The organism is Pseudaminobacter soli (ex Li et al. 2025) (genome assembly GCF_003012705.1).
GTDB classification, from domain to species: Bacteria; Pseudomonadota; Alphaproteobacteria; order Rhizobiales; family Rhizobiaceae; genus Pseudaminobacter; species Pseudaminobacter soli.
This window is the reverse complement of the sequence record NZ_PXYL01000011.1, coordinates 1-110729: the sequence shown is the minus strand read 5'-3', so window position 1 is coordinate 110729 and position 110729 is coordinate 1. Positions and strand designations below refer to the sequence as shown.

General features: G+C 63.8%; 116 protein-coding genes (1 of these 116 running past the window's edge). 72 read left to right on the top strand and 44 right to left on the bottom strand.

Features of this window, described 5'->3' with window-relative positions; translation table 11 throughout:
* Positions 1–27 carry the 3' portion of a BA14K family protein gene (locus C7I85_RS20350; protein ID WP_181257235.1) on the top strand. The gene continues 318 nt to the left of window position 1, outside the view, so 27 of the gene's 345 nt are visible here — the last part of the coding sequence; its start codon lies off the left edge, out of view; its stop codon occupies positions 25–27.
* Between the two features lie 145 nt (positions 28–172).
* Here the strand turns inward: C7I85_RS20350 and C7I85_RS20345 are convergent, their stop codons facing one another.
* From C7I85_RS20345 to C7I85_RS20335, 3 genes are all read right to left on the bottom strand, one after another.
* Positions 173–742 (bottom strand): L,D-transpeptidase, encoded by a 570-nt coding sequence (locus C7I85_RS20345; RefSeq protein ID WP_210203063.1) that lies wholly within the window; start codon positions 740–742, stop codon positions 173–175.
* 162 nt (positions 743–904) lie between these two features.
* Positions 905–1888 carry a L,D-transpeptidase family protein gene (locus C7I85_RS20340; RefSeq protein WP_106725852.1) on the bottom strand — a complete coding sequence of 328 codons (984 nt, stop codon included), beginning with the start codon at positions 1886–1888 and terminating at the stop codon, positions 905–907.
* A gap of 153 nt (positions 1889–2041) precedes the next feature.
* Complete coding sequence (locus C7I85_RS20335) at positions 2042–4429, bottom strand: heavy metal translocating P-type ATPase (RefSeq protein WP_106725851.1); 2388 nt, start codon at positions 4427–4429, stop codon at positions 2042–2044.
* A 177-nt stretch (positions 4430–4606) separates the two neighbouring features.
* Between C7I85_RS20335 and C7I85_RS20330 the strand changes: the two genes are divergently transcribed.
* On the top strand, positions 4607–5020 hold the full coding sequence (locus C7I85_RS20330; protein WP_106725850.1) for a MerR family transcriptional regulator: 414 nt from the start codon (positions 4607–4609) through the stop codon (positions 5018–5020).
* Positions 5021–5042: 22 nt separating this feature from the next.
* Here the strand turns inward: C7I85_RS20330 and C7I85_RS20325 are convergent, their stop codons facing one another.
* The 5 genes from C7I85_RS20325 to C7I85_RS20305 form a co-directional block, all read right to left on the bottom strand.
* On the bottom strand, positions 5043–5852 hold the full coding sequence (locus C7I85_RS20325) for a formylmethanofuran dehydrogenase subunit C (RefSeq protein ID WP_106725849.1): 810 nt from the start codon (positions 5850–5852) through the stop codon (positions 5043–5045).
* On the bottom strand, positions 5849–6757 hold the full coding sequence (gene fhcD, locus C7I85_RS20320; RefSeq protein ID WP_106725848.1) for a formylmethanofuran--tetrahydromethanopterin N-formyltransferase: 909 nt from the start codon (positions 6755–6757) through the stop codon (positions 5849–5851). The genes C7I85_RS20325 and fhcD overlap by 4 nt, the downstream gene beginning before the upstream one ends.
* Positions 6745–8376, bottom strand: coding sequence for a formylmethanofuran dehydrogenase subunit A (locus C7I85_RS20315; protein ID WP_106725847.1), 1632 nt, complete (start codon positions 8374–8376; stop codon positions 6745–6747). The genes fhcD and C7I85_RS20315 overlap by 13 nt, the downstream gene beginning before the upstream one ends.
* The gene (locus tag C7I85_RS20310; protein ID WP_106725846.1) at positions 8370–9446 is read right to left on the bottom strand and encodes a tungsten formylmethanofuran dehydrogenase; all 1077 of its coding nucleotides are present in this window, start codon (positions 9444–9446) and stop codon (positions 8370–8372) included. Before C7I85_RS20310 ends, C7I85_RS20315 begins: the two co-directional genes overlap by 7 nt.
* A 99-nt stretch (positions 9447–9545) precedes the next feature.
* Positions 9546–9938: a 4a-hydroxytetrahydrobiopterin dehydratase gene (locus C7I85_RS20305; RefSeq protein WP_106725845.1), complete on the bottom strand. Its 393-nt coding sequence runs from the start codon at positions 9936–9938 to the stop codon at positions 9546–9548.
* A 157-nt stretch (positions 9939–10095) separates the two neighbouring features.
* On the opposite strand from C7I85_RS20305, the gene C7I85_RS20300 reads away from it, so the two are divergent.
* The 7 genes from C7I85_RS20300 (at position 10096) to fae (ending at position 16523) form a co-directional block, all read left to right on the top strand.
* Entirely contained in the window at positions 10096–11058 is a 963-nt protein-coding gene (locus C7I85_RS20300; protein WP_106725844.1) for a beta-ribofuranosylaminobenzene 5'-phosphate synthase family protein, read from the top strand.
* A 42-nt stretch (positions 11059–11100) separates the two neighbouring features.
* Positions 11101–11997, top strand: a complete 897-nt coding sequence (locus tag C7I85_RS20295; RefSeq protein WP_106725843.1) for an NAD(P)-dependent methylenetetrahydromethanopterin dehydrogenase — start codon at positions 11101–11103, stop codon at positions 11995–11997.
* Positions 11975–13108 carry an ATP-grasp domain-containing protein gene (locus C7I85_RS20290; RefSeq protein ID WP_181257234.1) on the top strand — a complete coding sequence of 378 codons (1134 nt, stop codon included), beginning with the start codon at positions 11975–11977 and terminating at the stop codon, positions 13106–13108. The genes C7I85_RS20295 and C7I85_RS20290 overlap by 23 nt, the downstream gene beginning before the upstream one ends.
* Positions 13105–14061: a methenyltetrahydromethanopterin cyclohydrolase gene (gene mch, locus C7I85_RS20285; protein WP_106725842.1), complete on the top strand. Its 957-nt coding sequence runs from the start codon at positions 13105–13107 to the stop codon at positions 14059–14061. The genes C7I85_RS20290 and mch overlap by 4 nt, the downstream gene beginning before the upstream one ends.
* Positions 14062–14076: 15 nt before the next feature.
* On the top strand, positions 14077–15000 hold the full coding sequence (locus C7I85_RS20280; RefSeq protein ID WP_106725841.1) for an ATP-grasp domain-containing protein: 924 nt from the start codon (positions 14077–14079) through the stop codon (positions 14998–15000).
* A gap of 2 nt (positions 15001–15002) precedes the next feature.
* Entirely contained in the window at positions 15003–15857 is an 855-nt protein-coding gene (locus C7I85_RS20275) for a triphosphoribosyl-dephospho-CoA synthase (protein ID WP_106725840.1), read from the top strand.
* Positions 15858–16013: 156 nt separating this feature from the next.
* The gene (fae, locus tag C7I85_RS20270; protein ID WP_106725839.1) at positions 16014–16523 is read left to right on the top strand and encodes a formaldehyde-activating enzyme; all 510 of its coding nucleotides are present in this window, start codon (positions 16014–16016) and stop codon (positions 16521–16523) included.
* Positions 16524–16741: 218 nt separating this feature from the next.
* Here fae and C7I85_RS20265 read toward each other — a convergent pair whose 3' ends face one another.
* Positions 16742–17446 (bottom strand): HisA/HisF-related TIM barrel protein, encoded by a 705-nt coding sequence (locus tag C7I85_RS20265; protein WP_106725838.1) that lies wholly within the window; start codon positions 17444–17446, stop codon positions 16742–16744.
* A gap of 37 nt (positions 17447–17483) precedes the next feature.
* Here C7I85_RS20265 and C7I85_RS20260 point away from each other — a divergent pair, with 37 nt between their 5' ends.
* Positions 17484–18524, top strand: coding sequence for a hydantoinase/oxoprolinase family protein (locus C7I85_RS20260; protein WP_106725837.1), 1041 nt, complete (start codon positions 17484–17486; stop codon positions 18522–18524).
* Positions 18525–18586: 62 nt separating this feature from the next.
* Here C7I85_RS20260 and C7I85_RS20255 read toward each other — a convergent pair whose 3' ends face one another.
* The 5 genes from C7I85_RS20255 to C7I85_RS20235 are packed head-to-tail and all read right to left on the bottom strand — an operon-like array spanning position 18587 to position 22981.
* On the bottom strand, positions 18587–19207 hold the full coding sequence (locus tag C7I85_RS20255; RefSeq protein WP_106725836.1) for a DUF447 domain-containing protein: 621 nt from the start codon (positions 19205–19207) through the stop codon (positions 18587–18589).
* A complete protein-coding gene (locus C7I85_RS20250) occupies positions 19207–20610 on the bottom strand; it encodes a DUF6513 domain-containing protein (protein WP_106725835.1) in 1404 nt (467 codons plus the stop codon). The genes C7I85_RS20255 and C7I85_RS20250 overlap by 1 nt, the downstream gene beginning before the upstream one ends.
* Positions 20603–21154, bottom strand: a complete 552-nt coding sequence (locus C7I85_RS20245; protein ID WP_106725834.1) for a flavoprotein — start codon at positions 21152–21154, stop codon at positions 20603–20605. The genes C7I85_RS20250 and C7I85_RS20245 overlap by 8 nt, the downstream gene beginning before the upstream one ends.
* A 1-nt stretch (position 21155) precedes the next feature.
* On the bottom strand, positions 21156–21791 hold the full coding sequence (locus C7I85_RS20240) for a dihydroneopterin aldolase (RefSeq protein WP_106725833.1): 636 nt from the start codon (positions 21789–21791) through the stop codon (positions 21156–21158).
* Positions 21788–22981, bottom strand: coding sequence for a (5-formylfuran-3-yl)methyl phosphate synthase (locus C7I85_RS20235; protein WP_106725832.1), 1194 nt, complete (start codon positions 22979–22981; stop codon positions 21788–21790). Before C7I85_RS20235 ends, C7I85_RS20240 begins: the two co-directional genes overlap by 4 nt.
* A gap of 397 nt (positions 22982–23378) precedes the next feature.
* Here C7I85_RS20235 and C7I85_RS20230 point away from each other — a divergent pair, with 397 nt between their 5' ends.
* From C7I85_RS20230 to C7I85_RS20205, 6 genes are read left to right on the top strand one after another with little or no spacing between them, the layout of a single operon-like run.
* Positions 23379–24626, top strand: a complete 1248-nt coding sequence (locus C7I85_RS20230) for an ABC transporter substrate-binding protein (RefSeq protein WP_106725831.1) — start codon at positions 23379–23381, stop codon at positions 24624–24626.
* A 34-nt stretch (positions 24627–24660) separates the two neighbouring features.
* Positions 24661–25635, top strand: a complete 975-nt coding sequence (locus tag C7I85_RS20225; protein WP_106725830.1) for a YVTN family beta-propeller repeat protein — start codon at positions 24661–24663, stop codon at positions 25633–25635.
* Between the two features lie 31 nt (positions 25636–25666).
* On the top strand, positions 25667–26125 hold the full coding sequence (locus C7I85_RS20220; RefSeq protein ID WP_106725829.1) for a hypothetical protein: 459 nt from the start codon (positions 25667–25669) through the stop codon (positions 26123–26125).
* A gap of 57 nt (positions 26126–26182) precedes the next feature.
* Positions 26183–26968: an ABC transporter ATP-binding protein gene (locus C7I85_RS20215; RefSeq protein WP_106725828.1), complete on the top strand. Its 786-nt coding sequence runs from the start codon at positions 26183–26185 to the stop codon at positions 26966–26968.
* The gene (locus C7I85_RS20210; RefSeq protein WP_106725827.1) at positions 26965–27840 is read left to right on the top strand and encodes an ABC transporter permease; all 876 of its coding nucleotides are present in this window, start codon (positions 26965–26967) and stop codon (positions 27838–27840) included. Before C7I85_RS20215 ends, C7I85_RS20210 begins: the two co-directional genes overlap by 4 nt.
* Positions 27840–28475 (top strand): hypothetical protein, encoded by a 636-nt coding sequence (locus C7I85_RS20205; RefSeq protein WP_106725826.1) that lies wholly within the window; start codon positions 27840–27842, stop codon positions 28473–28475. The genes C7I85_RS20210 and C7I85_RS20205 overlap by 1 nt, the downstream gene beginning before the upstream one ends.
* A gap of 4 nt (positions 28476–28479) precedes the next feature.
* Here C7I85_RS20205 and C7I85_RS20200 read toward each other — a convergent pair whose 3' ends face one another.
* A complete protein-coding gene (locus C7I85_RS20200; protein ID WP_106725825.1) occupies positions 28480–29433 on the bottom strand; it encodes a LysR family transcriptional regulator in 954 nt (317 codons plus the stop codon).
* Between the two features lie 119 nt (positions 29434–29552).
* Between C7I85_RS20200 and C7I85_RS20195 the strand changes: the two genes are divergently transcribed.
* The 10 genes from C7I85_RS20195 to gph all read left to right on the top strand — a co-directional run bounded on the left by C7I85_RS20195 (position 29553) and on the right by gph (position 39513).
* Complete coding sequence (locus tag C7I85_RS20195; protein ID WP_106725824.1) at positions 29553–30599, top strand: class 1 fructose-bisphosphatase; 1047 nt, start codon at positions 29553–29555, stop codon at positions 30597–30599.
* 17 nt (positions 30600–30616) lie between these two features.
* On the top strand, positions 30617–31489 hold the full coding sequence (locus C7I85_RS20190) for a phosphoribulokinase (RefSeq protein WP_106725823.1): 873 nt from the start codon (positions 30617–30619) through the stop codon (positions 31487–31489).
* 10 nt (positions 31490–31499) lie between these two features.
* Positions 31500–33506: a transketolase gene (gene tkt, locus C7I85_RS20185; protein WP_106725822.1), complete on the top strand. Its 2007-nt coding sequence runs from the start codon at positions 31500–31502 to the stop codon at positions 33504–33506.
* A 12-nt stretch (positions 33507–33518) separates the two neighbouring features.
* The gene (gene fba / locus C7I85_RS20180) at positions 33519–34598 is read left to right on the top strand and encodes a class II fructose-bisphosphate aldolase (RefSeq protein ID WP_106725821.1); all 1080 of its coding nucleotides are present in this window, start codon (positions 33519–33521) and stop codon (positions 34596–34598) included.
* A 37-nt stretch (positions 34599–34635) separates the two neighbouring features.
* Positions 34636–36096 carry a form I ribulose bisphosphate carboxylase large subunit gene (locus C7I85_RS20175; protein WP_106725820.1) on the top strand — a complete coding sequence of 487 codons (1461 nt, stop codon included), beginning with the start codon at positions 34636–34638 and terminating at the stop codon, positions 36094–36096.
* A 12-nt stretch (positions 36097–36108) separates the two neighbouring features.
* Positions 36109–36528, top strand: a complete 420-nt coding sequence (locus C7I85_RS20170; protein ID WP_106725819.1) for a ribulose bisphosphate carboxylase small subunit — start codon at positions 36109–36111, stop codon at positions 36526–36528.
* A gap of 87 nt (positions 36529–36615) precedes the next feature.
* Positions 36616–37551: a CbbX protein gene (cbbX, locus tag C7I85_RS20165; RefSeq protein ID WP_106725818.1), complete on the top strand. Its 936-nt coding sequence runs from the start codon at positions 36616–36618 to the stop codon at positions 37549–37551.
* Complete coding sequence (gene rpe, locus C7I85_RS20160; protein ID WP_106725817.1) at positions 37548–38234, top strand: ribulose-phosphate 3-epimerase; 687 nt, start codon at positions 37548–37550, stop codon at positions 38232–38234. Before cbbX ends, rpe begins: the two co-directional genes overlap by 4 nt.
* Before the next feature lie 23 nt (positions 38235–38257).
* Positions 38258–38815 carry a thioredoxin family protein gene (locus C7I85_RS20155; RefSeq protein ID WP_106725816.1) on the top strand — a complete coding sequence of 186 codons (558 nt, stop codon included), beginning with the start codon at positions 38258–38260 and terminating at the stop codon, positions 38813–38815.
* A complete protein-coding gene (gene gph, locus C7I85_RS20150) occupies positions 38812–39513 on the top strand; it encodes a phosphoglycolate phosphatase (protein WP_106725815.1) in 702 nt (233 codons plus the stop codon). Before C7I85_RS20155 ends, gph begins: the two co-directional genes overlap by 4 nt.
* A 69-nt stretch (positions 39514–39582) precedes the next feature.
* Here the strand turns inward: gph and C7I85_RS20145 are convergent, their stop codons facing one another.
* On the bottom strand, positions 39583–39966 hold the full coding sequence (locus tag C7I85_RS20145; protein WP_106725814.1) for a c-type cytochrome: 384 nt from the start codon (positions 39964–39966) through the stop codon (positions 39583–39585).
* Positions 39967–40351: 385 nt separating this feature from the next.
* Here C7I85_RS20145 and C7I85_RS20140 point away from each other — a divergent pair, with 385 nt between their 5' ends.
* The 6 genes from C7I85_RS20140 (at position 40352) to C7I85_RS20115 (ending at position 45075) form a co-directional block, all read left to right on the top strand.
* On the top strand, positions 40352–40561 hold the full coding sequence (locus C7I85_RS20140) for a hypothetical protein (protein WP_106725813.1): 210 nt from the start codon (positions 40352–40354) through the stop codon (positions 40559–40561).
* A gap of 40 nt (positions 40562–40601) precedes the next feature.
* Positions 40602–41591, top strand: coding sequence for an ABC transporter substrate-binding protein (locus tag C7I85_RS20135; protein ID WP_106725812.1), 990 nt, complete (start codon positions 40602–40604; stop codon positions 41589–41591).
* On the top strand, positions 41588–42418 hold the full coding sequence (locus tag C7I85_RS20130; protein ID WP_106725811.1) for an ABC transporter permease: 831 nt from the start codon (positions 41588–41590) through the stop codon (positions 42416–42418). Before C7I85_RS20135 ends, C7I85_RS20130 begins: the two co-directional genes overlap by 4 nt.
* A complete protein-coding gene (locus tag C7I85_RS20125; protein ID WP_106725810.1) occupies positions 42387–43148 on the top strand; it encodes an ABC transporter ATP-binding protein in 762 nt (253 codons plus the stop codon). The genes C7I85_RS20130 and C7I85_RS20125 overlap by 32 nt, the downstream gene beginning before the upstream one ends.
* Positions 43145–44116, top strand: coding sequence for a quinoprotein relay system zinc metallohydrolase 2 (locus C7I85_RS20120; RefSeq protein ID WP_106725809.1), 972 nt, complete (start codon positions 43145–43147; stop codon positions 44114–44116). Before C7I85_RS20125 ends, C7I85_RS20120 begins: the two co-directional genes overlap by 4 nt.
* A 98-nt stretch (positions 44117–44214) precedes the next feature.
* Positions 44215–45075, top strand: coding sequence for a quinoprotein dehydrogenase-associated SoxYZ-like carrier (locus tag C7I85_RS20115; RefSeq protein WP_106725808.1), 861 nt, complete (start codon positions 44215–44217; stop codon positions 45073–45075).
* 19 nt (positions 45076–45094) lie between these two features.
* Here the strand turns inward: C7I85_RS20115 and C7I85_RS20110 are convergent, their stop codons facing one another.
* Positions 45095–45439, bottom strand: a complete 345-nt coding sequence (locus tag C7I85_RS20110; protein ID WP_106725807.1) for a hypothetical protein — start codon at positions 45437–45439, stop codon at positions 45095–45097.
* Positions 45440–46165: 726 nt separating this feature from the next.
* Between C7I85_RS20110 and C7I85_RS20105 the strand changes: the two genes are divergently transcribed.
* The 9 genes from C7I85_RS20105 to pqqE all read left to right on the top strand — a co-directional run bounded on the left by C7I85_RS20105 (position 46166) and on the right by pqqE (position 53764).
* Positions 46166–48061, top strand: coding sequence for a methanol/ethanol family PQQ-dependent dehydrogenase (locus C7I85_RS20105; protein WP_106725806.1), 1896 nt, complete (start codon positions 46166–46168; stop codon positions 48059–48061).
* Between the two features lie 180 nt (positions 48062–48241).
* On the top strand, positions 48242–48763 hold the full coding sequence (locus C7I85_RS20100; protein WP_106725805.1) for a c-type cytochrome, methanol metabolism-related: 522 nt from the start codon (positions 48242–48244) through the stop codon (positions 48761–48763).
* Positions 48763–49626: a substrate-binding domain-containing protein gene (locus C7I85_RS20095; protein WP_106725804.1), complete on the top strand. Its 864-nt coding sequence runs from the start codon at positions 48763–48765 to the stop codon at positions 49624–49626. Before C7I85_RS20100 ends, C7I85_RS20095 begins: the two co-directional genes overlap by 1 nt.
* Before the next feature lie 65 nt (positions 49627–49691).
* Positions 49692–50249 carry a PQQ-dependent catabolism-associated CXXCW motif protein gene (locus C7I85_RS20090; RefSeq protein WP_106725803.1) on the top strand — a complete coding sequence of 186 codons (558 nt, stop codon included), beginning with the start codon at positions 49692–49694 and terminating at the stop codon, positions 50247–50249.
* Positions 50250–50429: 180 nt separating this feature from the next.
* The gene (locus C7I85_RS20085) at positions 50430–50525 is read left to right on the top strand and encodes a pyrroloquinoline quinone precursor peptide PqqA (RefSeq protein WP_106725802.1); all 96 of its coding nucleotides are present in this window, start codon (positions 50430–50432) and stop codon (positions 50523–50525) included.
* A gap of 134 nt (positions 50526–50659) precedes the next feature.
* A complete protein-coding gene (gene pqqB, locus C7I85_RS20080) occupies positions 50660–51598 on the top strand; it encodes a pyrroloquinoline quinone biosynthesis protein PqqB (protein WP_106725801.1) in 939 nt (312 codons plus the stop codon).
* Positions 51595–52350, top strand: coding sequence for a pyrroloquinoline-quinone synthase PqqC (pqqC, locus tag C7I85_RS20075; RefSeq protein WP_106725800.1), 756 nt, complete (start codon positions 51595–51597; stop codon positions 52348–52350). The genes pqqB and pqqC overlap by 4 nt, the downstream gene beginning before the upstream one ends.
* Positions 52350–52646, top strand: a complete 297-nt coding sequence (pqqD, locus tag C7I85_RS20070; RefSeq protein ID WP_106725799.1) for a pyrroloquinoline quinone biosynthesis peptide chaperone PqqD — start codon at positions 52350–52352, stop codon at positions 52644–52646. Before pqqC ends, pqqD begins: the two co-directional genes overlap by 1 nt.
* The gene (gene pqqE, locus C7I85_RS20065) at positions 52643–53764 is read left to right on the top strand and encodes a pyrroloquinoline quinone biosynthesis protein PqqE (protein ID WP_106725798.1); all 1122 of its coding nucleotides are present in this window, start codon (positions 52643–52645) and stop codon (positions 53762–53764) included. The genes pqqD and pqqE overlap by 4 nt, the downstream gene beginning before the upstream one ends.
* A gap of 7 nt (positions 53765–53771) precedes the next feature.
* On the opposite strand, the gene C7I85_RS20060 is transcribed toward pqqE, so the two are convergent.
* From C7I85_RS20060 to C7I85_RS20050, 3 genes are all read right to left on the bottom strand, one after another.
* Positions 53772–54416 carry an MBL fold metallo-hydrolase gene (locus C7I85_RS20060; RefSeq protein ID WP_106725797.1) on the bottom strand — a complete coding sequence of 215 codons (645 nt, stop codon included), beginning with the start codon at positions 54414–54416 and terminating at the stop codon, positions 53772–53774.
* Between the two features lie 142 nt (positions 54417–54558).
* Positions 54559–54846: a hypothetical protein gene (locus C7I85_RS20055; protein ID WP_106725796.1), complete on the bottom strand. Its 288-nt coding sequence runs from the start codon at positions 54844–54846 to the stop codon at positions 54559–54561.
* Positions 54847–54999: 153 nt separating this feature from the next.
* Positions 55000–55893, bottom strand: coding sequence for a branched-chain amino acid aminotransferase (locus C7I85_RS20050; protein ID WP_106725795.1), 894 nt, complete (start codon positions 55891–55893; stop codon positions 55000–55002).
* 268 nt (positions 55894–56161) lie between these two features.
* Between C7I85_RS20050 and C7I85_RS20045 the strand changes: the two genes are divergently transcribed.
* The 3 genes from C7I85_RS20045 (at position 56162) to C7I85_RS20035 (ending at position 59096) form a co-directional block, all read left to right on the top strand.
* On the top strand, positions 56162–56695 hold the full coding sequence (locus tag C7I85_RS20045) for a MarR family winged helix-turn-helix transcriptional regulator (protein ID WP_106725794.1): 534 nt from the start codon (positions 56162–56164) through the stop codon (positions 56693–56695).
* Positions 56682–57401, top strand: a complete 720-nt coding sequence (locus C7I85_RS20040) for a response regulator (RefSeq protein ID WP_106725793.1) — start codon at positions 56682–56684, stop codon at positions 57399–57401. Before C7I85_RS20045 ends, C7I85_RS20040 begins: the two co-directional genes overlap by 14 nt.
* 399 nt (positions 57402–57800) lie before the next feature.
* A complete protein-coding gene (locus tag C7I85_RS20035; RefSeq protein ID WP_245445026.1) occupies positions 57801–59096 on the top strand; it encodes an ATP-binding protein in 1296 nt (431 codons plus the stop codon).
* Positions 59097–59122: 26 nt separating this feature from the next.
* Here the strand turns inward: C7I85_RS20035 and C7I85_RS20030 are convergent, their stop codons facing one another.
* The 4 genes from C7I85_RS20030 to C7I85_RS20015 form a co-directional block, all read right to left on the bottom strand.
* On the bottom strand, positions 59123–60295 hold the full coding sequence (locus C7I85_RS20030) for a TMEM43 family protein (RefSeq protein ID WP_245445019.1): 1173 nt from the start codon (positions 60293–60295) through the stop codon (positions 59123–59125).
* A gap of 206 nt (positions 60296–60501) precedes the next feature.
* Positions 60502–60861, bottom strand: a complete 360-nt coding sequence (locus tag C7I85_RS20025; RefSeq protein WP_106725792.1) for a tRNA-binding protein — start codon at positions 60859–60861, stop codon at positions 60502–60504.
* 12 nt (positions 60862–60873) lie between these two features.
* Complete coding sequence (locus tag C7I85_RS20020; protein ID WP_106725791.1) at positions 60874–61374, bottom strand: YbjN domain-containing protein; 501 nt, start codon at positions 61372–61374, stop codon at positions 60874–60876.
* Positions 61375–61700: 326 nt separating this feature from the next.
* Positions 61701–62012 (bottom strand): accessory factor UbiK family protein, encoded by a 312-nt coding sequence (locus C7I85_RS20015; protein ID WP_106725790.1) that lies wholly within the window; start codon positions 62010–62012, stop codon positions 61701–61703.
* 152 nt (positions 62013–62164) lie between these two features.
* Between C7I85_RS20015 and C7I85_RS20010 the strand changes: the two genes are divergently transcribed.
* From C7I85_RS20010 to C7I85_RS19975, 8 genes are all read left to right on the top strand, one after another.
* Positions 62165–62419, top strand: a complete 255-nt coding sequence (locus C7I85_RS20010) for a type II toxin-antitoxin system ParD family antitoxin (RefSeq protein ID WP_106725789.1) — start codon at positions 62165–62167, stop codon at positions 62417–62419.
* Positions 62419–62718: a type II toxin-antitoxin system RelE/ParE family toxin gene (locus C7I85_RS20005; protein WP_106725788.1), complete on the top strand. Its 300-nt coding sequence runs from the start codon at positions 62419–62421 to the stop codon at positions 62716–62718. Before C7I85_RS20010 ends, C7I85_RS20005 begins: the two co-directional genes overlap by 1 nt.
* A 99-nt stretch (positions 62719–62817) precedes the next feature.
* The gene (gene lgt, locus C7I85_RS20000) at positions 62818–63672 is read left to right on the top strand and encodes a prolipoprotein diacylglyceryl transferase (protein WP_106725787.1); all 855 of its coding nucleotides are present in this window, start codon (positions 62818–62820) and stop codon (positions 63670–63672) included.
* Positions 63669–64757: a class I SAM-dependent methyltransferase gene (locus C7I85_RS19995; protein WP_106725786.1), complete on the top strand. Its 1089-nt coding sequence runs from the start codon at positions 63669–63671 to the stop codon at positions 64755–64757. The genes lgt and C7I85_RS19995 overlap by 4 nt, the downstream gene beginning before the upstream one ends.
* A 107-nt stretch (positions 64758–64864) precedes the next feature.
* Positions 64865–65659 carry a peptidoglycan editing factor PgeF gene (pgeF, locus tag C7I85_RS19990; RefSeq protein ID WP_106725785.1) on the top strand — a complete coding sequence of 265 codons (795 nt, stop codon included), beginning with the start codon at positions 64865–64867 and terminating at the stop codon, positions 65657–65659.
* On the top strand, positions 65659–66816 hold the full coding sequence (locus C7I85_RS19985) for a M24 family metallopeptidase (RefSeq protein ID WP_106725784.1): 1158 nt from the start codon (positions 65659–65661) through the stop codon (positions 66814–66816). The genes pgeF and C7I85_RS19985 overlap by 1 nt, the downstream gene beginning before the upstream one ends.
* A gap of 61 nt (positions 66817–66877) precedes the next feature.
* Positions 66878–67444, top strand: a complete 567-nt coding sequence (locus tag C7I85_RS19980) for a hypothetical protein (RefSeq protein ID WP_106725928.1) — start codon at positions 66878–66880, stop codon at positions 67442–67444.
* Positions 67445–67570: 126 nt separating this feature from the next.
* Positions 67571–68506 carry a ribose-phosphate pyrophosphokinase gene (locus C7I85_RS19975; protein ID WP_106725783.1) on the top strand — a complete coding sequence of 312 codons (936 nt, stop codon included), beginning with the start codon at positions 67571–67573 and terminating at the stop codon, positions 68504–68506.
* On the opposite strand, the gene chrA is transcribed toward C7I85_RS19975, so the two are convergent.
* Positions 68503–69822, bottom strand: a complete 1320-nt coding sequence (gene chrA / locus C7I85_RS19970; protein ID WP_106725782.1) for a chromate efflux transporter — start codon at positions 69820–69822, stop codon at positions 68503–68505. The two genes, C7I85_RS19975 and chrA, sit on opposite strands and share 4 nt — an antisense overlap.
* Positions 69823–70061: 239 nt before the next feature.
* Here chrA and C7I85_RS19960 point away from each other — a divergent pair, with 239 nt between their 5' ends.
* From C7I85_RS19960 to C7I85_RS19925, 8 genes are all read left to right on the top strand, one after another.
* On the top strand, positions 70062–71843 hold the full coding sequence (locus C7I85_RS19960; RefSeq protein ID WP_106725780.1) for a DEAD/DEAH box helicase: 1782 nt from the start codon (positions 70062–70064) through the stop codon (positions 71841–71843).
* Positions 71844–72016: 173 nt separating this feature from the next.
* Entirely contained in the window at positions 72017–72649 is a 633-nt protein-coding gene (locus C7I85_RS19955; protein WP_106725779.1) for a 50S ribosomal protein L25/general stress protein Ctc, read from the top strand.
* Positions 72650–72675: 26 nt separating this feature from the next.
* The gene (pth, locus tag C7I85_RS19950) at positions 72676–73404 is read left to right on the top strand and encodes an aminoacyl-tRNA hydrolase (RefSeq protein ID WP_106725778.1); all 729 of its coding nucleotides are present in this window, start codon (positions 72676–72678) and stop codon (positions 73402–73404) included.
* A 115-nt stretch (positions 73405–73519) separates the two neighbouring features.
* The gene (locus tag C7I85_RS19945; protein WP_106725777.1) at positions 73520–74062 is read left to right on the top strand and encodes a dihydrofolate reductase family protein; all 543 of its coding nucleotides are present in this window, start codon (positions 73520–73522) and stop codon (positions 74060–74062) included.
* Between the two features lie 74 nt (positions 74063–74136).
* Positions 74137–75240 carry a redox-regulated ATPase YchF gene (gene ychF, locus C7I85_RS19940; RefSeq protein WP_106725776.1) on the top strand — a complete coding sequence of 368 codons (1104 nt, stop codon included), beginning with the start codon at positions 74137–74139 and terminating at the stop codon, positions 75238–75240.
* A 138-nt stretch (positions 75241–75378) separates the two neighbouring features.
* Positions 75379–76350 (top strand): magnesium transporter CorA family protein, encoded by a 972-nt coding sequence (locus C7I85_RS19935; RefSeq protein WP_106725927.1) that lies wholly within the window; start codon positions 75379–75381, stop codon positions 76348–76350.
* Between the two features lie 93 nt (positions 76351–76443).
* Positions 76444–76905, top strand: coding sequence for a MaoC family dehydratase (locus C7I85_RS19930; protein ID WP_106725775.1), 462 nt, complete (start codon positions 76444–76446; stop codon positions 76903–76905).
* Positions 76902–77372, top strand: a complete 471-nt coding sequence (locus C7I85_RS19925) for a MaoC family dehydratase (RefSeq protein ID WP_106725774.1) — start codon at positions 76902–76904, stop codon at positions 77370–77372. The genes C7I85_RS19930 and C7I85_RS19925 overlap by 4 nt, the downstream gene beginning before the upstream one ends.
* Positions 77373–77471: 99 nt before the next feature.
* Here C7I85_RS19925 and C7I85_RS19920 read toward each other — a convergent pair whose 3' ends face one another.
* The 9 genes from C7I85_RS19920 to C7I85_RS19880 all read right to left on the bottom strand — a co-directional run bounded on the left by C7I85_RS19920 (position 77472) and on the right by C7I85_RS19880 (position 87517).
* Positions 77472–78017 carry an adenine phosphoribosyltransferase gene (locus C7I85_RS19920; protein ID WP_106725773.1) on the bottom strand — a complete coding sequence of 182 codons (546 nt, stop codon included), beginning with the start codon at positions 78015–78017 and terminating at the stop codon, positions 77472–77474.
* Between the two features lie 102 nt (positions 78018–78119).
* A complete protein-coding gene (locus C7I85_RS19915) occupies positions 78120–78983 on the bottom strand; it encodes a cytochrome c1 (protein ID WP_106725772.1) in 864 nt (287 codons plus the stop codon).
* A gap of 26 nt (positions 78984–79009) precedes the next feature.
* Positions 79010–80314 carry a cytochrome b gene (locus C7I85_RS19910; protein ID WP_106725771.1) on the bottom strand — a complete coding sequence of 435 codons (1305 nt, stop codon included), beginning with the start codon at positions 80312–80314 and terminating at the stop codon, positions 79010–79012.
* 14 nt (positions 80315–80328) lie between these two features.
* Positions 80329–80892: a ubiquinol-cytochrome c reductase iron-sulfur subunit gene (gene petA, locus C7I85_RS19905; protein ID WP_106725770.1), complete on the bottom strand. Its 564-nt coding sequence runs from the start codon at positions 80890–80892 to the stop codon at positions 80329–80331.
* A gap of 220 nt (positions 80893–81112) precedes the next feature.
* Entirely contained in the window at positions 81113–81421 is a 309-nt protein-coding gene (locus tag C7I85_RS19900) for a DUF6665 family protein (RefSeq protein WP_106725769.1), read from the bottom strand.
* 9 nt (positions 81422–81430) lie between these two features.
* Positions 81431–83299: an ABC transporter ATP-binding protein gene (locus C7I85_RS19895; RefSeq protein ID WP_106725768.1), complete on the bottom strand. Its 1869-nt coding sequence runs from the start codon at positions 83297–83299 to the stop codon at positions 81431–81433.
* The gene (locus tag C7I85_RS19890; RefSeq protein WP_106725767.1) at positions 83299–85164 is read right to left on the bottom strand and encodes an ABC transporter ATP-binding protein; all 1866 of its coding nucleotides are present in this window, start codon (positions 85162–85164) and stop codon (positions 83299–83301) included. Before C7I85_RS19890 ends, C7I85_RS19895 begins: the two co-directional genes overlap by 1 nt.
* A 2-nt stretch (positions 85165–85166) precedes the next feature.
* Positions 85167–87041: an ABC transporter ATP-binding protein gene (locus tag C7I85_RS19885; protein WP_106725766.1), complete on the bottom strand. Its 1875-nt coding sequence runs from the start codon at positions 87039–87041 to the stop codon at positions 85167–85169.
* Positions 87042–87064: 23 nt separating this feature from the next.
* A complete protein-coding gene (locus tag C7I85_RS19880) occupies positions 87065–87517 on the bottom strand; it encodes a hypothetical protein (RefSeq protein WP_106725765.1) in 453 nt (150 codons plus the stop codon).
* 279 nt (positions 87518–87796) lie between these two features.
* On the opposite strand from C7I85_RS19880, the gene C7I85_RS19875 reads away from it, so the two are divergent.
* Positions 87797–88255 carry a tRNA (cytidine(34)-2'-O)-methyltransferase gene (locus C7I85_RS19875; protein WP_106725764.1) on the top strand — a complete coding sequence of 153 codons (459 nt, stop codon included), beginning with the start codon at positions 87797–87799 and terminating at the stop codon, positions 88253–88255.
* A 169-nt stretch (positions 88256–88424) separates the two neighbouring features.
* Positions 88425–88895 (top strand): redox-sensitive transcriptional activator SoxR, encoded by a 471-nt coding sequence (soxR, locus tag C7I85_RS19870; protein ID WP_106725763.1) that lies wholly within the window; start codon positions 88425–88427, stop codon positions 88893–88895.
* On the opposite strand, the gene C7I85_RS19865 is transcribed toward soxR, so the two are convergent.
* Entirely contained in the window at positions 88882–89139 is a 258-nt protein-coding gene (locus C7I85_RS19865; RefSeq protein WP_106725926.1) for a hypothetical protein, read from the bottom strand. The two genes, soxR and C7I85_RS19865, sit on opposite strands and share 14 nt — an antisense overlap.
* A 119-nt stretch (positions 89140–89258) precedes the next feature.
* On the opposite strand from C7I85_RS19865, the gene hemF reads away from it, so the two are divergent.
* From hemF to C7I85_RS19850, 3 genes are all read left to right on the top strand, one after another.
* On the top strand, positions 89259–90173 hold the full coding sequence (gene hemF / locus C7I85_RS19860; RefSeq protein ID WP_106725762.1) for an oxygen-dependent coproporphyrinogen oxidase: 915 nt from the start codon (positions 89259–89261) through the stop codon (positions 90171–90173).
* A gap of 199 nt (positions 90174–90372) precedes the next feature.
* On the top strand, positions 90373–90645 hold the full coding sequence (locus C7I85_RS19855) for a helix-turn-helix domain-containing protein (protein ID WP_106725761.1): 273 nt from the start codon (positions 90373–90375) through the stop codon (positions 90643–90645).
* Positions 90646–90860: 215 nt separating this feature from the next.
* Positions 90861–91790, top strand: coding sequence for an alpha/beta hydrolase (locus tag C7I85_RS19850; protein ID WP_245445018.1), 930 nt, complete (start codon positions 90861–90863; stop codon positions 91788–91790).
* Between the two features lie 170 nt (positions 91791–91960).
* Here C7I85_RS19850 and C7I85_RS19845 read toward each other — a convergent pair whose 3' ends face one another.
* On the bottom strand, positions 91961–92302 hold the full coding sequence (locus tag C7I85_RS19845; protein WP_106725760.1) for a hypothetical protein: 342 nt from the start codon (positions 92300–92302) through the stop codon (positions 91961–91963).
* Between the two features lie 232 nt (positions 92303–92534).
* Here C7I85_RS19845 and C7I85_RS19840 point away from each other — a divergent pair, with 232 nt between their 5' ends.
* The gene (locus C7I85_RS19840) at positions 92535–92720 is read left to right on the top strand and encodes a DUF1059 domain-containing protein (protein WP_106725759.1); all 186 of its coding nucleotides are present in this window, start codon (positions 92535–92537) and stop codon (positions 92718–92720) included.
* 20 nt (positions 92721–92740) lie between these two features.
* Here the strand turns inward: C7I85_RS19840 and C7I85_RS19835 are convergent, their stop codons facing one another.
* Genes C7I85_RS19835 through C7I85_RS19825 form a run of 3 tightly spaced genes read right to left on the bottom strand, consistent with a single transcriptional unit; the run spans position 92741 to position 95277 of the window.
* Positions 92741–94015 (bottom strand): CCA tRNA nucleotidyltransferase, encoded by a 1275-nt coding sequence (locus tag C7I85_RS19835; RefSeq protein ID WP_106725758.1) that lies wholly within the window; start codon positions 94013–94015, stop codon positions 92741–92743.
* A complete protein-coding gene (locus tag C7I85_RS19830; RefSeq protein ID WP_106725757.1) occupies positions 94012–94644 on the bottom strand; it encodes a CoA pyrophosphatase in 633 nt (210 codons plus the stop codon). Before C7I85_RS19830 ends, C7I85_RS19835 begins: the two co-directional genes overlap by 4 nt.
* A 3-nt stretch (positions 94645–94647) precedes the next feature.
* On the bottom strand, positions 94648–95277 hold the full coding sequence (locus tag C7I85_RS19825) for a DUF1285 domain-containing protein (RefSeq protein ID WP_106725756.1): 630 nt from the start codon (positions 95275–95277) through the stop codon (positions 94648–94650).
* 137 nt (positions 95278–95414) lie between these two features.
* Here C7I85_RS19825 and C7I85_RS19820 point away from each other — a divergent pair, with 137 nt between their 5' ends.
* Genes C7I85_RS19820 through C7I85_RS19805 form a run of 4 tightly spaced genes read left to right on the top strand, consistent with a single transcriptional unit; the run spans position 95415 to position 102235 of the window.
* Positions 95415–96419, top strand: coding sequence for an AAA family ATPase (locus tag C7I85_RS19820; RefSeq protein WP_106725755.1), 1005 nt, complete (start codon positions 95415–95417; stop codon positions 96417–96419).
* Entirely contained in the window at positions 96419–97336 is a 918-nt protein-coding gene (locus tag C7I85_RS19815) for a DUF58 domain-containing protein (protein WP_106725754.1), read from the top strand. Before C7I85_RS19820 ends, C7I85_RS19815 begins: the two co-directional genes overlap by 1 nt.
* Positions 97333–100164 carry a DUF4159 domain-containing protein gene (locus C7I85_RS19810; protein WP_106725753.1) on the top strand — a complete coding sequence of 944 codons (2832 nt, stop codon included), beginning with the start codon at positions 97333–97335 and terminating at the stop codon, positions 100162–100164. The genes C7I85_RS19815 and C7I85_RS19810 overlap by 4 nt, the downstream gene beginning before the upstream one ends.
* A gap of 1 nt (position 100165) precedes the next feature.
* Positions 100166–102235 carry a hypothetical protein gene (locus C7I85_RS19805; RefSeq protein ID WP_106725752.1) on the top strand — a complete coding sequence of 690 codons (2070 nt, stop codon included), beginning with the start codon at positions 100166–100168 and terminating at the stop codon, positions 102233–102235.
* A 256-nt stretch (positions 102236–102491) separates the two neighbouring features.
* On the opposite strand, the gene C7I85_RS19800 is transcribed toward C7I85_RS19805, so the two are convergent.
* The 5 genes from C7I85_RS19800 to C7I85_RS19780 form a co-directional block, all read right to left on the bottom strand.
* Positions 102492–104678: an autotransporter outer membrane beta-barrel domain-containing protein gene (locus tag C7I85_RS19800; RefSeq protein ID WP_106725751.1), complete on the bottom strand. Its 2187-nt coding sequence runs from the start codon at positions 104676–104678 to the stop codon at positions 102492–102494.
* A gap of 154 nt (positions 104679–104832) precedes the next feature.
* Complete coding sequence (locus C7I85_RS19795) at positions 104833–105462, bottom strand: alpha/beta hydrolase family protein (RefSeq protein WP_106725750.1); 630 nt, start codon at positions 105460–105462, stop codon at positions 104833–104835.
* Positions 105463–105510: 48 nt separating this feature from the next.
* A complete protein-coding gene (gene choV / locus C7I85_RS19790) occupies positions 105511–106695 on the bottom strand; it encodes a choline ABC transporter ATP-binding protein (protein ID WP_106725749.1) in 1185 nt (394 codons plus the stop codon).
* On the bottom strand, positions 106692–107546 hold the full coding sequence (gene choW / locus C7I85_RS19785; RefSeq protein WP_106725748.1) for a choline ABC transporter permease subunit: 855 nt from the start codon (positions 107544–107546) through the stop codon (positions 106692–106694). Before choW ends, choV begins: the two co-directional genes overlap by 4 nt.
* Positions 107547–107696: 150 nt before the next feature.
* Positions 107697–108632, bottom strand: a complete 936-nt coding sequence (locus C7I85_RS19780) for a choline ABC transporter substrate-binding protein (protein WP_106725747.1) — start codon at positions 108630–108632, stop codon at positions 107697–107699.
* Between the two features lie 343 nt (positions 108633–108975).
* Between C7I85_RS19780 and C7I85_RS19775 the strand changes: the two genes are divergently transcribed.
* Together C7I85_RS19775 and C7I85_RS19770 are read left to right on the top strand one after the other, a co-directional pair.
* Entirely contained in the window at positions 108976–110100 is a 1125-nt protein-coding gene (locus C7I85_RS19775) for a DUF2333 family protein (protein ID WP_106725746.1), read from the top strand.
* A 253-nt stretch (positions 110101–110353) separates the two neighbouring features.
* The coding region (locus tag C7I85_RS19770) for a formate--tetrahydrofolate ligase (RefSeq protein WP_146148903.1) at positions 110354–110729 on the top strand (376 nt) is incomplete at its 3' end.

Sequence of the window (110729 nt, the reverse complement as noted above, 5' to 3'; positions counted from 1 at the left end):
GGTCAGCCGCATTTCTGCGGCCGTTGACCGGCGCATGGGTCCCTCGACCATATGATCGAGGGACCCATCGAAAGGGCGTTCTCGCCTCACCTCTCGCAAAGCCTCAACTCAAACGCCAAGGTGGCCGCCCGCCATGCGAGCGGCCACAAAATCAGATCGTCCAGAGGCGATTTCAGAGAACGACGACCGGCGTTCCAATCCTTACGCGGTCATAGAGATCCACGACATGCTCATTGAGCATGCGGATGCAGCCGTTTGACACCGCGTGGCCGATCGTCCACGGCTCGTTGGTGCCATGGATGCGATAGAGCGTGTCCTCGCCTTCGCTGCTGTAAAGATAGAGAGCGCGCGCGCCGAGCGGGTTGTGCGGCCCACCGTCCACGCCGTCAGCATATCTGGCGTATTTGCGCGGATTGCGCTCGATCATGTCGTCGGTCGGCCGCCAATGCGGCCACTGTTCCTTGCGGCCGATCACGGCACGGCCGGACCATTCGAGCCCAGCCCTGCCGACTCCCACCCCATAGCGGCGTGCAATGCTGGGGCGGATGACCAGGAAGAGGAACCTCTGCCGCGGATCGATCACCACGGTGCCCGGCGCATATTCGCGCGAATAGGCGACCTGTTGCGGCGAGAACCTCGGGTTGATGGAGTAATGTCTGTGGTGGGTGTTGGCTGCCAATGCGGCCCGGGGCACCGCCACAGCGGTCACCAGCCCCAGCATGAACGAACGGCGAGTGAACATGAACTGCCCTCTTCGCACACGGAATACATGCCTGAAATGCCGACAGTTACCCTTAAAAGTTTAGGTCGCATTTCGGGCACGTCCAGAGGACGAAGAGCAGGCCCATTCCATGAGCCATGGCATGTGATCGGCCCTTTGGGACAGCCACCCGATTGAAGAACGTCAGTTCTGCTGGTCGGCCTGATCGGCGAGCAGGACCGCGTCGGGCCGGCTGATCGGCACGCGGGTGCGCGACGTCTTCTTTGCCAGTTCCTTGGCGCCGTTCTTCTCGAGCATGGTCCGGAAGCTCGGATGCATGCCGCCGTCCGAATAGGCATGCGCCGAGATCAGCGTGCCGTTTGCCGCCGCTTCCATGGCGCGGGTATCGGCATCGCGCTTGGCGACCAATTCCGGATCGGGTGCATTCGTCATCGGCGGACAGGCGGCAAGCGGGTTTTCCGGCTCGCCATTGGCGAACTGCGCGTCGAACACATAGTGCCCGCCGCAAGCCGAAACGACGGGCGGCCGGCGCTTCACCTCGAGAATGTCGTAGCCTTCCTTGAGGTTCTTCCAGAACTTCATGTTCGGGTCGTCGCGATGCCGCGCCATGTTCTGCGGCGTCATGCGAAACGGGAAGGCCTGCACCTGGAACGAGGTCTGCCCGCCCCGAAGCGCCTCGCGCACCACAGCATAGATTTCCGAAACGCCGTCGTCGGTCATCGCATAGCAGCCCGAGGACGAGCAGGCGCCGTGCACCATCAGCGACTCTCCAGTGTATCCGAGCGCGTTTTCCAGCTTGTTCGGGAAGCCGATGTCAAAGGACAGGTAATATTGCGATGCAGGATTCAGCATCTTGGCAGTGACCTGGTAAAAGCCCTCGGGCGCCTGACGGTCGCCATTGCGCTTCTTGGGCCCGAGCTGGCCCGACCAGCGGCACATCGGATAGGCTTTCAGCAAAGCGTAGCGGCCGCTGGCGGTCCGTTTCCAGATCTCCAGCTCGCTCTCTTCCTTGAAGATGCGCACGAGGATCGGGTCCGACGGCTTCATTTGCCGGGCCATCATCTGGCTCACCAGCTGGGCCGGTATGGGCTGGCTCGCCTTCACATTGGGATCGAGCACACTCGTCACGCAGCCAGCCAGCGCCGTCGAAAGCGCCAGAGCAGCCAAAGGAACAGCAAGTCTACGCAGCAGATTCAAATCCAGATCGTCCCCGAAAGCCCTCACCCGAGAATCCCCTGCCATCCATCTGTGGCGGAACTGCGGGCGTCAAATCATGTTCTGCGACAATTGTTGGCACATATGCTTAACGAAGTCTTGCCCTCAGGCGCCTTGCGTTTTGCCGCTCAGCAAGCGCAAGGCGTTGCCGACGACCAGCAACGAGGCGCCGACATCCGCAGCTATCGCGCCCCACATGGTGGCGATGCCGAAGGCCGTCAGCGCCACGAACAGCGCCTTGACGCCGAGCGCGAAGACGATGTTCTGCCGGATGACGCCCATGGCGCGGCGCGAATGGCGCACCAGCCACGGCACCTTGGAGAGATCGTCGGTCATCAGCGCAATATCCGCCGTCTCGATGGCCGCATCGGAGCCGATCGCCCCCATGGCGATGCCGAAATTGGCGCGGGCCATGGCTGGCGCGTCGTTAACGCCGTCGCCGATCATAGCAACCATCGGATGGCGCTTGGTCAGCTCGTCGATGGCCGCCACCTTCTGCTCGGGCAGAAGCTCGGCCCTGACCGTGTCGATGCCAACCTGCCGCGCCACGCTTTCGGCGGCCGTGCGGTTGTCGCCGGTCAGCATCACCACTTCCTTGATACCCTCGGCATGCAGCGCAGACAGGATCGCCTTGGCCTCCGGCCGAATGGTGTCGGCCAGCGCGACGATGCCGCAGAGGTGCTCGTCATTGCCGATGACGACCGTGGTTGCGCCGGCCTGTTCCAACTCAGCGATGCGCGCGGCGACGGCATCGGTTGCCTGCCCGCGTGCGACTGCATAGCGCCAGGAGCCCAGCCAATAGGTCTTGCCGTTGAAGACGCCCTGCACGCCCTGACCGGGCAGCAGTTTTACGTCTTCCGCCGCAATCGGCGCGACGCCCTTCTCCTTCATGTAGCGCATGATGGCGTCTGCCAGCGGATGCGAGCTGCGCGCCTCGAGCGCCCCTGCGCGTTGCAGCAATTCCTTCTCATCGTGGCCCGAAAGCGGGATGACATGCGTCACCTGCGGCTCGCCCTTGGTCAGCGTGCCGGTCTTGTCCATGGCCAGCGCCTTCAGCTTCGAGGGCAGCTCGATGAAGGTGCCGCCCTTGATGAGCACGCCATTGCGCGCGGCCGAGGCGAGCGCGGCGACGATCGACACCGGCGTGGAAATGACCAGCGCACAGGGACAGGCAATGACCAGCAGCACCAGCGCATTGTAGAACCATGCCCGCCATTCGCCGCCGAACAGCAACGGCGGCACGACGAACACCAGCAGCGACAGCACCATCACTGCAGGCGTGTAGACGCGCGCAAAACGCTCGACCCACTGTTCCACCGCCGCGCGGCGGCTATGCGCATCGGAAACCATGCGGATGATGCGCGCGAGTGCCGTGTCCGTCGCCGGCTTGGTCGACTCGACTTCCAGCAGCCCCTCGCCATTGATGGTGCCGGCAAACACCTCGTCGCCCGGCTCCTTGCTGACAGGGATGCTCTCGCCGGTGATCGGTGCCTGGTTGACGGCGCTGGCGCCCGAAACGATACGGCCATCGAGCGCGATGCGGTCTCCGCCGCGCACGATGAAACGGGCGCCGACTGGCACATCGGCCGCCTTCACCTCGCGCTCGCCATTCGCATCCTTCACCCGCACCAGCGGCGGCGCCAGATCCAGCAAGGCGGACACGGCATTGCGCGCGCGGCCGACGCTCCAGCTTTCCAGCATCAGCGACAGGGCAAACAGGAAGGCGACGGTGGCCGCCTCGAACCATTCGCCGATGATCAGCGCGCCGGCCACGGCCACCATCATCAGCAGGTTCATGTCCGGCGACATCCGCTTGAGCGCATACCAGGCCTTGATCGCGACGAAGCGCGCGCCAGTGATCACCGATAGGATCAGCGCCACCTGCTCGGCGAGCGGCGTGCCCTCCGGGTGGTGAAAACCCATGATCTCGAGGAAGGATTGCCCCGGCGAGGTCATGACATGGATGACAAAGCCGGCAATCAGGAACAGGCCGCTCAGCGCGGTGAACAGTTTTTGCTCGGCCAGCCGCGAATCCTTGGCCGGCGGTGCGCCTTCCTGCCATGGCTCGGCCCGCATGCCGGTGGCGGCAATGGCCGACATGATCGTACCGCTCTGGATCGATCCCGCGCTGGCGAGAACGGTCATGCGGCCGTTCAAAACGTCGAAAGCCAGGTGCGCGGCGCCGCCGACCACCGGCCCGACGGCCGACTTGAGCGTCGCCACTTCCTCTGCGCAGTCCAATCCGAACACCCGGAAGCTTCGCCCCGAAACCACCGGCGCTGCGGTGATATCGGCATTCAGTGCATCGTGGTCATGAGAATGATCGTGGCCGCAGCAGGCGTGGCCATGTTTGTGCGAATGATCGTGGTCATGCTTGTGCCCGTGCGCCTCGTGATCGTGCTCAGGCTGCGCCCTTGCCGACTTCTCGGCATGGTCGTGGCCGCAGCAGGCGGCATCGAGCTTGATGATTTCGGCGTCTTTCCGGACGGACATGGCTTGCTCCTGTTCGTACCAGACCGGCGTAACACCTCTAGCAACTAGAGCTACAAGAGCCTTTTTTGATTATTTTTCCGCAGGGGCTTTGGCGGCGTACGGAAGCGACCTCCTTCTTGACGCAACCGCCTGCCAACCTCATATCTCTAGAGACTGGAGCTTTTCAGGGAGTCAAAGATGCTGACCATCGGCGAGCTGTCGCGGCAGACAGGCGTGAAAATCCCGACCATCCGCTATTACGAGCAGATGGGGCTTATGGACGCCGCCGAGCGTTCGGAAGGCAACCAGCGCCGCTATACGCGCGAGGAACAGGACCGCCTGTCCTTCATCCGTCATGCCCGTGACCTTGGCCTGACCATCGAGGCCATCCGCAAGTTGATCGACCTCAGCGCCCATCCCGAACGCCCCTGCGCCGACGCCGACCGCATTGCGAGCGAGCAGTTGCAGGCGGTGCGCGCCAAGATCGAGAAGCTGAAGCGGCTGGAAAGCGAACTGGAGCGCATCGCCACCCACTGCCATGGCGACCAGGTGAAGGATTGCTACGTCATCCGCGCGCTCGCTAATCACGAGCTTTGCGAACACGAGCATTGAGGCTTCCACCGAAGCCGTTGCCTTATCGCCGGAACAAAATCTCCCCCGTCCCGGCGACGGCATTGTCGCCGCCGAACTTGCCCGGCGCGGCACCCAACAGGGAACGCCTGAGTATCCCCTCCGCCACCAGGTAGCGATCGAAGACGGCGGCAAAGACGCTGTCGGGCGCGCCGCATTCGACGAAACTTGGCGATAGCTCCTCCGGCATGCGGTCGAGCAGGATCGAGCCGCGCCGCATCAGATAGCCCGGCAGGCGCCCCACCCCGCCTGTGACAACGAGCGTGCCGGCGATCATCCGCGCGCCGGCGTAGTCGCCGCAGCCTTTCAGCACGGCCGCCACGCCGCGCCGCATCCGGTCGGCCGCATAGGCGCCGGCGCTGCCGCGCACGATGAGCACCCCGCCATTCATGCCGGCGAGCTCGCCCGCCAACGGTCCGCCGAGATGGTCGCCGGCGTCGCCAAGAATTTCGAGCCGGCCGCCGCGCATGCAGGAGCCGGCATGCGGTCCAGCGCTTCCCTCGACCAGAAGCTGCCCGCCGCGCATTTTTCGGCCCGCCTGCGCGCCGACATCGCCGGCAACGCGGATGCTGCCTTCGGTCATCCCGGTGCCCATACCGTCGAAACGGGAGCTGCCGCCCTCGAAAACAACGTTCTTCGCGTCGCTGCCAGAGACCCGGAACAGATCGCCGACCGTCAGCCCGCGCTTCGACATGCCGAGCCTTATTTGCCCAATTTCCTTGGCCGACAGACCCGCCAGCGCCTGCGGCGTCAGCGGAGACAGGTCGAGCCGTTCCGGCGGCGTCTCACGCAAGGTGAAGGTGAGCGGCTTCACGGCAGCAAATCCTTCAGATGGTAGTGGAACTTGCCGAGCTTGCCGCCATAATTGCCGGCGCTGATGCGCGACGCGCCCTTTTCGGGGCCAAGCGCCGTGACCGCGCCGATGCCGGCCTTCATGGCCGCCGCCACCGCATCGCTCGTCTCGCCATCGATGACGATTTCCAGAACGGCATTGTCGTCGGGACCGAGTTCGCTCTTCACCACGCCGCGCAGCGTTGGCGCGAAGGCGTCGTTGGCCGAGGCGATCATGCCCTTGTATTTGCCGCCGATCTTGGAGCCCGAGCGCACCACTCCGCCCGGAAACGGCATGATCGCGCCCGGCACATTCTCGATCGCCTCGACCGCGGCCTCCGCCGCGGCAAGCGCCTTGGCGCTGGACGAGGCGATGAAGAGCAGATTGCCGCCGCCGACGGCCTCTTTGGTAAGCCCCGTGGTGGCCTCGCAGAAAAACTCGCCATCCATCACCGGCACGCGCCAGAAATGCTTGCCGCCGAACTTTTTGGACACCTGCCAGCCATCGCCGAAATAGCGCAGCGCAGCACCCAGCTTGAGATCGGCCGTGCCCTTCAGCCCGGCGAAGCAGGCGCTGCCCGGCGAGGTCAGCACGCATTGGCCGAGCCGGTTCTGCAGCTGCTTCTGCAATTCGTCGGTGCTGACGGCGAAGATCATCACCCGGCAGCCCGGCCGCCCATCCGGCGTCTGCGAAGCCGGCAGTTCCACGTCGATCGCCGCCTCGCAGCCGCAGCCGATCACCGAGGTGGCAAAGCCGGTCATGGTGATTGCCGCCTGCCGCGCCCATTTGCGGTTAGGCGCGGTGATGATGATGGCGGTGGCGCGCATGCCGAAGGCCTCGGCAAAAGTGTCGTCGATGGCGACGCCGTTGACCGTCAAGCGTTGCATGACACCTCGCCGAAAGGTTGCTCGCGCGGGATGGCTGAATCGGGGAAGTCGAACCAGTTCAGCGACAGGCCGTAGCGCTCCTGGTGGTAGGCCTCCAGCCGCTTCACCATTGCCTTGTCCGGCGTCGGCTTCAGCCGCAGCGTCTTGCCCCAGCGATAGTTTTTGGCGATGCCGTCCTCGACTACCAACTCGCCGTTCTTCAGCACCAAGGCGGCCGAGCGGAACATCTGCGCAATGTCGTTGCCCTTGCGATAGACCGCGACATCGGCCAGCGCCCCTGCCCCCAGGTGCCCGCGATCCTTGAGGCCGAGCAGCTTGGCGGGCGCGGCCCGCGTCATGATCGCGATTTCCTCAAAAGTGTATTCGCGGGTCAGATCAGGCAGCGTCGAAAGCCCTAGCGCCCGCTTCGACAGCCCCTCCATCGCCTTCGCACGCGCCTCGCGGCTCATCAGCAGTTCGAAGATTTCAGGATAGGTCGTGAAAGGCGCGCCGTTGGGATGGTCGGTGGTGAAGAACACCCGCCACGGGTCCTCGATCAGCAGGAACAGCTCCAGCCCGATCGCCCATTGCAGCGAGCCGTAATAGTCGTCGCGATAGTTGTGCGGCACGATACCGCCGCCATCGGCATCGCCGTCGTAGATGACCGATTTTCTTGGATTGGCGGTGCCCCGCGCCGAAAACTGCCGCAGTACGTCGGACGAAATGGTCACCGTCTGGCCGAACATCACCTGCCCGACATCGATGGTGATCTCCGGCGTCGAATTGACCAGTGCGGCAAGCCGCGCGGCCTCGGAGGAGAAGCCGCGCTTGCCCTCGGCGCCGTAGCCATAGAACTGCAGATGCGCCAGATGCAGCGGCAGGCCTTCCGCCGCAGCCATGGTCTCGGCGGCCGTGTCCGGCGCGCCGGGAATGCCGAGATTATTGCAGTGGACATGCAGCGGATGCGGAATGCCGAGCGCCCCGACCGCGGCCTGCAGCGTCTTGACGATGCTGCGCGAGCTTGTGCCATAGAACGGCACGACGTCGTCGAAGGAGAAGCTGCGTACATTGTCCTTGAAGGCTGCAGCGGCCCCCGCGTTGATGACTTTCACGCCAAGGGCGCGGCTCGACGCCACGGTCCAGGCGACATAGTCCTCGATCATGACCGGCGAGGCCTTGTCGCGGACCATCGAGAGCAGAAAATCGTCGTTGCCGAGGATCGCCAGCGTCGCCTTGTCGATGATCGGAATGTCGGCAAGCTCGAGATGGGTGTGCAGCGCAGCCCCCGGCGACATGGCAGGCTCGACCACCGTGGTGAACCCCATCTGCGCATAGAGACGGCCGGTGTCGAACGTCGTCCAGCCGACGTTGGAAAGTGGCGTGCCGGCCGGGCGTGGCGCATGCGCCTTGTGCTGCTCGGGCAGCAGCAGCCGCGCCGTGTTCACATTGCCGCCGCCGATATGGGAGTGGATGTCGATGGCGCCGGCCATCACGATACAGCCGGCGGCATCGAGAGTTACGTCGGGCTGCCGGCCGGAGGGTGCCGCGACGATCGTCTCGTCCTCGATCCAGAGATCGCCCTTGCCGACGCGGCCATTGACGGGATCGACGATTTCGCCGCCGGCGATCCTGGTCAACATGGCAGCGCCTCTTCATGCGGCAAGTGCTCAGTGATCTGGCGTAGCACGGCCGCCGCCGATGGCAGTTCGCTTGGCGCTTTCGCTTCGATGGCCGCCAGCGTGCCGACGCGGCTGGAATAAACCACGGCGTCGTGGTCAACGCCCGGCTCTCCGATGGCGATGGTGACGACCGCGCCCGCGACAGGCTTGTCGGTCTTGGCGAGCGCGATCAGGGAGAGCCCCTTAAGGGCAGGCACCTGCGCTGCATCACAGGCCACCATCAGGTGCAAGTCAGCCTCGCCGTCGGCGATCATTCGCGCAACGTCGAAGCGCCAGGGGTCGAACTCAGCGTAGCCGCGTGCGAGGCCCGTGCGCAACGGAAAGCCGCTCGTCCAGGCGGACGCCTGCGTGCTGCCCCATCCATTGTCGCTTGCCGCCAAATGCAGCGCCGAGGCGCGCTGCTTGCGGTTGATGTCGGAGATCAGTCCCTGCACCATCTCGAGCCCGAGCAGCCCCAGGGACTGGCCGCAGAAGGTGAAGACCGGAAAACGCGCCTCGGCCAGGGCTTTGGCAAAGCCGTTGAAATGAGTAACTTCCCGCGCGGTCTTGCGTCCGGCCAATCGCGCCCGCAGCGCCGCCAGCGTCGCTTCGACCCCGCCGTCGCAGGAAAGTCGCATAGCCTTGACGTTGCCGGGGGCCGGCGTGTCCGTCCCGATCAGGAAAAATTGCCGCTTGCCCGTTCCCCCGTCGAGGTCGGGCGCGGTGTTCGCAAGTTCGGCGATCAGGTCGTAGTGGACCGCCGGCAGTTCGCCCGCGATCACGACGACATCGGCGCGCCGCCGCACCTCGCCCGGCGCGATGAACATGCCGCCCTTGTCGGTATATTGCGCGGTCTCTCGCGCCACTGCCTCGCCGTCGAGTTGGTCGTAGGCAGCGCCGACGCGGCGCGCAAGCGCGATCGCGGCGCGCGTGCCGTGCACATCCGTATCGAGACTGAGGACGGGACAGAGACTGGTTACCAGAAGCTCGGCGGCGTGTTTTGCCGCATCAGCCAAAGGCACGCCCCGGTCGCCGATCCATGCAACCGTCATGCTCTCGCAAACTTTCTGGTGCCCGGTTTGACTGTAGACGAAACTGCTTCGGGCGGAAACCCCGCCCGATTCAGACTATCGAAGGACCGTGCGCCCGCGTCAATCGTATTTGATGTAGGCGAAGCGCTGGTCGGTGCCCGGGGTGCCTTCGAGCGCGCCGCCTTCCTTGGCCGGCTGCCAATGCACCACAGACTCGATCTTCTTTGCGAGCTCGAAATCCTTGTCGGTGACGCCCTTGGCCGCGTGGTTCGTCAGCTTCACCTCGACCCAGGCATAGGAGGCCGCAAGGTCGGGGTGATGCCAGGCGGCTTCGGCCAGATGACCGATCGTATTGATCACCATCAGCGTGGATTTCCAGCTATGGGTCTTGTATTTGCGCCTGATCCACCCATTCTCGTAGTACCACTTCGGCAGTTCCTTCTGGAGCCGCTCGACGATCTCAGCCTCGGAATAGACGCGTTCCTTTGCAGCAGCCTGCTTTTCATCGTTCATGGTCGCCTCCACCGCCCCCAAGGTCCCAAAGGCCCGGCCTGTCCGGAAATGCCTTTGTAACCTTTCGTCCCGCTTGCTCCGAAGGCGAAAGCCGCTATCATGAGTGCGGGCACCTAAACTTCTGTGATGCATGTATGATGCACCCACAAGGGGGCAGATGTCTAATTCCGTGACCATAAAAGTGCCGGCAAGGCTGCATCTCGGGTTTCTCGACCTGAGCGGCGATGCCGCGCGCCGTTTCGGCAGCATCGGCCTGCCGCTGAGCGAGCCGGAAACGGTGGTGACGCTGTCGCGCGCCCTTGAAAACAGCGCCGAGGGCCCGGACGCCGCCCGCGCTGAAGAACATCTTCAACACCTGTCCCGCCATCTCGGAATCCGCGCCGCGCACCGGCTGGTGGTGGAGCGTGCGATACCGCCTCACGCGGGACTGGGTTCCGGCACGCAGATCGCAATCGCGATCGCCGCCGCGCTGCGCACCCTGCACAAGCTGCCGCTCGACACCGCCGCCGACGCCATCCTGCTCGGGCGGGGCGAGCGTTCGGGCATAGGCATCGCCAGTTTCGAAAGCGGCGGCGTCATCATCGACGCCGGCAAGGACGACAGCGGCCGTCAGCCCCCGGTGATCGCCCGCCTGCCCTTCCCCGATGATTGGCGCGTGATCCTGATCCTGGACAACAGCCAGAACGGCATTCATGGGACCGACGAAATCGACGCGTTTCGCGACCTGCCGCCCTTCCGCGCGACGAGTGCCGGCGAAATCTGCCGCCATGTGCTGATGGGTGTGATGCCGGCGCTGGTCGAACACGACCTGCCGGCATTCGGCGCGGCCATCGCCGCGATCCAGGCAACGATCGGCGCCTATTTCGCGCCGGCACAAGGCGGCGTCTTCACCAGCAAGCGCGTGGAAGCGATCGCGCATCGCCTCGCGGCTGCCGGCGCCGTGGGCATCGGACAGAGCTCATGGGGGCCGACCGGCTTTGCCTTCGTTCCGGCAAAGGAGGCCGAAAGCATCGTGCGCGCCGCCGGCGCCATGCCGCAGGGCGTCGAGGTCCGGATTGTGCGCGGCCGAAATTCGGGCGCCGAGATCGGCGTGACCGCGCTGGACCTCGTCGGCTCCTGACCGTTTCGCAGGCATAGCATTAAAGCCAGGGAACAAAAGATCATGGCCCGCAAACACATCCTGCATATGCTCACGCCGCTTCGGCACATGAGCCCCTTCGACGTCAACATGGCGGTCGACGCCGGTTACGACGTGGTTGTGCCCTATGAGGAGGTCGGCCTTGCCGAGATCACCGGCCTAGTCCAGGACGCGATCTTCTCGCGGCCGCCCGACGCCGGCATCAATACGGGCATCTTCATCGCCGGCAAGGATGCGGCGCTCGCGCTCGACATGTTCGCCGCCGCCAGGAAGGCAATGCTGCCGCCCTTCAAGGTCTCGGTCTTCGCCGATCCGGCCGGCTCCTTCACCACTGCCGCCGCCATGGTCGCCAAGACGGAAAAGCTGCTGCGCAGCAAGTTCGAGCGCACGCTCGACGGCACGCGCATCGCCGTGTTCGGCGCAACCGGCGTGGTGGGCTACTGCACGGCCGTCATCGCGGCCAAGGAAGGCGCGGAGGTGACGCTTGTCGGCTATGACGGCGTCGAGCGCGTGACCAAGATTGCCGCCGACATCAAGCGCCGCTTCGATGTCGATGCCTGGCCCGTCGACGGATCGACCGACGACAAGAAAAAGGCAGCGGTCCACGCCAGCCAGGTGGTTCTTTCCGCCGCCAAGGCCGGCGTCCAGGTTTTGTCGCGCGACCAGCTTTCGCAGGCGCAGGATCTGCTGATCGTTGCCGACGTCAATGCGGTGCCGCCCGCCGGCATCGAGGGGCTGGCGGTCAACGCCAATGGCGACCCGATCGAAGCGACAAAGGCTGTCGGTATCGGTCCGCTCGCCATCGGCAATGTGAAGTACAAGACCGAATTCGGGCTGTTCCAGAAGATGATCGGCGCCGAAAAGCCGGTGGCACTCGATTTCCAGGACGCATTTTCCCTTGCGCGCGAGATCGCAAAGTAACTCGAAGGCCGTTCTGATCGCGGCGATTTCCGGCCGCGCGCTGGCGGCCGCCGCGCGCCACGCCGGCTATCGCGCGCTTGTCGCCGACTTCTTTTGCGACGACGACACGCGTGCGCTGGCCGAACGCACGGCGATACTTCCCGGCGACCTGCACAACGGCATCGACCCGGATCGCATCGTCGGCACGCTGAGCGAGCTTTCCATAGGCGAGGAACCGCTGGCACTAGTCTGCGGCTCTGGCTTCGAGCGCCGGCCCGAACTCATCGACACGCTTGCCCGGCACTTTCCGCTGGCCGGATGCCGCGGCGACGCAATCCGCCGCATCAAGGATCCCGAGCGCTTCGCCGCAGATTGCACGGAACTCGGTGTCCCCCACCCGGAAATCCGGCGTGAACGGCCGGGCGATCCGCAAAACTGGCTGGTGAAGCGCGACGGCGGCGCCGGCGGCACGCATATCAGCCGCGCCAATGGCGATGCCGCCGCGCCCGGCCGTTACTTCCAGCGCTTTGTCGAGGGCAGAAGCGTCTCAGTCCTGTTCATCGGCGATGGCGGGGAGGCGCGCATCGTCGGCTTCAGCCGGCAATTCGCATCGCCCGCAGCCAACGCGCCCTATCGCTATGGCGGCGCGGTGCGGCTCAGCCGCTTCGACCGCAGGGATGCCGAGATGATTGGCGGCTGGCTCTCGGCATTGACCCGCCGCTGCAATCTCGTCGGCCTGTGCAGCGCCGACCTGATCCGCAATGCGCAGGGCTATCACCTGCTCGAAATCAACCCGCGGCCCGGCGCCACGCTCGACATCTTCGACACTGAAGAGGCGCCGCTGATCGAGGCTCATCTTTGCGCCTCGCGCGGGCATCCGTTCCGGCTGCCGGCCTTTTCCGATTGCATGGCTTCGGTGATCGCCTATACCGACCGGCCGCTGGAGTGTTTTCCCGAGATCGACTGGCCCGACTGGGCCGCCGACCGGCAATCGGCCGGCACAGCACTTCAGGCGGGCGATCCGGTCTGCACCATCTTTGCGCGCGGCGCCAACATCCGCGCCACCCGGCAGGCATTGAATGCCCGCGCACGGGAACTGCAACGCCAATGGGCAGGAGGTGCCCAGCCATGAAAGAAGGTTCAGCCTTCCTCAACGAAAATGCCGCTCGCATCGCCCAGAGCATGGTCGACGACGCCGAACGCCTGCGCGTGTCGGTTTCCACCGGCCCGCTCGGCGAACGATTGATCGACGCCGGCGCAAAAACGCTCGGCAGCATCGAAGCCGGCCTGCGCATGGCCGAAGCTGCCATGGGCGGGCTTGGCACCGTCTCGCTCGTCATGAGCGCCACGGCCGAAAGATATCCGCTCAATGTCGAGGTGCGTTCATCGCAGCCAGTGATCGCCTGCCTTGCCGCGCAATATGCCGGCTGGAACCTGTCGAGCGGCGACTATTTCGCCATGGGCTCGGGCCCGGTACGCGCGCTGGCCTGCGTCGAGCCGCTGTTTCAGACGCTGACTTATCGCGAGAAAGCCGACAGGACGGCCGTCATTCTGGAAACGGCAAACCCGCCGCCGCCGGCCGTGGTGGAAAGGGTATCGAAGGCAACCGGCATCGCACCTGAAAACCTCACCTTCATCTACGCGCCGACGCAGAGCCTCGCCGGCGCGGTGCAGATCGTCAGCCGCGTTCTGGAAGTCGTACTGCACAAGGCCAACGACTTGAAGTTCCCGCTCGACAATATCGTCGACGGTGCGGCCACCGCGCCCGTGCCTGCTCCGCATCCGGATTTCCTGACCGCGATGGGCCGCACCAACGACGCGATCATCTATGGCGGCGTGGCGCAGCTTTTCGTGCGCGGCTCGGCCGAGGACGCGCGCGAACTGGCTGAAAAAATCCCCAGCGGCACCTCGCGCGACCACGGTCGCCCGTTCGCCGAGATATTCAAGCACTTCAAGGGCGATTTCTACGCCATCGATCCGCTGCTGTTCAGCCCGGCCGAGATCCTCGTTACGGCAATCGATACCGGCGACACGTTCCGCGCCGGGCGGCGCGACCTCGTCATGCTGGAGAGATGTCTTGGTTGAAAAAAAGGGCTGCGCGTGAAGGTCCTGGTCGTCAACGATATCGTCGGCAACCGCTCGAGGGGGCTTGCGGCGGCGCTCCAAAGGCGCGGCTGCGACACGATCACCGCCGCCCTCTCGGAAATCGGCTTCGACACCGGCAGCCCGTCCGGTCTTGCCATACCGGGCTTTGACGGCGGCGACCTGCCCGAGGCGGTGCTGGTGCGCTCGGTCGCGGCCGGATCGTTCGAAGCCATCACCCGCAGGCTCGGCGTGCTGCACGCGCTTCGGGCACTCGGCGTACCGGTGTGGAACTCGGCGCAAGCCATAGAACGCTGCGTCGACAAGTCGATGACCACTTTTGTTCTTCAGCTGGCCGGGCTGCCCACCCCAGCCACTTTCGCGGTGGAAGGCCGGGAGGCGGCGGAGGCCGTCGTGGCACGCGAGGCTGGCCCGCTAGTGCTGAAACCGCTCTTTGGCGCGCAGGGGCGCGGCATCAGGCTCATCAACGGCGTCGAGGATCTGCCGGCCGAGGAAGAGATCAATGGCGTCTATTACCTTCAGCGCTACATAAAGCGCGCCGGCCCGCCCTTCCGCGACTACCGCGTCTTCGTCTGCGCCGGCAAAGTGCTGGCTATGATGGCGCGGCGTGGCGACGACTGGATCACCAACATTAACCGCGGCGCTACGCCCGAAGGGCTTGTCTCGCACGACAGCGAGCTGGAAAGGCTGGCGCTGGCCGCTGCCAAAGCAGTGGGCGCCGATTTTGCCGGCGTGGACATCCTGCCCGACGCCGATGGCCGGCCCTTCGTCCTTGAGGTCAACAGCATGCCCGCCTGGTCGGGCCTCCAGTCCGTGGTGGAGATCGACATCGCCGACGCCATTGCCGAAGCCCTGCTCGGTTTCCTCGATGCCCGCGCCGAGAAACCGGCCATGCCCCTCCCTGCAAGCGCGGTGTCTTGACCATGGCGAGCAGAGAAACCATCCGGGCAGCCTATGAGGACGCCTGCCGGCAGGAGGTCGAGGCGCTGAAGCCCGGCAATGTTCACCTGTTTGCTGACGGCCACCGCATGACGGTGCAGGAGTTCCTCACCAGCGCAAAAGTTTCCGCCGCGCCGCTGACGGACCCGTCGCTGCCGCTCGGCCGGCGCATTCTCGAAGCCGTTCGCGCCACGCGCGCCGCCGTCGACACCAACACCAATCTCGGCATCATCCTGCTTTGCGGACCGCTTGCAGCGGCAGCGGCCATGGATGGCGCGAACTTGTGCGAGAATCTGAACCGGGTGCTTCAGAAAATCGATCTCGACGACACCGCAGCCGTCTTCGAAGCCATCGTGCGTGCCTCGCCGGGCGGCCTTGGCTCGGCATCCGAGCATGACGTCCGCGAAGCGCCCACCGTGGGCCTGCTGGAGGCGATGGGAGAAGCGGCAGACCGCGACCGCATCGCCCGGCAATATGTCACCGGCTTTGCCGACATTTTCGACCTCGGGCTTCCCGCGCTGGAAGCCGCAATCGAACGGGGCGAAACCGGCATGTGGCCTGCCGTGCATGCCTATCTGGAGTTTCTGACCGCCTTTCCCGACAGCCATGTGCAGCGCAAGTTCGATCTCGAAGAGGCGGAGCAAGTGCGCGACGAGGCGCGTTCCGTTCGCGCCGAATTCGCCCTCGCGCAAAACGACGAGCAGCGTGTGGTGGTGCTGATGGACTTCGACGCGCGGTTGAAGGCACAAGGTATAAACCCGGGTACCTCGGCCGACTTAACGGTGGCTTGTCTTTTAGTCCACAATCTGGGAGTGCGCCTTGCGCGGGCGCTGGGTTGATGCTTGAATTTCCGCAGCGGAAGCAGTGCTTTCGCGGCTATCTAGCCAACCGGTCCGGGGTTTCCGGACGCTGCCAACAAGGATAGCTGTCCATTGGACGCCCGCTCGAAAGCGGCATCTATGGGCACCACAATTGTGTCTTGGAGGAGAATTGGCATGGCAAAGATCAATAAAGTGATGGTCGGCGAATCGCTTGTCGGCGACGGCAACGAGGTGGCCCACGTCGATTTGCTCATCGGCCCGAGAGGCAGCCCGGTCGAAACGGCGTTCTGTCACGCGCTGACCAACAACAAGGAAGGCTTCACCACGCTGCTGGCGGTGCTTACGCCCAACCTTCCCTGCAAACCCAATACCGTCCTCTTCAACAAGGTCACGATCAAGGGCGCCAAGCAGGCGCTGCAGATGTTCGGCCCCGCCCAGTTCGCCGTGGCGAAGGCAGTGCAGGACAGCGTCGCCGAAGGCATCATTCCTGCCGAGGAAGCCGACGACGTCTTCATCTGCGTGGGCGTGTTCATTCACTGGGAAGCCAGCGACGACGCCAAGATTCAGCAGTTCAACTATCAGGCTGTGAAGGAGGCCATCCAGCGCGCCATCGCAGGCACGCCAACGGCGGCCGAGGCGACCGCGCAGCGCGATTCGGTCAAGCACCCCTTCGGAGCTTCATAGACAAGAGACAGCCCCGCCCAGGTAAAACCCTCTGCCGAGCCGGATGGTCTGTGGCGCCGGTTGATGAAGATGCTGGGGTTCTGACGCCGACATCCGGAGAGTTCCCGGCGAGCTCTTCGGAGGTGGTCGGCCAAATGCGTCTGCCCGCGAGGCGCGCGGGTGGGCCGGATGGGTGTGCGCCGATCCTGTCCTTGCGCGTGTACTGATGGGAGCGATGTTCAAGCCGTCGCCAGCTTAGCGATCTGCGCCCCGGTCAACGTCCCATCATGCAGCGATGTCGCCACAAGCGCGGCCGAGATGCCAAGCGCCGCGAGTTCGCGCAGATCCGCTTCATGGCGCACGCCGCCGGCGGCAATCACCTCGCGCTCCCCGGACCTGGCCTTGATCTCGCGCAGCCGCGAGAAATCGGGACCGGCGGCGGCGCCGACTTTGGCCAGCGTCATCACGATCACGCGGTTCGGCCAGAGGTCGGTGTCGTGGAGAAGTTCGCTTGGACCACGAAAACCGTCGGCAAAAAAATCGAGCGAGAGGATGAGATTAGGATGCTCGTGAAATTGCCGTAGCACGCCCGCATCCTTCTGCGATTCCGAGCCGAGCACCGGGCATAAAGCAGGCGTCGGGAGCGCAGCTGCAAAATCGACCACATCAGCGAGGCCGGCGTCGACCCAAAGTTCCAGCGTGCCGGGGATCGCCGCAGTCAGGCGCCCCAGCGCTTCCGCGTTCGGCACCCGGCCTTCGATCGCATCGAGATCAGCGATGTAGAAGGTCGAGAAGGGGTGAACGCCGCGCAAGCCCTCGGCCACAGCCACGATATCGGCGCTTGCGCTGAGCGGCGTGACGATCGGCTTGTAGCGGTCGCGCCGGCCCTGTTCGGCCCTGACCACCTGGCCGCCTTTCAGATCGAGCACGGGAATGATACGCATCTGCAACCCTCGGTTCGGCCCTATGAAAGCGTGAAGCGTGAGCAAAGAAAAGAACATCATAGTCGGCTGCGACATTGGCGGTGCGCATCTGAAGATCGCCCGCGCGGAGGACGGCCGCATCGTCGAGGCGCTGACGCTGGCAACGCCCATCTGGCTCGGCCTCGACCGGCTGACCTACGCCGCGCGACAAGCCGCCCCGCTGTTTGCCGGCAGCCGCCTCAACGTCTTCACCATGACGGGCGAGTTGTCCGACATATTCCCCTCGCGCGAGGCGGGCATCGCTTCGCTGCTCGACATCATCGCCCAGCATTTTCCGGGCAAGTCGCTGATTTATGCTGGCCGCTCCGGCTTCGTTGCGCCCGAGCGGGCAACGGCACTGGCTGCCGACATTGCCTCGGCCAACTGGCATGCGAGCGCGGCGTTCATTGCAAGACAGCTCGGCACCGCCCTGTTCGTCGACATGGGCTCGACCACGACCGATATTATTGTCACGCGCAATGGCGTGATCGAAAGTGACGGCTACAACGATGCCGGACGCCTTGCCACCGCCGAGCTCGTCTATACCGGCTTCACCCGCAGCGCGCTGATCGGCATCGCAAGCGCAGCACCCGTCCGGGGTGCGTTGTCACCGCTGATGAACGAATACTTCGCCTCGATGGCCGATGTGCACCGCATCCTTGGCGTGCTCGACGAAAACGACGACAAGCAACCAGCCGCCGACGGCCAGGCCAAGACGGTCGAGGCCTCCTTCGTGCGTATGGCGCGCATGGTCGGCCGCGACGCCTCCGACCTCGCCTTGCCGGAATGGCGCGACATCGCTTCCTGGTTCAGCGAGCAGCAGCTACGCACCGTGCACGACGCGGCTTTCCGCGTGGCATCGAAGCTGGCGGGGGATCGCGATGCGCCGATCGTCGGCGCGGGTATCGGCCGCTGGCAGGTCAGGCAGCTGGCCGAGCGCATGGAGCGGCCTTTCATCGATTTCGCCGACCTCATCGCCGCAATCGACGAGGCTCGCAGCGAGGCAAGCAGCGCCGCCCCGGCAGCGGCATTGGCGCTTTTGGCACAGGATTTGGCCTGAGGGCCGCTGATCCGAAAGATCAGATTTGCCAAGAGCTTGGAGTCGCCACCGGACTCAAAACATCAGCTCTCGGGAGGAAGTGGCCCCTCAGGCCGCGCATGCACATCCCGCCCCCTCGTGTCCTGCGCCGCGAAGTGATCGGTCACCTTCTCCATCAGCCAACCCCAGGCTTCTCTTTCGTCAGGGCCGGCGGTTTTTTCGATGGCGATGGTGAGATAGGTGATCTCGGCCTCGATCTTCTCGCGCGGCAACATGCCGAGCCGGCTGACGAGAATGGCCAGTTCCAACACCGCCGCCTTGGCGCGGTTGAAGCCAGTGAAGGGCGCGTGCGTTTCCTCGGCCACCACCCGGCAGAAATGGCGCGGGCGCACGCCGTCGTCATCGACATGCACCACCTCCAGCACCGAATGCGCCAGCGCCGCTTCCAGCCTCGGCACCGGGCAATTTGCCACCGGCGCGGTCGGCCAGTCCTTGCGGCCGGTCAGGCAGCCGGCGAAGATGCGGGTGTCGTCGGTATAGTTGGCGATGGCGAAGGGCACTTCCGCCAGATTGTCGAGCGTGGCCGAGGGGCGGAACGGAGCGATGATCCAGCCGTCCTCCTCGGCGATGATGCCCAGCGGAGCGATGTGCACATTGCCGTTTTTGTCCACCGTGGTGAGGATCGTTTCGCGGATATAGGGCATCACTCTCCCTCCTTTCTGCCCTTCGCTCGCAGCGTGTGGCCGGCTTCGGCCAGCCGCGTGCGGTCGGCTTCGGGTTCGGGCGCCGCCACGCCCCATGCCAGCGGCTCGTCCTGCGCATAGCGCTTGCCAAGCCGCCAAGCGATTTCGGCCTTCATCAGCTCCGCGCCGAGATAGAAGGCATGCGCGCCATCATTTTCAACACCAAGCCCCGGAAACAGCGCAAACGCATCCGACGCCACCGCGTGGCCCTTGCTGTTGAAAATGTGGACGCCGTCTTCGGCAGTCATGATGCGGAAATTGGCGTCGCGCACATCGGCGGCAAGGGCCGCGATGTCTTCGAGGCTCGACGCATAGGGCTTGCGGTCGTGCACCTGCAGCAGACCCGGGTGATAGTCGCGCGGCAGCGCCCCGTCGGCGCGCGCGGCGAACATGACGCGCCGGGCGATGTCGTGTTCCTCCACCGTGCGCACCGTGTGCGGGCTGACATGCACCGTCAGCACATTGCGTACGCCAAGCTCCGAGCACAGCCCGGCCAGCATGGCGGTGACGCCGGAGCTGTCGGCGTCCGTCAGTTCAGTGAGGTTGCCGGTGCCCATTAGAAGTTCGACATGCGGCCAGCGCCGCCGCGCCTCGATGAAGCGGCCGAGCGATGCGGCAAAGCCAAAATGGATCGGGTCGAGCACCGGGTCGGCGATGAACTTTATGCCCTTGCGCTCAGCCATCTCGATCGCGCGGCCAAGTGAGTCCAGATCGCCCGGAATGGACGGGATCAGCACCGGCACGGCCGGATAATCGAACGCGAGCGGCAGCGTCTCCTCATTGAGGCTGAGCAGAAAGTCCGCGCCGGCTTCTGCGCCGATCCGCAGTTCCTCGGCGCTGGCCGAGTCGACGCTGACGGCGAGACCCTCGGTCTTCAGCGCGCGCACAGCCTCGCCAAGCAGCGGGAACGGCGTTTCCGGCAGGCAGCCAAGGTCGATCACGTCAGCGCCAGCGTCCGCCAGAACCCGCGCCCGCGCCAGCAGCCCGGCAATTGGAAGCATCGGCGCATCAACGATTTCGGCGAAGATGCGCATGTCGTGCCGCGAAAGGTCCGGCGACTGGCCGGCGCGGCCGAGAAAGCCTGGTAGGTCGGCCACCTCGTCGGGGCCACGTACGAAGGGCACGTTAAAATGCCGCGTCAGTCGGTCAAGCTCGCCGCGATAGCGGCCGGGTAGGATGACGCGATCCGCCCCCTCCGGCAGCTTCAACCGGCGCTTGACGATCTCTTCGGTCATCAGCGCCGCTACCTTCACCCCGATATCGATGATCTCCCAGGCAAATTCCGTCTCGCCCAGGCCGGACAGAACCTTTTCCAGGCGCACCCGGGCAAGGTGTCCGGTGAGGAAGACAAGTCGCTCAGCCATGGCTTTCCAGTTCGGCCCGGCGCGCGGCCACCGCAGCCTCCAGATCGGCGAGCGATTCCACCACCGTGGTGTAATGGAACCCCTTCAGCCGCTCGGTGTGCTCGAGATCGATTGGGCGTGGATAGACCTTCACCATGCCATGCGGCGCCATGGTCTCCAGTTCCGGCGCGGTGTCGCAGGCAAAGACGATCGACGGCACGCGGCACTTGCCCGCCTGCGCGTAGACGTTAGTGGCGATGGTGTCGGAAATGCCGAGCACGCATTTGGCCACCGTGTTCGAGGTGGCCGGCGCGATCACCACCGTGTGGTAGACGCCGTGATAAAAGCCGCCGACGGGGATGGAGCTCGCCGTCTTGTCGTGGATTACCCGCATCGTCTTCGGAAAATCGAGCTTCAGCTTGTACATGCGCAGCACTTCCTCGGCGGCCTTCGTAACGAAGATATCGCAATGTTCGAGCTGATGGATAAGGGCAAAGCTCTCCGTGAAAAAATGGCCGGAGCCGGTCAGCACCCAGGCCCAGCGCGGCGTATGCAGTTTTGCCATTCTATGCCGCTCCCCTCTGCGACGCCGCCCGCGCGGAAAATCTCTTGCCCGGCACCTGGCCTGCGGCAAAGCACTCGCCAGCCGCTTCCAGCCAGACAGGACCGGCGAGATAGAGTGCTGCCTCCCCCAGCATGACCGGCAGCAGAGGATCGATGATCTCTGCCACGACCAGTGTTTCAATGTCGTCAACTTCCTCGAAGGCTTCCGTCTGCTTGATCAGAAGCAGTGCCTCGGCGCCAAGGCGCCCGGCAAGCCAGGCGGCGAGCGAATCCGACGTCATGTCCCACGACTGCGGAATATCGGACGCCGTGCTGCACTGCCGGTATGGCAGCCACACCGGCAGTTTCTTGTCTTCCAGGGCGCTTTCGATCTCCTCGAGAGAACGCACCGGCGTCAGGCGCTCGTTCATCTCGACGACCGCCAACCCCATCTGATCCATGGCCAGGATCGCCATGAAGTGGGCCGCCTTATTGGAAAAGCCCATTTCGCGCTGCGCCTCGCGCACCCGGTTGGCAAAGGGCCCGCCACCCGGCACGATGACCAGAGGCCGGCCCGACGCCGCCAGAACGGAAACCCATTTACGCATTTCGGCATGGTAGGCCATGCTGCCGCCAAGCTTGACGACAATGGGCGTCATGAAGACGAGCCTTTCTGGCCGCGCCCGGGAAACAGAGTTTCCGCAGATGCCGTGCCATGCGGGCGAAGGACATGCGCCTGCTCGCTCGCGCGCTTGCGCTCGATCTCGACGCCGACGCCGCCGGGCCCGAGTTCAAGCTTTTCCACCCTCACCTTCACCTGCATCACCCGCGGGTCTTCCAGCACGAGTGCCGCCACCTGCTCGGCCAGTGCTTCGCTGAGCTGCACATGGCCGCGCGCAATGATCGTGCGGATGCCGTCCATGATGATGTCGTAGGAGAAGACATGGCGCATGTCTTCCGGCGCATGGGTCACACGCAGCACATCGGCCACCACATCGAAGCGCACCTTCTGCGTATGCCCGTGCTCGAAGCTGTAGGCGCCGATCTGCACCGGCAGCACGAAATCGCGCACGAATATCTTGTCGGTGCCGAGCGCCGGGTCGGCCGCTCCCGGCGAATAACCGCGCGCTGCCAGCAGCCGATAGTCGACGCTGGCAGCCCTGCCCACAGGCTGCTCGGCGGGGATCAGCTCACGGATCTGCCGCACCGCCTCCAGTTCGATCCGGTTGGTGCGCCGCGACTGATCGCACAACGCACCGCGGAAACCGAGGAAGTCCGGCGCAAGCGGCAAAAGGCGCGGAATGTCGGGCGCTTCCAGCGAACCGGCGAGCCCAACCGCCAGCCCATGCGAACGGCAGCGCTCGACAAAGGACGGCAGGTGCTCAGGCGGAATATGATTGAGCAGGCGGCGGCCGTCCTTCTTGGCCGTATCGAGCATGGCGCCATGGAAACCGCGACGCGCCAGAACCGGCAGCAGGCCGAGATCCGGCTCCAGATCCGCGAACAGAACGCCGATCAGTTTTGTCTTGCCCGCAAGCGGCGCCAGCGCATCGGCGCAGGCGGCGGCATCGTCCGAGGGGAAGAAGCCGACCTTGACATAGTCGACACCGGTGGCCGCAATTTCTTGCGCCTTGGCCAAAATGACATCGGGCTGCATCGGCAGATCGCCGGCGACGGCGCTGACCGGCTGGCGTCCCGCCACCACCTTGACTGTCTGGCGGATGACATCAGTGGCCACCGCGCCCAGTGCGCCGGCAGTCGGGTCCTTGAGGTCGATGATATCGGCGCCGCCGGAAAGCGCGATCTCCGCCTCCTCGCCACCGTTCACGCTCGCCAGCATTTTCGTCATTTCATCAGTCCTTCAGGCACGAGGCCGGTATGTTGCGGCAAGGCGGTCATGGTCATTGAATTACACCGCTTTGCCTATCTCGATATAGCGCATTCCCCGCGCGCAATCATTCGCGTCGGAAGCGGCGGCCCGCCCTTGTCCACGTTTCCGGCACCAGCAGAGCTGGCGGCAATGGGCAAAGCAAAGCCACCGCCGCGATTTATCGGGAACCGCCTTTGCACGGTCCGCTCGATCCGCCCCCAAACATGAGGAAAAGCGACATGAAAATCGTCCCGGCGGATAAGATTCCGGCCGGAAGCCTTTGACAATATGGAGGTCTGGGTTAAGTTCATCGCGGCACCGAAATTTGGCGATACTTTCCTACCGACCTTGGTCGGCAGAAGATGGGTGAGTCATTATGAAGAGTGTGGTGCCGAACTCTCCGTGGATTCTCATCGTTCTTTTTTTGACGGCCGTCAATGTTTTGCCGGCCTTTGCTCAAGAAACCTCTCCGCAGGCGCAGCCTGCAAAACCCCAGCAGCAGGCGGCCGACATCAAGATCGGCTATCTGCGTGCCTACGCGCCGCAACTGGCCCTGTCGGTCCTCGATATTCCACCGCCTGACATAGGCATTGCCGGCGCCAAGCTGGGCATCGCCGACAACAACACCACCGGTGCCTTCCTCAAGCAGAAGTTCACCCTCGATACCGTCGACATCAAGCCCGACGCCGATGCCGTACCCGCCTTCAACGATCTGGTCGCCAAGGGCGACCGGTACATAGTCGCCGACCTTTCGGCCAAGCAGTTGCTGTCGATCGCCGACCTCGCACGCGACAAGGGCGTCGTGATTTTCAACATCAGCGCCCCTGACGACATCCTCCGCGAGGAGGAATGTCGGCCGAATGTCTTCCACATCGCGCCTACGCGCAGCATGCTGGCCGATGCTCTGGCGCAGTACCTGATCTGGAAGCAATGGCCACGCTGGGTGCTGGTTTACGGTTCGCATGACGACGACCATTTGTTTGCCGACGCCCTGCGGCGTGCGGCAACACGGTTCGGCGGCCAGATACTGGCCGAGAAGGAATTCAAGGACACCGGCACCTCCCGGCGGACAGACACCGGCGTTATCCAGATCCAGCAGCAGATGCCCGTCTTCACGCAGGACCTGCCCGACCACGACGTGCTCCTGGTCGCCGACGAAAGCGAGGTGTTCGGCACCTATGTGCCCTATCGCACCTGGCTGCCGCGCGTGGTGGCCGGCTCCGCCGGTCTGATGGCCTCCTCCTGGCATCCCGCCAGCGAGCAATGGGGCGGCTCGCAGTTGCAAAGCCGCTTCGACAAAAGTGCTGGCCGGCACATGCTGTCCAAGGACATGAATGCCTGGACCGCCGTGCGATCGATCGGCGAGGCCGCCACGCGCAGCAACAGCGGCGATCCGGCCAGGATCGACGACTATCTCCACAGCGACAAATTCTCGATCGCCGCCTTCAAAGGCCAGAAGCTCACCTTCCGCCCATGGAACCTGCAGTTACGCCAGCCGATCTTCCTGGGCGATGCCAAGTCGGTCGTCTCGACATCGCCGCAGGAAGGTTTTCTGCACCAGGTTTCCGAGCTCGACACGCTCGGCGTCGACCAGCCCGAAACCAAGTGCGTCTTTAAGAAATAGCAGCGGAACGAATACCAACCGGGAGGAGTACCGGATGCGCAGACAACTGGCACTTTTGGTCGCGAGCCTTGCTGTCGGGTTCATGGCCACGCCGGCATCGGCCTACATGGTCTATGTGTCCAACGAGAAGGGAAACAGCATCACCGTCCTCGACTCGACGACGATGAAGGTGGTCAAGACGGTGGATGTCGGGCAACGCCCGCGCGGTATCACCATCTCGCCCGACGGCAAGTTCATCTATCTCTGCGCCAGCGACGACGACACGATCCAGGTGATCGATACGGCCGACATGCAGGTGGTCGGCACCCTGCCCTCCGGGCCTGATCCGGAACTTTTCGTGCTCGCGCCCGATGGCAAGGTTCTCTATGTCGCCAACGAGAACGACAACCTCGTCACCGTCATCGATCTCGCCACGAAGAAGGTGGTGAGCGAGATTCCCGTCGGCGTCGAGCCGGAAGGCATGGGTATCAGCCCTGACGGCAAGACGTTGGTCAACACGTCGGAAACGACGAGCATGGCCCACTTCATCGACACCTCGACCCACCAGATTACCGACAATGTGCTGGTCGATACCCGGCCGCGCTACGCCGAGTTCAAGCCGGACGGCTCGGAAGTCTGGGTCAGTGCGGAGGTCGGCGGCACGGTCTCGGTCATCGACAACGCCACGCGGCAGGTGACGCACAAGATCACCTTCGACGTACCGGGGCTGCGCTCGGAAGCGATCCAGCCCGTGGGCGTGAACATCACCGCAGACGGCAAGAAGGCCTATGTGGCACTCGGCCCCGCCAACCGTGTGGCCGTGATCAACACCCAGACCTATCAGGTGGAGAAGTACATACTGGTCGGCCAGCGCGTCTGGCACCTTGCCTTCACGCCCGACCAGAAGACGATCATCAGCACCAACGGCATTTCCAACGACGTCACTTTCATCGACGTGGCCACCGACGAGCCGATCGAGTCGGTCACCGTGGGCGCCCTGCCCTGGGGCGTGGTGGTATCGCCGAAATAGTCATTTTGCAGGCAACCAAGGAGGAGAAGACATGAGGAAATATCGGGCAATCGCCTTCGCAGTCCTGATGGGCGCTACATTGCTGCCTTTGCACAGCTTCGCCCAGGATGCGGATGACGACGACGATCAGCCCAAGCTCACACGCTCCAGCCAGAACGTACCGGAACTGATCCTGGGAACCAAGGACGGTACCTATGACGTGAACCAGAAGGATTTCACGCTGCAGGCGGGACAGGGCTACCGCTGGAAGATCACGTCGGGTGCTGCTTTCGAATACAAGTTCCACACCGACCTGTTCCGCGACACCTGGGTCAACCAGATCGTCATCAACGATCTCGAGGTGCACATGAACGGCGCGCCCGCCTGGCTGGAATTCGACTCCCCCGGCACCATCCTGGTGCAGTTCAACACGATACGGCCGGGCACCTACACCTGGTCTGTGCCGGACCTTGCCGAAAAGGGCATGAAGGGCACCATTACCGTCAAATAGGCCAATGGAGACCGGCCGGCGCAGGCTCTAAGCTCGACACAGAAGGAGCGATCCGACTTGCAGCATGTGAAGACCGACGGCAATGGCGGCGTGGCGGCCCTCGAGGTCGCCGCGGTCAGCTATTCCTACGGCTCGAAGCGCGCGCTTTCGGACGTGTCCTTCGCAATCGCGCCGGCCAGCTTCACGGTGCTTCTCGGCCTGAACGGGGCCGGCAAGACGACGCTCTTCTCGCTGATCAGCCGTCTCTACAGCACCCGCAACGGCACGATCCGCATTTTCGGCAACGACGTGGCGCGCGCTTCCGGCGAAGCCTTGAGGCGCCTTGGCATCGTCTTTCAGGCGCGTACGCTCGACCTCGACCTCAGCGTCTATCAGAACCTGTCCTACCACGCCTCGCTGCATGGCATAGGCGCCCGGCAGGCGCGCCAGCGCATCGACACGCTGCTCAAGCAGATGGACATGGGCGACCGCCTGCACGACAAGGCGCGCAGCCTTTCCGGCGGCCAGATGCGGCGCATCGAGATCGCCCGCGCGCTTCTGCATGAGCCGCCGCTGCTGCTCCTCGACGAAGCGACGGTCGGCCTCGACATCCAGTCGCGCGCCGGCATCCTCGCCACCATTCGCAAACTGGTGGCGACCGAAGGCATCGGGGTGCTGTGGGCCACCCACCTCATCGACGAAGTGGAGGACGGCGACCAGGTCGTGGTGCTGCGCGAGGGACGCCTCGTTGCCGCTGGCAAGGTCACGGATGTGGTGAAATCGACCGGAACGAAGACGCTCCGCGATGCCTTCTCGCGCCTCAGCGGCCTCGACAGCCGGCAGATCACGGACATCGAGCCATGAGCACCCTGCCCTCGCAAAAGGCGCAAAGCGATGTCGTTGCGGTGAACGCACCGGCCTTCGGCCTGCGGCAGTACCTCACCTGCCTCAAGGGCGTCATGGTTCGCGAGGGCCTGCGCTTCGTGAACCAGCGCGAGCGTTTTATTTCCTCGCTGGTCCGGCCGCTGGTGTGGCTGCTGATCTTCGCCGCCGGCTTCCGCCAAGTGCTCGGCGTGTCGATCATCCCGCCCTACAAGACCTATGTGCTCTACGAGGTCTACATCACCCCGGGCCTTTGCGGCATGATCCTGCTCTTTTCCGGCATGCAGTCCTCGCTGTCGATGGTCTACGACCGCGAGATGGGCAATATGCGCACACTGCTCGTCAGCCCCTTCCCGCGCTGGTATCTGCTCGTCTCCAAGCTCATCGCCGGCGTCACCGTGTCGATCGCGCAAGTCTATGTGTTCCTGTTCGTGGCCTACTTCTTCGGCATCAAGATGCCCCCGCTCGGCTACCTGTTCGTACTGCCGGCGCTGTTCCTCGCGGGTCTGATGCTCTGCGCACTCGGCATGTTCCTGTCGTCGGTGATCAAGCAGCTCGAGAACTTTTCCGGCGTGATGAACTTCGTGATCTTCCCGATGTATTTCGCCTCGCCGGCGCTCTACCCGCTGTGGCGCGTGCAACAGTCGAGCCCGATCCTCTACAAGATCTGCCAGTTCAACCCGTTCACCTATGCGGTCGAGCTGATCCGCTTCGCGCTCTACGAACAGGTCGACTGGCTGTCGCTTGCCGTCGTCGTCGGCTGCACCCTGCTGTTCCTGGCGGGCGCCATCATCGCCTACGACCCTTCGCGCGGCCTGATGAACCGCAAACAGGATACGGGAGGAAACGCCTAATGAAACCAACGCGGCCGATCTGCCATCTTGCCGGGGTCCTTCTGGCGCTCGCGACAGCGCATCCGACCTTCGCAGCCGGCAAGGTCGATCCGGACTGGCCCTGCATGCAGCGCAAGGTGCCCGAACTCTCGCTCGCCCAGGTCTGGAATGGGCCGGAGCTGCCCGAGGCCGCGAAGAAATGGGCGGACGACCCCGACATTGCCCGGCGCGTCGATGACCTCGCCGCGCGTCGCCTGCCGCTGGCCGATGCACAACAGCAGATCAAGGATTTCGCCGGCGCGCTGCCGCCGGACCAATTGCTGCCGAAGATGACCATGCTGGAACAGGGCCTTTTCGAGCACATGGATGCCGAGCGCTCGCATGTGATGGAGGGCATCGCCCGCTATGCCCACAGGCAGATCGAAATGGCCGCGGATTTGCGTAAGGAATCTTCCGATCTGGATACGCTGGAGGACAACAAGGGAGACCCGAAGGAGATAATCGAGCGCACCGACCACCTTGCCATGGGCACGCGCATCTTCGAGGAACGTGTGAAATCCCTTACCTATGTGTGCGAAGTGCCGACGCTGATCGAACAGCGCCTCTACCAACTCTCCAAGACGATCGGGGACACGCTGGCGGAGAAGAAGAAATAGCCACTCAGGCCCCAGTCACCCGTTCCGGAGCCGCCGGGTAGAGCCTGCCGAACAAAGGCAGATACATCGCGCCCTTGCGCATCAGGAAATCGTGGAACGTCGCCATGGCCGGCGAGATCGCCCGGTCGGCGCGCATCACAGCGAACCACTGCCGGCGGATCGGCATGCCTGCCACATCGAGGATCACCAGGCGGCGCGCCTCGACCTCGAAGGCGATGGTGTGGGCGGAGATGAAGGCGATGCCGAGCCCGGCCATCACCGCCTGCTTGATCGTCTCGTTGGAATCCATCTCCAGGCCGAGATCGTCCAGCCGGCCCGGAATTTCGCTCAGGAAGATCTCAAGTGAAATGCGCGTGCCCGAGCCGGGCTCGCGGATCAGAAAATTCTCGCGCGCGATGCGCTCCTTGGAGATGTCGCGCTTCTTGGCCAGCGGGTGATCGGGCGAGGCAATGATCACCAGCGGGTGATCGCCGAAGGCCGAGGCCCGCACCGGCACGTCGCGCGCCGGTCGCCCCATAACGGCGATATCGACATCGTGGTTCTTCAGATTGGCGATGGTCTCGGCGCGGTTGCCGATTTTCAGCCGCATCTCGATATCGGGATGCTCCTTCATGAAGGCGGCCATCAGTTGCGGCGCGAAATATTTCGCGGTCGAGACCACTCCCAGTGTCAGGCTGCCGGCACGCACTCCCTTGATGGCGTCGATCTGGTCCTCCAGCAGCCGCAGCCGCTCCTCGATCGCCTGAGCAGTGTCGACGAATGCCAAACCTGCGGCAGTCGGACGCATGCCATCGACCGTGCGGTCGAACAGCTCGATGCCAAGCTCCTCCTCCACCTGCCGGAGTTGGATCGTCACCGCTGGAGCCGAGAGCCCCAACACCTTGGCAGCATTGACGATTTTGCCGTGTGCAATGATGGCCTGGACGGCGCGGAATTGTCTGAGGGTCAGGTTGCGCATGGAATAGCTAAATTATTTTTACTGGGAAAGTAAAGTTATTAAAATTTACTTATCCATACGGCTTTGTCCTCATCGCTGCGTAGCCCGGTCGTCGCAAGATCGGGCCGAGGAGGACAAAGATGACGGCGGCGACACTCGATGCGGTTCTGAACTCATATGTGGGCAGCGGCAATGCGCGCCGCGCCGCCATCGCCGCGACGGTCCACGAACTTGCGCAGGCCGCGACCAAGATCCGCGGCACTATCAACCAGGGCGCGCTAGGCAAGGCCTTCGCCGGCCTGCGCGGCGCCAACACCGATGGCGACGTGCAGAAGGATCTCGACATCTTCGCCGACGACATCCTGCTCGACGCGATGCGGCGCGCGCCCGTCGGCCTCTACGCCTCCGAAGAGCTGGAGCTGCCCGTGCTGCTCGACACGGACGCCGAGCTCGCCATCGCCGTCGATCCACTCGACGGCTCCTCCAATATCGACACCAACGTGTCGATCGGAACGATTTTCTCGCTCCTCCCGGCAACTGGCGCGCCGGACCAAAATCCGGCCGCCCCTTTTTTGCAGGCAGGAACGAACCAGCTCGCCGCCGGCTTCTTCATCTATGGGCCGCAACTGGCCCTGGTGCTGACGCTCGGCAGCGGCACCCATGTCTTCGTGCAGTCCACGAGGCTCGGCACCTTCGTGCAGGCCTATGAAAGCCGGATCGTGCCGGCCCGCGCACATGAATTCGCGATCAACGCCGCCAACTATCGCCATTGGGACGAAGCCGTGCGGCTCTATGTCGACGATTGCCTGAAGGGCAGCGAGGGCCCGCGCGAACGCGACTTCAACATGCGCTGGATCGCCTCGCTGGTGGCCGACTGCTACCGCATCCTGATGCGCGGCGGCGTGTTCCTCTATCCCGGCGATCAGCGCCGTGGTTACACGAACGGCCGGCTGCGCCTCGTCTATGAAGCCAACCCGATCGCTTACCTCATCGAACAGGCCGGCGGTGCCGCAACCGACACCATCGACCGCATTCTGGAGATCCCGCCGCAAAGCCTGCACCAGCGCGTGCCGTTGGTGTTCGGCTCTTCCCGCGAGGTGGCGCGGATCGCTCGCTATCACACCGATCCCAGCAGCATCGGCGAGAGATCGCCCCTGTTCGGCAATCGCGGCCTGTTCCGCGCGTGATCGGGAGATAGCAAATCATGTCGGCAAAGCACCCGATCATCTCGATCACCGGTTCGTCAGGCGCAGGAACCACTTCCGTGAAGCGGGTTTTCGAGCAGATTTTTCGGCGCGAAAGGATTGAGGCGGCCTTTATCGAAGGCGACGCTTTCCACCGCTTCGATCGCGCGGCGATGAAGCAGAAGGTCGCCGAGGAGGAGAGGAAGGGCAATCCCAACTTCACCCATTTCAACATCGAGGCCAACGAACTCGAGATCCTCGAATCCGTCTTCGAGGAATATGGCCGCCGGGGCTCCGGCCGCACCCGCACCTACGTTCACGACGACGAGGAGGCCAAGCTTTACGGCCAGGAGCCGGGCACCTTCACCGATTGGCGCGAGTTTCCGCCCAGCGACCTTCTGTTCTACGAAGGCCTGCATGGCTGCGTCGCCACCGAACAGGTGAATGTCGCCCGCTACGCCGACCTCAAGATCGGCGTCGTTCCGGTCATCAACCTCGAATGGATCCAGAAAATCCATCGCGACCGGTCCACGCGCGGCTATTCCACGGAAGCGGTCATGGACGTGATCCTGCGCCGCATGCCGGATTATGTGCGCTACATCACCCCACAGTTCACGCAGACCGACATCAACTTCCAGCGCGTGCCGATCGTCGACACGTCGAACCCCTTCATCGCCCGCTGGATACCGACGCCGGACGAGTCGATGCTGGTCATCCGCTTTGCGCGGCCGCGCGGCATCGACTTCCCCTATCTGCTGTCGATGATCCAGAACAGCTTCATGTCGCGGGCGAATTCCATCGTGGTGCCGGGCAACAAGCTCGACCTCGCCATGCAACTCATCCTGACCCCGCTCATTTTGCAACTCATAGAGCGAAAGAAGCGCGTGTCGTGAGGAGAACGCCATGAACAGCCAGACCGCCTTGAAGTCGGGCACCGCAACCGTCACCGAACAGGAAATGGCCAACGCCATACGGGCACTTGCCATGGACGCCGTGCAGAAGGCCAATTCCGGCCACCCCGGCATGCCGATGGGCATGGCCGATGTCGCGACCGTTCTGTTCGGCCGCTTCGTCAATTTCGATCCGTCGGCCCCCCACTGGCCGGACCGTGACCGCTTCGTGCTCTCGGCCGGGCACGGCTCCATGCTGCTCTATTCGCTGCTCTACCTGACGGGCTATCCCGACATGACGATCGACCAGCTGAAGAATTTCCGCCAACTCGGCAGCCGCACCGCTGGTCATCCTGAGTATGGCCATGCCCCCGGCATTGAGACCACCACCGGCCCGCTCGGCCAGGGTATCGCGAATGCCGTCGGCATGGCGCTGGCCGAGCACATGCTGGCTGCCCGCTTCGGCAAGGACCTCGTCGACCACTACACCTATGTGATTGCCGGCGACGGCTGCCTGATGGAAGGCATAAGCCACGAGATCATCGACCTTGCCGGTCACCTGAAGCTCGACCGCCTGATCGTGTTCTGGGACAACAACTCGATCTCCATCGACGGCCCGACCTCCTTAGCCACCTCGACGAACCAGCCGGCCCGTTTCAGGGCTGCAGGCTGGGACGTGCAGGAAGTCGACGGCCATGACATGGGGGCCGTTGCCGCAGCAATCGAGCACGCGCGCGGCTCCGACCGCCCCTCGCTGATCGCCTGCCGCACCATTATCGGCAAGGGCGCGCCGCACCTTCAGGGCTCCGAAAAGACCCATGGCGCGGCGCTTGGCGAAGCCGAAGTCGCAGCCACGCGCGAAAACATCGGCTGGCCCTGGCCGCCCTTCGTTGTGCCCGACGAGATTCTGGCGGCATGGCGCGCGACGGCCAAGCGCGGCGCAGCCGCGCGCCGCGAATGGGAGGCGCGTCTTGCGGCCTCGCCCCGCCGCGAAGCCTTCGAGACCGCGATCGCCAGCGAAATACCCGCCGCTGTGTTCGACGCGCTGGACGCGCTACGTAAGGAGCATGTCGAGAAGGCCACCAAGGTCGCGACCCGCAAGGCTTCCGAGCTGGCGCTCGAGGCCATCAACGGCGCAACCGACCTCATGGTCGGCGGCTCGGCCGATCTCACCCATTCGAACCTGACCATCACCAAGGGCATGAACCGCCTCGTCGCCGGCGACTATTCGGGCGACTATGTGCACTTCGGCGTCCGCGAGCACGGCATGGCGGCGGTCATGAATGGCATCGCGCTCCATGGCGGCTTCGTGCCCTATGGCGGCACATTCCTGTGCTTCACCGACTATGCGCGCGGTGCCATCCGTCTGTCGGCGGTGATGGGCCAGCGCGTCATCTATGTCATGACGCACGACTCCATCGGCCTCGGCGAAGACGGCCCGACCCACCAGCCGATCGAGCACCTGGCCATGCTGCGCGCCACACCGCATCTGAACGTGCTGCGTCCCGCCGACATCATCGAGACGGCCGAGTGCTGGGAACTGGCACTGAAGACGACGGACCGGCCGAGCGTACTGGTGCTGTCTCGCCAGAACCTGCCGATGCTGCGCCAGTCGTACACGCCCGAAAACCTGTCGGCGCGCGGCGCCTACATCCTCCGCGACACGGAAGGCCCGCGCGCAGTGACGCTGATCGCCACCGGATCGGAGGTGGAGATCGCAGTCGCCGCCGCCGAAAAGCTGAAGGCCGATCACGGCGTCGAGGCAGCAGTGGTCTCCATGCCCTGCTGGGAACTGTTCGAGGCTCAGGACGCGGCCTACCGCAGGTCTATCCTCGGCGACGCCCCGCGCGTGGCCGTCGAAGCCGCCGCCCGCCACGGCTGGGACCGCTGGATCGGCGAGAACGGCGCCTTCGTGGGCATGACCGGCTTCGGCGCCAGCGCCCCGGCCGCCGACCTCTACCGCCACTTCAACATCACGCCCGAGGCGGTCGCAGCTGCGGCCCTCGAACTCATCGACTGAAAGGAGCCAGGGATGGCGCGCATCACGCTGAGGCAATTGCTCGACCACGCCGCCGAACATGGCTACGGCGTGCCGGCATTCAACATCAACAACATGGAACAGGGCCTCGCCATCATGGAGGCGGCCAAGGCCTGTGATGCGCCGGTGATCATCCAGGCCTCACGCGGCGCCCGCTCCTACGCCAATGACATCATGCTGGCCAAGATGATCGACGCGCTGGCCGAGATCTATCCCGAAATCCCGGTCTGCATGCACCAGGATCACGGCAACAGCGAAGCCACTTGCCTCACCGCCATCCGCCACGGCTTCACCTCGGTGATGATGGACGGCTCGCTTGAAGCGGACGCCAAGACGCCGGCAAGCTACGAATACAACGTCACCATTACCGAGCACGTGGCCCGCATGGCCCATTGGGTTGGCGCCTCGGTGGAAGGCGAGCTCGGCGTGCTTGGCTCCCTGGAGAGCGGCAAGGGCGAGGCCGAGGACGGCCACGGCGCGGAAGGCGCGCTGTCGCACGACCAGCTTTTGACCGATCCGAACCAGGCCGTCGATTTCGTCGCCCGCACCAAGGTCGACGCGCTGGCGATTGCCTGCGGCACCTCGCACGGCGCCTACAAATTCACCCGCAAGCCCGACGGCGAAATCCTTGCCATGCGGGTGATCGAGGAGATCCACCGCAAGCTGCCCAACACGCATCTGGTCATGCACGGCTCGTCCTCGGTGCCGCAGGAGTTGCAGGACGTCATCAACAAATATGGCGGCGAGATGCCCCAGACCTACGGCGTGCCGGTGGAAGAAATCGAGCGCGGCATCCGCCACGGCGTGCGCAAGGTCAACATCGACACCGACTGCCGCATGGCCATGACCGGCCAGTTCCGCCGCATCGCCATGGAGCATCCCAGCGAATTCGACCCGCGTAAATTCCTGAAACCGGCGATGGACGCCATGCGTGACCTCTGCCGCGACCGGCTCGAACGCTTCGGCGCTGCCGGCAACGCTTCGAAGATCAGGGTCGTCTCCATGGACGAGATGGCCAGGCGTTACGCCGCCGGCAAGCTCGACCCGCACATCGCCGCTGCAAAGGCCGCCTGACCGGCCGCCCGAACCGAAATCAAGAAAGGACCCAGCCATGGCCGAAAAGTCCGAAACCGTAACTGGAGCGGAGCGCTACAGATCCGGTGTCATGCAATACAAGAAGATGGGCTATTGGGAGCCCGACTACGAGCCGAAGGACACCGATGTCATCGCCCTCTTCCGCATCACGCCGCAGGACGGCGTCGATCCGGTGGAGGCAGCGGCGGCCGTGGCAGGCGAAAGCTCGACGGCGACCTGGACCGTGGTCTGGACCGACCGGCTGACGGCTTCGGAAAAGTATCGCGCCAAGGCCTACCGGGTCGACCCCGTTCCCAACACCCCGGGCCAGTATTTTGCCTACATCGCCTATGATCTCGACCTGTTCGAGCCCGGTTCGATCGCCAACCTCACGGCGTCGATCATCGGCAACGTCTTCGGCTTCAAGCCGCTCAAGGCCCTGCGACTCGAGGACATGCGCCTGCCGGTAGCCTATGTGAAGACCTTCCAGGGCCCGGCCACGGGCATCGTGGTCGAGCGCGAGCGCCTCGACAAGTTCGGCCGCCCGCTCCTCGGCGCCACGGTGAAGCCCAAGCTCGGCCTGTCGGGCCGCAACTACGGCCGCGTGGTCTATGAGGCGCTGAAGGGCGGGCTCGACTTCACCAAGGACGACGAGAACATCAACTCGCAGCCCTTCATGCATTGGCGCGACCGTTTCCTGTGGTGCATGGAGGCCGTGAACAAGGCGCAGTCCGAGACCGGCGAGATCAAGGGCACCTATCTCAACGTCACCGCCGCCACCATGGAGGACATGTACGAGCGCGCCGACTTCGCCAAGGAACTCGGCTCCAACATCGTCATGATCGATCTGGTCATTGGCTACACGGCCATCCAGTCCATGTCCAAGTGGGCGCGCAGGAACGACATGATCCTGCACCTGCACCGCGCCGGCCACTCGACCTATACGCGGCAGAAGAACCATGGTGTCTCCTTCCGCGTCATCGCCAAATGGATGCGGCTCGCCGGCGTCGACCACATCCATGCCGGCACGGTGGTGGGTAAGCTGGAAGGCGATCCAGCGACGACGAAGGGCTACTACGACGTCTGCCGCGAGGATTTTAATCCCATGCGGCTGGAGAACGGCATCTTCTTCGACCAGGATTGGGCCTCGCTCAATAAGCTGATGCCGGTGGCTTCGGGCGGCATCCATGCCGGCCAGATGCACCAGCTCATCAACCTGCTCGGCGAGGATGTCGTGCTGCAGTTCGGCGGCGGCACCATCGGCCATCCGATGGGCATCGCGGCGGGCGCCACCGCCAACCGCGTCGCGCTCGAATGCATGATCCTCGCCCGCAACGAAGGCCGCGACATCGTGCGCGAGGGGCCGCAGATCCTGCAGGACGCGGCCAAGACCTGCCTGCCCCTCAAGCAGGCGCTCGAAACCTGGAAGGACGTGACCTTCAACTACGCCTCGACCGACTCGCCGGACTTCGTGCCGGTGGCCACGGCGGCCGAATAAGGAGACCAGAGCATGCGCATCACCCAGGGAGCCTTTTCGTTCCTGCCCGACCTCACCGACGACCAGATCCACGCGCAGGTGCAGTACTGCATCGACAATGGCTGGGCGGTCAGCCTCGAATTCACCGACGACCCGCACCCCCGCAACACCTATTGGGACATGTGGGGCCATCCGATGTTCGACAATCCGGATGCTGCCGCCCTGATCATGGAGCTGAAGGATTGCCGCAAGGTCTATGGCGACCGCTACATCCGCGTCGTCGCCTTCGACGCCAGCCATGGCTGGGAGTCGGTAAAGCTGTCCTTCATCGTCAACCGCCCGGCCGACGAGCCCGGCTTCCGCCTCGAACGGCAGGAAACGGCCGGCCGCAGGATCCGCTACACAACGAAGCCCTACGCGGCGGATCGCCCGGCCGGCAGCAGATACGGCTGATCCCCCCACCCGGTTTGCTTCGTCCCCACTCCCAACCGGGAGAGGGGACAAAGCAGCACCGTTGCTCCCTACAGACCGAGAAATCTAATGTCCGCAACCGCCGAACCCGAAACCTCTGCCCCGGAAATCCCCTCGGCGATCGACCTGCGCGAGGAGTTCGAAAGCTCGGGCGTCAAGGACGTGCTTGCCGAGCTCGACCGCGACCTGATCGGCCTCGCCCCCGTCAAGAAGCGCATCCGCGAAACCGCCGCGCTGCTGCTGGTGGAGCGGGCGCGCAAGCGCATGGGCCTAGCCCATGAGACGCCGACGCTGCATATGAGCTTCACCGGCAATCCCGGCACCGGCAAGACGACGGTGGCGCTGCGCATGGCCGACCTGCTCCACCGCCTCGGCTATATCCGCAAGGGCCACCTCGTCTCGGTCACCCGCGACGATCTCGTGGGGCAGTACATCGGCCACACTGCGCCGAAGACCAAGGAGATCCTGAAGAAGGCGATGGGCGGCGTGCTGTTCATCGACGAGGCCTACTACCTCTATCGCCCGGAAAATGAGCGCGACTACGGCCAGGAGGCGATCGAGATTCTGCTTCAGGTGATGGAAAACCAGCGCGATGACCTTGTCGTCATCCTCGCAGGCTATTCGCAGCGCATGGAGCGCTTTTTCGAAAGCAACCCCGGCTTCCGTTCGCGCATTGCGCACCACATCGATTTCCCCGACTATACGGACGAGGAGCTTCTCGAGATCGCAAGGAAGATGCTCGACCACCAGAACTACCACCTCGACCAGCCGGCCACGGCGGCGCTCACGCAATACATTGCGCGACGCCGCGAGCAGCCGCATTTTGCCAATGCGCGCTCGATCCGCAACGCGCTCGACCGGGCGCGGCTGAGGCAGGCCAACCGCCTGTTCGAAACCTCCAAAGGGCCGCTTGACGCGACCGCCCTGTCGACTATCTCGGCTGAGGACATCACCGCAAGCCGGGTGTTCGGCATCAAGACCAGGAGCGAGGCTGCCCACCCATGAGCGCAAAAACGCTGATCTCTCCTTCAGTCCTGTCGGCCGATTTCTCCCGCCTTGGCGACGAGGTCGAGGCAGTGGCAGCCGCCGGCGCCGACTGGATCCATCTCGACGTCATGGACGGGCATTTCGTCCCTAACATCACCTTCGGCCCCCAGGTCATCAAGGCGATCCGCAATCGCACCGACAAGGTGTTCGACTGCCACCTGATGATCGCGCCCGCCGATCCCTATCTGGCTGCCTTCGCCGATGCCGGCTGCGACATCATCACCGTCCATGCCGAGGCCGGCCCGCATCTCGACCGCTCGCTGCAGGCGATCAGGAACCTCGGCAAGAAGGCCGGCGTCGCGCTCAACCCGTCGACGCCGGAAAGCGCCATCGAATATGTGCTCGACCGGCTCGACCTGGTACTGTTGATGACGGTCAACCCCGGCTTCGGCGGCCAGGCCTTCATCCCGGCGGTGGTGGAGAAGGTGAAGCGGGTGAAAGCCATGATCGGCAACCGGCCGATCGACATCGAAATCGACGGTGGTGTGACACCCGAAACCGCGCCGCTAGTCACGGCCGCCGGCGCCAATGTGCTGGTGGCCGGCTCGGCCGTGTTCAAGGGCGGTTGCGCGGACGCCTACGCCAAGAATATCGCCGCGATCAGGGCTGCGGGCGACGGTGCAATGCGCAAGGCGGCCTGAAGCCGCCCAAAAGGGGAAACGCCATGGCAGCCATTCCACCCGTTTGCGATTTCGGCTGGCCGGCCGTCGACGCCACCCTTCCGGGCGTGGATGGCAAGCAGCATTCCATTTTCGGTCAGGCCGGTCCTAACGGCCTGGTCGTCGCCTTCATCTGCAACCACTGCCCATACGTGAGGGCGGTCATCTCGCGCATCGTGCGCGACGCCGAGGACCTGAAGGCCGAAGGCATCGGCTTCGTGGCCATCAATTCCAACGACGCAGCGGCCTATCCCGAAGATTCCTTCGAGAACATGAAGCTGTTCGCCGCCGCCCACCGCTTCGGCTTTCCCTATCTCTATGACGAAGATCAGTCCGTCGCACGCGCCTATGGCGCGGCCTGCACGCCCGACTTCTTCGGTCTCGACAAGGACATGAAGCTGCAATATCGCGGACGCCTGGATGCCTCTCGCAAGGAGACGGGCTCGCCGGACCTGCGCCGCGACCTCTTCGAGGCGATGAAGCAGGTTGCCCGCACCGGCGAGGGTCCGCGCGACCAGATCGCTTCAATCGGCTGCTCGATCAAATGGAAGGATGCTGCATGAAACTGGACGGCGCAAATCCCCTGTTCTTCCCGAAGGCCATCCTGTTCGACCTCGACGGCACCCTGATCGATTCCGCGCCGGACATCACCGCCGCCGTCAACGAACTTCTGGCAACGCACCATCTGCCTCCCTTCAGCGTCGAAAAAGTCACCACCATGGTCGGCGACGGCATGCCGAAACTGGTCGAGCGCGCCTTTGCCGCATCAGGCACACCTTTGGTGGGCAAGGAGCTTGAGGACGTCGTTCAGGAGATGACCCCGATCTATCTGCGCCATCTCACCGACCGCAGCCGGCTGATGCCCGGCGCTCGCGAAGCGCTGGCGCAGTTCCATTTGATGGGCGTTGCCATGGCGGTCGCGACCAACAAGCCGCAGCGGGCCGCACGCGAGGTGCTGCTGCATTTCGGCCTTGTCGACATGCTCGGGGCGATCGTCGGCGGCGATGCGGTGACCCACAAGAAGCCGGCGCCGGATCTGCTGCTCCTGGCTCTCGAAAAGCTGAGAGTCGATCCCGCCGATGCCATCATGGTGGGCGACAGCAAGGCCGACGTCGGCTCGGCGCGCGCCGCCGGCCTGCCCGCAGTGCTGATCCGCGGCGGTTACACGCAGGTGCCGGTGGAGGAGTTGGGTGCAGACCTCGTCTGCGACAGCTTGTTGGACCTGCCGGCCGCTCTTCAGGCATTGCGCCGGGCGGCGTAACGCCTTCGCAAAAGGCTCGAACTCCCGGAATCAATCCGGGAGCCCGTCATCGCAAATTATTGTTTCTGCTTATTTTTTGGAGAACTGATCCAGATAGGCGATGACGTCGGCGATATCCTTGTCATCCTTCAGGCCGGCAAAGGCCATCTTCGTGCCTTTCACCATCGCCTTGGGATCCTTCAGATATTGCGACAGGGTCTCGTTGCTCCAAACAAGCCCCTTCTGACCCGCCTCTTTCATGGCTGCCGAATACTGGTAGTTCGGATGGGTTCCCGCGGTGCGGCCGATGACGTTCATAAGCGAGGGGCCGACCCTGTTCTGATCCTGGTCGGCAACGTGGCAGGCCTTGCACTTGGTGAAGACCTTCTCGCCGGCGGCGGCATCCTGGGCTTGGGCGTGGGAGACCAGCAAACTGGTGGCGGAAATGGCTAGCAAAAAAGCGATAGAGCGCATGGCGTTTCCTTTGTGACCGTCAGGGGTGCCCTGGACGAATTCGAATGCCGTTTCTTTACCCGCCGGCACGCAATTGTCGAGCGGGTAGAGCGGACGTTCGACGCCTCCTTTCGGAGACGGCGCCGCGCTCCGAAAGCTAGACCCGGCGTGGCGGAAGTCAATCGTACCAAGGTGCGGTCGGTGAACCGCCCAGGCGGGCTGCCAATGCCTCGCGGCCCGCTCCCCGGGCCTTGTTGACGCGATTTCAGTGAGCGCGTAGCCTGCCTTCAGCATTTCCCCAACGGCACCTTGGGGAAACATATCAATCGCTTGATCGGGCGCCGGCACGGGACAGCCGAACCGGCTTCGGTTTTGTTGAAGCCGGATAGCGGCAAATGGTGCTGATATGAACTTGGTCGATCTGATCCTGACGGTCTGCCTGACCGCCAACCCCACCCATTGTCGGGACGAGCATCTCTATTTCGAAAGCCTCGGCACCCTGAACCAATGCATGTTCCTGGCTGAACCCGAGATCGCGAAATGGGTGGGAGAGCACCCCATATTCACGGTGGTGCGTTGGACATGTGCATTCCCGAAAAAGGAGAAGTCGATCTGATCGCCGCCGTTGCGGCCACCCATCCCGGGGAGGAGATGTCATGGTGATTTCGCGACGCAATCTGATCCGCCTGATGGGCCTGACGGTTGCAACGATGCCTGCGGCGCGTGCCCTCGCGGCCGCGTCCGGCAAGGTTCGGGTCGGCGTCCTGAAATTCGGCACGGTCAGCTGGGAGCTGGATACGATCAAGCATCATGGCCTCGATGCCCAAAACGGCATTGACCTCGAAGTCGTAAACTTCGCCGGCGAAGACGCCACCAATGTCGCGATGCTCGCCGGAAACATCGATCTCATCGTGGCCGATTGGCTCTGGGTCTCGCGCCAGCGTTCCTCGGGCGATGACGTGACGCTGGTGCCCTATTCGACGGCGGTCGGCGCGATCATGGTCAAGGATGGCTCGCCCATTCGGGCAGCCACCGATCTGGTCGACAGGAAGATCGGCGTCGCCGGCGGCCCGCTCGACAAGAGCTGGCTGCTGCTGCAGGCGATGTTCCGCCGCGACCACGACATCGACCTGCCGGCCCGCAACGAAATCGTCTTCGGCGCGCCCCCGCTGATGTCCGAAAAGGCCGTGCAGGGCGAGCTCGATGCGGTTCTGAACTACTGGCACTTCTGCGCCCGGCTCGAGGCCAACGGCTTCCGCCGGCTCGTCGGCGCGAGCGATGCCGCCAAGGCGCTCGGCGCGACGGGTCCGGTCGCCGCGATCGGCTACGTCTTCCACGACAAATGGGCGCGTGAAAACCCGCGGGCCATCGCCGGCTTCGTCAAGGCATCGGCCGCCGCCAAGACGCTTCTGGCCACCTCCGACGAGGAATGGCTGCGCCTTGCGCCGCTGATCAGGGCCGAGGGCGCGGAGCTGGAAAAACTCCGCGACCGCTACCGCGAGGGCATTCCGAACCGGCCGATCGCCGAGGAGCAGGCGGACGCAGCAAGGCTCTATCGCGTGCTCGCCGAAATCGGCGGCGAAAAACTGGTCGGCAGCGCCAAGGAAATGGCGCCAGGCACCTTCTGGCCGGGGCCCGCGACATGAACCTCGAGCACCACGACCGGGCCCGCGATATCGAACCATTGACCGAGGCACAGCCCCGTCGGCGCTCATTTTCCTCGATCGCGCCGGCGCTTACCGTCATCGTTTCGCTCGCCGGGCTTTATCTGCTGTGGAGCGTCGCCGCTTCGCTCTGGCCAAGCCGCGCCTTCCCGCACCCGGACCAGGTCTGGGTGGTGCTGGTCCAGGACACGCTCAACGGGGAGCTGCCCTACAATCTTGCCATCACGCTTGCCCGTGTCTTTGCCGCCTTCGTGGTGGCGATGGTGATCGGTTCGGTGATCGGCATCCTGCTTGGCATCTACAATCGCGCCGACCAGTTCTTCAATCCCTGGGTCGTCCTGTTCCTCAACATCCCGGCGCTGGTCATCATCGTGCTCGCCTATATCTGGTTCGGGCTGAACGAGGTGGCGGCCATCGGCGCGGTCGCGGTCAACAAGATCCCCAATGTCGTGGTAACGATGCGCGAGGGCGCCCGCGCGCTCGATCCGCGCTATGCCGAAATGGCCAAGGTCTACCGCTTCAGCGCCTTCGACCGGCTGCGGCACATCCTGCTGCCGCAGTTGCAGCCCTACTTCGCCGCCTCGGCCCGCACCGGCATCGCGCTCATATGGAAGATCGTGCTGGTGGTCGAGCTGCTCGGCCGCTCCAACGGCGTCGGTTTCCAGATCCATCTCTATTTCCAGCTTTTCGACGTCGCCGCGATCCTCGCCTACACGCTGGCCTTCGTGGCGATCATGCTTTTCATCGAACTCCTTCTGGTGCAGCCCTTTGAACGATATGCAACCCGTTGGCGCCGCCGCGCCGCTTAGAGTGGACATCGCCGAAAAGACCTTCCGCTCGTCGGAGGGCGTCTCGGTGACGGCGTTGAAGAACCTGGCCTTCGAGGTGCGGCAGGGCGAATTCGCCTGTCTGGTCGGGCCATCCGGCTGCGGCAAGACGACGACGCTGCGCATCCTCCTGGGGCTCGACACCGATTTTTCGGGTTCGTTCCAGATGCCGGCAAGCGACGACGGCCGCATCGCCGCCGTGTTCCAGGAACCGACGCTGCTGCCCTGGCGCACCGTCGAGCAGAATGTGCGGCTGGCACTGCCGAAAGCCATGCGGCACACCGATCTCACCCGGCTGTTCGACAGCCTCGGCCTGTCGCAGATGCGCGAGCTCTACCCGTCGGAACTTTCGCTCGGCCTTGCCCGCCGCGTGGCGCTGGCCCGTGCCTTTGCCGTCGAGCCTACCGTGCTGTTCCTCGACGAGCCCTTCGTCTCGCTCGACGATCAGACGGCCGAGCGGCTGCGCTACCTCGTACTTTCGGTCTGGTCGGCCCGCCCCACCACAGCGCTGATGGTCACCCACAACGTCCGCGAAGCGCTGATGCTGTCCGACCGCATCATCCTGCTTTCCGCCCGCCCGGCCCATGTACTGGGCTATTTCGACATCCGCATTCCGCGTGAGAGCCGCAATCCGCAAGTGATGAGCGATCTCGCGCGCTCCTTCCGCCAGAAATTCCCGGGCGTCATGCAAGCGGAGATGGGCTATCCATGACGATCCTGCTCGGCAGACGGCATGTCATTCAAGGCTTCGCCTGCATTGGCGTCACGGCCGCGATGCTGCCCTGCTGCGGCGGATACTGGATGCGGGCGTCAGCCGCCGCACGCGACTTCTCTCTGGGCGAAATCGCCGACGGCATATATGCCTTCGCCGGCGTCTATGAGCTGATGGCGCCTGCCAATCAGGGCGCCATCTGCAATCTCGGCCTTATCGTCGGCAACGATGCCGTTGCCCTGATCGACAGCGGCGGCAGCATCAAGGAGGGACAAGAGTTCCTTGCCGCCGTGCGCTGGATCACCGCCAAGCCGATCCGCTACCTGATCAACACCCACATGCATCCGGACCACATCTTCGGCAACGCGGTGTTCCGGGAGGCCGGCGCAACCATCGTTGGCCACCACAACCTGCCGCGCGCGCTGGAGGCGCGTGGCAGCTATTATCTGCAAAGCTATCGCGAGCAGCTCGGCGACGAGCTGATGAAAGGCATCGAGATCATACCGCCGACAGTGCTGGTGGACGACCGGCTGGAACTCGACCTCGGCGGCCGCAGCCTCGAATTGCGCGCGTGGAAGCCCGCCCATACCGACAACGACCTGACGGTCTTCGATAAGGCCACGCGAACGCTGTTTGCCGGCGACCTCGTCTTCATGAGTCATCTTCCGACGCTCGACGGCTCGCTGCTGGGGTGGATGCGGCAGATGAGCGAGCTGGCGGCGGTCGATGCCGCGCGCGTGGTGCCGGGCCACGGCCCCGCCTCGGCTGGCTGGCCCGACGCGCTGCAGCCGGAACAGCACTATTTCGAGCTGCTGGCCGCCGATCTGAGGAAGTCGATCGCTGCCGGCGTGCCGCTCAGCGAGGCAGTGAAGACGGCCGGGCAAAGCGCGCGTGACGGCTGGTCGCTCTTCGACGAATTCAACGGGCGCAACGCTACGGCGGGCTATGCGGAACTCGAATGGGAATGAGGCGCAAAGCAACGGGAAGTTTGCCAAGGCAAGGCCACGGGACTATCATCCGAGGCAGCCTGGGCACCACCTGTGACATTCCGGTGGAGGAGGCACACATGTCAGATTCATCCCACATCGTTCGGCGCACCACGCTTCGCAATACGGCGGCGGCGCTGCTCCTAGCAGTTGCCGCGATAGGCGGGTTCGCCTCTCTCACCCGCGCCGAGACCGCCGACGCTCCCTCCAACGAGACCTGGAACAGTCTCAAGACCGATGTCTTCGCCAACCGGCCGATCAAGGACAACGAAGGGCTGATCAGCATCGAGGCGCCCAGGCGGGCGCAGGATGCGGCACTCGTGCCCGTCGATATCCGCATCGATCCGGCCAAGGCTCCAAATGGGGTCAAGGCCATCACGCTCATCATCGACGTGAACCCCTCGCCCGTGGCGGCGACCTTCAAGTTCGGCGACAATTCGGGCGTGACCCATTTTTCGACCCGCGTTCGCGTCAACGATTATTCCTTCGTGCGGGCAATCGCGGAGACGCAGGACGGTCAGCTCTATATGACGGAAACCTTCGTCAAGGCTTCGGGCGGGTGCTCTGCGCCGGCGGTGAAGAACCAGGACGAGGCCAAGGCCACCATGGGCCAGATGAAGCTGCGCCAGTTCGCGGCGAAGGACTCGATCGACGGCCGGTCGCCTGAGTTGCAGCTGATGATCCGGCATCCCAACAATTCCGGCCTGCAGCGCGACCCGCAGACGCAGCTTTTCATCCCGCCGCACTTCATCCACGAATTGTCGGTGATGCAGGGCGACCGGAAGATCTTCAGCATGGAAAGCGGGATTTCGATCTCCGAGGACCCGAATTTCCGCTTCAACTACCATCCTGATGGCAAGAACCCGATAAGGGTCGAGGCCACCGACACCGACGGCAACAAGTTCCAGGATCAGTGGCCGCTCGAAACCGCCAAGCTGTAGGTCTCACGGGCTACAAATCTCAGAAGCAGCGGACATCCGCCTCCGCCTGGGCCCTGCGCAGTTCGGCGGCCGCTGCCTTGGCGGGCGCGCTTTCCTTGAACAGGCTGGTGTTGGGGCCTGTGGTCTGCGACATGCGCCTGAAGGTTTCGGCCGTTACGTAATCGTCATAGGAGACGATCGAGGCGATGACGTCGATGGAGCAGGAGCACCGCTCCAGCATCTCATGCGTTTGGCCATTGGAGCCCATGCAGCCGATCACGTAATCGGCCCGGGCCGAGGTTGGATAGTCGTTCGCGGCGCGTGATGGACAGCCGCTCGCAACGAGCAAACCGGCGGCCAGGACAATCGGCAGTCTCGAAAACATCTTCAGCTCCTCCGATGGCACTCCAGGGCAAAAGTCAGCCACTTCGGCAAGCGTGGCGCTGCAAGCCAAGATTGTCCAGTTGGCCGTTCGCCGCCGGCCATTTCAACCTGTCATATAGGACCAAAGGAGGATGCACGCTGGTGGTCGCGAAGGCGCCTCAGGAGCGCGTTTCAGTCCCAACTCGCGCTTGTTCTCGCCACAATTCGCGCGACGATAAAAATCACGGAACTGCTGCTTGCTTCAGTTTTCGAAAATAGCTCGTAAGGAAACTCAACAATCCATGAGATAAAGCCAAATAATACTAATATATCTCAAAAATAAATTATGCGCCATATCTGCATAAATAGATATGAAAGCAAAAATCGATCTATCTAAGTTTCATAAAGCTTAGAAAGCACCGAAAATTACATACCATATCGCATATCGATGATATGCTGCATTGCAACGAGTTTTATACTGCACCGCAACAAGTAATGGACCCTTTATGCTTGCCTTGCCTAGGGTAATGACATAGCCTTTCGATGTTTCCGGCTTCAAGGGCGTCACCGTCATTAGGGAGCGGCGACAGTCTTTCGTAGGCCGAGTGAGGTGGGCGGTAACGGTGCCCTCTGCTCATCTGGCTTAGGTCGTGACACGCTGCCGGAAATACTTCCCCGCTATATGGATAGCTTGATGCCCGTGTGGGCGAAACGGCTCAATCCTGATGTGAACCCCGGGAGGATTGCAATGCGTGTACTCAAGAAAGCCGCCTGCCTTCCACTGGCCGTAGCGCTGCTCACCGGCGCATCGGTTTACGGAGCGTGGGCGAATGATGACTTGGAAAAGCTTGCTGCTAACCCGTCCAACTGGGCAATGCCCACGGGCGACTATGCCAATACCCGATATTCGAAGCTGAAACAGATCACCGCCGAAAATGTGAAGAACCTCCAGCCCAAGTGGATGTTCTCGACCGGCGTGCTGCGCGGTCATGAAGGCGGACCGTTGATCATCGGCGACGTGATGTATGTGACGACCCCGTTCCCGAACATCGTCTACGCGCTCGATCTCAACCATGACGGCAAGATACTTTGGAAGTACGAGCCCAAGCAGGACCCGAACGTCATTCCCATCATGTGCTGCGACACGGTCAACCGCGGCGTGGCCTATGGTGATGGCAAGATCATCCTGAACCAGGCCGACACCACCATTACCGCGCTCGACGCCAAGACCGGCCAGGTCGCCTGGCAGGCCAAGAACGGTGAATCGACCAGCGGCGCCAAGGGCGAATCCGGAACCAACGCACCCATGGTCGTGAAGGACAAGGTGATCGTCGGCATCTCCGGCGGCGAATTCGGCGTCCGCAGCCATGTGACCGCCTACAATCTGAAGGATGGTTCGCTGGCCTGGCGCGCCTATTCGATGGGACCCGACTCCGATACGCTGGTCGACGAAAAGACCACGCAGCTCGGCAAGCCGGTTGGGCCGGACTCCAGCCTGAAAACCTGGGAAGGCGAGCAGTGGAAGACCGGCGGCGGCGGAACCTGGGGATGGTTCTCCTATGATCCGAAGCTGAACCTCATCTACTACGGCAGTGGCAACCCCTCGACCTGGAACCCCGTGCAACGGCCCGGCGACAATCGCTGGTCGATGACCATCTTCGCCCGCGATGCCGACACCGGCGTGGCCAAGTGGGTCTATCAGATGACCCCTCACGACGAGTGGGACTATGACGGCGTCAACGAGATGATCCTCGTCGACAACATGGAGGTCAACGGCAAGAAGCACGACGTTCTGGTGCACTTCGACCGTAACGGCTTCGCCTATACGCTCGACCGCAAGGACGGCTCGCTTCTGGTTGCGAAGAAGTACGATCCGGCCGTGAACTGGGCGACCGAGGTCAACATGGACCCCAAGAGCGACCAGTATGGACGCCCGCAGGTCGTGGCCAAATACTCGACCCAGCAGAATGGCGAAGACACCAACACGACCGGCATCTGCCCGGCGGCCCTTGGTACCAAGGACCAGCAGCCGGCAGCCTACTCGCCGAAGGATGGCCTGTTCTTCGTGCCGACCAACCATGTCTGCATGGACTATGAGCCCTATCGCGTGAGCTACACCGCCGGCCAGCCCTTCGTGGGCGCCACCGTGTCGATGTATCCCGCACCGGGTGGCAACGACATGGGTGCCTTCATCGCCTGGGATGCAGCCAAGGGCAAGATCGTCTGGTCGAAGCCCGAGCTGTTCTCGGTGTGGTCGGGTGCTCTGGCAACTGCCGGCGACGTGGTCTTCTACGGCACGCTCGAAGGCTACCTGAAGGCTGTCGATAAGAACGGCAAGGAACTCTACAAGTTCAAGACGCCGTCCGGCATCATCGGCAACATCACCACCTTCGAGCATAAGGGCAAGCAGTACATCGCCGTTTACTCCGGCGTCGGCGGTTGGGCCGGCATCGGGCTGGCCGGCGGCCTGCTGCAGCCGAAAAATGCCGCCGCATGGCATGGCGCGGTCGACCAGGGTCGCAAGCAGGGCAACGAATCCGAGAGCGTCGGCACAGCCGGCCTCGGCGCGGTTGGTGGCTATGCGGGTCTTGCCGACTACACGACGCTCGGCGGTCAGCTGACCGTGTTTGGTCTGCCGGACTGATCGGCTTGGAAGACGCAGTCAATGTCGTCCTTCGGGACGCAAGATGAAAGAGCGGGGGCCCGGAACGCATCGTCGATCCGCTCCGGGCCCTCGTTGTTGCAGTTCAAACCCCAAGCCAAGTCGCAATCGTTCCGTCTCGAGGCCGTTTTGGTTGCGGCGCGTCAAGACATGAGGTCCTGAATGTTTGTTCGCATTATACTCTCGGCCATGGCTATCTCCTTCCTGCCGGTGGCGAGCGCCGCGCTGGCCGACGACGCGGAAAAGGCCAAGGCCGTTTCCCAGCAAGACGGCAAGTATCTCGACGCAGACGGAAACCCCACCTTCAAGATCCAGCCCGACGGAACCGTCGACTGGTACACGTTCAGCGGCTTTCGCCGCTTCAACTCCGATTGCTATGTTTGCCACGGGCCTGACGGCGTTGGCTCGACCTATGCGCCCGCCCTGGCCGATTCCCTGAAGACCATGGATTATCCGACCTTCCTGTCGATCGTCGCCGAGGGCCGCAAGAACCTGAGCGCCGGCAATGAGAAGGTCATGCCCGCGTTCGGCGATAACAAGAACGTCTACTGCTACATGGATGACATTTACGTCTATCTGCGCGCCCGGGCCGTCGGCGACCTGCCGCGTGGCCGTCCTGAGAAGCACGAGCAGAAGTCCCAGGCGGCCAAGGATTACGAAAACCAGTGCATGGGTGGGACGTGATGACGAACCACATACATGGAAAGCTCCTCAACGTCCTGGCGACCCTTGCGCTGACCGTCGCCCTGCCCGCTTCGGCGCTGTCCCAAGGTGCCGGGCTAGGCGCGGCCGGCGAGTTGGTCGATCCCGACGTGCTGCGCGTCTGCGCCGATCCCTCGAACCTCCCGTTCAGCAACCAGACCGGCGAGGGTTTCGAGAACAAGCTGGCCGAGATGGTGGCTACCAAGCTCGGGCGCAAATCGGTGCGTTACACCTGGTATCCGATGGTCACCGGCTTCGTACGCAACACGCTCGGCGCCAATCGCTGCGACGTCATCATGGGTTTCGCCCAGGGTGACGACCTGGTGCAGAACACCAACCCCTATTACCGATCGACCTACGCGCTGGTCTATAAGAAGGGCGGCGGCCTCGACGGTGTCGAGACGATCGAGGATCCGAAGCTGGTCGGCAAGAAGATCGGCGTCGTCGGCGGCACGCCGCCGGCCGCCAACATGGCCGAGGCCAAGCTGCTGAAGACCGCCAAAGCCTATCCGCTGATGATCGACTCCCGCATCTCCCCCTCCATGGGCGAGGTGATGGTCAAGGACCTGCTCGACGGCGCCATTGACGTTGCGATCATCTGGGGGCCGATGGCCGGCTACTACGCCCACAAGGCCAATGCCGATCTCGCCGTGGTGCCGCTGGTCAAGGAGAAGACCGGCTCACGCATGACCTATCGCATCACCATGGGCGTTCGCCCCTCCGACCAGGAGTGGAAGCGCACACTGAATAAGTTCATCCAGGAAAACCAGGGCGACATCAACAAGCTGCTGCTGGAATACAACGTGCCCCTGCTCGACGAGCAGGACAATCTGATCACGCAATAGCAACAGGAGTTGGAAGACGGCCGGCAGGCAGCCGGTCGGGTTTGGAACAACATGCCGGAGAGACGATGAAGCGAAAGGAGATGATGGTGCTGCTCGTCGCGGGCATTCTCGGTTCGACTGAGGTCACAGCCTTCGCCGGCGGCGCGCCGGAGCCCTCCGGCTATCGCATGGACGACTATCGCGCGCCGACACCGGACACGTTGCAGGGTGCGCGCGTGGTGACGACGGATGAGGCCGAGGCGCTGTGGCGCGACAAGAAGGCGGTGTTCCTCGATGTCATGCCGGGCACGCCCAAGCCCCCTAACCTTCCCGCCGGCACTATCTGGCGCGACAAGATTAGGAAGGACATCCCCGGCAGCATCTGGCTCGCCAATGTCGGCTACGGAGAGCTCAACCAGAAACAGGAGGATTTTTTTCAAGATTCTTTGATCAAATACACTGGCAATGACCGGTCGCGCACCATACTTTTTTACTGCATGACCGATTGCTGGATGTCGTGGAACGCGGCCAGGCGCGCCCTCGGGTGGGGCTACACATCGGTCCTCTGGTATCCTCTCGGCGCAGACGGCTGGGAGAAGGCTGGCCTACCGCTCGAGGAAAAGCGACCGCTATTCGCTCCATGACACGGGTTTTCGAAGGGTCGGCTTTTCATAGGCGACCAAGCCTTTGTTTTAATTGTTGTTTCATGACGGTCCCTTTCATTTGTCCATTTGGCGATGGACGAGCCATTGCAAACGGTGCCACCGCAATGGCTGACAGGTGAGACCCGGCTTTCCCCGGAGGCCGGCCAAGAGGAGAAGATCATGAAGAAGAACTGGACCAAGCCAAGCATGTGCCAGGTCGCCGCGGGCATGGAGATATCGCGGTATCTGCCGGCTGAGATCACTCCCAAGAAGTAAGCCGCGGGAGGCGCGTGCTTGTCAGCCAGTGAGCACGCGCCCGAAGCGCTTGCCGCGCCATTTCGATCGATTTTGGGCTGCTTCCGCAGCACACGGAGGTTGTGGGCTCGAAAACCCTTGCAACGGATTTTGCGATGCGCGTGAAAATCGTCGGGTCGGCGGCGGGCGGCGGTTTCCCGCAGTGGAACTGCAATTACTACCTGAGCCGTGCAGCGCGCGCGGGGACCATAGGCGTCTGGCCGCGCACGCAGTCCAGCCTTGCAGTGTCGGCCGATGGCCAAGGCTGGGTGCTCTTCAATGCATCCCCCGACATCCGCCAGCAGATTGCCAACACGCCCGAACTGCAGCCGCAGCCCGAAGATGGCCCGCGCAACACCCCGATCCGCGCCGTGGTACTGACCAATGCCGATGTCGATCATATTGCGGGCCTGCTCAGCCTGCGCGAGCGCCAGCCCTTCGCGATCTATGCCACCGAGCGCGTGCTCTCCACCTTGCAGGCAAATTCCATCTTCAACGTGCTCGACCCCGCCATTGTGCCGCGGCGGCAGCTTACGGAAGGCGAGGAGATCGAGCTGACTGACGCCGAAGACCGCCAGATCGGCATTCGCATCCTGCCGTTTTCGGTTCCGGGTAAGGTCGCGCTCTATCTTGAGAACGCGACGCGGCCCGACGAGAACTTCAGCTCCGACAGCGGCGACACGATCGCCGTGCGCATCGCCGGGGACGACGACAGCGGGGTTGCCTTCTACATTCCCGGATGCGCGCGCATTGATCCCGGCCTGCGCGAGCGCCTGGCTGGCGCCGACTGCCTGTTCTTCGACGGCACGCTCTACACGGACAACGAGATGGTGCTTGCCCGCGTCGGCCCCAAGACCGGTCAGCGCATGGGCCACCTTGCCATGTCGGGGCGCGACGGTTCGATCAGTCAACTCGCCGACGTGCCGATTGGCCGCCGCATCTTTGTGCATATCAACAACACCAACCCGGTGCTCGACGAAAGCTCGGCAGAACACGAGACGGTCCGCGCCGCAGGTTGGGAGATCGGCCATGACGGGATGGAGATCGAGCTGTGACCGACTTTCACGAGGCGGCCAAGGGGGGCCTGACGTCAGCACAGCTCGAAGAAGTGTTGCGCCAGGTCGGCGCCGAGCGCTACCACAACCGCCACCCCTTCCATCACCAGATGACGGCCGGCGCCTTGACCAAGGGGCAGATGCAGGCCTGGGCGCTCAACCGCTACTGCTATCAAGCCGTGATCCCGCGCAAGGATGCCACCATCATCGCCCGCGCTGAAGACCCCGCCTTCCGCGCCGAGTGGCGCAAGCGTGTCGAGGATCATGATGGCGACGACGGCTGGAACGGCGGCATCGCCAAATGGCTTAAGCTCGCCACCGGGCTCGGCCTCCACGCCGAAATGGTCAAGGGCGAGCGCTTCGCGCTTCCGGCCACGCGCTTTGCCGTCGGCGCCTATCTGTCCTTCTGCGCCAGCCGTTCTCTGCTCGAGGCCGTCGCCTCCTCCCTGACCGAGCTCTTTTCGCCGGTCATCATCGGCGAGCGTGTACCGGCGATCCTCGCCAAATACGACTACGTGACCAGGGACACGCTGGCCTATTTCGAGAAGCGCCCGGAGCAGGCTTCGCGCGACTCCAATTTCGCGCTGGCCTATGTGCTGAGCCACGCCGACACGCCCGAGCGCCAGCAGGCCGCCATCGATGCGCTGGTCTTCAAATGCGACGTGCTGTGGGCCATGCTCGATGCGCTGATGCACGCCTATGGCGAGCCCGGCCACATACCGCCGGGCGCCTTCCAGCCGGAGGCAAGGTGATGATCGCGCTGCGCGAAAGGAGTATCATATCGCCCGACGCAACCCCGTCGCTGCCAGGCCATGTCCGCATCCAGTACGATCCGGTACGACAGGCCTGGGCGGTGCTCTCGCCCGAAAAGGTGTTCTGGCCGAACGAAGTCAGCCTCGACATCCTGCGCCATTGCGACGGGCAGACCACGGTTGCCGGCATCATATCGGCGCTGGCGCTGGAATATGATGCCGCCGAGGAAGACGTCGCCGCCGACGTCACCGCCTTCCTCCAGGAGTGGACCGACAAGCTGCTGGTGAAAACATGAGCGAAGCCACCCTCTTCCCGCCAATCGGCATGCTGGCCGAGCTGACGCATCGCTGCCCGCTGCAGTGCCCCTATTGTTCAAATCCGGTAGAGCTTCTGAAGGGAAACCGCGAGCTGGACACGCAGACCTGGGCGCAGCTGTTCCGTCAGGCGGCCGATCTCGGCGTGCTGCAGGTGCATCTTTCGGGCGGCGAGCCGACCGTGCGCCGCGACCTGGAAGAGCTGGTCGACGGCCTCGCCATGCGCGGCGTCTACTCCAATCTCATCACCGCCGGCGTCAATATCACCGAAGACCGCATCCGCGCGCTGGCCGAAGCGGGACTCGACCATGTGCAGCTCAGCATCCAGGGCGCCCGCCCCGCCACCACCGCGCTCATCAGCCATATGCACTCGGCTTATGAGCAGAAACTGGACACGGCCCGGCGCGTGCGCGCCGCCGGCCTGCCGCTGACCATCAACGCGCCTATCCATCGCCACAATATCGAGGAAGTGCCGGAGTTCATCGAGCTTGCGCTCTCGCTCGGCGCAGAGCGGCTCGAGATCGCCAATGTGCAATATTCCGGCTGGGCGCTGGTCAATCGCGACGCGCTGATGCCGAGCCGCGAGGCCGTCGAAAAGCAGATGGAGATCGTGGCGGCGGCGCAGGAGCGGCTGCGCGGCATCATGAACATCGATTTCGTCACGCCCGACTATTTCGCGACCTACCCGAAACCCTGCATGGGCGGCTGGGCGCGCGACGCCTTCATGGTCGCGCCCGACGGCACGGTCCTGCCCTGCCACGCCGCGCAGACCATCCGCACGCTCACCTTCGAGCGTTTCGGCGAGCGCACACTGCGCGAGATCTGGACCGACTCGCCCGGCTTCAATGCCTTCCGCGGCACCGACTGGATGCAGGAACCCTGCCGCAGCTGCGACAGGCGCGAGATCGACTGGGGCGGTTGCCGTTGCCAGGCCATGGCGATCGCCGGCGATGCCGCCGCCACCGACCCGGCCTGCATCAAGTCACCCATCCATGCACGCATGGGCATGCTGGTGGCAGACGCCCAGGCCGCCGCGAAGACGGACAAGGGCACCGAGTTCATCTATCGCCGCATCGCGCAGGTGCGGGAGCCGGTGTAAGTCCGGCCTACACCAAAAACGGATTGCTGCGGCGTTCGTCGCCGAAACGGCCGCCCGGCCCGTGGCCGCAGATGAAGCCGATGTCGTCGCCCAGCGGCAGGAGCTTTTCCTTGATCGAGCGGATCAGCGCCGCGTGGTCGCCGCCCGGCAGGTCGGTGCGGCCGATCGAGCCCTGGAACAGCACATCGCCGACATGAGCGAATTTGGCATCGCGATTGTAGTAGACGACATGGCCCGGCGCGTGGCCCGGGCAGTGCAGCACCTCGAACTTGTGGTCGCCGAAGGACACCACCTCGCCCTCGGTCAGGAAGCGGTCGGGCACGCAGTTGCGCAGCGTCCCTGCCGGCAGGCCGAAACGCTGCGCCGAGTTCTCGATGTTGTCGAGCAGCACGCGGTCGTCCTCATGGGGGCCGATAATGTCGACGCCCAGCGCTTCCTTCAGTTGCATGGCGCCGCCGGCATGATCGAGATGGCCGTGCGTCAGCCAGATGGCGGTGACCTTGATGCCATTGGCCTCGATGGCGGCAAGGATGTGCTCGACATCGCCGCCCGGATCGACCACCACGCCGATCTTGTCGTCGGCGTCGAACAGGATCGTGCAATTCTGCTGGAAGGGCGTGACCGGCACGATCCCTGCATTGAGCTGGCCCATGATGTTCCTTTCGGTTGTTCTGGGCACATTTAGGCACGATTGCCCGCAAGGTCCATGCGAGGTGCGGTAAACGCTGTGGCCAACGAAAATGGGCGGCCGAAGCCGCCCATTGTCGAAATCCACATTGAAGCAGCTCAGTTGCTCATGCGCTTTTTTTCATCGTACCCATGACCGCGCCGACGATTGCCGTCAGCACACCACCGCCGACAAGGCCGCCGATGCCGTCGCCGAGAGCACCCGACATGGCGCTTGCGACATTCGGATCACTGAGAAGGCGGGTGAGTATCTGACCGCCGGCCACGCCGCCGATCGCACCCGAGATAATCTTGACAGCCGCACTCATCGCCGCCTGCTTGAGCGCGGCTCCGACGCCGAGACCACCAATGGCGCCGGTTACAAGTTGAATGATGATAGGGAGAAGCGTTTCCATATTACTATCCCTCCAACAGTAAGACGACTCGCGAGAGCCGATATCAGCATGAGACGCCTAATTTCATGAAAGTCAAATAGTTGAGTTTCAAATAGAAACGGGCGGCTTCTAGCCGCCCGCTTCAGGCTCATCTGTTTTGCAGAGAAGGTTATTTTACTCGGCAGCAACCGCGTGCTTGGGCTGCACGGCAGCCGCATAATCCTCGAGCATCGACTTGCACATTGCGCCGGGCTGGAAACGATGCGGCCCGATCTCGGCCACCGGCGTCACCTCGGCCGCGCTGCCGGTCAGGAAGCACTCCTCGAAGCTATCCAGTTCCTCCGGCATGATGGCGCGCTCGGCCACTTCGATGCCGCGCGCCCGCGCCAGCTCGATCACCGTCTTGCGCGTGATGCCGTTCAGGAAGCAGTCAGCCTTCGGCGTATGCAGCCTGCCTTCCTTGGCGAAGAAGATGTTGGCGCCGGTGGCTTCCGCCACCTGCCCGCGCCAGTCGAGCATCATGGCGTCGGAATAGCCCTTGGCCTCGGCCGCATGCTTGGAGATGGTACAGATCATGTAAAGGCCCGAGGCCTTGGCATGCGAGGGCGCGGTGCGCGGATCGGGGCGGCGATATTCGGCAAGGTCGAGCCGGATGCCCTTCAGCTTCTGCTCCGGGCTGAAATAGCTTGGCCACTGCCAGATCGCGATGGCGCAGTTGATGCGGTTGTTCGGCGCCGAAACGCCGAGCGAGTCGCTGCCGCGCCAGGCGATCGGCCGCACATAAGCATCGCGGAAACCCTGCATTTTCAGAAGCTTGCGGCAGGCGTCGTCAATCTCGGCCACCGAATAGGGAATGCTGAAGCCCATGATGCGCGCCGATTCATGCAAGCGCTCGCTGTGCTCCGTCAGCTTGAAGATCTCGCCGCCATAGGCGCGCTCGCCCTCGAACACCGCGCTCGCATAGTGCAGACCGTGGGTAAGTACGTGAATCTTGGCCTCGGCCCAATTGACGAACTCGCCATTCATCCAGATGAAGCCATCAAGCTGATCGAAGGGAACTGATGCCATAACAACCTCCAGCGGGTCCTGCCCGCGCAAGTTTCACTGTTGGAAATAGGCCAGTCGCTAGAGCAATGGCCGTTGCTCCAGGGCGGCTGGTAGCTTGAAGCGGGGGCCATTATGGGCAACAAGGCAGATTGCACGATATTCCAAGGAACACCGCCCAGGCTTGCCATTTCGTTCGCATTTGACCCCGAAAGCTTGGCAAAAATTACCATCGTCCCTAAATATGTCAACAAGGCTGACATAAATTTTTGAGAGCCCTGCAAGGAACGCCATGACGGATCGCACCGGCACCAACGCCACCCCAATCAAGACCGCCATCACCGGCGAAGACGGCGTCGACCTGTCCATCATCGAACTTCTCTTCTTCGCCTATCGCGATTTCACCTCCGATCCGGACCAGATCCTGGCCGAATACGGCTTCGGCCGCGCCCATCACCGGGTGCTTCACTTCGTCAACCGCATGCCGGGCCTGACGGTAGCCGAATTGCTGGACGTGCTGCAGATCACCAAGCAGAGCCTTGCGCGTGTGCTCAAGCAGCTGATCGACACCGGCCACATCACCCAGGTGCAGGGCGAGTTTGACCGGCGCCAGCGCGAGCTCTATCCCACCGAAAAGGGTCGCTCGCTGGCCCTGGCCCTGGCGCGGCCACAGTCACGCCGCATCCGTGCTGCATTGGGGAGTTCTTCCGCGACCGAACGTGAGGGGATCGAACGGTTTCTGAAAGCGATGGTCAATCCCGAATTGAGGGCGCAGATTGACAAGCTGCCCGGAAACGCGTCAGGAAAAGAGCATGGAAACGAATGATATTTCCGACAATCCGACTGTGCCGGACGATGACGCTCCGCACCTGCTGGTTGTCGACGACGATACCCGTATCCGAAATCTTCTTAAGCAGTATCTGAGCGAGAACGGTTTTCGCATCACCGTTGCCGGCAATGCCGCCGAAGCCCGGCGCAAGCTGGCCGGCCTCGATTTCGACCTTCTCATCCTCGACGTCATGATGCCCGGCGAAAACGGCGTCGACCTGACGAAATCCCTGCGTACCGAAAAGCAGGTGCCGATCCTGATGCTGACGGCGCTGTCGGAAACCGACAGCCGTATCGCCGGGCTCGAAGCCGGTGCCGACGATTACCTGCCAAAACCCTTCGACCCGCGCGAACTCATCCTGCGCATCAACAACATCCTGCGCCGCGGCGGCCCGGTGGCCACGCCCAAGGTCGAGCAGCTGGTGTTCGGCCCCTACACCTTCCAGATCGCGCGCCGCGAACTGAAGAAGGCCGGCGAGCCGCTGAAGCTGACCGACCGCGAACAGGAGATCCTGGCGATCTTCGCGGAGCGCGCCGGCGAAACCATTCCGCGCCACGAACTGGTCGGCGGCGATTCCGAGGTTGGCGAACGCACCATCGACGTGCAGATCAACCGGCTCCGCCGCAAGATCGAGCGCGACCCGTCCAATCCGGTCTGGCTGCAGACGGTCCGCGGCATCGGCTACAGGCTGAGCATCGAATAGCTCAACCGCCTGGAGACGCGTTTCGACCGACGGAGAAATGCGCGCATCTGCGGCTTGGAGGTTCCGGTGTCCGGCCTATATAGAGCCTTTCACCCTTGCTCGGATGCGAGGCCGGAGCAACGTGCTTGCAAAACGGGCGCGAAGAAATGAGGCTGCGGGCGTGCGCTGCACGCCGGGCGGCTTTTCATGTTCTTGTGCCCTGCCCTGCCCCGCATGTGGCATAGAGTGTATCTCCGAGTAGCCGCCCACCGGTTGAAAGGCCGCCGGGCGATGGAAGCGCAGATGGCAACGACGGAATTGAACAGCCCCGAAGACGACAGCTTCGCCGCCCGCGCGCGCCGCGCTGCCATTTCCGCGCGCCGCACCTGGCATCGATTCTGGCGGCTGATCTCGCTCTATATGCCCAAGCGCCTCTATCCGCGCTCGCTCATCATCATCATTACGCCGATGATCCTGCTGCAGTCTGTGGTGGCCTTCGTGTTCATGGAGCGCCACTGGCAGACGGTGACGTTGCGCCTGTCTCAGGCGGTGACCCGCGACATCTCCGCCATCATCGACATGATCGAGACCTTCCCGCATGACGACGACTACGCCAACGTCATCCGCATCGCGCAGGATCGGCTGGCGCTGAAGGTCGATATCCTGCCGCCCGACCCGCTGCCACCGCCGGGCCCGAAACCCTTCTTCTCGCTGCTCGACCAGACGCTTTCGTCGGAGATCACCAAGCAGATCAACCGGCCGTTCTGGATCGACACGGTGGGCAACTCCAACATCGTGGAGGTGCGCGTCCAGCTCAAGGACAAGGTGCTGCGCGTCTTCGTGCGCCGCAGCCAGGCCTATGCCTCCAACACGCATATCTTCCTGATCTGGATGGTCGGCACCTCATTGGTGCTGCTGGTCATCGCCATTCCCTTCCTGCGCAACCAGATCCGGCCGATCCTACAGCTCGCCGAGGCGGCAGAAAGCTTCGGCAAGGGGCGCCCCATGCCGCGCGATTTCCGTCCGCGCGGCGCTGAGGAGGTGCGGCGCGCCGGCTTCGCCTTCATCCAGATGCGCGAGCGCATCGAACGCCAGATCGACCAGCGCACGGCGATGTTGACCGGCGTCAGCCACGACCTGCGCACCATCCTCACGCGCTTCCGGCTAACGCTTGCCCTCTCCGGCAAGAAGCCCGACCTCAAAGCGCTGAACCAGGATATCGACGACATGCAGTCGATGCTGGAAGGCTATCTCGAATTCGCGCGCGGCGAGGCCGCGGAGGATCCGGGCCGGTTCGATCTCGAAGCCTTCTTCGAAAAACTCAGTGAGGAGGCCAAGCTGCGCCAGCGCAGCCTGTCGACCTCGCTTGCCGGCGACCGCATCATCCATGTGCGGCCGACTGCCTTCACGCGCCTGCTTTCCAACGTGGTCGGCAATGCCTTCCGCTATGCCGAGGAGGTGCGTGTCACGGCCACCCACACGCGCGGCTCGCTCACCGTGATCGTCGACGACAACGGCCCGGGCATTCCCGAGGAAAAGCGCGAGGAAGTGTTCAAGCCCTTCGTGCGGCTCGACGAGGCCCGCAACCTCGACGCCAGCGGCACCGGGCTCGGCCTTGCCATCGCCCGCGACATCGCGCGCAGCCACGGCGGCGACATCATGCTGGAGCAAAGCCCGCTCGGCGGCCTCCGCGCCATCATCCGGGTGCCGGCCTGACCGGCACCCGGCTTCGCTAAGATGGCTTATGCAGGCGCCGCTGCAGGCTGCTTGCGCCCCTTGAAGAAGCGCATCAACGCAACCGTCAGGGCGACACCCACCACGACGACCCCGAGCGCCAGCAGCGGACGGTAGTAGAACCAGGCGATCGCGATCGTCACCGTGCCGACGATGATGGTGAACAGAAAGGCCGCAAGCCCGGTTCCCAGCCGCGCGATGTCGCCCAGGAACGGGATGACGTCGGCGATCACGCCGATCGGCTCCATGATCATGGCAAAGCCGACCATCAGGACGACCAGCCCGACGGCACGAAGAATCCAGCTCAGAATGTTGTTCTCGCTGACCGCATTCGCGAACATCTTCTCGGCCGAGACCTTGCCGCGCTCCACCAGCAACAACTCGTCGCCCGCCTTGGTCTGGTAGCCTTCGAAACTGTTGCCGTATTGCTTGGCGACCACGCTGATGTCGCCGAGCGGCACCAGCTTGTAGCGGACGCGATAATCGCCCACGGCCGGCTTTTTCGGATCGTTGCCAAGGTAAATGCCGCCATCGGTCAGCGAGAGCTTGGCTGGGCCGGTGTAGGCCGCCTCGATCGCGCCCTGCTGAGCCGACGAGAGCTTCAGCGGCTCTTCTCCGCCAACCTGGTCCAGCACGGCTTCGCCGAGCGCAAAGGCGCCAAGCTGGGCCTCCGACACCTGCGACGTGGCCGACACGATGTCCATCGACGGATTGTCGTGGTCTTGCTGATACTCGAACTTCGAAGAATCGATGGCATTCTCGGACCAGTCGGTCGAATAGGTATAGTGCGTGACGGTGTCTTCGCCGCCGCCGATATTCTTCTTGCTCTCCTGGCTGGTGCTCTCGTGCCACTGGTACATTTCGACCGTGCGCACGAGCCTTATGCCCCTGGCTTCGACGCCGAACTCTTCATCCTCCGGCGTCTCGTCCGTCGTCACCGTGCCGCTGGTATGGACCAGCTTGCCGTCATTGGCCGCGCTGATCGACTCGCTGGAAACCGTCACCACCGCCCCGGCGCCTTCGGCCAGCGAGCGGGCCGTGGTGACCGCGCGCCCCTCGTTCCAGAACAGAAGGACCACCGCGCCGATCACCAGCAGGATGCCTATCAGCGCACCGATCACCGATTGCTTGATGCGCTCGAACCACGACACGGATGTCGTCTTGGTAAAACTGTTGCTCAATTACTGCCCCCGACAGCAAAGGGCAGACTAAGGCCTGCCCGGATACCATTGCCCATCCAGTCCCCCGACCGGAGCCTGATGGGTAGCGCGGCGGCACTTGAGGAAGTGTGAATACAACCAGGATTGAGCGCGCCGCCAAGATGGCGGGCACACTCAAGGCTGCCAGCTATTGGGTTTGCGGACCGGTTGGTCAGCCGGCGATGGCGCTAATACAACCGGCCGCCGTCCGGCACGCGCCGCTCGATGGCGCCGAGAACGACATCTCCATTCTCGTCCGGGAAGCCCATCGTCAGCACTTCCGACATGAACTTGCCGATCTGGCGCGGCGGGAAATTGATCACCGCAAACACCTGCCGACCGATCAGCGTATCGATCGTATAGTGCTTGGTGATCTGCGCCGACGATCTCTTCACGCCGATCTCGGGGCCGAAATCGATCTTGAGCTTGAACGCCGGCTTGCGCGCCTCGGGAAACGGTTCAGCTTCCACGATCGTGCCAGCGCGAATATCGACGCGGTCGAAATCGGCGAAGGTTATCTCGGGCTTTCGCTCGCTATGCGCAGTCATTTCCAAAAAGTCTCAGGCGTTGCCGCGGGTCTCGAACAGGACGCTCGCGAGAGCATCCCTGGCAGAAGTACCCGACCAGACCACGAACTGGAAGGCCTGGAAATAGCATTCGCAGGCTTCGAGCGCCGAGGACAGCAGCACTTCGACCTGCTGGCTGGTCGGCTCGACCCCGCCGGCGAGCAGCAGCGACTGGCGGAACATGATCGCCCCTTCCTGCTCCCAGAGATCGAAATGGCCGAACAGCATCTGTTCGTTGATCAGCGAGAGCAGCCGCATGATCTCGACGGCGCGCGACTCGGGGACCTTGATGTCGAAGGCGCAGGCCAGATGCAGCGCCTCGAAGTCTTCCATCCACGAGAAGGAGACGTGGTAGTCCGTCCAGGTGCCGGTGACGGAGATGGCAATCTCGTCATCGCCGGTACGCTCGAACGACCATTCGTTATTGTGAGCGACCTGTTCGATCACATCCACCGGGTGGATTTCGCGTGCAAATTCCAGTTCGACAAGTTCCATAAAATGCTTCCTGACGTTCTCGGAGCACAACTGAAGGCTCCGCGGGACGGGCACACGCGAACACACTATCTCTAGAAGTTTGGTCGGCAGGAAAGATCAGCACACAGGAACACTAGAACCGGACCCCCACCGCCCGGCGCATGACTCGGTTTCGAATCATGCAACAAATTCAGTGTATTGATGCAGAGTCGCGTTACCAGCCCCTTTTTACGGAAGAGGCTAATAGGGTGTGGAAACTGGCTGACTCAGAATTTTATGCAAGCCGGATAAGCGATTCAGCCGAAAGCGCTTTTTTGTAACGGCCCTATGTGGATAAGGTTAAGGAATTATTTTTTGGATGAAGACTTTGCGGCGCGCTTTGCGCCCGTTTCGGACACTTCGTCCGAGGAATTTGCGAGCTTGGCTTCAAGTTCAGCCACTCGCGCCACCAGTCTTTCGTTCTCGGCCCGCACCTTGAGCGTCATCTCGCGCAGCGCTTCGAACTCTTCGCGCTGGACCACATCCATCGAATTGAGGATGCGCTCGGCCTGGCCCTTGAAGGCGGTCTCGACCTCGCGCCGAACGCCCTGCGCGGCGCCCGCGGCATCCGTCACCAGCTTGGCAAATTCATCCAGAATGCGGTTCGGTCCGTTCGACATGGCAGCACCTCGTTTTTGCCATTCCGACGTAGTGCCGTGGCGGGCCGAATGCAAGACTGTTGGCCATGAGGCGGCCCTGCCGCCACACTTTCGGCGCTTGCCGTGGTTAATAACAGTTATTAAGTTCATCGCTGCGATGAAAGGAGCCAGCCATGGCCATCAGTGCCGACCTTGGCGCGCCGCTTGAGGAGTTCGTCAACCAGCTCGTGAAAAGCGGCCGCTACAACTCCAAGAGCGAAGTGCTGCGCGAAGGCGTACGCATCATCCAGGAACGGGAGATGAGGCTTGCCGCCCTCGATGCGGCCATAGCGCGCGGCCTTGCCGACGCCGAAGCGGGACGCGTGAAACCCGCCGACGAAGTGTTTGCGCGACTTGAGGCCAAGTACAAGGCTCAAACCGGCGAATGATGCGCGTCATCTTCACCGATGCGGCTGAGATGGAACTCGAGGCGATCGGCGACTATGTGGCTTTGGAAAGCCCTGCCCGCGCATTGGGACTCGTTCGCGAGTTGAGAGAAAGGTGTCTTGGCCTGTCCGACATGCCGAAACGCTTTCCTCTGCTCCAACGCTACAGGACGAGCGGCATCCGCCGCCGGGTCCATGGCAATTATCTGATCTTCTACCGCGTAGAAAACGATGCGGTTCAGATCATCCACATCCTCCACGGCGCAATGGACTATGATGGGCTTCTCTTCCCCGAAGGTTGACCTCGGATCGAAAGACGCCCTTTGTTACCCTTGCCTTGACCATGCCAAAAGCCTGCCGCATGGTCCGCGCCAAGCCGTTCGTCCGACCGGGAGACTTTCTTGAGCAACTATCTCGCCCTGCCGCTGGCTGCCCTGCCCTTCCCCAACATCGACCCGGTCATCGTCCATATCGGGCCGCTGGCGATTCACTGGTACGGCGTGGCCTATATCGTAGGCATCCTGTTCGCCTGGTGGTACGGCCGCAGGCTCGTGACCAACCCGAAGCTCTGGACCGACGGCAAGCTGCCAATGAAGCCGGAAGACCTCGACGACTTCCTGGTCTGGGCGGCGGTCGGCGTCGTGCTCGGCGGGCGCATCGGCTATGTGCTGTTCTATGATTTCGCCCGCTACATGCAGAACCCGCTCGACATCTTCGCCGTCTGGCAGGGCGGCATGTCGTTCCATGGCGGCTTCCTAGGCACCACGATTGCGATGATCCTGTTTGCTCGCTCGCGCGGCATTCCGATCTGGACCATGTTCGACGTCATCGCCGCCGGCGTGCCCGTCGGGCTCGGCCTGGTCCGGCTCACCAATTTCATCAACTCCGAGCTCTGGGGGCGGCCGACCGACCTGCCCTGGGGGATCGAGTTCCCCAATGGCGGCCCGTTCACCCGTCACCCAAGCCAGCTCTATGAGGCTGCGCTTGAGGGCCTGGTGTTGTTTTGCGTGCTGCGCATCCTCACCCACGTCTTCTTCAAGCTGAAGCGGCCTGGCTTCGTCTCCGGCGCCTTCGTGGCCGGCTATGGCTGCTCGCGCATATTCGCTGAATATTTCCGCGAGCCCGACGTGCAGCTCGGCTACCTCTACGGCGGCTGGCTCACCATGGGCATGGTGCTGTCCATACCGATGGTGTTGCTCGGCATCTGGGCAATGGCCACCGCAAAGCCCGCGGCAATAGCCCCCGGTACGGCATGACCGACCTCAAGCAGCGCATCGCAGATCTCGTCGCCGCCAGCGGCCCCATTTCGGTGGCCGAATACATGGCGCTTTGCCTGTTCGACCCCAAACAGGGCTACTACACCACGCGCGAGCCCTTCGGCGTCGCCGGCGATTTCACTACCGCACCCGAGATCAGCCAGATGTTCGGCGAGCTGGTCGCCATCTGGCTGCGCACGGCATGGGATGCGGCTGGCCGCCCGTCGCCCTTCGTGCTGGCGGAGATCGGCCCCGGCCGCGGCACCCTGATGAAGGATATGCTGCGCACGCTGTCGAGGCTCGACCCGGCTTTCGTGAGCCAGGCCAGGCTTGCCCTGATCGAGACCAGCCCGCGGCTTGCCGAAGTGCAAAGGGCAACGCTCGGCGACTTCGCCACCGACATCGAGTGGCACCCTACCATCGACACGCTGCCGCAGCTGCCGCTGTTCATCGTCGGCAATGAGCTGTTCGACGCCATTCCGACCCGCCAGTTCGTCCGTGCCGGCGGCGTTTGGCGTGAACGCGCCGTGGCCGTCGACGATGCCGGCAACCTGCAATTCGTCGCCGGCGCCGGCTCGCTCGATCCGTCCCTGCTGCCACCCGATGCCCACCAGGCGCCCGAAGGCGCAATCGTGGAAATCGCGCCCGCTCGCAGCGCGCTCATGGAGACCATCGCGGCTCGCATCACCGCGTCCGGCGGAGCAGGCCTGTTCATCGACTACGGCTATTTCACGCCGAGCGTCGGCGACACGCTGCAGGCGCTGCGAAAACACCGCTACGAGGACGTGCTGGCGAGCCCCGGCCTTGCCGACATCACCTCGCATGTCGACTTCCAGGCGCTCGCGACAGCCGCGCGTTCTCACGGCCTTGCAGCGCACCTCGCCACTCAGGGCGACTTCCTGCTGGGCATGGGGCTTCTCGAGCGCGCCGGCCGGCTCGGCGCCAATGCTGACGCCGTCGGCCGCGAGAAAATCCACAGCGAAGTCGAGCGCCTGGCCGGCCCCGATGCGATGGGAAACCTGTTCAAGGTACTCGCCGTCACACCGCCGGAAATCCGCGTGCCGCCCTTCGCAAACGCGGATTGACTCGGCCGATCCGCTGCCTCACTGTCCCATGCTCGCGAGCGAATGCACGGGCGGCGTGAGTGATTTTCGCCTTGACGGAACCGTCTTCGCAAAGAACAAGGCGGGCCATGGCAGACCGATCGACGCTCAATCCAATTCGCTCCGCCCGCCTCGGCGAAGCTCAGTCCAACGGCATTCGGCACGGCTACTTCACCCGCGTGGGTGGCGTTTCCGAAGGCATATATCGCGGCCTCAACATCGGCGCAGGCTCGGACGACGACCCGACGCTCGTGCGTGAAAACCGCCGCCTCGTCGCCGACTGGATGGGCGTGGAAGCCGATTCGCTTCTGACCGCCTACCAGATCCATTCGCCGGACGTTATCGTCGCGCGCGAACCTTTCAACGGCCCGCGCCCCAAGGGCGACGCCATCGTCACCGACCGGCCCGGCATCGCCATCGGCGCCTCGACCGCCGATTGCGGTCCTGTCCTGTTCGCCGACCCGGAAGCGCGCGTCATCGGCGCGGCGCATGCCGGCTGGAAAGGCGCCTTCGGCGGCGTTCTGGAAAACACCGTCAGCACGATGGAAAGCCTGGGCGCGCGTCGCGAGCGCATCGTTGCCGTGCTCGGCCCTTCGATCGGCCCAAAGAATTACGAGGTCGGCCCGGAATTCGTCGAGCGCTTCGTGGCCGCGGATGCGGACAATGCCCGCTACTTCGCGCCGTCAGAAAGTGCCGGCCACGCGATGTTCGACCTCAACCGATACACTGTCGATCGCCTTCGCAAGTTCGGCGTCGATGCCGAGTGCCTCGATCGCTGCACCTATGCGGAGGAAGATCTGTTTTATTCCTACCGCCGGTCCACCCACCGCAAGGAGGCGGACTACGGCCGGCAGATATCAGCAATCGTTCTGGAGGGGAATTGATGGCGCTGCATTTCGAACGCTCCGAATTCGACGCACGTCGTGACCGCCTGATCATCGAAATGGCCGAGAAGAAGCTGGATGCGATCCTGCTGTTTGCGCAGGAAAGCATGTACTGGCTGACCGGTTACGACACTTTCGGCTTCTGCTTCTTCCAGTGCCTTGTGGTGAAGGTCGATGGCTCCATGACGCTGCTGACGCGTTCGGCCGATCTGCGCCAGGCACGCCAGACCTCGATCATCGAGAACATCGTTCTGTGGACTGACCGCGAAGGCTCCAACCCCGCGCTCGACCTGCGCAACCTGCTGAATGACCTCGACCTGCTCGGCGCCCGCATCGGCGTCGAATACGATACCCACGGCCTCACCGCCTATAACGGCCGCCGCGTCGACGAGCTGTTGTCGACTTTTGGCCAGATCGCCGACGCGTCCGGCATCGTTTCGCGGCTACGCCTGTTCAAGAGCCCGGCCGAGATCAAGAAGGTGGAAAAGGCTGCCGAGCTTGCCGATGCGGCGCTCGACGCCGCCCTGCCGCTGATCAAGCAGGGCACCGACGAAGGCTTGATCCTGGCTGCCATGCAGGGCGCGATCTTCGAGGGCGGCGGCGACTATCCGGCGAATGATTTCATCATCGGCTCCGGCACCGACGCGCTTCTCTGCCGCTACAAGTCCGGCCGTCGCAAGCTCAACAAGAACGACCAGCTCACGCTGGAATGGGCCGGCGTCTACAACCACTATCACGCCGCGATGATGCGCACCGTGCTGACAGGCAAGGCCTCGCGTCGGCATCAGGAACTGTTCGAGGCCGCTCGCGACGCACTGCTTGCGGTCGAAAAGGCGATGACGCCCGGCAACACATTTGGCGACGTGTTCGACGCCCACGCCCGCACCATGGAGGCGCACGGCCTGACCAAGCACCGGCTAAATGCCTGCGGCTATTCGCTCGGCGCGCGCTTTGCGCCGTCCTGGATGGACATGCCGATGTTCTTTCAGGGAAATCCCGAGCCCATCGCGCCCGACATGACGCTTTTCGCGCATATGATCATCATGGATTCCGAGACCGAAACTGCGATGACGCTGGGCCGGACCTACCTCACCACCGAAACGCAGCCTCGGCCACTTTCGCGCCACGATCTCGACTTGATCGTGACGTCATCGTGAAGTGAATCCGCTTTGGCAGAGAGAGGTGGAATCGGTGCGGGTTGCGGTTGATGTCATGACGATGAGGCGACTGCCGGTCAGCACCATGGCGTTGCTTGCCGCTGCCGCCCTGTCGGCCTGCACCAGCACGCAGGACGTGCTGGAACCCTCGGCCATCGCCGCCCAGCAATCCGGCAGCGCCACCGCCGGGCCTCAGCCCGCGACGTCGTCAGCCACCACGAGCACCACCGACACGGCTGCCCTCGGCAAGCCGATCTCTGCCAATATTCGCGTCCAGGTGGCGCCGATCGTGGGCGCCAGCGTCGAGGCCGCCACGCCCCTCACCGAGCGCTTGGCGACCAAGGCGCGCGAACGCGGCATCCGCCTTGCCGGCTCTTCTGACCAGACCGCGACCCATGTGCTGAAAGGCTATTTCTCGGCGCTGACCGAGGGCAAGGAAACCACGGTCGTCTATGTATGGGACGTCTACGATCCGGCCGGCACGCGCCTGCATCGCATCAACGGCCAGCAGAAAGTTCAGATTTCGGGCGGCGACGGATGGAGCTCGGTTCCGCCCAGCGCCATGCAGTCGATCGCCGATGCAACCATCGACCAGCTCGCGTTATGGTTGTCGGGACAAACCGGCTAAGCCGGGGTCTCACCGCCACATCGAGCTTTGAAAACGGTCAAAAAGCCATGACTCCGCTTGCAATAGCGGCTCAGCCCGGTAAAAGCCCGCTAAATTCTCCACTGAAAGCTCCGCCAGGATCGGTTCATGAAACTCTTCGCAGGCAATTCCAACCGGGCGCTGGCTGAAGCCGTCGCTCGCTATCTCAACATCCCGCTTGGCAAAGCCAGTGTCAGGCGCTTCGCAGACCAGGAAATCTTCGTCGAGATCCAGGAAAACGTGCGCGGCGAGGACGTCTTCATCCTCCAGTCAACTTCCTTCCCGACCAACGATCACCTGATGGAACTGCTCATCATGATCGACGCCTTCATGCGCTCCTCGGCGCGGCGCGTCACGGCGGTCATCCCCTATTTCGGCTATGCACGGCAGGATCGCCGTGCGCAGGGCCGCACGCCGATCTCGGCCAAGCTGGTCGCCAACATGATCGCCCGTGCCGGTGCCGACCGCGTGCTGACGCTCGATCTTCACGCCGGCCAGATCCAGGGCTTCTTCGACATCCCGACCGACAACCTGTTTGCCGTGCCGGTCATGGCCCGTGACGTGAAGGCCAAGTACAAGCAGCTCAACAACGTCATGGTCGTTTCGCCGGACGTCGGCGGCGTGGTGCGCGCCCGCGCGCTGGCCAAGCGCCTCGATGCCCAGCTCGCCATCGTCGACAAGCGCCGCGAGCGCCCGGGTGAGTCGGAAGTCATGAACGTCATCGGCGACGTGCGCGGCAAGGACTGCCTGCTGATCGACGACATCGTCGATTCCGGCGGCACGCTGTGCAACGCGGCCGACGCGCTTCTGGCCAACGGCGCCACCAGCGTCACGGCCTACATCACCCACGGCGTGCTTTCGGGCGGCGCGGTTGCGCGCATCACCGGCTCCAAGCTGCAGGAACTGGTCATCACCGACTCGATCCAGCCGACCTCGACGGTGGAATCGGCGCACAACATCCGCGTCATCTCGATCGGCGACCTGATCGGCGAGGCGATCTCGCGCACGGCCTCGGAAGAGTCCGTCTCGAGCCTGTTCGACTAGACCAAAGTCCAAAACATTCCCGCCAGCGCCGCCGCGAAAAGCACGGCAATCATGTTGGCGCGAAACCCGATGAGCGCGATTGCGGCAGCTGCTGCAATCGCGCCCGCAGCCCAGTCGAAGCCTGAAAAATCCGGTACGGGCAGGACAATGGGCCCCAGTTGCCGTTCGCCGAGCTGGCCGAACAGCACGTGCAGCGAAAACCACACCGCCAGATTGGCGATGACGCCCACGACAGCCGCCGTCACCGCTGCCAGCGCCCCGGCCAACCAGCTTACATTGCGCACCTTTTCGACGAATGGCGCGCCGACGAATATCCAAAGAAAGCACGGCACGAAGGTGAACCACAGCGTCACCGCCGCGCCCAGCAGCCCGCCGAGCATTGGGTCCAGCCCCGCATGGCGCGCACCGCCCAGAAAGCCCACGAACACCAGCACCAGGATAAGCGGCCCCGGCGTCGTCTCGGCAAGACCGAGGCCGGCCAGCATTTCGTCGGGCTTCAGCCAGCCATAGACCTCTACCGCCTGCTGGGCGACATAGGACAGCACCGCATAGGCCCCGCCGAAGGTGACGACCGCCATCTTCGAGAAGAACCAGGCTTCGGCCGCGAAGACACGCATATCGCCCGGCGGCGCATAGAGCACGGCCAGCGGCAGGAACCAGATGCCCAGCCAGACGATCAAGGTGCTCCAGAAACGTCGCCAGCTTGGATGCGTCCATTCGGGCATGGCATCGGCGGATAAGGGTTCTTCGCCTTTCGCCGCGAGCGCCACCGAGGAGCGGTCGCCAAGATGCATCGTTCCGCCCAAAAGCGCTGCGGCGGCGATGATGACCGGGAACGGAATTTTCAGGAAGGCGATGCCGACGAAGGCCACGACCGCGACGGCGACCATCAAGCCGCTCTTCAGCGCCCGCCTCGAAATCTTGATCAGCGCTTCCAGAACCACGGCCAGAACGGCTGCCTTCAGCCCGAAAAGCAGTCCCTGCACCAGCGGCACATTGCCCAGCGCCAGATAGATGGCCGACAGCAGCGTGATGACCAGCGCCCCCGGCAGCACGAACAGGATGCCGGCAACCAGCCCGCCACGCACGCCATGCAGCAGCCAGCCGACATAGGTTGCCAGCTGTGTCGCCTCAGGTCCCGGCAGGAGCATGCAGTAGTTCAGCGCATGCAGGAAGCGCGCCTCGTCGAGCCAGCGCTTCTCCTCCACCAGCACGCGGTGCATGAGCGCGATCTGCCCGGCTGGCCCACCGAAGGACAAAAGCCCGATCTTGCCGAAGACCCGGACCGTTTCGCTGAAAGAAGGCTTTTCCTGCATGGCGGCCTCTCGGATGGTCGCCAAGTCACAGGCTTGGGCGAATACAGTTGCTTGCCTATCGCATCGCAGCATATTCTTGGCCGTTGTCGCATTCAACGCGCTTGCGCCATTTCGGCTCATTGTCGCATCGCCGCTTGCCGCTTTGCTCGCGAAGCTTTAGGGGAAAGGCACGAATCGAACCGCGCGGCCTGTCGCCGACCGAAACAATCGCCGCCGCGCAGACCAAGAAAGCCTGATTGATGACCGACTTCGCCCTGATGGCGCCCGCCCTGGCGGCCGCTCTCGCATCGCGCGGATATGAAACGCTGACGCCCGTCCAGAGCGCCATGCTGCAACCCGAGGCGCGCGACGCCGACCTGCTGGTGTCCGCGCAGACCGGCTCCGGCAAGACGGTGGCCTTTGGCATCGCCATTGCCCCGACCCTGCTCGAGGGCCGCGATCGCTTCGGCGCGCCCGGCCTGCCGCTCGCCCTGATCGTCGCGCCCACCCGCGAGCTTGCCATGCAGGTGCGGCGCGAGCTCGAATGGCTTTATCGCGAAACCGGCGCGCGCATCGGCTCCTGCGTCGGCGGCATGGACATGCGCAGCGAGCGCCGCGCGCTCGCCGACGGCGCCCATATCGTGGTCGGCACGCCTGGCCGCCTGCGCGACCACATCACGCGCGGCTCACTCGACATTTCGGAACTGCGCGCCGTCGTGCTCGACGAGGCCGACGAGATGCTCGACCTCGGTTTTCGCGACGATCTCGAATTCATCCTCGCCGCAGCCCCGGCAGAGCGCCGCACGCTGCTGTTCTCGGCTACCGTGCCCAACCAGATCGCACAGCTGGCAAAGCGCTTCCAGCGCGACGCGCGACGCATCACCGTGCAGGGCGAAAGCGACCAGCACGCTGACATCGAGTACCAGCAGATCCTGGTCGCGCCGGCCGACCGCGAGAACGCAATCATAAACACGCTGCTGTTCTTCGACCAGCAGAACACCATCATCTTCTGCCACACGCGTGAAGCGGTGAAGCATCTCACCAGCCGCCTGTCCAATCGCGGCTTTGCTGTGGTGTCGCTGTCGGGCGAACTCAGCCAGGCCGAGCGCACCAATGCGCTGCAGGCCATGCGCGACGGCCGCGCCCGCGTCTGCGTTGCCACCGACGTTGCCGCGCGCGGCATCGACTTGCCTAATCTCGGCCTCGTCATCCATGCCGACCTGCCGACCAATCCCGACACGCTGCTGCACCGCAGCGGCCGCACCGGCCGCGCTGGCCGCAAGGGCATCTGCACGCTGATCGTTCCGCTGCACAGGCGCGGCGCGGCCAGCCGCGTGCTGAAGCTTGCCAAGCTGACCGCCACGACCGTACCTGCCCCGACCGCGAGCGACATCGAGCGCCACAATCGCGAGCGCATCCTCGACGATCCGGCACTGACGGTCGCGCCCAACGAGGACGAGATCGCCTTCGTGCGCGAACTGATGGATGCACACGGCGCCGAAAACATCGCAGCCGCCTATCTCCGGCTGCAGCTTGCCGCGCGCCCAGCGCCGGAAGAGCTGATGGAAGCGCCGGTGTTTGCCGAGCGCGCGCCGCGTGAGCGGAATCGCGACGATGCCCCGCCCCGCGATCGCAGCGATTTCGACAATGGCGTCTGGTTCCGCGTCACCGTCGGCCGCAAGCACCGCGCCGAGCCGCGCTGGCTCTTGCCGATGATCTGCAAGGCCGGCCACATCACCAAGCGCGCGGTCGGCTCGATCAAGATCAACGACACCGACAGCCATTTCGAGATCGCCGGCGACAAGGCGGACGCCTTCTGGGCCGCGGTGAAGGAAGACGGCACCGGCGAAAAGGGCGTGACCATCCAGAAGCTGGACGGCCAGCCGCGTGAAAAGCCCGCGCGCGAGACGACCGGAACCGGCTGGAACAGCGAAAAGAAGGGCAAGTTCAAGCCGAAGCACAAGCCCAAAGGTACGAAGCCGGCGGGAGAGGCACCCTACAAGAAGCCGAAGAAGAAATTCTCCAAGGGAAACCAGGCCTGAGCGACGCAATCCGGCGCAAAACCTTGCGCTGGCGGCTGCCTTCCGCTATAGAGCCGCCACCCGCGTAGACACCCTTGGAGGCAACGCGGACGAGGGCGGCCACGGCCGCTTTCAACGTTTGAGGCGGGGCCCTGCCTCTCTCAAGCGCTCCAATAAACCAGAAAGGAAATGCCATGAGCGAAACTTACGAGCTCAAGGCCGAGGCACGCGAACGGGTTGGTAAGGGGTCCGCCCGGGAACTTCGCCGCAACGGCAAGATACCTGCAGTTATCTATGGTGATAAGCAGCCCCCGCTCGCGATCACCGTGTCCTACAAGGAAATCTTCTACAAGATTCATGGCGGCGGCTTCATGACCACCGTCGCGACCATCGACGTCGACGGCAAGAAGATCCAGGTCCTGCCCAAGGACTACCAGCTGGATCCGGTCCGCGACTTCCCGATGCATGTGGACTTCCTGCGCGTCGGCAAGAACACCGAGGTCAACGTCAACGTGCCCGTGCACTTCATCAATGAAGAGAAGTCGCCCGGCATCAAGCGCGGCGGCGTGCTCAACATCGTGCGTCACGAGATCGAGCTCCACTGCGCGGCCAACGCGATTCCGGAGTTCATCGAGATCGACCTCACCGGCCTCGAGATCAACGACTCGATCCACATCTCGTCCGTGAAGCTGCCGAAGGGCGCGAAGCCGGTCATCACCGATCGCGACTTCACCATCGCCACCGTCGCTGCACCTGCCGGCCTCAAGAGCGAGGAAGGCGCGGCTGCTGCCGAGGGCGAAGCGGAAGAAGCCGCTTCCGAGGAATAATCCTCGACGCCTGGAGGACCCAGTCGATGCTGCTATTCGCAGGTCTTGGCAATCCAGGCCCGAAATATGCCGACAACCGGCACAATATCGGTTTCATGGCGGCGGAGGCTATTGCCCGCCGCCATGATTTTTCGCCCTGGTCGAAGAAGTTCCAGGGCCTGGTCGCCGAAGGCAAGATCGGCGGCGAAAAGGTCATCCTGCTGAAACCGCAGACCTTCATGAACCTATCCGGCCAGTCCGTCGGCGAAGCGCTGCGCTTCTATAAGCTCTCCCCCTCCGACCTCACCGTCTTCTACGACGAGCTCGATCTTGCCGCCGGCAAGGTGCGCGTGAAGGTGGGCGGCGGCTCGGGCGGCCACAACGGCATTCGCTCGATCGACCAGCATTGCGGCCAGAACTATCGCCGCGTGCGCATCGGCATCGGCCATCCGGGCGCCAAGGAAATGGTGCACAACCATGTGCTGGGCGACTTCGCCAAGGCAGACCGCGAGTGGCTCGAAGTGCTGCTCGATGCCATCGCCGACAATTCCGACCTGATCGCCAAGGGCGACGACAGCGGCTTCATGAACCGCGTGACGCTGTCGCTGCGCGACAAGCTGCAGCCGACCGGCGAGGACGACACCCCGCCCCCCAAGCAAAAGCCCGCCAAGGCTCAGAGCCACATCCGCCAGGCGCGCCCGCAGGCGCCGTCCGTCAAGGCGCCAGAGACCGGCCCCATGGCCGCCATGCTGAAGAAGCTGTTCCATAAGGAGTGAGCCTCTGGCGCAAGGTTTGCCTTGCGCCAGCAGGCAACTCCCATCGCAAAGGCTCCTGACACTGTTGCCACAGCTTCCGTGCTAGCTAGGCCGCCATTCAGAGGGAGTGAGTCGTATGGCGACGATTGGCAAGGACGACGTGATCTACAACTTCGCGGTAAGCCTCGACGGCTTCATCGCCCGCGAGGGCGGCAGCTTCGACTGGCTCAACGACTTTCCAGCCGACAATGAATTCGACTTCGACGCCTTCATGGCGTCGGTGACCGGCATCGTCATGGGCCGTGGGACCTACGATGTCGTCCGGCGTCAATCGGAATGGGCTTATGGCGACTATCCCTGCCTGGTCGCCACCTCGCATGCGCCGTATGATCTTCCTGCCAACACGGAGGCGATGTCCGGTACGCCGGCCGAACTGATTGCCAATCTTCGCGACCGTGGTGCCAAAGGCAGGATATGGATGTTCGGCGGCGGCGATCTTGCGCGCCAGTTTCTCGACGCTGGCCTGCTCGACACGGTCGAGATCGGCATCATCCCGATTGTGTTGGGCAGCGGCATCACAGCATTCGGCGGCAAGCAGCCGGATCGCTGGCTCGATCTCGTCTTTGCCAAGCCGCTCGCGAACGGGGCTATCCACGCGCAATACCGGGTGCGGCGCTGAAGGGCTTGACGATCATCGACCCTTTCGCCCATAGCCCTGAGCAAGTTTTCGTATCTCGATAAGGCTAGATCACCATGGGTTTCAAATGCGGCATCGTCGGGCTGCCCAATGTCGGCAAGTCCACGCTCTTCAACGCGCTGACGCGCACTGCGGCAGCGCAGGCCGCCAACTATCCGTTCTGCACCATCGAGCCGAACACCGGCGAGGTCGCGGTGCCAGACCCGCGCCTGAAAAAGATCGCCGAGGCCGCCAAGTCCAAGGAGATCATTCCGACCCGCATCTCCTTCGTCGACATCGCCGGCCTGGTGCGCGGCGCCTCCAAGGGCGAAGGCCTGGGCAACCAGTTCCTCGCCAATATCCGCGAGGTCGACGCCATCGTGCACGTGCTGCGCTGCTTCGAGGATGACGACATCACCCATGTCGAGGGCCGCATCGACCCCGTGGCCGACGCCGAGACCGTCGAAACCGAACTGATGCTCGCCGACCTCGAAAGCCTCGAGCGCCGCATCGTGCAGATCCGCAAGCGCGCCGCCGGCAAGGACAAGGAAGCGACGACCGTCCTGCCGATGATGGAACAGGCGCTGGCGCTGCTTCAGGACGGCAAGCCGGTGCGCATGCTGCTCAAGGGCATCGCGCACGAGGACCTCGTCATCCTGCAAAGCCTGAATCTCTTGACCTCGCATCCGGTGCTCTACGTCTGCAACGTCGCCGAAAGCCAGGCTGCGACCGGCAACGAGCATACCGCTGCCGTGGAAAAGATGGCTGCCGCGCAAGGCGCAGGCACCGTCATCATCTCGGCCGCGATCGAGGCGGAAGTCGCCCAGCTTCCCGACGAGGAAGCGCAGGAGTTCCTTGCCGATCTCGGCCTCGACGAGCCTGGCCTGGATAAGCTCATCCGCGCCGGCTACGACCTTTTGCACCTCATCACCTATTTCACCGCGGGCCCCAAGGAAACGCGCGCCTGGACCATCCAGAAGGGCACCAAGGCTCCGCAGGCTGCCGGCGTCATCCACACCGACTTCGAGCGCGGCTTCATCCGTGCCCAGACCATCGCCTACAGCGACTTCGTCACGCTGGGCGGCGAAGTCGCTGCCAAGGAGGCAGGCAAGGCGCGCGACGAAGGCAAGGAATATGTCGTTCAGGACGGCGACGTGATGATGTTCAAGTTCAACACCTAAAGGGTATGGACGAACATCACACCGTCATGTCCGCCGGCCATTCTTGACGGGTCGAATCTCAGCCGCTAAGCGCGGCTGAACTGTCAGTTTTCCGCGTCGACGACCGACGCATCCCCTCCTCGATCACGGAGAGCGATGATGATCAGGACATATGTGGTCGATGGCGACCGGCTGCGTTCGGTGAACGGCCTGGAAGAGCATAGGGACAGCGTTGTCTGGGCCGATCTCCTCAGTCCGACCAAGGACGAGGAGACGGAAGTCGAGCGCTGGCTCGGCGTCGGCGTCCCCACCCGCGAGGAGATGGAAGAGATCGAGATCTCCTCGCGCCTCTATACCGAGGACGGCGCCATCTTCATGACCGCCACCCTGCCCTCGCAGACCGAGGAAGAGAACCCGGTGATGTCGCCGGTGACCTTCGTGCTCTCCGGCAACAGGCTGATCACGGTGCGCTACCACGAACCGCGCGCCTTCCTGACCTTCCCCTTGCGGGCCGAAAAGGCCGCCATGGGCTGCACAAGAGGCGATACGATCCTCGTCAGCCTGCTCGAAGCTGTCGTCGACCGTCTCGCCGACGTTCTGGAGCGGATCGGCCACGACATCGACGGCATCTCACGCAGCATCTTCACGCCGAGCGAAGATAGCCCTTCCAAGCGCGACCGCGATTTCCGCAAGGTGTTCCAGAGCATCGGCCGCAAGGAAGAACTGACGTCCAACATCCGCGAAAGCCTCATGACCCTTCAGCGCCTCAGCGGTTTTCTCGGCAACGTCATGATGCAGGGCAAGAGCAAGGATCTTCGCGCGCGCACCAAGACCCTGTCGCGCGACGTCGCCTCGCTGACGGACCACGCCTCGTTCCTGTCCAACAAGATCGTCTTCCTGCTCGACGCCACGCTCGGCATGGTCAATATCGAGCAGAGCGCCATCATCAAGATCTTCTCGGTCGCGGCGGTCATCTTCCTGCCGCCCACTGTCGTCGCCTCCATCTATGGCATGAACTTCGAGATCATGCCGGAGCTGAAGTGGGCGCTCGGCTATCCCTTCGCGCTGTTCCTGATGGTGCTGTCGGCGGTGCTGCCTTACGTCTATTTCAAGCGGCGCGGCTGGCTGTAACAACCGGAAGACGCCTCTGGCGCCGCCCTTGCGCTTGCTCGCGAGCGCCATAGCGGCCAGAGTGGAAGTTCAAAGCTGAACAGGATTCCGCCGATGACGGACAAGAAATGGGCCTATGAAGACCTCGCCGATGGGGTCTCGATCGATCTCGGCCCCAAGCAGGTGACGGCGGCCGAAATCATCGAATTCGCCAGCGAGTTCGACGCCCAGCCCATGCATCTCGACGAAGAAGCCGGCAAGGCGTCCATACTAGGCGGCCTTTCGGCCTCAGGCTGGCACACATGCTCGATGTTCATGCGGATGATGTGCGACGCCTTCCTGCTCGACTCGACGTCCCAGGGGGCTCCAGGGATCGAATATGCCCGTTGGAAGAAACCGGTGCTTGCCGGCGACACGTTGAGCGGCCGCAGCACGGTGGTCGGCAGGCGCCTGTCAAAGTCCCGGCCCGAGCTCGGTTTCGTCACCTTCCGCCACGAACTCTTCAACCAGAAGAACGAGAACGTCTTCGAACTGGAAAACACCGGCATGTTCCTGACACGCGAGGCTGTGGCATGACGCTCGACGAGTTCTTCGACATCGGCGTCACCATCACGCTCGGCTCGCACACTTTTACGCCGGAAGCGATCAAGGCGTTCGCGCGGAAATACGATCCGCAGCCATTCCACATCGACGAGAAACTGGCCGAAGGTACGGTATTCGGCCGGCTCTGTGCGTCGGGCTGGCACACCATGGCTACCTGGATGCGCTACAACCTCGCCCAGCTGTACGAGGTGGGCGACAAGGGCTGGTCCGGCCCGGACCCGGCGCCCGAATATGGCCCCTCCCCGGGCTTCAAGAACCTGAAGTGGCTGAAGCCGCTCTATGCCGGCGAGACCGTGACCTTCACGCGCACGGGCCTCGACCATCGCCCGATCGCCAGCCGCCCCGGCTGGCGGATCCTGACCTTGCGCGGCGAGGCATACGACTCAACCGGCGACAAATTGTTGGAATTTGACAGCGCTGTTCTGGTGAAAGCGGGCTAGGCGATCTGGCTGCGGCCCTCGGTCGAAAGCAGTTGCAAGTCGCGTTGCCCTCAACCGAGGGCAAGGAAGCCGCACGCGCGGCTTCCAGATCCGTTGGTCTCAGTGCCCTTCGAAGGCGATTAGCGTGCGCACAGGCACGTCCAGCGCCTCGAGCTTCTTGCGCCCGCCGAGGTCCGGCAGATCAATCACGAAGCATGCCGCGACGATATCGGCGCCCATCTGGCGCAGCAGCTTGGCCGCCGCCTCGGCGGTGCCGCCAGTCGCGATCAGGTCGTCGACGAGGATCACCTTCTCGCCGGGAACGACGGCATCCTTGTGCATCTCCATTTCGTCCAGCCCGTATTCGAGGCTGTAGGCGATGCGCACCGTGTCGTGCGGCAGCTTGCCCTTCTTGCGGATCGGCACGAAGCCGGCCGACAGCTGGTGCGCGATAGCGCCACCGAGGATGAAGCCGCGCGCCTCGATGCCGGCGATCTTCTCGACCTTGGTGCCGGCGTAAGGGTGCACGAGCTCGTCGATGGCGCGGCGGAAGGCGCGCGCATCGCCCAGCAGCGTGGTGATGTCACGGAACATCACGCCCGGTTTCGGGTAATCCGGAATGTTCCGGATCGAGGAGATCAGCATTTCGTCGAGGTTGGACTTCATGGGCTTGGTTCCCGTTACCAGCTAGTTTTGCCGCCATGGGCATCAAAAGAAAAGGGCGCCGCAGCGCCCTTTTCACAATTCCGCCGTAGCGGGTTATCCGGGTTAGTGAGCGACGTTCGCCCACACCTTGCGCTTGGTCAGGTAGATCAGGCCCGCGAAGAGCAGCATGAACACCATGACGCGGAAGCCGGTCTGCTTGCGAATTTCCAGGTGGGGCTCAGCAGCCCACATCAGGAAGGCAGCGACGTCGCGCGAATACTGGTCGACCGTCTGCGGCGCACCGTCGTCGTAGGTCACCTGGCCGTCCGAGATCGGCTTGGCCATGGCAAGCGACTTGCCGTTGATGAAGTACGGGTTGTAGTGCGTGCCCTCGGCGATCTCCATGCCTGCCGGCGGCTGCTGGTCGTAGCCGTTCAGCAGGGCGTGGATGTAGTCCGGACCACCTTCGGCATACTGGGTGAAGATGTCGAAGATGAAGGTCGGGAAGCCGCGCTCCACCGAGCGGGCCTTGGCCAGCAGCGACATGTCCGGCGGGACCGCGCCGTTGTTGGCGGCAGCCGCGGCGGCATCGTTCGCGAACGGCGACGGGAAGTGGTCGTTCGGCGTGGCCTTGCGGGTGAACATCTCGCCTTCCGCGTTCGGGCCGTCCTGGACCTCGTACTCGGCGGCGAAGGCCTTCACCTGGGCTTCGGAGTAACCGAGATCCTGCAGCGTGCGGAACGCAACCAGGTTCATCGAGTGACAGGCCGAGCAGACTTCCTTGTAGACCTTGAGGCCGCGCTGGAGCTGGGCCCGGTCATAGGTTCCGAACGGGCCGGCGAAGGTCCACTTTTCCTGCGCCGGGTGGAGGATCGGGAAGTGGGTCGGCTCAGCTGCGTTGTGGCCTTCCTCGGCGGCGAGGGCGGCACCGAACGTGCCGGCCATCACCAGACCGAAAGCAGCCAATCCGTTGAGAATCTTCTTCATGCGGATATCCCTCTCAAGATTCTCGCTTAGCCTTTGGTTTCCGGGGATGCGGTAGCACCCGTGGGGTGAACCGGAGCACCGCCCTTGTTCTTCTCGAGCACGGCTTCGGTGATCGAGTTCGGCAGGCGCCGCGGGGTCTCGATCAGGCCGAGCACCGGCATGATAATGAGGAAGAACGCGAAGTAGTACAGGGTCGACATCTGGGCCAGCGCCACATAGGTGCCTTCCGCCGGACGCGAGCCGAGCCAGCCCAGGAAGATGGCGTTGACGACGAAGAGCCAGAAGAAGAGCTTGTACCAGGGACGATAGGCCGCCGAACGGACCTTCGAGGTGTCGAGCCACGGCACGAAGAACAGCACCGCGATCGAGCCGAACATGGCCAGCACGCCGCCGAGCTTGGAGTCGATCGGGCCGATGTTGAAGGTGATGGCGCGCAGGATCGCGTAGAACGGCAGGTAGTACCATTCGGGCACGATGTGGGCCGGGGTCTTCAGCGAGTTGGCCTGGATGTAGTTGTCCGGGTGACCAAGGTAGTTCGGGATGTAGAAGACGAAGTAGGCGAACACGAGGCCGAACACGATCATGCCGAACGCGTCCTTGATGGTCGCATAGGGCGTGAAGGCGACAACGTCGGTCTTCGACTTCACTTCGATGCCGGTCGGGTTGGTCTGGCCGACAACATGCAGCGCCCAGACGTGCAGCACCACGACGCCGGCGATCATGAACGGCAGCAGGTAGTGCAGCGCAAAGAAGCGGTTCAGCGTCGGATTGTCGACCGAGAAGCCGCCCAGCAGCAGCTGCTGAATCCAGTCACCAACCACGGGAATGGCGGTGAAGAAGCCGGTGATGACGGTCGCGCCCCAGAAGCTCATCTGGCCCCACGGCAGCACGTAGCCCATGAAGCCCGTGGCCATCATCAGAAGATAGATGATGCAGCCCAGGATCCACAGCAGCTCGCGCGGAGCCTTGTAGGAACCGTAGTAGAGACCGCGCATGATGTGCACGTAGACGGCGATGAAGAACATCGAGGCGCCGTTGGAATGCAGGTAGCGCAGGAGCCAGCCCGAATTCACGTCGCGCATGATCTTCTCGACCGACTGGAAGGCCAGCGAGGTGTCGTTGGCGTAGTGCATGGCCAGCACGATACCCGTGAGGATCTGCGCAGCCAGCATCAGCGAGAGAATGCCGCCGAACGTATAAGCGTAGTTCAGGTTACGCGGCACAGGATAGGAAACGAAGGAATCGTGGACGAGGCGCGGCAAGGGCATGCGCGCATCCATCCAGCGTCCGAGGCCCGTCTTGGGCGAATAGGTAGAGTGTCCACCGCTCATGGAATTAAGTCCCCTCAGCCGATCCGGATGGTGGTGTCGGAAATAAACGAGAATACCGGCACAGCCATGTTCTGCGGCGCCGGGCCTTTGCGGATACGGCCGGCCGTATCGTAATGCGAACCGTGGCACGGGCAGAACCAGCCACCGAAATCGCCCTGATGGCCAAGCGGCACGCAACCCAGATGGGTGCAGACGCCAACCATGACGAGCCAATTTTCCTTGTCCTTGCCAGCCGAGCGGTCGGCGTCGGTCGCCTGCGCATCGCTGGGAAGGTTAGCGTTGCGGGCCACCGGATCCTTAAGCTGGTCCAGCGCAACCTCCTGCGCGGCCTTCACTTCTTCCGGCGTGCGGTTGCGGATGAAAACCGGCTTGCCCCGCCATTTGACCGTCAGAGACATGCCCGGCGTCAGCGACGAGACGTCTACCTCGATGGACGACGCTGCGAGCGTCGATGCATCGGGGCGCATCTGATCGACGAAGGGCCAGGCGACAGCCGCCGCGGCCACGACACCGGCCGTGCCGGTCGCCACGTAGAGAAAGTCACGACGGGTTGGGTCGATCGTATCGTTTGCGCTCACGGGAGTATGATCCTTTCGCCTTACCCTCGCCGGCGGCAGAGCCCCCGCTCAATTTGTCGAAAGCCCGGCCCGCATAGCGGAACAGGCTGACGCAATCCTCCGGCATTCGGGATCGGTTTATGCGTGAAGAACACGCTTGTCCAGACGGCAACACGGGGACAGGGCAGATTGTCGCGGGTTAGGCACAGCCACTTGAAAGCGGCAAAATGAGGGCTTGAGCTTACTTTGCTCCCAGCCGCACCAGAACCTCGCGCGGGATGCCGTAGTGGCGGATCACCTCGTCGTGCCGGCGCATGCCGCAAAGCTCGCGCTGGATGAAATAGGCGTGCACCGATTCGGCCGCCGCCTTGAGGAGGACGACCCGCTCCTCGGCCGTGCCCTGGTGCTCGCGCAGGCGCACCAGCGCCTGTTCAGCTCGCCGCCCTGCCCTGCCGAGCGAGATCGCCATTTCCTCGGCAAGTTCGTGCCCAAGCACATCCACCCCGGTCTGCTTGCCGGGGACACGCTGGCTGGGAGGCCTGAGAGCCATTGCGCCCTCCTATTCCGCCGCCAGCCGCTCGGCGAGGAAACCGCCGGACTGACGCTTCCAGAGCTGCGCATAGAGGCCGTCGCGTGCGATCAGTTCCTCATGCGAGCCTTCCTCGACGATCCTGCCGCCGTCGATGACGATCAGCCGGTCGAGCGCGGCGATGGTGGAAAGTCGGTGAGCGATCGCGATCACCGTCTTGCCCTCCATCATGCGATAGAGATTCTCCTGGATCGCCGCCTCGACCTCCGAATCGAGCGCCGATGTCGCCTCGTCGAGGATCAGGATCGGCGCATCCTTCAGCATCATGCGCGCGATCGCCACGCGCTGCCGCTGGCCGCCCGACAGTTTTACGCCCCGCTCGCCGACATGGGCATCGTAGCCCTGGCGGTCCTTCGGATCGGAAACGCCAAGGATGAAATCATGCGCCGCCGCGCGCTCGGCCGCATCCTCGATCTCGGCCTGGGTAGCGCCCTCGCGGCCATAGCCGATATTGTCGCGGATCGAGCGATGCATAAGCATCGCCTCCTGGCTGACCACGCCGAACTGAGCGCGCAGCGAGGCTTGCGTCACCTCGCGCACGTCGTGGCCGTCGACCAGTATCCGCCCTTTCTCGACATCGAACAGACGCAGCAACAGGTTGACGATGGTGGTCTTGCCCGCACCCGAAGGGCCGATCAGCGCCACGCGCTCGCCGGGCCGGATGTGCAAGTTCAGGTCCTCGATGATACCGCTGTCAGCACCGTAGTGGAACGAGACCTTCTCGAAGCGGATATCGCCCTTGGCGCGCGGCATCACCGCTGCATCCGCCGCGTCACGAATCGCCGGTGGAACCGAAAGCGTGCCGGTGGCGTCCTGGATCGTGGAGTAGGAACGGATCAGGCCGTTGATGTTGAACATCATCCAGCCCGACATCTGGTTGAGCCGGAAGACCAGCCCGAGCGCGGAGGCGATGGCACCCGAAGTGATGCCGCCACCGGTCCACTTCTGGATGCAGAGCGCGGCGATCGCCGCCATCATCAGGCCGTTGGTGAAGGCCACCGCTGCGCGCACCGTGGTGATCGCCCGCGTCAGCCGGATCACGGCGTCGTAGAGCCCAACCATCCCCTCGCGCACGAACGCATGCTCGCGACTGCCGCTGTCATAGAGTTTCACGGCAATGATGTTGGTAAAGGCATCGACCATCCGGCCGTTGAAGATCGAACGCTGGTCAGCGGCCGCGCGGCCGGCCTGGCGCATCTCCGGCAGCAGGAAGCGGATGATCATCACATAACCGACGAACCACAGCACCACCACCACGCCCATCCATGGATCGAGCGCCATCAAGATCGTGGTGGCCAGGACCACGAAGGTCAGGAACGACCACATGGTCTGCAGCACGTTGACGATGAAGTCGCCGACGGACTCACCGCCCTGCATGATCTTGGTGGCGATGCGCCCGGCAAAGTCGTTCTGGTAGAAGCCGTAGGGCTGCTCGATCACGCGCCGGAACGCCTGCCAGCGCACCAGCGAGAAGAATCCCGGCACGATGACCTGCTGCTCGGCCACCGCCGAGGCGATCATCACCGCCGTGCGCACCACCAGAAGCAGCGCCAGAAGCGCTGCAAGCTGCGGCCAGTGATCGGCGATCAGGTTTTGCGGCGAAGAGGAATCGAGCAGGTCGATCAGCCAGCCGATCGACCAGTAGAGCGCGGCATCGACCGCGCCGGCCAATCCGCCGACGACGAGCAGAAGCAGGAACGGTCCCTTCGCCTGCATGGCGAAATAGAGGATGAAGCGCCAGGCGCTGCTCGGCAGAACCTCGCGCTCGGTGTCCTGAAACGGATCGACCCAGCCTTCGACCTTCTGCCACATCCTCTCCAGCAAGCCATTCTCCTTCATCACGCCGGCGCTGTCGCTTCCTCGTTGAACAGGAAGCCGCCAGACTGCCGCTTCCACAGCCGCGCATAGAGCCCGTTGAGCGCGACCAGCTGGTCATGCGTGCCCTGCTCGACGATGCGCCCGCCATCCAGCACCACCAGCCGGTCGAGCGCCGCAATGGTCGACAGGCGGTGGGCGATGGCGATGACCGTCTTGTCCTGCATCAGCGCGCCGAGGTTTTCCTGGATGGCCGCCTCGACGTCCGAATCGAGCGCGGATGTCGCCTCGTCGAGCACCAATATAGGCGCGTCCTTGAGGAATACACGCGCTATGGCGATGCGCTGCCGCTGGCCGCCGGACAGCTTTACGCCGCGCTCGCCGACATAGGCGTCGTAGCCCTCGCGCCCGCGATTGTCGCGCAGCGCCTGGATGAACTCATGCGCCTCGGCCTTCTTCGCCGCCGCGATCACCTCTTCCTCCGTCGCATCCGGCTTGCCGAGCTTGATGTTGTCGCGCAGCGAGCGGTGGAACAGCGCGGTGTCCTGGCTGACGACGCCGATATTGGCGCGCAGGGAATCCTGCGTGACCGTCGATATGTTCTGGCCGTCGATCAGGATGCGGCCACTCTCGATGTCGTAGAGCCTGAGCAGCAGGTTGACGAAGGTCGTCTTGCCCGCGCCTGAAGGGCCGACCAGCCCGACCTTCTCGCCGGGCCTGACGACCAGGTCGATGCCATTCAGCACCCCAAAACCCTTGCCATAATGGAAGGTGACACGTTCGGCGCGGATCTCGCCACCGGTCACCACCAGGTCAGTCGCGCCCGGCCGGTCCACCAGCCCGAGCGGTTGCGAAATCAGCGCCTTGGAGTTTTCCAGCACGCCGAGGTTCCGCAAAATGCCGTTAAGCTGCATCATCAGCCGGCCGAGCAGCATGTTGAGCCGCAGCACAAGGCTGAGCGTGAAGGCAACCGCGCCCACCGTGATCGCCCCCTCCACCCAGAGATTGATGGAGAACAAGGCAATCGCGCTGATCATCACGCCCGACAGCGCCGTCAGCGCCATGCGCACGCCGGTCAGCCGTCTCGTGAAGGGCCGCAGCGCGTTGAGGTAGATGTTGAAGCCGCCGCGGATGTAGCGGTCGTCGCCATCGGCCGCGAACAGCTTGAGCGTCTGGATGTTGGAATAGGAGTCGACGATGCGCCCGTTGATCATCGACCCGGCTTCGGCGGTCGCCTCGGCGTGGCGGCGGATAGACGGCAGGTAGCGCCAGGCGAGGAAGCCGAAAGCGACGATCCAGATCACCACCAGCGCCGCAAGCCGCAGGTCGAGACCCGCGACAAGCGCCAGCGTGGTGACCGTATAGACGATCATGAACCAGACGACCTCGATGAAGCTTTCCATCAGGTCGCCGGTCGCCTGCCCCGCCTGCCACACCTTGGTGGCGATGCGGCCGGCAAAATCGTTCTGGAAGAAGGCGTAGGACTGGCGCGAGACGTGCCGATGCGCCTGCCAGCGCACCAGATTGTAGAAGCCCGGCGTGATCGTCTGCTCGTCCACCAGCGCCGAGAGACCGACGACGGCGGTGCGGACGACCAGCACCACCGCGAGCATGAACAAAAGCTCGGGGCCGGCCGCATGCCACAGGCTCGACCAGCTGCGCTCGCCGGCCGCACCATCGAGAATATCGACGATGCGGCCGACGAAGTAGAACAGGCCCGCTTCGACCAGCGGCGAGATGCCGCCGATCACCAGCATGGCGAAGAATGCGAGCCTTGCCTGGCCGACATAGTGCCAGAGGAAGCCCCAGACCGTCGAAGGAGGTTGAAGATTGGCAGGCTCCCGGAACGGGTTCACCCATCTTTCGAACACCTCGTAGACGGCACGCATTCTCATTCGGCGGCGATTTCCTTTTCGACCGGCGTGGCCTCCACCTCGTGCGGCAGGAAGCCGCCGGACTGGCGCATCCACAACTGAGCGTAAAGTCCGCCGCGCGCGACAAGTTCCTCGTGCGACCCCTCCTCGACGATCCGGCCCTTGTCCATGACGATGAGCCGGTCCATCGCGGCAATGGTGGACAGCCGGTGCGCGATCGCGATCACCGTCTTGCCCTCCATCAGCCGGTAGAGGTTTTCCTGGATCGCCGCCTCGACCTCCGAGTCGAGCGCCGAGGTGGCCTCGTCCAGGATCAGGATCGGGGCGTCCTTCAGCATGACGCGCGCGATCGCGATACGCTGCCGCTGGCCGCCGGAAAGCTTCACACCGCGCTCGCCGACATGCGCCTCATAGCCCTTGCGGCCCTTGGCGTCGGCCAGCGTTGCGATGAACTCGCTCGCCGAGGCGCCGCGCGCCGCTTCCAGCATCGCCGCGTCGCCGGCATCGGGACGGCCATAGAGGATGTTCTCCTTTACCGAGCGGTGCAGCAGCGAGGTATCCTGCGTGACCATGCCGATCTGAGCACGCAGCGAATCCTGCGTCACCCCGGAAATTTCCTGTCCATCGATGGTGATGCGCCCGCTCTCGAGGTCGTAGAAGCGGAGCAGCAGGTTGACCAGCGTCGACTTGCCCGCACCTGACCGGCCCACCAGGCCGACCTTCTCGCCAGGCTTGATGGTCAGCGACAGGTTCTCGATGATCCCCTTGCCCTTGCCGTAATGGAAGCCGATGCGGTCGAACTCGATCTCGCCCTCGCGAACCGAAAGCTCCGGCGCATCAGGCTTGTCCTCGACCATCCGCGGCAGAGAAATGGACGTGATGCCATCTTGCACCGTGCCGATGTTCTCGAACAGGCCGGAGACCTCCCACATGATCCACTGCGACATGCCCCAGAGACGCAGCACAAGGCCGATCACCACGGCGACGGCGCCGATCGTCACGATCTCGTCCAGCCACAGGCCGATCGAAAGCGCGCCGACCGTGAGCAGCAGCAAGGAGTTGAGCCCGTAGACGACCATGTAGAACTGCGTGACCAGCCGCCCCTGCGCATAGGCGGTCTGCATGAAGTCGCTCATACCCTCGCGCGCATAGGCGGCCTCCCGCTGGGCGTGCGAAAACAGCTTCACCGTCTGGATGTTGGTGTAGCTGTCGACGATGCGCCCGGTCATCAGCGAGCGCGCATCGGCCTGCGCGGCGCCTACCTTGCCGAGCCGCGGCACGAAGAACCTGAGCGCGACGAGATAGCAGGCCAGCCAGACCAGCAGCGGCGCCGCCAGCCGCCAGTCGGCCGAACCGACGATGACCAGCATGCCCAGGAAGTAGACGATCACGTAGTTCAGCACCTCGACGAACTTGATGACCGTCTCGCGCACGGCGAGCGCCGTCTGCATCAGCTTGGTGGCGATGCGGCCGGCAAACTCGTCCTGATAGAAGGTCATCGACTGGTTCAGCAGATAGCGATGCACCTGCCAGCGGATGCGCATGGGATAGTTGCCGAACAGCGTCTGGTAGGTGTTGAACGAGGACAGCGAGACCGTCAGCGGCAAGGCGACGCCGACGACCAGCGCCATGCCCGCAAGCTTCCACCATTCCGTGTCAAGGAACGTGTCCCGGTTCTGGGCCGACAGCCAGTCCACTATGTGGCCGAGGAAGCCGAACATCCACACTTCCATGATGGCGATCAGCGCCATGGTGATGGCCGCGATCAGCACGAAGGGCCATGCAGGCTTCGTGAAATGCCAGCAGAACGCGATCAGCGTCCGCGGCGGCTCGATGGGTTTGTCCGCGGGAAACGGATCCAGTCTTTGTTCAAACCAGCGAAACATCTTCATTCTCTTCAATCATGTCATGCATGTCATGCGGCGCGCTTCAGCGGGCGCTCGCATGCATCTTCGGTCGCAATTTCACCGGCCTCGCCGGCTCTGCCCTTAGCAGCAGAGTCGGCCTCGCCAATGTAGGATATCCCGGCGGCCGCGCCGACCCTCTCGCACATCGCTCCTGACATGGTCGTGACGGGAGCTTCAGAAGGCGCGGCGCGACGGACGATCTCGCCAAGCCACCCGATCAGGCGCCGGAGCGGCGAGCGATGGCCCGGAACGGGACCGGCGTCCCAAGGGTCGATATCGGGCAGGCTGCCACGGCGCCGACGCCCTTCATATGGGTGTTCTAGCGGCACGCGCGCACCCATGGCCAGCGCCCAGGCGGTCAGCTTGCACTCGCTGCGGCTCAAGCCACCGGCAGCACGGCGACCCAGATAGGAAGGCAGTTCGGACGGGGCATCGGGCCCCTTGGCAAACGGATAAAACATCGCAGAATTCCTTCGGGAACGGAGAAAATGTTCCGGCGGAAATCGAGACGATGCTGTTTGGAAATGTCAAAGTATAAAGCGTCGAACCGAAACCGCCGTCAGGCCTTACGGCCTCGGTGGAGCCAAAACATACGTACAGCCATGCTTTCCTCCCTCGGTTCGAGTTGACAATGCGCGCTCTATAGACCCAAACGGCCCGAAAAGCCATGCCGGCGGGAAAATTTCCCGCCACAACACGGCAATCGTTGCTATGGAGCAACAGATTAGCGGAGACGAATATTGACCCAAGGCATCCGCATCGCGCTCTACCAGCCCGACATCGCCGGCAATACGGGCACCATATTGCGCATGGCCGCCTGTTTCGGCCTTGCCGTCGACATCATCGAGCCGGCCGGCTTCGATCTCTCCGACCGCAACCTGCGCCGGGCCGGGATGGACTATCTCGAAATGGCCGCCCTTAAGCGCCATGTCGATTTCGCGACCTTCGACGCCTGGCGGATATCCGAAGGCCGCAGGCTCGTCCTGTTCACCACCAAGGCCGCCCTGCCCTACACCGAATTCCGCTATGCGGATGGCGACGTAATACTGTTTGGCCGCGAGTCTGCGGGCGTACCCGACCATGTGCACGACCGCGCCGACGCGCGGCTTCTCATTCCCATGCGCGGCGGCGGCCGCAGCCTGAACCTTGCCCTCAGCGCGGCGATCGCCGCCAGCGAGGCGATGCGGCAGCTCGGCTGACAGGTCGATCACACCCGCAATCATCGCAAACCGCCCGACGCGCCGTCCACGCAGCGTCAGCCATCCCGCCATTGCCAGTCTCATGAACATGTCCGCATCCTTCGGTTTGCGTATCGAAGGATGCCTTGCTACAACCTCAACTTAACTTGAGGTCAAGCAGGAATCCGCCATGGTCAGGGAATTCACGGTCGGCGAAGTGGCAAGCCGCAGCGGCGTTGCGGTTTCGGCGCTGCATTTCTATGAGACCAAGGGCCTGATCCGCAGCCACCGCACCGCCGGCAACCAGCGGCGCTATGGCCGCGACGTGCTGCGCCGCGTCGCCGTCATCCGCGTCGCGCAGGAACTCGGCCTGTCGCTTGCCGACATCGCGGCCGCCTTCGCCTCACTGCCGGACGGCCGTACGCCGACGCGCGAGGACTGGCGAATGCTGTCGGAAAGCTGGGCGGCAGATCTCGACCGGCGCATTCTGCAGATGCAGAAGCTGCGCGACGGGCTGACCGGCTGTATCGGCTGCGGTTGCATGTCGCTGGAGCGCTGCCCGCTGCACAACGCGCATGACCGGCTCGCCGCCGAAGGCCCAGGCCCCAGGCGCTTGCTGGTCGAAGCAGCAGGAAAGGCGACGTCGCCTAGTCGGACGTAGGCAGGCGTCGGATGGTGAATTCGATGACGTCGCCGGGGCGTTCGAACCAGCTCTCGATGCTCGTCCAGTAGGCCTGCTTCGGCCAGCGGTCGAACCACTCCTTCGCCTTGGCGCGCGCATCGGATCGCGGCAGCACGTAGGTTTCGCGCAGGAAACCGTCGCGCGGCATGCGGGCACGCGCCGCCCGGCTTTCGTCGAGTCTCTTCTTCAGGCCATCCAGCGGCGGTCTCGTCGGGGTACGCACGAGGAACTCCTTGACCCAGATCACCAAGAGATTAGGGATCACGGCAAGAAAAGACGAGTCATTTGTGCGTGCGGCCGTCCGGATGGAGGGCAGGCATCATCGGAACCAGTGGAGTAGGTATGGAACGTCCCGAAATCCCCGTCGGCTTGCCGGCCGACATCGAGGACAAGAAGGAAAAGGCTCGTCTCTGGTTCGAGGAACTGCGCGACCGGATCTGCGCCGCCTTCGAACAGCTCGAGGACGAGGTGACCGGGCAGCAAGCCGACCGCGCGGCGGGCCGTTTCGAGCGCACGCCCTGGCAGCGCGACGAAGGCAAAGGCGGCGGCGGCATCATGTCGATGATGCATGGCCGCGTCTTCGAGAAGGTCGGCGTACACACCTCCACCGTCTATGGCGAGTTCTCGCCCGAGTTCCGCAAGCAGATGCCCGGCGCTGAGGAAGACCCGCGCTTCTGGGCAAGCGGCATTTCGCTCATCGCGCATCCCTGGAACCCCAACGTTCCGGCCGTCCACATGAACACGCGCATGGTGGTGACCTCGCGCCAGTGGTTCGGCGGCGGCGCCGATCTCACCCCGGTGCTGAATAGGCGCCGGACGCAGGAAGACCCTGATACGGTGGCCTTCCACAAGACGATGGAATTCACCTGCGGCAAGCACCCGGCCATCGCCGACTATGCCAAGTACAAGGCCTGGTGCGACGAGTATTTTTATCTTCCGCACCGCAACGAGGCGCGCGGCATCGGCGGCATCTTCTACGACTGGCTGCACTCGCCCGAGGAAAAGGGCGGCTGGGATGCCGATTTCCGCTTCACGCAGGATGTCGGCCGCTCCTTCCTCGTCGTCTATCCGCATCTGGTACGCCGCAACTTCAACAACGCCTGGTCCGACGCCGACCGCGAGGAGCAGCTCGTCCGGCGCGGCCGCTATGTCGAGTTCAACCTGCTCCACGACCGCGGCACCATCTTCGGCCTGAAGACCGGCGGCAACGTCAACTCGATCCTGTCGAGCATGCCGCCGGCGGTGAAGTGGCCGTAAGGGGCATATGCGAAAACGCATAAACTCCTTGTCCACCATACGCTGAAAGCGTACAATCCGAAAAAGTCATCGGGTTGCGGATGAAGATAACGTTCGATCCGGCGAAAGATGAAAAGACCCGGATCGAGCGAGGCTTTTCGCTAGCGCTCGGCGCGGAAGTCATTCGCAACCAAGGCGAACGACAGAGAGGTCGAGAAATATGGTCGAAGAGCCTGATTTTGCTGAAAATCCCGAATGGGATGAAAGCAACTCGCGCGCTCCCGACGCCGCCGCGAAGCTGAAGGCAGCCCGCGCGGCATTGCTGATGAGCCAGAGCGACTTTGCAAAGCTGCTTGGCATCCCCCTCGCCACCTTGCAGAACTGGGAGCAGCGCAGGACCCAGCCAGATGCCGTTGCCAACACGCTGATTGACCTGATCATCGATGACCCGCAGGAAATGCGCAGGCGCATGGAGCGGAGAAGCGCAGCTTAGCGCAATGTCATCGGGCATCTCCTTTTGCCCGATGACGGATTGAAACACATTGTGATGGAAACATGCCGTTTCGTCAGCCCGCTGTCATCGGCTTGCTTTGAACGGCAGATAGTCGGTTTTCTCGGCTCGGCGAACCGCCGGCCGTTGGCTGCCCGTTTCCGGCGGCCAAACGCACCCTAGAATGTTGGTTAACTTTTCGCTGACAGTGTCCAGGCATGGCAAAGAAAACGTTTATCGGCACCCTCTCCCTTCTGCTGGCCCTGGGCGTGGCTGGCGTGGCCAGCGCGCGCGACCTATCTGACTGCGAACGCAACGGATCGCAGGCACGGATGGCTGCTTCGAGCACGAACAAGGAAAAGCTGGTCGCGGCAACCCCAAGCGTCCCTGGTTGCCCGGATCTTTCGGCCGATGCGAAAGCGGCCGCCCCCACCCAGCCCGGTACGGCGAATGCGATCCCCGCACCGCAGGCTCCGGCAACCGCCCTCCCCGCCGAGGTCGGCGCCAGTTCTGTCATCCACGCCAAGGATTTCACCGTACTCGTCAAGCGGCCGGAAAATCCTTCGGCCGAAACGCTGGTGCTGCTGCACGGCTCGGGCGGCGACGAGACCACGCTGATGTCGCTCGCCTCGCGCGTTGCACCGCGCGCGGTGCTGATGGGCGTGCGCGGCCGCGTCGTGCAGGACGGCAAGAAGCGCTGGTACAAGCGCATCACGCCGACCCAGTTCGACCAGAACGACATACGCGGCGAAGCCAACGCATTCGCCAATTTCCTCGCCGGCTTGGTGAAGGTGAAGAAGCTCGATCTCGATCACACCACTTTCCTGGGCTATTCGAACGGGGCCAATCTGCTGGCGGCACTTTCGGTGCTGCATCCGGGCCTGGTCGAGCGCGCCATCCTGCTGCGGCCAATGTCCGTGCTGGACAAGGTGCCCGAGGTCAGCCTGTCGGGCACGCGCTTCCTCGTGGTGGCCGGAGCTTCCGACCAAACCTACGCGCCTCTCGCGCCGGCGCTCGAAGCCATGCTCCGCGATCACGGCGCACGCCTCGACGTGAGCACCATCAAGGCCGACCACGGCCTCGGCGACGAAGACGTCAAGGTCGTCGGCGAATGGCTGGCGCGTGCGAGTGCCGTGTCCTTGAACTGACGATGGCCGTCGAGGACTGCGTCGGCGAACAGAGCAAGGTTTTGGCCCCATGGCCAAGCCTTTCGTTCCGCCGCGGCTTTAGGTCAGTTGACCGGTTGGCTCTAAACTTCCCCTCTCGCTCGGGACGATCGTTACGGGCGACTATTCACCATCCTGCGTGCCTGCGCCCGTCACTTCGTGCAGCCGGTCAGTTGCTTCTCCTCGATCGAGAACACGCCCTTCTCCTTGACCTCCACATTCTTCACGATACAGGTGCGACCAGTCTTGTCCGTGAGCTTGGCATCGTAAGTGCCGGCCGGCGTGTCGCGGATGATCAGCCTCTCATCGTGGTCGACCGAGCCGTCGGGATCGTTTTTCGTCTGGTTCGTGCCCCACTTCTCGGTTCCCGCCGGCGCCAGGTAAAATTCCGTGACGGTGTTTGCGGTCAGGTTCCAGAACTGCAGCTTGTTGCTGGCGGCGTTTGCGGAGCCTGGGATCAAAAGCAATGTGACGGCAATCATCAAAGCACGCATCGTTCCCTCCAGGAAATGTGCTGGCAGGCGGCATGCTATCATGATCCAGTGCAACGCTCGACTGGCGGTTGCGAAGCGGCCACAACGATCAGAAGCAGTTGACGACACGTCTCGGGAGGGCAATCCTTGGGCAATGCCTAAGAAGCCCACCAAACGTCCCGCTCGATCTCAACGATCAGGGAAATGGGACGAAACAGGCAGATTATGCAATGAAAACAAAGGGAGAAAAGCCATGAAAGAGTTTCAATGCGGCTCACTCGTCCCCGGCTGCGACTGGCACACCCGCCATCAGGAAGAGGCGGAAATCATCCGCCGCGCGGTCGAGCACATGCGCGAAACCCATGGCGAGACGATCATTCGTGAAACGATGATCGAGGCGATCCGCTCACGGATCGAAAAGGTTCGCGACGCCGCCTGACAGCCAAGCGGCGCCCCGTCTCAATCAACCGTCTTGAGGCTATCGGCGGCGCGTTCGAGAAGCGCGCCGCGTTCGAGCGCAAAACCTGAATCGATCCACGCATTCTCCAGCCCGCGCAGCATCTCGCCCACCTTCGGTCCCTTGCCGACGCCGAGCTCCGCAAGGTCCTTGCCGTTGACCGGAAACTCAGGCCTCTGCCATTTCGCAGCAAAGCCGAGCAGGCGCGAATAGCCGCCCGCTTCCATCATCGCCTTGTCGTCTTGCGCCGCCTTGCCCCGGGCAGCCGCCAAAGCCAGCTTCGACCGGTCGGCGATGCCGCCCGGATCGCCGCGATAAAGCATTTTTGCAAAAGCGCCTTCGGTCAGCGTCGGCGCCGGCGTGTCCGAGAGCGCCCATTGCGCCAGCCGCTCGGCCTCGGCACGCGACATCCGCAGCCGCTCGGCCATTGCGGCCATGCGCACCGCATCCGGCGGCACGATGCCCTCCAGCCGCAGCAACGGATCGGCGGTCCAGCCCAGCCCGGCTTCAGTGGCCACCAGTGCGTGGATGGCATCGATGCCCCACTTCTCGCTCTCGGGCAGGATGCGCGTCAGCACGCCCGCCTGCCGCATCCACAGAAGCGCCCGCGAAGGGTCTGGCGCGGAAAGCAGTTTCTTGAGCTCGCTCCACACCCGCTCTGCCGACAGCCGGTCGAGGCCATCCTTCAGCCGCGCGCAGGCCTTCAGCCCCTCGGCATCGGGCCGCCCGGCGCCATACCAGGCAAAGAAGCGGAAGAAACGCAGGATGCGCAGATAGTCCTCGCGGATGCGCGCTTCCGCTTCGCCGATGAAGCGCAGTGTGCGGCTCTCCAGGTCCGCAAGCCCGCCGACCAGGTCGACCACCCGTCCGTCCGCCTCGGCGTAAAGCGCGTTGATGGTGAAATCGCGCCGCTCGGCGTCAGCCTTCCAGTCACGGCCGAAATGCACCTTGGCGCGGCGCCCGTCTGTTTCGATGTCGGCACGCAGCGTCGTCACCTCGAACGGCCGGCCGCCCGCAACCACCGTGATGGTGCCGTGTTCGGCCCCGGTCGGAATGGCCTTGAATCCGGCCGCCTTGGCACGCCGCATGGTCTCGTCGGGATTGGTCGTGGTCGCAATGTCGACGTCGGAAACCGGCTGACCTAGAAGCGCGTTGCGCACCGCACCGCCCGCGATGCGCGCCTGCTCGCCATCCGCATTCAGCGCCGCGAGCAGCGCCTGCAGCGGCGCATCGTCAAGCCAGTCCGCCTTGCCGGCGATCGTTGCGCTGCCGCTCATGCATAAAACCTTTCATAGAGGGTCCGGATGATGCCGGCCGTAACGCCCCAGATGCGCTGGCCGCCATAGGGCATGTCGTAATAGACCCATCTGCGGTCGTCCCAAACCCGGCTGTTCTGGTGATGATTGGCCGGGTCCATCAGGAAGCGCAACGGCACCTCGAAAGCCACATCCACCTCATGCGCGTTGAGCGTCAGGTGAAAGCCCGGCTGCACGATGCTCAGCACCGGCGCGATCCGATAGCCGCTGCCCGACACATAGTCCGGCATGCGGCCGATGACCTCGATATGGCCGGCATCGAGCCCGATTTCCTCCTGCGCCTCGCGCAGCGCGGCAAATTCCGGCGTCGGATCGGTGGCGTCGATGCGCCCGCCCGGAAACGCCACCTGGCCGGAATGGCTGCGCAGCTTCTCGGCCCGCTTGGTCAGGATGACGCTCGCCTCCTTGCCATGGTCCACCACCGGGATCAGCACGGCCGCCGCGCGCAGATTGTCCCGCTTGATCAGATCGCCGAAGCCGGGATTGAAATAATGGTCGCCATAGTCGTGCCTGGCATCTTCCGGATGCAGGCGCACCACGCGCTCGCGAAAATCGTTCGCTGAAAATGGCGGTATGGCGAACTCGTTCATGGATCAGGCACTCAACCGCTGCAGCTTCTCCAGCGGCATTATCGGAAACACAGCCCCCTTCGAGCGCACGGCAAACATCTGCTCGCCGTCGATCTCGACCTCCTCGCCATATTCGACCAGCTCATACATCACCGGCCGCGCTACCAGCGCTTCCAGCCGGCCACGCACCAGCACATAGGGTTTCAGGCCGCCTGTCTCGTCTTCGTCCACGAAGCGCATCGGCTGCTCCGGGCCGGCCTCCACAACATCGCCCACATTGGTGCGGAAGGTAATCACCTGCTCGTCGCCCGAGCCCGTCACCGTCATCTCGACGGCCACGAAAGGCGCATCCACCACGCGGATGCCCACCTTCTCCACCGGCGTCACCAGATAGGTCTTGCCGTCGGCGTCCTTGCGCAGCACCGTGGAGAAGAGCTGCACCAGCGGCATGCGGCCGATCGGGGTGCCGAGATAGAACCAGGTTCCGTCCTGCCGGATCTCCATGTCGAGGTCGCCGCAGAAGTCCGGATTCCAGCGTTCCACCGGCGGCAGGCCTTGCCCCGCGCGGGCGGCGCGCGAAATAAGTGCTTGCAGCCCGGCGGCGTCGCCCGCCGCCGTCAGGCTCTCTTGATGATCTTGGCTGTCATGGGTCATCGTCACGAAATAGTCACTGTTGTTGCGCTTGTCAGCCTAGTGCAGTGATTTAAGTTCACTTGATTGGACTGCAAAAGAGCGAATCGTAACAGCCAGAAATGGCTACATATTCGCCCAGAAGCGAGGATCGAAGCGGTATGAGCGTAGTGATCAAGGACCCCTCGATCGGCGAGAAGGAAATGATCGCGGATGCCGAGAAGGCACTTGGCGACATTGCCCGGGTTCGCGACGGCATCGGCAGGGTCATTTACGGCCAGGAGAGCGTCATCGAGCGCACGCTGGTGGCGCTTCTGGCCGGCGGTCACGCGCTTCTGGTCGGCGTTCCGGGCCTTGCCAAGACCAAGCTGGTCGAGACCCTGGGCATCGTGCTCGGCATGGATTCGCGCCGCGTCCAGTTCACCCCCGACCTGATGCCTTCAGACATCCTCGGCTCCGAAGTGATGGAGCAGGACGAGAACGGCAGGCGCTCCTTCCGCTTCATCCCCGGTCCCATCTTCGCCCAGTTGCTGATGGCCGACGAGATCAACCGCGCAAGCCCCCGCACGCAGTCGGCGCTTCTGCAGTCGATGCAGGAGTATCACGTCACCGTCGCCGGTGCCCGCCATGACCTGCCCGCCCCCTTCCACGTTCTGGCCACCCAGAACCCGCTGGAGCAGGAAGGCACCTACCCGCTGCCCGAAGCCCAGCTCGACCGCTTCCTGATGCAGATCGACATCCTCTACCCGGACATCGAGGCCGAGCGCCGCATCCTGCTCGAAACCACCGGCGTCGGGGAGGCCAAGGCCGCGAATGTGCTGACGCCCGAGCGTCTGCAGGAGATCCAGCGGCTCATCCGCCGCATGCCGGTGCCTGAAACCGTGGTCGAGGCGATCCTGTCGCTGGTGCGCTCGGCCCGTCCCGGCCAGGGCAATGCCGACACCGACAAGCATGTCGCCTGGGGTCCCGGCCCACGCGCCAGCCAGGCGCTGACGCTCTGCGCCCGCGCTCGCGCGCTCTATGACGGCCGGCTGGCGCCATCGATCGACGACATCAAGGCATTGGCCGAGCCGGTTCTGCAGCACCGCATGGCGCTCACCTTCGCCGCCCGCGCCGAAGGCATGAGCGTGCGCGACGTGGTGGCGCGGCTGGTGAAGGGAATCTGATGGCACGTATCGGCGAGGCGTCGCCCCCGGTCGGCACCAAGGACGCCCTTGCCCGCGCAAGGCAGCGTGCCTTTCTGGTGCCCGACCTGCTGATCGAGGCGCGCCGCGTGGTCAACACCGTCATCAGCGGCTGGCACGGCCGCCGCAAGCGCGGCATCGGCGAGAATTTCTGGCAGTTCCGCCCCTATGTCGAAGGCGAGACGATGGCCAGCATAGACTGGCGCCGCTCTGCCCGCGACGACCATATCTATGTGCGCGACCGCGAATGGGAGGCCGCCCACACCGTCTGGCTGTGGGCCGACCCGTCCGCCTCCATGCTCTACAAGTCGAGGGGCGCGAATGTTTCCAAGGAGTCGCGCGCGCTGGTGCTGATCCTGGCGCTGGCGGAGCTTTTGTCGCGCGGCGGCGAGCGCATCGCCTGGCCGGGCCTCACCGATCCCTTCACCGCCCGCAACGGCGCCGAGCGGCTGGCCACCCACCTTTCCCATGCGGGCGTGCTGCCGCACCGGCCCGATCTCAGCGCCGTGCGCCGTTTTTCCGACATCGTCATTGCCAGTGACTTTCTCGATCCCGTCGAGGAAACAATGGCTTGGCTCGATGTGCTCGCGCGGCGTGGCGCTCGTGCGCATCTGATCGAGGTCGCCGATCCGGCCGAAGAAACCTTTCCCTATTCCGGGCGCACCGAGTTCAGCGACCCTGAAACCGGCGACAAGATCACCGCCGGCCGCGCCGAGCAGCTGAGCGAGGACTATCGCCGCCTCTACACCGCCCGCCGCGAGGAGCTTGCCGCCTGGTGCAAGCGGCTTGGCTGGAGCTACACCGTCAACCACACCGACCGCCTCGCCTCCGAGGCGCTGGTGCAGGTGCACATGGCCATGAGCGCTGACAGCAGCTACGCCACGGGAGTGCGCGCATGAGCTGGCTGCCGCTCTCGTTCGGCTTCCCCGCGATCCTGTGGGGCCTTCTGGCGCTGCCGGTCATCTGGTGGCTGCTGCGGCTCACCCCGCCCAAGCCGCAGACGGAGATCTTTCCGCCGCTGAAGATTTTGGCTCGCGTGCTGAAGCGCGAGGAAACGCCGCGGCAAAGCCCGTGGTGGCTGACGCTGCTCAGGCTGCTGATGGCCGCGCTCGTCGTGATGGCGCTGGCCGAACCCATCTTCAACCCGCGCGAAAAGCTGCCGACCGCCGGCAGCGCGCTGGCACTGGTCATGGACAATGGCTGGGCTGCCTCGCCCGAATGGGACCGCCGCGTTGCGACTGCCGAGCGGCTGATCGACGATGCCGCGGCTGGCGGCGTGCCGATCCTGCTGGCCTTCACCGCCGAGAAGCCGAATGCCGACATCGGTCCTTTCTCGCCCGAGGCTGCCCGCGACAAGCTGCGCGCCACCCATCCGCGCCCGATCCCGACCGACCGGCCTGGCGTCTATGCCCGCGTCGCCGCAGCCCTCGACACCATGCCCGGCGCAAGCCTTGCCGTGCTGGCCGACGGCCTTGCCGCGCCGGGCGACGACGCCGCCTTCAAGACGCTTCTCGGCAAGGGTCCGTCGAGCGTGATCTGGGCGGTTCCCGATCGTCTTGCGACCGTTGGCCTGACCAGCACCGAAAACCAGATCGACGGCTTTGCGCTCACCGCCGTCCGCCCGTCGAGTGACGCCGCGCCGCGCCAGATCAGCGCCGGCGCCTTCGACGACAAAGGCCGCCGCATTGCCGACGCGACCATCACCTTCGGCATGGGCGAGACCAAGGGCGCGGGGCTGATGAAGGTTCCCTTCGAGCTGCGCAACGATTTTGCCGCCATATCGATCGACGGCGAAAACCACGCCGGCGCCGTGCGGGTGCTGGACGAAAGCGCCAAGCGCCGCCGCGTCGGGCTGATCTCGCAATCCGAGGCCGACCAGGCGCAGCCGCTGCTTTCGCCGCTCTATTATATCCGCCGGGCGCTGCAGCCTTTCGCCGACCTGGTCGAGCCGCAGAGCCGCGATCTCGCCGATGCCATCCCGCAGCTTCTGGAGCAGAAACCGGCCATGATCGTCATGGCCGATATCGGCAACATTCCCGAGCCCGCCCACCAGAAGCTGGTGGAGTGGGTGAACAATGGCGGCATGCTGGTGCGCTTTGCAGGCTCGCGCCTCGCCGCCGCCGGCAATGACGACGAGCTGCTGCCCGTCCGCCTGCGCACCGGCGAGCGCTCGCTGGGCGGCGCGCTGTCCTGGACCGAGCCGCAGCCGGTCACCGAATTCCCCAAGACCGGCCCGTTCTCCGATCTCGCCCCGCCTTCGGAGGTCACCGTCAGCCGCCAGGTGCTGGCCGAGCCCTCGGCCGACATCGTCGACCGCACCTGGGCCAACCTCGCCGACGGCACGCCGCTGGTTACCGGCGCAAAGCGCGAGAAAGGCACGCTGGTGCTTTTCCACACCGCGCCGCAGGCGACATGGTCCAACTTGCCGATCTCCGGCAGCTTCGTCGAAATGCTGCGCCGTCTCGTGCAGATGTCGCGCAACCAGGGCAACGTCGCCGCCAATGGCGAAGGCCAGGTGGCCTCGCTGGCGCCCTATCGCATGATCGATGCCAACGGCACTCTGGTGCCGCCGCCCGCCGAGGCGCGGCCGCTGACGGTCGGGCGCGGCCCGGTGCCAGTGACCATCGAAAACCCGCCCGGCCTCTACGGCAGCGAGGAAGGCGTGGTGGCGCACAATCTGCTCCCCGCAGACGCAACGCTCGCCCCGCTGGCGCGCCCAGAGATCGCGGCGCCCGTGACCGAGATGCGCTATGCCTTCGACGAATCCCGCGACCTCAAGGGGCCGCTCGTGGCTGCCGCGCTGGTCCTCATGCTGCTCGACACGCTGGCCGTGTTCTGGCTGGGCGGCATGTTCGCCGGTCGCCGCAGCCGCGCCGCCGCGCGCGGTGCAGGCGCCGCCGCCGTGCTGCTGGCCGCGGGCGCGTTGTTCTTCGCCCTCGCGCCGCATGCTGCGCACGCCGACGATTCCAAGCCGGGCGACGAAGCCGCCATCCAGGCCGTGTCGAAGACCCGGCTCGCCTATGTGATCACCGGCAACTCCTCGGTCGACGACATCAGCCGCGCCGGCCTCGAAGGCCTGACCCGCTTCCTCATCGACAAGACCGCGCTCGAGCCGGGCGATCCGGCCGGCGTGGACATCGCGCACGACGAGCTCGCCTTCTACCCGATCATCTATTGGCCGATCGATCCCAAGGCGCCCATGCCCTCGCAGGAAGCCATCGCCCGCATCGACGCCTATATGCAGCAAGGCGGCACGGTTCTGTTCGACACGCGCGACCAGTATGCCAACGGCATCGGCGGGGATTCGGCCAGCCCGGCGACAGGGCGGCTGCGCGACATCCTGGCCAATCTCAACGTGCCGCCGCTGGAGCCAGTGCCGGCCGACCACGTGCTGACGAAATCCTTCTACATCCTTCCGGAGTTTCCCGGCCGCTTCAACGGCAGCCCGCTCTGGGTCGAGGCTTCGCTGGAGGCCAACAATGTCGAGCATCGCCCGGTGCGCACCGGCGATGGCGTGACCCCGATCATGATCACCGCCAACGACTTCGCCGGCGCCTGGGCCGTCGACGCAAGCGGCAACCCGATGTTCCCCACCGTGCCGTCCGACCCGCAGCAGCGCCTGCTTGCCTATCGTGCCGGCGTCAACATCGTCATGTACATGCTGACCGGCAACTACAAATCCGACCAGGTGCACGTGCCCGCCCTGCTCGAAAGGTTGGGGCAGTAGCATGAACAGCTGGTCGCTCTCCTTCGAACCGCTGCTCGGCCTGCCGCTGCTGGCCCTCATCCTCGTGCCGCTGGCATTGCTTGCGCTGGCCGGCCTTCTGTTCCGCCGGCGCGGCGGCCTGCTCCGGCTGGTCGCGCTGGTTGCGCTGGCAGTCGCGCTCTTCAACCCGGTGCTGCTCGACGAGAACCGCGAGCCCATGCAGAGCGTGGTGGCGCTGGTCGTCGACCGTAGCCCCAGCCAGGACATCGGCGACCGCACTGCACAGACCAACGAGGCGCTGGCTTCGCTGCAGGAAAAGCTGGCGCATCTCAAGCAGTTCGAGGTGCGCGTGGTGGAAGCCGGCAAGGCCGACGCCGCCGACGAACGCACCGAAACGCGCCTGTTCTCGGCGCTGGACGGCGCTTTCCGCGACGTGCCGCCCTCGCGCATCGGCGGCGCGATCATGATCACAGACGGGCAGGTGCATGACGTGCCGAACGGCGCGCCGACCTTCCACGCCCCGCTGCATGCGCTGATCACCGGCGAGGAAGGCGAGAAGGACCGCCGCATCCGCTTTGAGAAGGCGCCGCGCTTTGGCATCGTCGGCAAGCCGCTGGAGATGAGCTACCGCGTCATCACCTCGGGCGGCGAGACCGGCTCGGTCGATGTACGCGTCTCGATCAACGGCAAACAAGTCTCGGTCGAACGCGCCATCATCGGCCAGGAAATGCCGCTGCGCATCACCGTGCCCAATGCCGGCCGCAACATCATCGAAGTCGCCGTCGACCACGAGGATGGCGAGATCACCGACATCAACAACCGCTCCGTCGCGCTGGTCGACGGCATTCGCGAGAACCTGCGCGTGCTTCTGGTTTCCGGCGAGCCGCATGCCGGCGAGCGCACCTGGCGCAACCTGCTGAAATCCGACGCCTCGGTTGATCTGGTGCACTTCACCATTCTGCGCCCACCCGAGAAGCAGGACGGCACGCCGATCAACGAACTGTCGCTCATCGCCTTCCCGACGCGCGAGCTGTTCGTGGACAAGATCAACGAGTTCGACCTCATCATCTTCGACCGCTACCAGCACCGCGACGTGCTGCCGATCCTCTATTACGACTACATCACCGAATATGTCGAAAAGGGCGGCGCGCTGCTCATCGCCGCCGGCCCGGAATATGCCGGCCAGCAGTCCATCGCGCGCACGCCGCTTTTGCCGGCGCTGCCCGCCATGCCCACCGGCGAAGTGGTTGAGAAAAGCTTTTATCCGCGCCTCACCGATCTCGGCAAACGCCATCCGGTCACGCGCGGGCTGGAAGGCTCGACCAGCGAGCCGCCGAACTGGAGCCGCTGGTTCCGCATCATCGGCGTCGATCACCCCGAAGGCGAAGTAGTCATGAAGGGCCCCGACGACCGGCCGCTCCTGGTGCTCGACCGCAAGGGCGAAGGCCGCGTCGGCATGTTCCTGTCCGACCAGGGCTGGCTCTGGGCGCGCGGCTTCGAAGGCGGCGGCCCGCATGTCTCGCTCTACCGCCGCATCGCGCACTGGCTTATGAAGGAGCCCGAGCTCGAGGAAGAACGGCTCACCGCGAACGGCCGCGGCATGACGCTCGAGATCCGCCGCCAGACGATGAGCGACAATCCCGGCAGCGCCAAGGTCATCACGCCATCCGGCAAGCCCATGACCGTGCCGCTGACGCAGACCGAGCCCGGCATCTTCTCCGGCAGCGCGGTCACCAAGGAGATCGGCCTCTACCAGGTCGCCAACGGCAATCTGAGCACGCTTGCCCATATCGGCCCCATCAACGCGCCCGAGTTCGGCGACATGGTTTCGACCGAGACGGTCCTAAAACCTTATGCCGAGAAGACCGGCGGCAGCGTGCGCCGCCTCGCCGCCTCCTCCGGCGTCAATGTGCCCAGCATCGTGCCCGTACGTGGCAATTCCGACGCGGCGGGCCGCGACTGGATCGGGCTCAGGACCACCAATGACAGCGTGCTGAAATCGGTCAGCCGCGTGCCGCTCTTCGGCGGCTTCTTCGGCCTCGGCCTTCTTCTGATGGCGCTCGGCGCCATGTGGTACCGCGAAGGGCGATAGCGTAGCGCGCCCCGGGAGCTCAAACGGCGAGCCTCGAAGGACCTACCCGAACAAGGCGCTGAGCCCCCCTCCGTCTCGGGCTATGCCCGAGCCACCTCTCCCCCATTTCATGGGGGCGAGGAACCCAAGTCCTGAGACGCGGTGACCTTCGAGAGTGCCGGTTCCTCGCCCCCGCAAAGCGGGGGAGAGGTGGCCGCGAAGCGGACGGAGAGGGAGGATTCGCCCCATCAACGATGGCTCAACATCATCCGTTCACTCAGAACGGAATGCTCAGCCCCGCGCGGCCCGTCGCAATGAACGCGCTGTCGCTGCCGTAACCCGCCTCGACCGTCGCCTGCCACTGCAACCGGCTGTCGGTGATGAAATTGAAGTCGGCGCCGGCAAAACCGCGCACGGCGCTTCTATGGCCCGCCGGCGTAAACTCGATATCCTGCCCCAAAAGTGTCGCCGAAACGTTGCCGCGGCTTTGCGCGATGCCGTCGATTCCGGCGCGGAGCGTGGTTGCCCAGATGCCGTTCTCGGTCACATGCGGCGCGAGCGGCAGCGCGATCTGGCCGCGCGCCTCGAACACATGCACGTCTCGCGAATCCACCCTCAGCGCATCTCCCCCGCCCGTCTCCGAATAGCCGTCGAGGAACAGACCGGCATAGCGCAGCCTGAGGGTCGGCACGAACATCGTGTCGTTCCAGATCACATGCGTGCCCACGGTCAACGCCGGACTGACATAGGTGCCGTTGGACCTCGCATGCGCCGTCTCCAGCCCGCCATCGACCATGTTGTTGGCGATGCGGCGGTCGCTGTCCTGGCGGAACGAACCGACCGAAAGCGACAGGTCGGCGAAATTCAGCCCGGCCGTATAGCCGAGATAGCCGCCTCCGAAGAAGCTGCTGTTGTCGATGTCCTGGTCGGAGCCGTCGACGTGAGACGAACCGCCTGCCCCGCCGAGGAAGACGCCGCCGCGCCAGAATTCGTTGATGTCGGTGTCCGCGCCCACGACCACGCCACCGAGCGAGGTGTGGAAGTCGATACCCGAGCCGTTCTGCTTGCGATAACCGCCGATCGCGGTCGCCCAGAATGCCGGCCCGATGCCGGTCACAGCCGTCCCCTCCTCGCCTGCGCCAATGCCATGGCCACCGCGCAGGCCGAGTGCGGCGCCGACGATCCTTTCGCGCCGTACCTGGGTCAGACGATCCTCAATGGCGCCGGCGATATTGCCCGTCAGGTCGGCCACCACGCTGCCGGCTGTGCCGAAGCCGGCGGTGTCGAGAACGGCAACCGTGTTGCCGCTGACGACGAAGGGGAGCCCATCGGTGCGGATGATCGTTGGGACGCCGGTTCCGGAGAACGTCATCATCGCATTGAGACCCGAGCCGAAGGTGGCGGTGTTGTCAGCACCTTGGAAGACAATTGCCCCTTGGATGCGCGTGCCGGCAAGCAGGTTCAGCGTGGCGTTGTTGCCTGCGAAAAGGATTGCGGCATCGCCGTTGTTAAAGATCGTGCCGGAATTTGAGACAACGGCGTTGTTACTCCCGACCTCGATGGCCACAGAAGTGGCGCCGTCGACAATCACCGAACCACTATTACGAATAGCTGCGTTGTTGCCGAGGCCAACGCCGATACCCACGGAGGTCGCGCCCGAGACCCTGATCGAGCCGCTATTTGATATACTCGCATCGTTACCCCAGACGACAATCCCGCCCGCCGCCTGCCCGCTGCTATCGATTGCGCCATGGTTTGTAATGGAGACCCGGTCAGCATGGGCGGCCACGCCAAAGCTAGCCTGCCCTGAGGTGTGGATCGAGCCATCATTCAAAACCGTCACACCTGAGATGACTATCGAGGGATCGGGATCACCAACGATGATGCCCGTACTCCCCTCACCCGTCGTGCCGATTTTTCCACTGTTCTTTACTTGGCCACCACTTCCGGCAGCCACGATGCCTAGGGAACCGTTTCCCACAGCTCGGATCGTTCCGCTGTTGGAAACGCTTGAATTCTCCCCTTTGATATCGATGCCAAAGACATTGGTCCCACCGACCTCTACCATACCGCTGTTGGTGATCCGGGTTCTATCGCCGAGCGCAAAGATACCACCGAACACACCACTGTCCGCGCGCAGCAAGCCATTGTTTACGATGATCGCTCCTTGGCCGCCGCTGGCTATGCCGAGTGATCCTATTCCTGCCGCGGCCAGCGAGCCGTCATTGGTCAGCTTCTGGTTGGCTTCGAGCATCTCCACTGCACCGCGGCCAGAAACCGACAGGGAGATGGAGCCCCCCGATGTGACCGTTCCAATGTCGCCGTCATGATCCATGACCTGCGGGCCGGTCGTTGGTCCTGAAATGGTAAAGCCGTCGGAGAATGCAGGGCCGGATGCCAATGCTGTCGCAGCCAGTAGCGAAAGCGCTATCGACCGTGTACCCCTGCGCAGTGCAAATGCCATGTCGCCCCTCGCGTACGCGCCGCATTGCAGTCAGAGGTTGATTCTGCCTTCGATAACGCCTTCTGGCAAGTATCTCCGCGCCTTCGCCCGCAGAAGCCTCGGCCAGCGTTACCGATTTCGGTAGGCGCGTTCCATTTCGGCAACGTTTTACAGCCTATTCGGCCACGATTTCCCGCATCCAGCCGGCAACAGCGGCGGCTGCGGCATCGAGATTGCCGTCCAGCGTCAGAGGCTTGCGCGGCTTGAAATCGTGGTCTCCGTCTTCGAGCCACTCGATGTTGATCTGCGGCGAAAGCTCGTAGGATAAAACCTCGTCGCGCGTGCCAAATGGGTCGCGCGTGCCTTGGCAGATCAGTGCCGGCACGGCGAGATGCTTTAGATGCGCGGTGCGAAGTTGCTGCGGCTTGGCCGGCGGGTGGAACGGATAGCCGAGGCAGACGAGCCCCGCGATCTTGCCTTGCGCAAAAAGCTCGTCGGCCACCATGCTCGCCACGCGTCCACCCAGGGACTTGCCGCCGATGAACAGGTTTTGGGTCGGCCCCAGCGCATCGACCGCATCGAGATATTCGCCAAGCAGGGTTTCGGCGCGCGGCGGCGGCTTGCGCTGGCCCGAGCGCCGCGCGGCCATATAGCCGAACTCGAAGCGGGCGACGCGTATGCCATGGCCCGCCAGCCTTTCGGCCATCGCATTCATCCAGCCCGAATCCATCGGCGCGCCCGCGCCGTGGGCGAGCATCAAGGTCAGCCGGGCGTCGTCGGGCCCCGTGAAAAGCAGATCAGGCATCTATCACGTCCTGCGCCTCACTCTCCGCAAGATCGGCAAGCCGCCGCGCTACTTCCGCAGCACCGCCGACAGCACGTCCCGGATGCCGATGGCGCCGACGAAGCGCGATTGCTCGTCGAACAGTGCCACGGGCGCGGTCTGCGAGCGGTGCATGGCCAGCATCACCGTCTTCAGCGACGTCCCCGGCCGCGCCCAGAAGACGTGCGAGCCGTCGGCCGAAAGCCCCTCCACCTCGTCGCATGACGCCCAGATCGCCGGCTGTCCGTTGCGCTCTGCCGCGGCCACCAGCCCATCGCTGTCGATCTTGAAGCGCGTCGTCTGGCGGCGGTCCAGCCACAGCCAGCCGTCCTCGCCGGCCCTTTCGAGATCGCGCCGGTCGCGCATCACGTTCCAGGCCGTCAGCACCGAAAGCGGATTCACATTGGCGATGAAGTCGCGGACATAGTCGTTGGCGGGGCGCAGCACGATGTCCTCGGGCGCTCCGCTTTGGACGATGCGCCCACCCTCCATGATGGTGATCGTGTTGCCGATTTTCAGCGCTTCCTCAAGATCATGGCTGACGAAGATGATGGTCTTCTTCAGCGTCTTCTGCAGTTGCAGAAGCTCGTCCTGCAGCTTGGTGCGGATCAGCGGGTCGAGCGCCGAAAACGGCTCGTCCATGAGCAGGATGGGCGCTTCGGTGGCGAAGGCGCGCGCAAGTCCGACGCGCTGCTGCATTCCGCCCGACAACTCGTGCGCATACTTCTTCGCCCATTGCGAGAGGCCGACCAGCGCAAGCTGTTTTTTCACGCGCTCCTTGCGTTCGGCTTCCGGCACGCCGGCAAGCTCAAGCCCAAGGCCGACATTTTCCTCCACCGTGCGCCACGGCAGGAGGCCGAACTGCTGGAACACCATGGCGACGTTCTTCTGGCGCAGGCGGCGCAGCGTTGCGTCGTCGCAGGTCACCACGTCGACTATACGGTCGCCGTCTTTGACCAGAACCTGGCCGCGCGACACCACGTTCAGCCGGTTCACGGCGCGCAGCAGCGTCGACTTGCCCGAGCCCGAAAGGCCCATGAGGACGGAGATCTCGCCCTCGTTGACGGTGAGGTTGGCGCCCGCACAGCCCAGCACATTGCCAGTCTTTTCCAGGATTTCCGCGCGCGTCGCGCCATTGTCGACCATGGCCAGCGCATCGGCCGTGTCCGGGCCGAAGACGATGTCGACATTCTTGAAATCTACGGCGACGTTCATTTCTTGCCTCCGACGCCGATGCGGGTCATGCGGTCGAGCACGATGGCGAGCACGACGATCGCCAGGCCGGCCTCAAGCCCGAGGTCGATCTTGCGCGAGCCGAGCGCGCGGTTGATTTCGGTGCCCAGCCCGCCGGCGCCGATAAGGGCGGCAAACACCACCATCGACAGCGACAGCATGATGCACTGGGTCAGCCCCGCCATGATGGTGGGCAATGCGGCCGGCAGTTCCACCTTCCACAAAAGCTGGCGTTTGGTGGCACCGAAGGCCTCGCCGGCCTCGACGATCGCCTTTGGCACCGAGACGACGCCGAGATGGGTCAGGCGCACCGCCGTCGGGATGACGAAGATGATGGTGACGATCAGGCCCGGCGCATTGCCGAGGCCGAACAGGGTGAGCACCGGAATGAGATAGACGAAGGTCGGCAGCGTCTGCATGAGGTCGAGCACGGGCAGCATCACCCGGTAGACCTTGGGCTTGTGTGCGGCCCAGATGCCGAGCGGCACGCCGATCAGCATGGAGGCGGCGGAAGCGGCCACCACCAGAACCAGCGTCTGCACGGTCTGCTTCCACAACCCCTGATTGATGATGAAGAGCAGGCCGATTGCAACGCCCAGCGCCAGCGTCTTGGAGCGCTGCAGATACCAGGCGAGCAGCGCGATCAAGGCCACCAGCAGAACCGGCGGCATCAACAGGAACGTGTCGACGAGCCCGTTGAGGATGAAGTTGAGACTATTCGAGAGACCGCGGAAGAAGGCGTCGAAATTGTCGGTCAGAAACGTGAAGAACGCCTTGCCCCAGGCGCCGATCGGTATCTTGTAGCTGGCCAGAAATTGCGAAACCGGATCCATCTTGTCCCTTCTGCTGCCGAAAAACAGCGGCTGCCCCTCTCCCGACCCGTCAGGGCCATCCCCCCAAGACGACGCCGACGCGGGGCGGCGTCGGCGTCACCGCAACACCCTCCCCTCGCCGAAGCGAGGGGAAAGCGAGTTCGTTCTATGTCAGCCGCCGATCGCGGTCTTGACCGCAGCAGCTGCGTCGCCGCCGTCGAAGGTGGTCACGCCTTCGAGCCACGGCTTCACCGCGTCCGGATTGGCCTTCAGCCATTCGGTGGCGGCGGCGTTGGCGTCGCCGCCCTTCAGGATCTTGTCCATGATCGCGCCTTCCATATCGAGGTTGAACTTCAGGTTCGCGATGAATTTGCCGACATTGGGGCACTCGGTCGTGTAGCCCTTGCGCACATTGGTGTGCACGGTGGCGGCGCCGAAGCCGGAATCGCCCATGCCGTCGAGATAGGTGATCTTCATGGCACCCATCACCGGATGCGGCGTCCAGCCGAGGAACACGATCCAGTCGTTGTTTTTCATCGACTGCTCGGCCTGGGTCAGCATGCCGGCCTCGGAGGATTCGACCAGCTCGAAGCCGTCCAGATTGTCGGCCGGGTTCTTGATCATGTCGAGGATGATGCGGTTGCCGTCATTGCCGGCCTCGATGCCGTAGATCTTGCCGTTGAACTTGTCCTTGAACTTGCCGAGGTCGGTCAGCGTCTTGACGCCGGCATCCGCGACATAGTTCGGCACCACCAGGCCGTAGCCCGCGCCCGACAGGTTCTCGCTGATGGTCTCGACCGAGCCTTCGGCGGCATAGTCCTTGATGTCGTTGGTCATCGACGGCATCCAGTTGCCGAGGAAGACGTCGAGATCCTTGTTCTTCAGCGAGGCGTAGGTCACCGGCACCGAGAGCTGGATCACCTGCGGCTCGTAGCCCATCGAGGTGAGCAATACCGAGGCGATGCCGGTGGTTGCCTGGATGTCGGTCCAGCCGACGTCGGACAGGCGAACGGTCTTGCAGCTTTCAGGGTCACCGGCGAGCGCGGTGCCCGAATAGAGGATTGCCGCCATACCAAGCGATATGGCGAATGTTTTCATACGCGACATGCGTCTCTCCCATTGTGAATTTGCTGCGACTGGCGTGTGGCTTAGGCCATTCATGTTTTAGCCAAACACCATTTTGGAATGGTTTCAAGCTTCTACACTGGGCAGCACGCGCCGCGAAGTTTTCTTTGGGCGACAAATTTGTCGTTCACAGATGACTGCGATGCATCGCTGAAGTTATCGCGGCAAGTATCTCGCCATGTTGTAGAGCCTGCCAAAACCACATATCTGGGAGGGGCGCATCCGGCGCCGGGAGGCATCCCGCGACCGCCGGGGGCCAGCAATTGCGCGATGCGGCTCCTGCCCGACGGTCGGCGGGATCGCGCCAGAGAGGGAAGCAGACCACATGCTCGAGCCGGTCGTGAATTTCTTGATCCGGATTTTCCGTGCGATCGGGCGGGGGATCGCCTGGCCCTTCAGGTGGCTCTGGCATTGTTATCTGCGCGCCAACTGGATCGTGCAGGCAGTGGTCGGCGTCTGCGTCGTCGGCTTTGTCGCGCTTTACGGCTATTTCGTCTGGACCACGCAGGTCTGGACGAACTTCAATCCCGACTATGCCGACGCCTACGGCTTCGAGAAGCGCAATGTCAGCGCCGGCGAACAGGTCGGCGATGCAAGCAGCACAAGTACGACGACCGACACCGCCGCCGCTGCCAAGAGCTGCGGCCGCTCCGCCATAGCCGACGTCGCCGCCGATCTCACCGATTTCAACGTCAACCAGAACGCCTGGATCTCGTCGATGCTTCTCTACAAGCTCGGCTTCTTCGGCCTGTCCTGGGACGACACGCCCTTCCTGGACAACAAGGCCTCGTTCCAGCGCGGCATAAACCAGGCGGTGCGCCGCACCACCACCGAGCTTGCCGACAATCTCGGCCGCCTGCGCGGCACCAGCCAGGTCGATTCGGACCTGCAGTCGGCGCGCGGCAACATGCAGTTCGACGAATACACCTGGTATTTTGGCCTGCGGCCCTTCGGCCCCAAGACGCCGACGCCCAGCTATTATCGCGCGGCAATCAAGAGCCTGCGCACCTTCAACACGCGGCTGGAGAAATGCGGCGCCGTCTTCGACGCGCGCGCCGACAACCTCATCCAGTTCATCGATCGCATCGCCAACGACATCGGCGGCACCTCGGCCATCCTGAAGGACCGCGCCGAAAACAACAGCAATGGCTGGCTCGACCCGCGCGCCGACGACCGCTTCTGGTTCGCCTATGGCCAGCTCTACGGCTATTACGGCCTGCTCAAGGCCACGCATGCCGACTTCGAGGACGTGCTGCGCACGCGCAATCTCGACAGCCTGTGGAAGCAGATGGAAGAGCAGACCCGCTCGGCGCTGAACATCCAGCCCTTCATCATCTCCAACGGCGCGGAAGCGGGCTGGATCATGCCCTCGCACCTTATCACCATGGGCTTCTATATCCTGCGCGTGCGCTCGAACCTGGTCGAGATCAGCAACTCGCTGTCGAGATAGGGCAATAAGAGAATGAGGCAGTAAGGCAGTAGGGAAAAGCTGGGCCTTCGGCCTGGCGAGGTGCTATTCCCCTACTGCCCTATTACCCTACTCCCCTACTGCCGCGTCCTTCCCCCCTGTCGCAATCCGTGTATTGCGCGGCTGTTTTGAGACGGCGAAGATGAGCCCTCTCGGGCTTCTATGCCGACGGAAATGCGTCGGCTAGAACGGCGCCAAAGAAGCATTGTCAAACGAACCGAGGAACATTCGACCAATGCCGGAATTCAAGAGCGACATCGAAATCGCGCGCGGCGCGAAGAAGCAGCCGATCCAGGCGATCGGCGACAAGATCGGCATCGCCTCGGAGCATCTTTTGCCCTACGGCCACGACAAGGCCAAGATCTCGGCCGAGTTCATCCAGTCGGTGCAGGGGCGCAAGGACGGCAAGCTGATCCTGGTCACCGCCATCAACCCGACCCCGGCCGGCGAGGGCAAGACCACCACCACGGTCGGCCTCGGCGACGGCTTGAACCGCATCGGCAAGAAGGCGGTGATCTGCATCCGCGAGGCCTCGCTCGGGCCGAACTTCGGCGTCAAGGGCGGTGCCGCCGGCGGCGGCTATGCCCAGGTGGTGCCGATGGAGGACATGA

What these genes read in the sequence shown, in the direction of transcription:
- C7I85_RS20345 (WP_210203063.1), bottom strand. Translation starts at nt 742, where the DNA reads ATGTTCACTCGCCGTTCGTTCATGCTGGGGCTGGTGACCGCTGTGGCG.
- C7I85_RS20335 (WP_106725851.1), bottom strand. Translation starts at nt 4,429, where the DNA reads ATGTCCGTCCGGAAAGACGCCGAAATCATCAAGCTCGATGCCGCCTGC.
- C7I85_RS20330 (WP_106725850.1), top strand. Translation starts at nt 4,607, where the DNA reads ATGCTGACCATCGGCGAGCTGTCGCGGCAGACAGGCGTGAAAATCCCG.
- fhcD (WP_106725848.1), bottom strand. Translation starts at nt 6,757, where the DNA reads ATGCAACGCTTGACGGTCAACGGCGTCGCCATCGACGACACTTTTGCC.
- C7I85_RS20315 (WP_106725847.1), bottom strand. Translation starts at nt 8,376, where the DNA reads ATGTTGACCAGGATCGCCGGCGGCGAAATCGTCGATCCCGTCAATGGC.
- C7I85_RS20310 (WP_106725846.1), bottom strand. Translation starts at nt 9,446, where the DNA reads ATGACGGTTGCATGGATCGGCGACCGGGGCGTGCCTTTGGCTGATGCG.
- C7I85_RS20305 (WP_106725845.1), bottom strand. Translation starts at nt 9,938, where the DNA reads ATGAACGATGAAAAGCAGGCTGCTGCAAAGGAACGCGTCTATTCCGAG.
- C7I85_RS20300 (WP_106725844.1), top strand. Translation starts at nt 10,096, where the DNA reads ATGTCTAATTCCGTGACCATAAAAGTGCCGGCAAGGCTGCATCTCGGG.
- C7I85_RS20295 (WP_106725843.1), top strand. Translation starts at nt 11,101, where the DNA reads ATGGCCCGCAAACACATCCTGCATATGCTCACGCCGCTTCGGCACATG.
- mch (WP_106725842.1), top strand. Translation starts at nt 13,105, where the DNA reads ATGAAAGAAGGTTCAGCCTTCCTCAACGAAAATGCCGCTCGCATCGCC.
- C7I85_RS20275 (WP_106725840.1), top strand. Translation starts at nt 15,003, where the DNA reads ATGGCGAGCAGAGAAACCATCCGGGCAGCCTATGAGGACGCCTGCCGG.
- fae (WP_106725839.1), top strand. Translation starts at nt 16,014, where the DNA reads ATGGCAAAGATCAATAAAGTGATGGTCGGCGAATCGCTTGTCGGCGAC.
- C7I85_RS20265 (WP_106725838.1), bottom strand. Translation starts at nt 17,446, where the DNA reads ATGCGTATCATTCCCGTGCTCGATCTGAAAGGCGGCCAGGTGGTCAGG.
- C7I85_RS20255 (WP_106725836.1), bottom strand. Translation starts at nt 19,207, where the DNA reads ATGCCCTATATCCGCGAAACGATCCTCACCACGGTGGACAAAAACGGC.
- C7I85_RS20250 (WP_106725835.1), bottom strand. Translation starts at nt 20,610, where the DNA reads ATGGCTGAGCGACTTGTCTTCCTCACCGGACACCTTGCCCGGGTGCGC.
- C7I85_RS20245 (WP_106725834.1), bottom strand. Translation starts at nt 21,154, where the DNA reads ATGGCAAAACTGCATACGCCGCGCTGGGCCTGGGTGCTGACCGGCTCC.
- C7I85_RS20240 (WP_106725833.1), bottom strand. Translation starts at nt 21,791, where the DNA reads ATGACGCCCATTGTCGTCAAGCTTGGCGGCAGCATGGCCTACCATGCC.
- C7I85_RS20235 (WP_106725832.1), bottom strand. Translation starts at nt 22,981, where the DNA reads ATGACGAAAATGCTGGCGAGCGTGAACGGTGGCGAGGAGGCGGAGATC.
- C7I85_RS20230 (WP_106725831.1), top strand. Translation starts at nt 23,379, where the DNA reads ATGAAGAGTGTGGTGCCGAACTCTCCGTGGATTCTCATCGTTCTTTTT.
- C7I85_RS20225 (WP_106725830.1), top strand. Translation starts at nt 24,661, where the DNA reads ATGCGCAGACAACTGGCACTTTTGGTCGCGAGCCTTGCTGTCGGGTTC.
- C7I85_RS20220 (WP_106725829.1), top strand. Translation starts at nt 25,667, where the DNA reads ATGAGGAAATATCGGGCAATCGCCTTCGCAGTCCTGATGGGCGCTACA.
- C7I85_RS20210 (WP_106725827.1), top strand. Translation starts at nt 26,965, where the DNA reads ATGAGCACCCTGCCCTCGCAAAAGGCGCAAAGCGATGTCGTTGCGGTG.
- C7I85_RS20205 (WP_106725826.1), top strand. Translation starts at nt 27,840, where the DNA reads ATGAAACCAACGCGGCCGATCTGCCATCTTGCCGGGGTCCTTCTGGCG.
- C7I85_RS20200 (WP_106725825.1), bottom strand. Translation starts at nt 29,433, where the DNA reads ATGCGCAACCTGACCCTCAGACAATTCCGCGCCGTCCAGGCCATCATT.
- C7I85_RS20195 (WP_106725824.1), top strand. Translation starts at nt 29,553, where the DNA reads ATGACGGCGGCGACACTCGATGCGGTTCTGAACTCATATGTGGGCAGC.
- C7I85_RS20190 (WP_106725823.1), top strand. Translation starts at nt 30,617, where the DNA reads ATGTCGGCAAAGCACCCGATCATCTCGATCACCGGTTCGTCAGGCGCA.
- tkt (WP_106725822.1), top strand. Translation starts at nt 31,500, where the DNA reads ATGAACAGCCAGACCGCCTTGAAGTCGGGCACCGCAACCGTCACCGAA.
- fba (WP_106725821.1), top strand. Translation starts at nt 33,519, where the DNA reads ATGGCGCGCATCACGCTGAGGCAATTGCTCGACCACGCCGCCGAACAT.
- C7I85_RS20175 (WP_106725820.1), top strand. Translation starts at nt 34,636, where the DNA reads ATGGCCGAAAAGTCCGAAACCGTAACTGGAGCGGAGCGCTACAGATCC.
- C7I85_RS20170 (WP_106725819.1), top strand. Translation starts at nt 36,109, where the DNA reads ATGCGCATCACCCAGGGAGCCTTTTCGTTCCTGCCCGACCTCACCGAC.
- cbbX (WP_106725818.1), top strand. Translation starts at nt 36,616, where the DNA reads ATGTCCGCAACCGCCGAACCCGAAACCTCTGCCCCGGAAATCCCCTCG.
- rpe (WP_106725817.1), top strand. Translation starts at nt 37,548, where the DNA reads ATGAGCGCAAAAACGCTGATCTCTCCTTCAGTCCTGTCGGCCGATTTC.
- C7I85_RS20155 (WP_106725816.1), top strand. Translation starts at nt 38,258, where the DNA reads ATGGCAGCCATTCCACCCGTTTGCGATTTCGGCTGGCCGGCCGTCGAC.
- gph (WP_106725815.1), top strand. Translation starts at nt 38,812, where the DNA reads ATGAAACTGGACGGCGCAAATCCCCTGTTCTTCCCGAAGGCCATCCTG.
- C7I85_RS20145 (WP_106725814.1), bottom strand. Translation starts at nt 39,966, where the DNA reads ATGCGCTCTATCGCTTTTTTGCTAGCCATTTCCGCCACCAGTTTGCTG.
- C7I85_RS20140 (WP_106725813.1), top strand. Translation starts at nt 40,352, where the DNA reads ATGAACTTGGTCGATCTGATCCTGACGGTCTGCCTGACCGCCAACCCC.
- C7I85_RS20135 (WP_106725812.1), top strand. Translation starts at nt 40,602, where the DNA reads ATGGTGATTTCGCGACGCAATCTGATCCGCCTGATGGGCCTGACGGTT.
- C7I85_RS20130 (WP_106725811.1), top strand. Translation starts at nt 41,588, where the DNA reads ATGAACCTCGAGCACCACGACCGGGCCCGCGATATCGAACCATTGACC.
- C7I85_RS20125 (WP_106725810.1), top strand. Translation starts at nt 42,387, where the DNA reads ATGCAACCCGTTGGCGCCGCCGCGCCGCTTAGAGTGGACATCGCCGAA.
- C7I85_RS20120 (WP_106725809.1), top strand. Translation starts at nt 43,145, where the DNA reads ATGACGATCCTGCTCGGCAGACGGCATGTCATTCAAGGCTTCGCCTGC.
- C7I85_RS20115 (WP_106725808.1), top strand. Translation starts at nt 44,215, where the DNA reads ATGTCAGATTCATCCCACATCGTTCGGCGCACCACGCTTCGCAATACG.
- C7I85_RS20110 (WP_106725807.1), bottom strand. Translation starts at nt 45,439, where the DNA reads ATGTTTTCGAGACTGCCGATTGTCCTGGCCGCCGGTTTGCTCGTTGCG.
- C7I85_RS20105 (WP_106725806.1), top strand. Translation starts at nt 46,166, where the DNA reads ATGCGTGTACTCAAGAAAGCCGCCTGCCTTCCACTGGCCGTAGCGCTG.
- C7I85_RS20100 (WP_106725805.1), top strand. Translation starts at nt 48,242, where the DNA reads ATGTTTGTTCGCATTATACTCTCGGCCATGGCTATCTCCTTCCTGCCG.
- C7I85_RS20095 (WP_106725804.1), top strand. Translation starts at nt 48,763, where the DNA reads ATGACGAACCACATACATGGAAAGCTCCTCAACGTCCTGGCGACCCTT.
- C7I85_RS20090 (WP_106725803.1), top strand. Translation starts at nt 49,692, where the DNA reads ATGAAGCGAAAGGAGATGATGGTGCTGCTCGTCGCGGGCATTCTCGGT.
- C7I85_RS20085 (WP_106725802.1), top strand. Translation starts at nt 50,430, where the DNA reads ATGAAGAAGAACTGGACCAAGCCAAGCATGTGCCAGGTCGCCGCGGGC.
- pqqB (WP_106725801.1), top strand. Translation starts at nt 50,660, where the DNA reads ATGCGCGTGAAAATCGTCGGGTCGGCGGCGGGCGGCGGTTTCCCGCAG.
- pqqD (WP_106725799.1), top strand. Translation starts at nt 52,350, where the DNA reads ATGATCGCGCTGCGCGAAAGGAGTATCATATCGCCCGACGCAACCCCG.
- pqqE (WP_106725798.1), top strand. Translation starts at nt 52,643, where the DNA reads ATGAGCGAAGCCACCCTCTTCCCGCCAATCGGCATGCTGGCCGAGCTG.
- C7I85_RS20060 (WP_106725797.1), bottom strand. Translation starts at nt 54,416, where the DNA reads ATGGGCCAGCTCAATGCAGGGATCGTGCCGGTCACGCCCTTCCAGCAG.
- C7I85_RS20055 (WP_106725796.1), bottom strand. Translation starts at nt 54,846, where the DNA reads ATGGAAACGCTTCTCCCTATCATCATTCAACTTGTAACCGGCGCCATT.
- C7I85_RS20050 (WP_106725795.1), bottom strand. Translation starts at nt 55,893, where the DNA reads ATGGCATCAGTTCCCTTCGATCAGCTTGATGGCTTCATCTGGATGAAT.
- C7I85_RS20045 (WP_106725794.1), top strand. Translation starts at nt 56,162, where the DNA reads ATGACGGATCGCACCGGCACCAACGCCACCCCAATCAAGACCGCCATC.
- C7I85_RS20040 (WP_106725793.1), top strand. Translation starts at nt 56,682, where the DNA reads ATGGAAACGAATGATATTTCCGACAATCCGACTGTGCCGGACGATGAC.
- C7I85_RS20035 (WP_245445026.1), top strand. Translation starts at nt 57,801, where the DNA reads ATGCCCAAGCGCCTCTATCCGCGCTCGCTCATCATCATCATTACGCCG.
- C7I85_RS20025 (WP_106725792.1), bottom strand. Translation starts at nt 60,861, where the DNA reads ATGACTGCGCATAGCGAGCGAAAGCCCGAGATAACCTTCGCCGATTTC.
- C7I85_RS20020 (WP_106725791.1), bottom strand. Translation starts at nt 61,374, where the DNA reads ATGGAACTTGTCGAACTGGAATTTGCACGCGAAATCCACCCGGTGGAT.
- C7I85_RS20015 (WP_106725790.1), bottom strand. Translation starts at nt 62,012, where the DNA reads ATGTCGAACGGACCGAACCGCATTCTGGATGAATTTGCCAAGCTGGTG.
- C7I85_RS20010 (WP_106725789.1), top strand. Translation starts at nt 62,165, where the DNA reads ATGGCCATCAGTGCCGACCTTGGCGCGCCGCTTGAGGAGTTCGTCAAC.
- C7I85_RS20005 (WP_106725788.1), top strand. Translation starts at nt 62,419, where the DNA reads ATGCGCGTCATCTTCACCGATGCGGCTGAGATGGAACTCGAGGCGATC.
- C7I85_RS19995 (WP_106725786.1), top strand. Translation starts at nt 63,669, where the DNA reads ATGACCGACCTCAAGCAGCGCATCGCAGATCTCGTCGCCGCCAGCGGC.
- pgeF (WP_106725785.1), top strand. Translation starts at nt 64,865, where the DNA reads ATGGCAGACCGATCGACGCTCAATCCAATTCGCTCCGCCCGCCTCGGC.
- C7I85_RS19985 (WP_106725784.1), top strand. Translation starts at nt 65,659, where the DNA reads ATGGCGCTGCATTTCGAACGCTCCGAATTCGACGCACGTCGTGACCGC.
- C7I85_RS19980 (WP_106725928.1), top strand. Translation starts at nt 66,878, where the DNA reads ATGAGGCGACTGCCGGTCAGCACCATGGCGTTGCTTGCCGCTGCCGCC.
- C7I85_RS19975 (WP_106725783.1), top strand. Translation starts at nt 67,571, where the DNA reads ATGAAACTCTTCGCAGGCAATTCCAACCGGGCGCTGGCTGAAGCCGTC.
- chrA (WP_106725782.1), bottom strand. Translation starts at nt 69,822, where the DNA reads ATGCAGGAAAAGCCTTCTTTCAGCGAAACGGTCCGGGTCTTCGGCAAG.
- C7I85_RS19960 (WP_106725780.1), top strand. Translation starts at nt 70,062, where the DNA reads ATGACCGACTTCGCCCTGATGGCGCCCGCCCTGGCGGCCGCTCTCGCA.
- C7I85_RS19955 (WP_106725779.1), top strand. Translation starts at nt 72,017, where the DNA reads ATGAGCGAAACTTACGAGCTCAAGGCCGAGGCACGCGAACGGGTTGGT.
- pth (WP_106725778.1), top strand. Translation starts at nt 72,676, where the DNA reads ATGCTGCTATTCGCAGGTCTTGGCAATCCAGGCCCGAAATATGCCGAC.
- C7I85_RS19945 (WP_106725777.1), top strand. Translation starts at nt 73,520, where the DNA reads ATGGCGACGATTGGCAAGGACGACGTGATCTACAACTTCGCGGTAAGC.
- ychF (WP_106725776.1), top strand. Translation starts at nt 74,137, where the DNA reads ATGGGTTTCAAATGCGGCATCGTCGGGCTGCCCAATGTCGGCAAGTCC.
- C7I85_RS19935 (WP_106725927.1), top strand. Translation starts at nt 75,379, where the DNA reads ATGATCAGGACATATGTGGTCGATGGCGACCGGCTGCGTTCGGTGAAC.
- C7I85_RS19930 (WP_106725775.1), top strand. Translation starts at nt 76,444, where the DNA reads ATGACGGACAAGAAATGGGCCTATGAAGACCTCGCCGATGGGGTCTCG.
- C7I85_RS19925 (WP_106725774.1), top strand. Translation starts at nt 76,902, where the DNA reads ATGACGCTCGACGAGTTCTTCGACATCGGCGTCACCATCACGCTCGGC.
- C7I85_RS19920 (WP_106725773.1), bottom strand. Translation starts at nt 78,017, where the DNA reads ATGAAGTCCAACCTCGACGAAATGCTGATCTCCTCGATCCGGAACATT.
- C7I85_RS19915 (WP_106725772.1), bottom strand. Translation starts at nt 78,983, where the DNA reads ATGAAGAAGATTCTCAACGGATTGGCTGCTTTCGGTCTGGTGATGGCC.
- C7I85_RS19910 (WP_106725771.1), bottom strand. Translation starts at nt 80,314, where the DNA reads ATGAGCGGTGGACACTCTACCTATTCGCCCAAGACGGGCCTCGGACGC.
- C7I85_RS19900 (WP_106725769.1), bottom strand. Translation starts at nt 81,421, where the DNA reads ATGGCTCTCAGGCCTCCCAGCCAGCGTGTCCCCGGCAAGCAGACCGGG.
- C7I85_RS19895 (WP_106725768.1), bottom strand. Translation starts at nt 83,299, where the DNA reads ATGAAGGAGAATGGCTTGCTGGAGAGGATGTGGCAGAAGGTCGAAGGC.
- C7I85_RS19890 (WP_106725767.1), bottom strand. Translation starts at nt 85,164, where the DNA reads ATGCGTGCCGTCTACGAGGTGTTCGAAAGATGGGTGAACCCGTTCCGG.
- C7I85_RS19885 (WP_106725766.1), bottom strand. Translation starts at nt 87,041, where the DNA reads ATGAAGATGTTTCGCTGGTTTGAACAAAGACTGGATCCGTTTCCCGCG.
- C7I85_RS19880 (WP_106725765.1), bottom strand. Translation starts at nt 87,517, where the DNA reads ATGTTTTATCCGTTTGCCAAGGGGCCCGATGCCCCGTCCGAACTGCCT.
- soxR (WP_106725763.1), top strand. Translation starts at nt 88,425, where the DNA reads ATGGTCAGGGAATTCACGGTCGGCGAAGTGGCAAGCCGCAGCGGCGTT.
- hemF (WP_106725762.1), top strand. Translation starts at nt 89,259, where the DNA reads ATGGAACGTCCCGAAATCCCCGTCGGCTTGCCGGCCGACATCGAGGAC.
- C7I85_RS19855 (WP_106725761.1), top strand. Translation starts at nt 90,373, where the DNA reads ATGGTCGAAGAGCCTGATTTTGCTGAAAATCCCGAATGGGATGAAAGC.
- C7I85_RS19850 (WP_245445018.1), top strand. Translation starts at nt 90,861, where the DNA reads ATGGCAAAGAAAACGTTTATCGGCACCCTCTCCCTTCTGCTGGCCCTG.
- C7I85_RS19845 (WP_106725760.1), bottom strand. Translation starts at nt 92,302, where the DNA reads ATGCGTGCTTTGATGATTGCCGTCACATTGCTTTTGATCCCAGGCTCC.
- C7I85_RS19840 (WP_106725759.1), top strand. Translation starts at nt 92,535, where the DNA reads ATGAAAGAGTTTCAATGCGGCTCACTCGTCCCCGGCTGCGACTGGCAC.
- C7I85_RS19835 (WP_106725758.1), bottom strand. Translation starts at nt 94,015, where the DNA reads ATGAGCGGCAGCGCAACGATCGCCGGCAAGGCGGACTGGCTTGACGAT.
- C7I85_RS19830 (WP_106725757.1), bottom strand. Translation starts at nt 94,644, where the DNA reads ATGAACGAGTTCGCCATACCGCCATTTTCAGCGAACGATTTTCGCGAG.
- C7I85_RS19825 (WP_106725756.1), bottom strand. Translation starts at nt 95,277, where the DNA reads ATGACCCATGACAGCCAAGATCATCAAGAGAGCCTGACGGCGGCGGGC.
- C7I85_RS19820 (WP_106725755.1), top strand. Translation starts at nt 95,415, where the DNA reads ATGAGCGTAGTGATCAAGGACCCCTCGATCGGCGAGAAGGAAATGATC.
- C7I85_RS19815 (WP_106725754.1), top strand. Translation starts at nt 96,419, where the DNA reads ATGGCACGTATCGGCGAGGCGTCGCCCCCGGTCGGCACCAAGGACGCC.
- C7I85_RS19810 (WP_106725753.1), top strand. Translation starts at nt 97,333, where the DNA reads ATGAGCTGGCTGCCGCTCTCGTTCGGCTTCCCCGCGATCCTGTGGGGC.
- C7I85_RS19805 (WP_106725752.1), top strand. Translation starts at nt 100,166, where the DNA reads ATGAACAGCTGGTCGCTCTCCTTCGAACCGCTGCTCGGCCTGCCGCTG.
- C7I85_RS19800 (WP_106725751.1), bottom strand. Translation starts at nt 104,678, where the DNA reads ATGGCATTTGCACTGCGCAGGGGTACACGGTCGATAGCGCTTTCGCTA.
- C7I85_RS19795 (WP_106725750.1), bottom strand. Translation starts at nt 105,462, where the DNA reads ATGCCTGATCTGCTTTTCACGGGGCCCGACGACGCCCGGCTGACCTTG.
- choV (WP_106725749.1), bottom strand. Translation starts at nt 106,695, where the DNA reads ATGAACGTCGCCGTAGATTTCAAGAATGTCGACATCGTCTTCGGCCCG.
- choW (WP_106725748.1), bottom strand. Translation starts at nt 107,546, where the DNA reads ATGGATCCGGTTTCGCAATTTCTGGCCAGCTACAAGATACCGATCGGC.
- C7I85_RS19780 (WP_106725747.1), bottom strand. Translation starts at nt 108,632, where the DNA reads ATGTCGCGTATGAAAACATTCGCCATATCGCTTGGTATGGCGGCAATC.
- C7I85_RS19775 (WP_106725746.1), top strand. Translation starts at nt 108,976, where the DNA reads ATGCTCGAGCCGGTCGTGAATTTCTTGATCCGGATTTTCCGTGCGATC.